The sequence below is a fragment of the Streptococcus sp. V869 genome, from assembly GCF_054353515.1.
Genome location: NZ_JBTHHW010000002.1, coordinates 1 through 115,343 on the forward strand (window position 1 = coordinate 1; position 115,343 = coordinate 115,343).

At 39.2% G+C, this 115,343-nt stretch carries 108 protein-coding genes, 2 tRNA genes, 3 pseudogenes and 1 other annotated feature (1 of these 114 running past the window's edge); of the genes and pseudogenes, 19 read left to right on the forward strand and 94 right to left on the reverse strand.

The window, feature by feature from the left end; translation table 11 throughout:
* Positions 1-6: 6 nt before the first annotated feature.
* From ACXYSN_RS05460 to ACXYSN_RS05620, 33 genes and pseudogenes are all read right to left on the reverse strand, one after another.
* Positions 7-78 (reverse strand) — tRNA-Glu (locus tag ACXYSN_RS05460).
* A 107-nt stretch (positions 79-185) separates the two neighbouring features.
* The gene (gene nusG, locus ACXYSN_RS05465) at positions 186-722 is read right to left on the reverse strand and encodes a transcription termination/antitermination protein NusG (RefSeq protein WP_006149705.1); all 537 of its coding nucleotides are present in this window, start codon (positions 720-722) and stop codon (positions 186-188) included.
* 49 nt (positions 723-771) lie between these two features.
* Positions 772-948: a preprotein translocase subunit SecE gene (gene secE / locus ACXYSN_RS05470; protein WP_004254104.1), complete on the reverse strand. Its 177-nt coding sequence runs from the start codon at positions 946-948 to the stop codon at positions 772-774.
* A 9-nt stretch (positions 949-957) separates the two neighbouring features.
* Positions 958-1,110, reverse strand: a complete 153-nt coding sequence (gene rpmG / locus ACXYSN_RS05475; protein ID WP_001809375.1) for a 50S ribosomal protein L33 — start codon at positions 1,108-1,110, stop codon at positions 958-960.
* A 122-nt stretch (positions 1,111-1,232) separates the two neighbouring features.
* Positions 1,233-1,925, reverse strand: coding sequence for a phosphoglycerate mutase (locus ACXYSN_RS05480; RefSeq protein WP_006149717.1), 693 nt, complete (start codon positions 1,923-1,925; stop codon positions 1,233-1,235).
* Positions 1,926-2,058: 133 nt separating this feature from the next.
* Complete coding sequence (locus ACXYSN_RS05485; RefSeq protein ID WP_006149702.1) at positions 2,059-2,427, reverse strand: hypothetical protein; 369 nt, start codon at positions 2,425-2,427, stop codon at positions 2,059-2,061.
* Between the two features lie 101 nt (positions 2,428-2,528).
* On the reverse strand, positions 2,529-5,321 hold the full coding sequence (gene ileS, locus ACXYSN_RS05490) for an isoleucine--tRNA ligase (protein ID WP_458636411.1): 2,793 nt from the start codon (positions 5,319-5,321) through the stop codon (positions 2,529-2,531).
* Between the two features lie 46 nt (positions 5,322-5,367).
* Positions 5,368-5,579: a binding site (T-box leader), on the reverse strand.
* A complete protein-coding gene (locus ACXYSN_RS05495; protein WP_458636412.1) occupies positions 5,576-6,403 on the reverse strand; it encodes a DivIVA domain-containing protein in 828 nt (275 codons plus the stop codon). (Overlaps the previous feature by 4 nt.)
* Before the next feature lie 16 nt (positions 6,404-6,419).
* The gene (locus tag ACXYSN_RS05500; protein WP_458636413.1) at positions 6,420-6,680 is read right to left on the reverse strand and encodes a DivIVA domain-containing protein; all 261 of its coding nucleotides are present in this window, start codon (positions 6,678-6,680) and stop codon (positions 6,420-6,422) included.
* A gap of 8 nt (positions 6,681-6,688) precedes the next feature.
* On the reverse strand, positions 6,689-7,474 hold the full coding sequence (locus ACXYSN_RS05505; protein WP_458636414.1) for a YlmH family RNA-binding protein: 786 nt from the start codon (positions 7,472-7,474) through the stop codon (positions 6,689-6,691).
* Positions 7,471-7,731, reverse strand: coding sequence for a YggT family protein (locus ACXYSN_RS05510; protein ID WP_458636415.1), 261 nt, complete (start codon positions 7,729-7,731; stop codon positions 7,471-7,473). The genes ACXYSN_RS05505 and ACXYSN_RS05510 overlap by 4 nt, the downstream gene beginning before the upstream one ends.
* A complete protein-coding gene (locus ACXYSN_RS05515) occupies positions 7,731-8,282 on the reverse strand; it encodes a cell division protein SepF (RefSeq protein ID WP_458636416.1) in 552 nt (183 codons plus the stop codon). The genes ACXYSN_RS05510 and ACXYSN_RS05515 overlap by 1 nt, the downstream gene beginning before the upstream one ends.
* A gap of 9 nt (positions 8,283-8,291) precedes the next feature.
* Positions 8,292-8,963 carry a YggS family pyridoxal phosphate-dependent enzyme gene (locus ACXYSN_RS05520; RefSeq protein ID WP_458636417.1) on the reverse strand — a complete coding sequence of 224 codons (672 nt, stop codon included), beginning with the start codon at positions 8,961-8,963 and terminating at the stop codon, positions 8,292-8,294.
* A 5-nt stretch (positions 8,964-8,968) separates the two neighbouring features.
* Complete coding sequence (gene ftsZ, locus ACXYSN_RS05525; RefSeq protein ID WP_458636418.1) at positions 8,969-10,219, reverse strand: cell division protein FtsZ; 1,251 nt, start codon at positions 10,217-10,219, stop codon at positions 8,969-8,971.
* Between the two features lie 16 nt (positions 10,220-10,235).
* Complete coding sequence (locus tag ACXYSN_RS05530) at positions 10,236-10,421, reverse strand: cell division protein FtsA C-terminal domain-containing protein (RefSeq protein ID WP_458636613.1); 186 nt, start codon at positions 10,419-10,421, stop codon at positions 10,236-10,238.
* Positions 10,412-11,603 (reverse strand): annotated as a pseudogene (gene ftsA / locus ACXYSN_RS05535) (cell division protein FtsA); the annotation flags it as partial. The gene ACXYSN_RS05530 and the pseudogene ftsA, both read right to left, overlap by 10 nt.
* A gap of 397 nt (positions 11,604-12,000) precedes the next feature.
* A complete protein-coding gene (locus ACXYSN_RS05540) occupies positions 12,001-13,056 on the reverse strand; it encodes a galactofuranosyltransferase (RefSeq protein WP_458636419.1) in 1,056 nt (351 codons plus the stop codon).
* 15 nt (positions 13,057-13,071) lie between these two features.
* Positions 13,072-14,169: a UDP-galactopyranose mutase gene (gene glf, locus ACXYSN_RS05545; RefSeq protein WP_458636420.1), complete on the reverse strand. Its 1,098-nt coding sequence runs from the start codon at positions 14,167-14,169 to the stop codon at positions 13,072-13,074.
* A gap of 128 nt (positions 14,170-14,297) precedes the next feature.
* Positions 14,298-15,149 (reverse strand): hypothetical protein, encoded by an 852-nt coding sequence (locus ACXYSN_RS05550; protein ID WP_458636421.1) that lies wholly within the window; start codon positions 15,147-15,149, stop codon positions 14,298-14,300.
* Between the two features lie 513 nt (positions 15,150-15,662).
* On the reverse strand, positions 15,663-17,078 hold the full coding sequence (locus ACXYSN_RS05555) for a flippase (RefSeq protein WP_458636422.1): 1,416 nt from the start codon (positions 17,076-17,078) through the stop codon (positions 15,663-15,665).
* A 6-nt stretch (positions 17,079-17,084) separates the two neighbouring features.
* Positions 17,085-18,050 carry a glycosyltransferase family 2 protein gene (locus tag ACXYSN_RS05560; protein ID WP_458636423.1) on the reverse strand — a complete coding sequence of 322 codons (966 nt, stop codon included), beginning with the start codon at positions 18,048-18,050 and terminating at the stop codon, positions 17,085-17,087.
* Positions 18,051-18,055: 5 nt separating this feature from the next.
* Positions 18,056-19,144 (reverse strand): non-hydrolyzing UDP-N-acetylglucosamine 2-epimerase, encoded by a 1,089-nt coding sequence (gene wecB / locus ACXYSN_RS05565; RefSeq protein ID WP_458636424.1) that lies wholly within the window; start codon positions 19,142-19,144, stop codon positions 18,056-18,058.
* Positions 19,141-20,226, reverse strand: a complete 1,086-nt coding sequence (locus ACXYSN_RS05570) for a glycosyltransferase family 4 protein (protein ID WP_458636425.1) — start codon at positions 20,224-20,226, stop codon at positions 19,141-19,143. Before ACXYSN_RS05570 ends, wecB begins: the two co-directional genes overlap by 4 nt.
* Complete coding sequence (locus ACXYSN_RS05575; RefSeq protein WP_314944821.1) at positions 20,201-20,923, reverse strand: WecB/TagA/CpsF family glycosyltransferase; 723 nt, start codon at positions 20,921-20,923, stop codon at positions 20,201-20,203. Before ACXYSN_RS05575 ends, ACXYSN_RS05570 begins: the two co-directional genes overlap by 26 nt.
* A 19-nt stretch (positions 20,924-20,942) precedes the next feature.
* Complete coding sequence (locus ACXYSN_RS05580) at positions 20,943-21,728, reverse strand: LicD family protein (RefSeq protein ID WP_458636426.1); 786 nt, start codon at positions 21,726-21,728, stop codon at positions 20,943-20,945.
* A 4-nt stretch (positions 21,729-21,732) separates the two neighbouring features.
* A complete protein-coding gene (locus ACXYSN_RS05585; protein WP_458636427.1) occupies positions 21,733-23,103 on the reverse strand; it encodes a sugar transferase in 1,371 nt (456 codons plus the stop codon).
* Between the two features lie 17 nt (positions 23,104-23,120).
* On the reverse strand, positions 23,121-23,813 hold the full coding sequence (locus ACXYSN_RS05590) for a tyrosine-protein kinase (RefSeq protein ID WP_006149710.1): 693 nt from the start codon (positions 23,811-23,813) through the stop codon (positions 23,121-23,123).
* A 10-nt stretch (positions 23,814-23,823) separates the two neighbouring features.
* Positions 23,824-24,516, reverse strand: a complete 693-nt coding sequence (locus ACXYSN_RS05595) for a CspC family polysaccharide chain length determinant protein (protein ID WP_235083387.1) — start codon at positions 24,514-24,516, stop codon at positions 23,824-23,826.
* Between the two features lie 8 nt (positions 24,517-24,524).
* Positions 24,525-25,256: a capsular polysaccharide biosynthesis protein Cps4B gene (cps4B, locus tag ACXYSN_RS05600; protein WP_006149729.1), complete on the reverse strand. Its 732-nt coding sequence runs from the start codon at positions 25,254-25,256 to the stop codon at positions 24,525-24,527.
* A gap of 1 nt (position 25,257) precedes the next feature.
* Positions 25,258-26,706 (reverse strand): LCP family glycopolymer transferase CpsA, encoded by a 1,449-nt coding sequence (cpsA, locus tag ACXYSN_RS05605; RefSeq protein ID WP_458636428.1) that lies wholly within the window; start codon positions 26,704-26,706, stop codon positions 25,258-25,260.
* Between the two features lie 193 nt (positions 26,707-26,899).
* On the reverse strand, positions 26,900-28,858 hold the full coding sequence (locus ACXYSN_RS05610) for a peptide ABC transporter substrate-binding protein (protein WP_458636429.1): 1,959 nt from the start codon (positions 28,856-28,858) through the stop codon (positions 26,900-26,902).
* A gap of 159 nt (positions 28,859-29,017) precedes the next feature.
* Positions 29,018-30,985: a peptide ABC transporter substrate-binding protein gene (locus ACXYSN_RS05615; protein ID WP_458636430.1), complete on the reverse strand. Its 1,968-nt coding sequence runs from the start codon at positions 30,983-30,985 to the stop codon at positions 29,018-29,020.
* A gap of 168 nt (positions 30,986-31,153) precedes the next feature.
* Positions 31,154-32,764 carry a glycoside hydrolase family 13 protein gene (locus ACXYSN_RS05620; RefSeq protein WP_458636431.1) on the reverse strand — a complete coding sequence of 537 codons (1,611 nt, stop codon included), beginning with the start codon at positions 32,762-32,764 and terminating at the stop codon, positions 31,154-31,156.
* Positions 32,765-32,915: 151 nt separating this feature from the next.
* Here ACXYSN_RS05620 and ACXYSN_RS05625 point away from each other — a divergent pair, with 151 nt between their 5' ends.
* Positions 32,916-34,400 (forward strand): DUF1846 domain-containing protein, encoded by a 1,485-nt coding sequence (locus tag ACXYSN_RS05625; RefSeq protein ID WP_458636432.1) that lies wholly within the window; start codon positions 32,916-32,918, stop codon positions 34,398-34,400.
* Between the two features lie 157 nt (positions 34,401-34,557).
* Entirely contained in the window at positions 34,558-36,033 is a 1,476-nt protein-coding gene (locus ACXYSN_RS05630; protein WP_254736839.1) for a M protein trans-acting positive regulator PRD domain-containing protein, read from the forward strand.
* 34 nt (positions 36,034-36,067) lie between these two features.
* Here the strand turns inward: ACXYSN_RS05630 and glmS are convergent, their stop codons facing one another.
* The 7 genes from glmS to ACXYSN_RS05665 all read right to left on the reverse strand — a co-directional run bounded on the left by glmS (position 36,068) and on the right by ACXYSN_RS05665 (position 42,710).
* Positions 36,068-37,876, reverse strand: coding sequence for a glutamine--fructose-6-phosphate transaminase (isomerizing) (gene glmS / locus ACXYSN_RS05635; protein WP_458636433.1), 1,809 nt, complete (start codon positions 37,874-37,876; stop codon positions 36,068-36,070).
* Between the two features lie 251 nt (positions 37,877-38,127).
* Positions 38,128-38,418 carry a DUF5960 family protein gene (locus ACXYSN_RS05640; RefSeq protein WP_458636434.1) on the reverse strand — a complete coding sequence of 97 codons (291 nt, stop codon included), beginning with the start codon at positions 38,416-38,418 and terminating at the stop codon, positions 38,128-38,130.
* A complete protein-coding gene (locus ACXYSN_RS05645; protein ID WP_458636435.1) occupies positions 38,411-38,773 on the reverse strand; it encodes a hypothetical protein in 363 nt (120 codons plus the stop codon). The genes ACXYSN_RS05640 and ACXYSN_RS05645 overlap by 8 nt, the downstream gene beginning before the upstream one ends.
* Positions 38,770-40,185: a Y-family DNA polymerase gene (locus tag ACXYSN_RS05650; protein WP_458636436.1), complete on the reverse strand. Its 1,416-nt coding sequence runs from the start codon at positions 40,183-40,185 to the stop codon at positions 38,770-38,772. The genes ACXYSN_RS05645 and ACXYSN_RS05650 overlap by 4 nt, the downstream gene beginning before the upstream one ends.
* A 3-nt stretch (positions 40,186-40,188) precedes the next feature.
* On the reverse strand, positions 40,189-40,875 hold the full coding sequence (locus tag ACXYSN_RS05655; RefSeq protein WP_458636437.1) for an XRE family transcriptional regulator: 687 nt from the start codon (positions 40,873-40,875) through the stop codon (positions 40,189-40,191).
* 210 nt (positions 40,876-41,085) lie between these two features.
* Positions 41,086-41,583 (reverse strand): DUF6287 domain-containing protein, encoded by a 498-nt coding sequence (locus ACXYSN_RS05660; RefSeq protein WP_458636438.1) that lies wholly within the window; start codon positions 41,581-41,583, stop codon positions 41,086-41,088.
* Positions 41,584-41,915: 332 nt separating this feature from the next.
* Positions 41,916-42,710 (reverse strand): FxLYD domain-containing protein, encoded by a 795-nt coding sequence (locus ACXYSN_RS05665; protein ID WP_458636439.1) that lies wholly within the window; start codon positions 42,708-42,710, stop codon positions 41,916-41,918.
* Between the two features lie 1,024 nt (positions 42,711-43,734).
* Here ACXYSN_RS05665 and ACXYSN_RS05670 point away from each other — a divergent pair.
* From ACXYSN_RS05670 to gshAB, 3 genes are all read left to right on the forward strand, one after another.
* Positions 43,735-44,037 (forward strand): hypothetical protein, encoded by a 303-nt coding sequence (locus ACXYSN_RS05670; protein WP_458636440.1) that lies wholly within the window; start codon positions 43,735-43,737, stop codon positions 44,035-44,037.
* Complete coding sequence (locus ACXYSN_RS05675; protein WP_062004529.1) at positions 44,037-46,313, forward strand: ATP-binding cassette domain-containing protein; 2,277 nt, start codon at positions 44,037-44,039, stop codon at positions 46,311-46,313. Before ACXYSN_RS05670 ends, ACXYSN_RS05675 begins: the two co-directional genes overlap by 1 nt.
* 328 nt (positions 46,314-46,641) lie before the next feature.
* Complete coding sequence (gene gshAB / locus ACXYSN_RS05680) at positions 46,642-48,906, forward strand: bifunctional glutamate--cysteine ligase GshA/glutathione synthetase GshB (RefSeq protein WP_458636441.1); 2,265 nt, start codon at positions 46,642-46,644, stop codon at positions 48,904-48,906.
* 120 nt (positions 48,907-49,026) lie between these two features.
* Here the strand turns inward: gshAB and ACXYSN_RS05685 are convergent.
* The 9 genes and pseudogenes from ACXYSN_RS05685 to pbp2b all read right to left on the reverse strand — a co-directional run.
* Positions 49,027-49,410, reverse strand: a pseudogene (locus ACXYSN_RS05685) (transposase); the annotation flags it as partial.
* 1 nt (position 49,411) lies between these two features.
* The gene (locus ACXYSN_RS05690; protein WP_458636618.1) at positions 49,412-49,627 is read right to left on the reverse strand and encodes a hypothetical protein; all 216 of its coding nucleotides are present in this window, start codon (positions 49,625-49,627) and stop codon (positions 49,412-49,414) included.
* A gap of 345 nt (positions 49,628-49,972) precedes the next feature.
* Positions 49,973-50,365 carry a 30S ribosomal protein S9 gene (gene rpsI / locus ACXYSN_RS05695; RefSeq protein WP_000075973.1) on the reverse strand — a complete coding sequence of 131 codons (393 nt, stop codon included), beginning with the start codon at positions 50,363-50,365 and terminating at the stop codon, positions 49,973-49,975.
* Between the two features lie 18 nt (positions 50,366-50,383).
* Positions 50,384-50,830: a 50S ribosomal protein L13 gene (gene rplM, locus ACXYSN_RS05700; protein ID WP_001044622.1), complete on the reverse strand. Its 447-nt coding sequence runs from the start codon at positions 50,828-50,830 to the stop codon at positions 50,384-50,386.
* A gap of 159 nt (positions 50,831-50,989) precedes the next feature.
* Positions 50,990-51,697, reverse strand: coding sequence for a YwaF family protein (locus ACXYSN_RS05705; protein ID WP_458636442.1), 708 nt, complete (start codon positions 51,695-51,697; stop codon positions 50,990-50,992).
* 146 nt (positions 51,698-51,843) lie between these two features.
* The gene (locus tag ACXYSN_RS05710; protein ID WP_458636443.1) at positions 51,844-53,211 is read right to left on the reverse strand and encodes a UDP-N-acetylmuramoyl-tripeptide--D-alanyl-D-alanine ligase; all 1,368 of its coding nucleotides are present in this window, start codon (positions 53,209-53,211) and stop codon (positions 51,844-51,846) included.
* A gap of 53 nt (positions 53,212-53,264) precedes the next feature.
* Positions 53,265-54,308, reverse strand: a complete 1,044-nt coding sequence (locus tag ACXYSN_RS05715) for a D-alanine--D-alanine ligase (protein WP_441348848.1) — start codon at positions 54,306-54,308, stop codon at positions 53,265-53,267.
* A 165-nt stretch (positions 54,309-54,473) separates the two neighbouring features.
* Complete coding sequence (gene recR, locus ACXYSN_RS05720; RefSeq protein ID WP_006152788.1) at positions 54,474-55,070, reverse strand: recombination mediator RecR; 597 nt, start codon at positions 55,068-55,070, stop codon at positions 54,474-54,476.
* A 10-nt stretch (positions 55,071-55,080) separates the two neighbouring features.
* Positions 55,081-57,123, reverse strand: a complete 2,043-nt coding sequence (pbp2b, locus tag ACXYSN_RS05725; RefSeq protein ID WP_458636444.1) for a penicillin-binding protein PBP2B — start codon at positions 57,121-57,123, stop codon at positions 55,081-55,083.
* Positions 57,124-57,316: 193 nt separating this feature from the next.
* On the opposite strand from pbp2b, the gene ACXYSN_RS05730 reads away from it, so the two are divergent.
* Positions 57,317-58,159 carry a MurR/RpiR family transcriptional regulator gene (locus ACXYSN_RS05730; RefSeq protein WP_458636445.1) on the forward strand — a complete coding sequence of 281 codons (843 nt, stop codon included), beginning with the start codon at positions 57,317-57,319 and terminating at the stop codon, positions 58,157-58,159.
* A gap of 96 nt (positions 58,160-58,255) precedes the next feature.
* Here ACXYSN_RS05730 and ACXYSN_RS05735 read toward each other — a convergent pair.
* The 25 genes and pseudogenes from ACXYSN_RS05735 to nrdR form a co-directional block, all read right to left on the reverse strand.
* Positions 58,256-60,376 (reverse strand): annotated as a pseudogene (locus ACXYSN_RS05735) (alpha-L-fucosidase); the annotation flags it as partial.
* Between the two features lie 194 nt (positions 60,377-60,570).
* Entirely contained in the window at positions 60,571-61,455 is an 885-nt protein-coding gene (locus ACXYSN_RS05740; protein WP_458636446.1) for an ROK family protein, read from the reverse strand.
* A gap of 15 nt (positions 61,456-61,470) precedes the next feature.
* On the reverse strand, positions 61,471-62,388 hold the full coding sequence (locus ACXYSN_RS05745) for a dihydrodipicolinate synthase family protein (protein ID WP_458636447.1): 918 nt from the start codon (positions 62,386-62,388) through the stop codon (positions 61,471-61,473).
* Positions 62,389-62,552: 164 nt separating this feature from the next.
* Positions 62,553-63,203 (reverse strand): DUF624 domain-containing protein, encoded by a 651-nt coding sequence (locus ACXYSN_RS05750; protein ID WP_006150885.1) that lies wholly within the window; start codon positions 63,201-63,203, stop codon positions 62,553-62,555.
* Between the two features lie 20 nt (positions 63,204-63,223).
* Positions 63,224-63,676, reverse strand: coding sequence for a YhcH/YjgK/YiaL family protein (locus tag ACXYSN_RS05755; protein ID WP_458636448.1), 453 nt, complete (start codon positions 63,674-63,676; stop codon positions 63,224-63,226).
* A gap of 443 nt (positions 63,677-64,119) precedes the next feature.
* A complete protein-coding gene (locus ACXYSN_RS05760) occupies positions 64,120-64,962 on the reverse strand; it encodes a carbohydrate ABC transporter permease (protein ID WP_001183246.1) in 843 nt (280 codons plus the stop codon).
* Positions 64,963-64,977: 15 nt separating this feature from the next.
* Positions 64,978-65,844, reverse strand: coding sequence for a carbohydrate ABC transporter permease (locus ACXYSN_RS05765; RefSeq protein ID WP_033587514.1), 867 nt, complete (start codon positions 65,842-65,844; stop codon positions 64,978-64,980).
* A 232-nt stretch (positions 65,845-66,076) separates the two neighbouring features.
* Positions 66,077-67,396: an ABC transporter substrate-binding protein gene (locus ACXYSN_RS05770; protein ID WP_458636449.1), complete on the reverse strand. Its 1,320-nt coding sequence runs from the start codon at positions 67,394-67,396 to the stop codon at positions 66,077-66,079.
* A gap of 116 nt (positions 67,397-67,512) precedes the next feature.
* A complete protein-coding gene (locus tag ACXYSN_RS05775; RefSeq protein ID WP_458636450.1) occupies positions 67,513-68,211 on the reverse strand; it encodes an N-acetylmannosamine-6-phosphate 2-epimerase in 699 nt (232 codons plus the stop codon).
* A gap of 283 nt (positions 68,212-68,494) precedes the next feature.
* A complete protein-coding gene (locus tag ACXYSN_RS05780; RefSeq protein ID WP_458636451.1) occupies positions 68,495-72,154 on the reverse strand; it encodes an SIALI-17 repeat-containing surface protein in 3,660 nt (1,219 codons plus the stop codon).
* A 339-nt stretch (positions 72,155-72,493) separates the two neighbouring features.
* The gene (locus ACXYSN_RS05785) at positions 72,494-73,477 is read right to left on the reverse strand and encodes an acetylxylan esterase (protein WP_458636452.1); all 984 of its coding nucleotides are present in this window, start codon (positions 73,475-73,477) and stop codon (positions 72,494-72,496) included.
* Between the two features lie 229 nt (positions 73,478-73,706).
* On the reverse strand, positions 73,707-74,192 hold the full coding sequence (locus tag ACXYSN_RS05790; RefSeq protein ID WP_006150831.1) for an acyl-CoA thioesterase: 486 nt from the start codon (positions 74,190-74,192) through the stop codon (positions 73,707-73,709).
* Between the two features lie 292 nt (positions 74,193-74,484).
* Complete coding sequence (gene recG / locus ACXYSN_RS05795) at positions 74,485-76,500, reverse strand: ATP-dependent DNA helicase RecG (RefSeq protein WP_458636453.1); 2,016 nt, start codon at positions 76,498-76,500, stop codon at positions 74,485-74,487.
* 24 nt (positions 76,501-76,524) lie between these two features.
* Positions 76,525-77,628, reverse strand: coding sequence for an alanine racemase (gene alr, locus ACXYSN_RS05800; RefSeq protein ID WP_458636454.1), 1,104 nt, complete (start codon positions 77,626-77,628; stop codon positions 76,525-76,527).
* Positions 77,618-77,980: a holo-ACP synthase gene (gene acpS, locus ACXYSN_RS05805; RefSeq protein ID WP_373113939.1), complete on the reverse strand. Its 363-nt coding sequence runs from the start codon at positions 77,978-77,980 to the stop codon at positions 77,618-77,620. The genes alr and acpS overlap by 11 nt, the downstream gene beginning before the upstream one ends.
* A 45-nt stretch (positions 77,981-78,025) precedes the next feature.
* Positions 78,026-79,057: a 3-deoxy-7-phosphoheptulonate synthase gene (locus tag ACXYSN_RS05810; protein WP_458636455.1), complete on the reverse strand. Its 1,032-nt coding sequence runs from the start codon at positions 79,055-79,057 to the stop codon at positions 78,026-78,028.
* A 1-nt stretch (position 79,058) separates the two neighbouring features.
* Positions 79,059-80,090 carry a 3-deoxy-7-phosphoheptulonate synthase gene (locus ACXYSN_RS05815; RefSeq protein WP_458636456.1) on the reverse strand — a complete coding sequence of 344 codons (1,032 nt, stop codon included), beginning with the start codon at positions 80,088-80,090 and terminating at the stop codon, positions 79,059-79,061.
* Between the two features lie 80 nt (positions 80,091-80,170).
* Positions 80,171-82,684, reverse strand: coding sequence for a preprotein translocase subunit SecA (gene secA / locus ACXYSN_RS05820; protein WP_458625572.1), 2,514 nt, complete (start codon positions 82,682-82,684; stop codon positions 80,171-80,173).
* 179 nt (positions 82,685-82,863) lie between these two features.
* Positions 82,864-83,457, reverse strand: coding sequence for a LemA family protein (locus tag ACXYSN_RS05825; RefSeq protein WP_006150877.1), 594 nt, complete (start codon positions 83,455-83,457; stop codon positions 82,864-82,866).
* 39 nt (positions 83,458-83,496) lie between these two features.
* Positions 83,497-84,339, reverse strand: a complete 843-nt coding sequence (locus ACXYSN_RS05830) for a TPM domain-containing protein (protein ID WP_458636457.1) — start codon at positions 84,337-84,339, stop codon at positions 83,497-83,499.
* Positions 84,340-84,529: 190 nt separating this feature from the next.
* Positions 84,530-85,840: a ribosome biogenesis GTPase Der gene (gene der / locus ACXYSN_RS05835; protein ID WP_458636458.1), complete on the reverse strand. Its 1,311-nt coding sequence runs from the start codon at positions 85,838-85,840 to the stop codon at positions 84,530-84,532.
* A gap of 13 nt (positions 85,841-85,853) precedes the next feature.
* Positions 85,854-86,567 (reverse strand): NADPH-dependent oxidoreductase, encoded by a 714-nt coding sequence (locus ACXYSN_RS05840; RefSeq protein ID WP_458636459.1) that lies wholly within the window; start codon positions 86,565-86,567, stop codon positions 85,854-85,856.
* The gene (gene dnaI, locus ACXYSN_RS05845) at positions 86,564-87,460 is read right to left on the reverse strand and encodes a primosomal protein DnaI (RefSeq protein WP_006150886.1); all 897 of its coding nucleotides are present in this window, start codon (positions 87,458-87,460) and stop codon (positions 86,564-86,566) included. Before dnaI ends, ACXYSN_RS05840 begins: the two co-directional genes overlap by 4 nt.
* The gene (locus ACXYSN_RS05850; protein WP_458636460.1) at positions 87,461-88,630 is read right to left on the reverse strand and encodes a replication initiation and membrane attachment family protein; all 1,170 of its coding nucleotides are present in this window, start codon (positions 88,628-88,630) and stop codon (positions 87,461-87,463) included.
* The gene (gene nrdR / locus ACXYSN_RS05855; RefSeq protein WP_004250782.1) at positions 88,631-89,104 is read right to left on the reverse strand and encodes a transcriptional regulator NrdR; all 474 of its coding nucleotides are present in this window, start codon (positions 89,102-89,104) and stop codon (positions 88,631-88,633) included.
* Between the two features lie 142 nt (positions 89,105-89,246).
* On the opposite strand from nrdR, the gene ACXYSN_RS05860 reads away from it, so the two are divergent.
* Genes ACXYSN_RS05860 through ACXYSN_RS05870 form a run of 3 tightly spaced genes read left to right on the forward strand, consistent with a single transcriptional unit; the run spans position 89,247 to position 91,058 of the window.
* Positions 89,247-89,612, forward strand: coding sequence for a GntR family transcriptional regulator (locus ACXYSN_RS05860; RefSeq protein WP_458636461.1), 366 nt, complete (start codon positions 89,247-89,249; stop codon positions 89,610-89,612).
* Between the two features lie 3 nt (positions 89,613-89,615).
* Entirely contained in the window at positions 89,616-90,311 is a 696-nt protein-coding gene (locus ACXYSN_RS05865) for an ABC transporter ATP-binding protein (protein WP_458636462.1), read from the forward strand.
* A gap of 15 nt (positions 90,312-90,326) precedes the next feature.
* Positions 90,327-91,058 (forward strand): hypothetical protein, encoded by a 732-nt coding sequence (locus ACXYSN_RS05870; protein ID WP_458636463.1) that lies wholly within the window; start codon positions 90,327-90,329, stop codon positions 91,056-91,058.
* Between the two features lie 79 nt (positions 91,059-91,137).
* Here the strand turns inward: ACXYSN_RS05870 and ACXYSN_RS05875 are convergent, their stop codons facing one another.
* Entirely contained in the window at positions 91,138-91,833 is a 696-nt protein-coding gene (locus ACXYSN_RS05875) for an LrgB family protein (RefSeq protein ID WP_458636464.1), read from the reverse strand.
* Entirely contained in the window at positions 91,830-92,204 is a 375-nt protein-coding gene (locus ACXYSN_RS05880) for a CidA/LrgA family protein (protein WP_235083450.1), read from the reverse strand. Before ACXYSN_RS05880 ends, ACXYSN_RS05875 begins: the two co-directional genes overlap by 4 nt.
* A gap of 180 nt (positions 92,205-92,384) precedes the next feature.
* On the opposite strand from ACXYSN_RS05880, the gene ACXYSN_RS05885 reads away from it, so the two are divergent.
* From ACXYSN_RS05885 to trxA, 3 genes are all read left to right on the forward strand, one after another.
* A complete protein-coding gene (locus ACXYSN_RS05885) occupies positions 92,385-92,765 on the forward strand; it encodes a MarR family winged helix-turn-helix transcriptional regulator (protein WP_458636465.1) in 381 nt (126 codons plus the stop codon).
* A 96-nt stretch (positions 92,766-92,861) separates the two neighbouring features.
* Positions 92,862-93,083 (forward strand): DUF4649 family protein, encoded by a 222-nt coding sequence (locus ACXYSN_RS05890; protein WP_006150880.1) that lies wholly within the window; start codon positions 92,862-92,864, stop codon positions 93,081-93,083.
* Between the two features lie 14 nt (positions 93,084-93,097).
* On the forward strand, positions 93,098-93,412 hold the full coding sequence (gene trxA / locus ACXYSN_RS05895) for a thioredoxin (protein ID WP_001029581.1): 315 nt from the start codon (positions 93,098-93,100) through the stop codon (positions 93,410-93,412).
* A gap of 96 nt (positions 93,413-93,508) precedes the next feature.
* Here the strand turns inward: trxA and ACXYSN_RS05900 are convergent, their stop codons facing one another.
* The 8 genes from ACXYSN_RS05900 to ACXYSN_RS05935 form a co-directional block, all read right to left on the reverse strand.
* The gene (locus tag ACXYSN_RS05900) at positions 93,509-94,177 is read right to left on the reverse strand and encodes an MIP/aquaporin family protein (RefSeq protein ID WP_458636466.1); all 669 of its coding nucleotides are present in this window, start codon (positions 94,175-94,177) and stop codon (positions 93,509-93,511) included.
* Positions 94,178-94,351: 174 nt separating this feature from the next.
* Complete coding sequence (locus tag ACXYSN_RS05905; protein WP_006150859.1) at positions 94,352-94,915, reverse strand: DUF1307 domain-containing protein; 564 nt, start codon at positions 94,913-94,915, stop codon at positions 94,352-94,354.
* Positions 94,916-94,950: 35 nt separating this feature from the next.
* Complete coding sequence (locus tag ACXYSN_RS05910; protein ID WP_414331460.1) at positions 94,951-95,124, reverse strand: hypothetical protein; 174 nt, start codon at positions 95,122-95,124, stop codon at positions 94,951-94,953.
* 261 nt (positions 95,125-95,385) lie between these two features.
* Positions 95,386-97,182 (reverse strand): oligoendopeptidase F, encoded by a 1,797-nt coding sequence (gene pepF / locus ACXYSN_RS05915; RefSeq protein WP_458636467.1) that lies wholly within the window; start codon positions 97,180-97,182, stop codon positions 95,386-95,388.
* Positions 97,183-97,192: 10 nt separating this feature from the next.
* Positions 97,193-97,936, reverse strand: coding sequence for a 16S rRNA (uracil(1498)-N(3))-methyltransferase (locus tag ACXYSN_RS05920; protein WP_458636468.1), 744 nt, complete (start codon positions 97,934-97,936; stop codon positions 97,193-97,195).
* Between the two features lies 1 nt (position 97,937).
* Entirely contained in the window at positions 97,938-98,888 is a 951-nt protein-coding gene (prmA, locus tag ACXYSN_RS05925; protein WP_458636469.1) for a 50S ribosomal protein L11 methyltransferase, read from the reverse strand.
* A gap of 137 nt (positions 98,889-99,025) precedes the next feature.
* Positions 99,026-99,454, reverse strand: coding sequence for an NUDIX hydrolase (locus ACXYSN_RS05930; protein ID WP_458636470.1), 429 nt, complete (start codon positions 99,452-99,454; stop codon positions 99,026-99,028).
* 9 nt (positions 99,455-99,463) lie between these two features.
* A complete protein-coding gene (locus ACXYSN_RS05935; protein WP_458636471.1) occupies positions 99,464-99,934 on the reverse strand; it encodes a DUF3013 family protein in 471 nt (156 codons plus the stop codon).
* Positions 99,935-100,049: 115 nt separating this feature from the next.
* Between ACXYSN_RS05935 and ACXYSN_RS05940 the strand changes: the two genes are divergently transcribed.
* From ACXYSN_RS05940 to ACXYSN_RS05955, 4 genes are all read left to right on the forward strand, one after another.
* Positions 100,050-101,321: a replication-associated recombination protein A gene (locus ACXYSN_RS05940; protein ID WP_458636614.1), complete on the forward strand. Its 1,272-nt coding sequence runs from the start codon at positions 100,050-100,052 to the stop codon at positions 101,319-101,321.
* 262 nt (positions 101,322-101,583) lie between these two features.
* Positions 101,584-101,656, forward strand: a tRNA-Lys gene (locus tag ACXYSN_RS05945).
* Between the two features lie 95 nt (positions 101,657-101,751).
* Positions 101,752-102,165: a helix-turn-helix domain-containing protein gene (locus ACXYSN_RS05950; RefSeq protein ID WP_458636615.1), complete on the forward strand. Its 414-nt coding sequence runs from the start codon at positions 101,752-101,754 to the stop codon at positions 102,163-102,165.
* Positions 102,166-102,386: 221 nt separating this feature from the next.
* Positions 102,387-102,902 (forward strand): DUF308 domain-containing protein, encoded by a 516-nt coding sequence (locus tag ACXYSN_RS05955; protein WP_106387979.1) that lies wholly within the window; start codon positions 102,387-102,389, stop codon positions 102,900-102,902.
* 72 nt (positions 102,903-102,974) lie between these two features.
* On the opposite strand, the gene ACXYSN_RS05960 is transcribed toward ACXYSN_RS05955, so the two are convergent.
* The 3 genes from ACXYSN_RS05960 to ACXYSN_RS05970 all read right to left on the reverse strand — a co-directional run bounded on the left by ACXYSN_RS05960 (position 102,975) and on the right by ACXYSN_RS05970 (position 104,660).
* A complete protein-coding gene (locus ACXYSN_RS05960; protein ID WP_260471300.1) occupies positions 102,975-103,172 on the reverse strand; it encodes a hypothetical protein in 198 nt (65 codons plus the stop codon).
* 35 nt (positions 103,173-103,207) lie between these two features.
* Complete coding sequence (locus tag ACXYSN_RS05965; protein ID WP_125335711.1) at positions 103,208-103,693, reverse strand: immunity protein YezG family protein; 486 nt, start codon at positions 103,691-103,693, stop codon at positions 103,208-103,210.
* Between the two features lie 427 nt (positions 103,694-104,120).
* Positions 104,121-104,660 (reverse strand): T6SS immunity protein Tdi1 domain-containing protein, encoded by a 540-nt coding sequence (locus tag ACXYSN_RS05970; RefSeq protein ID WP_458634863.1) that lies wholly within the window; start codon positions 104,658-104,660, stop codon positions 104,121-104,123.
* Between the two features lie 388 nt (positions 104,661-105,048).
* On the opposite strand from ACXYSN_RS05970, the gene ACXYSN_RS05975 reads away from it, so the two are divergent.
* Entirely contained in the window at positions 105,049-105,891 is an 843-nt protein-coding gene (locus ACXYSN_RS05975; RefSeq protein WP_458636472.1) for an aldo/keto reductase, read from the forward strand.
* A 302-nt stretch (positions 105,892-106,193) separates the two neighbouring features.
* On the forward strand, positions 106,194-107,345 hold the full coding sequence (locus ACXYSN_RS05980; RefSeq protein WP_458636473.1) for a low temperature requirement protein A: 1,152 nt from the start codon (positions 106,194-106,196) through the stop codon (positions 107,343-107,345).
* A 664-nt stretch (positions 107,346-108,009) separates the two neighbouring features.
* On the opposite strand, the gene ACXYSN_RS05985 is transcribed toward ACXYSN_RS05980, so the two are convergent.
* From ACXYSN_RS05985 to ACXYSN_RS05995, 3 genes are all read right to left on the reverse strand, one after another.
* On the reverse strand, positions 108,010-109,098 hold the full coding sequence (locus tag ACXYSN_RS05985) for an AI-2E family transporter (protein WP_458634860.1): 1,089 nt from the start codon (positions 109,096-109,098) through the stop codon (positions 108,010-108,012).
* Positions 109,099-109,107: 9 nt separating this feature from the next.
* On the reverse strand, positions 109,108-110,397 hold the full coding sequence (locus ACXYSN_RS05990; protein WP_458636474.1) for a DUF308 domain-containing protein: 1,290 nt from the start codon (positions 110,395-110,397) through the stop codon (positions 109,108-109,110).
* 646 nt (positions 110,398-111,043) lie between these two features.
* Positions 111,044-111,697, reverse strand: coding sequence for a hypothetical protein (locus tag ACXYSN_RS05995; RefSeq protein WP_458636475.1), 654 nt, complete (start codon positions 111,695-111,697; stop codon positions 111,044-111,046).
* Between the two features lie 244 nt (positions 111,698-111,941).
* On the opposite strand from ACXYSN_RS05995, the gene ACXYSN_RS06000 reads away from it, so the two are divergent.
* Entirely contained in the window at positions 111,942-112,475 is a 534-nt protein-coding gene (locus ACXYSN_RS06000; RefSeq protein WP_458636476.1) for a hypothetical protein, read from the forward strand.
* Positions 112,476-112,534: 59 nt separating this feature from the next.
* Here ACXYSN_RS06000 and ACXYSN_RS06005 read toward each other — a convergent pair whose 3' ends face one another.
* The 4 genes from ACXYSN_RS06005 to ACXYSN_RS06020 form a co-directional block, all read right to left on the reverse strand.
* Positions 112,535-113,203 carry a hypothetical protein gene (locus ACXYSN_RS06005; protein WP_458636477.1) on the reverse strand — a complete coding sequence of 223 codons (669 nt, stop codon included), beginning with the start codon at positions 113,201-113,203 and terminating at the stop codon, positions 112,535-112,537.
* Positions 113,204-113,233: 30 nt separating this feature from the next.
* Positions 113,234-113,887 carry a hypothetical protein gene (locus ACXYSN_RS06010; protein ID WP_458636478.1) on the reverse strand — a complete coding sequence of 218 codons (654 nt, stop codon included), beginning with the start codon at positions 113,885-113,887 and terminating at the stop codon, positions 113,234-113,236.
* Complete coding sequence (locus ACXYSN_RS06015; RefSeq protein WP_458636479.1) at positions 113,877-114,776, reverse strand: hypothetical protein; 900 nt, start codon at positions 114,774-114,776, stop codon at positions 113,877-113,879. Before ACXYSN_RS06015 ends, ACXYSN_RS06010 begins: the two co-directional genes overlap by 11 nt.
* Positions 114,777-114,840: 64 nt before the next feature.
* Positions 114,841-115,343: the 3' portion of a hypothetical protein gene (locus ACXYSN_RS06020; RefSeq protein ID WP_458636616.1), read on the reverse strand. It continues 52 nt past the right edge of the window; the window shows 503 of its 555 coding nt (coding positions 53-555); the start codon falls outside the window, past its right edge — the gene reads right to left on this strand; its stop codon occupies positions 114,841-114,843.

Consider the following 115,343-nt stretch of genomic DNA (forward strand, 5'->3'; position numbering starts at 1 on the left):
CACCCATAGTCCGTACGGGATTCGAACCCGTGTTACCGCCGTGAAAAGGCGGTGTCTTAACCCCTTGACCAACGGACCCTGAGCTTGTCAACTCTTTCTATTATACCTACTTTTTGACGCTTGTCAACTGGTTTTATAAAAAATTAGTTGACTAGAGTCAATAGCTACAAATAGAATGTCGGCAATCACAATTCAGCAATTTGATTCAAGTTTACTTCTGCTACTGTATCATTACCAAACATTGAAATAATCATCTTCACTTTGTTATTATCAATTTCAGTAATTTTTCCTGTGTAATCAGCAAAGGCACCATCGATAATACGGACAGTTTGACCTACTTCAACATTGATATTGAATTCTTGTACAGTTTGTCCCATTGATACCAAGATATCTCTGATTTCTTGTTCCAATAGTGGAGTTGGTTTAGATCTGTTACCGTGTGACCCAACAAATCCAGTAACGTTTGGTGTGTTACGCACTACAAACCAAGCTTCATCTGTCATAACCATCTCTACAAGAACATAACCTGGGAAACGATTTTCTTCAACTTCTTTTTTCTTCCCATTTTTTTCAACTTGTACAGTTTGAGTTGGGATTTCAACACGCAAGATGTTATCCAACATATTGTATGTCTGTGCACGTTGCAAGAGATTTTCTTTTACTTTATTTTCATAACCAGAATATGTTTGTAGGACAAACCATCCTTTGTCAAAACTATCCATCTTTTTTCCTTTCTTAACAGTAAACTTCTTTCAGTGAATTTGTTCTATTTTAAAAAATATTAATGAATCGAATTAATCCGCTAACGATTAATTGGTCAAAAATATAAATAATAACTACAAAGAAGGCAGTGTATTCCATGATAGATTTAAAATCTACCCAACTTTGTTTTCGAGTTGGCCAAGTTGTATCTTTAAGAAGAGTAAAGATATCCTTAATAAAACCCATTTTTATCTCCTATCTCGTTTCTCTATGTGTTGTGTATTTACCACAATGTTTACAAAATTTATTTACTTCTAAGCGAGTTGGTTTTGGATTCCCACTAATTTTAATTGAGTAGTTTCTCGAACCACAAACCGCACAGGCTAGACTTGCTTTTTTAAGTGCCATAGCGCCTCCATCCTAACTATTATAACAAGAATCCCTGTCTTTGACAAGTTAAATTATATTATCAGTTTTTCCTATTTTCAAAAATAAAAAAGCCTAGGATTAATCCTAGACTCTATTTTACATTATTTTCCAAGATAGTATTCTTTCACAACGTTCAATTTTTCGTCAAATTCGAATACCAATGGTGGGAAGTTAGGAATTTCCACATCCATGATTTCGTCGTCTGACAATTGTTTGATGTGTTTTACAAGAGCACGGATTGAGTTACCGTGTGCTCCTACGAATACGTTTTTACCGTCTTTAAGAGCTGGAGCGATTTTATCTTCCCAGAATGGAAGGGCACGTTCCAAAGTAACTTTCAAGTTTTCAGCATCTGGAATTACTGAGTCATCAAGTGAAGCATAACGACGGTCAGTGTGAGCTGAGTACTTATCATCGCGAGGCATTGCTGGAGGCAATACATCGTATGAACGACGCCAGATGTGAACTTGTTCATCACCAAATTGTTCAGCAGCTTCTGCTTTGTTTTTACCAGTCAAACCACCATAGTGACGTTCGTTCAAGCGCCATGATTTTTCAACTGGAACCCAAAGTTGGTCAGATGCTTCAAGAGCCAAGTTAGTTGTTTTGATCGCACGTTTCAATACTGAAGTGTATGCTTGGTCAAATTCGATACCAGCTTCTTTGATCAATTTACCAGCGTCGATAGCTTGTTGAGTACCTTTTTCAGAAAGATCTACGTCAGCCCAACCTGTGAAAAGGTTAGCTTTGTTCCATTCAGACTCACCGTGGCGAGCGAAAACCAATTTTACCATTAGTTGGATTCTCCTTTTATTTTTCGAGGTTCCCCTCGTTTATCTATTCTATTTTACAAAATTTTTCACAAAAAAGCTAGTTAAAATCAACGAAAAAGAGAAGAGCGCTTCAACTCTTCTCTTAGATAATCATTTATCCTTCAATTTTAAATTGTTTCAAGCTTGCTAGATACAAAGCTCCACCAATTACGAGGACAATTCCTCCAATCCATCCAAAGAATGGGATCAGTGCAACAACAGAACCAACAATAAATAGAATTGACGGTGCTAGTGAAATACGTTTGTCATCCTTATAGTAGACAAGCGTTAGGATTCCAAGAATGAGGGTTGCAATTTTTACCAAAGAGAAAACGATGAAAATAATTCCCAATACAAGCCCCGCAACATCTTCATCCTCAGAAATAGCTGCAAGAAAAATAATAAAAAATGGTAAGAAAGCTAAAACAGCTCCTGCAATGATACCAATGAATCCATCTACTTGTGCAAGTGTTTTTGTCTTCATAAATGTCTCCTTTTATTTTAATAAAGTATATTATACCATATTTTTATTAAAGTTTTTAATTTTTAAAAAAATACAGGAGTAACTCCTGTATTTTTGTTAAATTATTTTGCTTCAAAGCCCTCTGCTACTGCGTCTGCAAAGTTCTCTTCGACGATGCTTGCACAGTGATCACAGATGGTTGCGTGATAGTGGCGTTCAGCCGTTGTTGGATCGATGCGACGGCAACGGTCACAAACTTCACCAGCTGCACGTTCTACTGTAAAGGCCACATCTTCAAAGTTGACAGCACCTTCAGGAGCTTCTCCTTCTGCGATGGTCAATTCTGACACAATCAAAAGTTGAGCAACATTGCTATCAACAGCTCCAAGAAGGGTTTTCACAACTTCATTTGGATAAACTGTCAAGTGAGCTTCAAGAGATTTACCGATTACTTTTTCATTACGTGCTTCTTCCAAGGCTTTTTGAGCTTGACCACGGAAATCCATGAATGCTGACCAGGTATCCAAGATTTCTTCTTGGTTGGCAAACGTTTCTGCTTCTGGCAATTCTGACAATTGAACGAAGTCTTCTGCTTCAAACTCAAGGTAAGACCAGATTTCTTCGGCAGTGTGAGGAAGGATTGGTGTCAAGAGTTTAGTGATTTTCACCAAAATATCATAAAAGACTGTTTGCATTTGACGGCGTTCAAGTGATTTTGTACCTTCGATGTAAACAACGTCTTTGGCGAAATCAAGGTAGAAGGCTGACAAGTCAACATTGATAAAGTTTACTAGCGCTTTGTAAATGGTCAAGAATTCAAAATTAGCATAAGCATCACGAATAGTCTTAACAAGTTGGTTAAAGCGAATCGTCATGTACTTGTCTACGGAACGAAGTTCGTCATAAGCAACTGCATCCTCAGCTGGGTTAAAGTCAGATGTATTAGCAATCAAGAAACGAAGAGTGTTACGGATCTTACGGTAAGTCTCAGAGACTTGGCTCAAGATATCCATAGAGATACGCACATCATTGCTTGAGTCTACACTTGTTACCCAGAGACGCAAGATTTCCGCACCAAATTGTTTTTCAACGTCACTTGGAGCAATGGTATTTCCAAGTGATTTAGACATCTTCTCACCTTTACCATCTAAGGCAAAACCTTGAGACAAGATTTGTTTGTATGGTGCGACACCATGGTTCGCAACAGAGGTGATGAGTGATGAGTTGAACCAACCACGGTATTGGTCAGAACCTTCTAAGTAAAGATCGGCTGGATATTTAAGTTCCGGACGGTTAACCACAACACCGTTCCATGATGAACCTGAGTCAAACCAAACGTCCATGATGTCTGTTTCTTTTTTGAACTCTCCATTTGGTGAACCTGGATGGGTGAACCCTTCTGGCAAGAGGTCTCTGGCATCACGTTCCCACCAAACGATGGAGCCGTGTTCTTCAAAAAGTTGCGCCACATGCTCGATTGTTTCAGCTGTCATGATCGGGGTTCCGTCTTCTGCATAAAAGATTGGAAGAGGCACACCCCAGGCACGTTGACGAGAGATGACCCAGTCACCACGGTCACGAATCATGTTGTAAAGACGCACTTTCCCCCATTCTGAGTGGAATTTCACTTTTTCAATTTCGTCCAAGATATCTTGACGGAATTTCGATACTGAGGCAAACCATTGTGGAACTGCACGCCAGATGATTGGTTTTTTCGTACGCCAGTCAAATGGGTAGGAGTGAGAGATTTCTTCTTGAGCAAGGAGCAAATCACCAAGTTTTTCGGTAACTGTTGGAACAACCTTGTCATAGAACTGACCTGCAAAGTCAGGGCCAGCATTTTCCATCATGATTCCGCGTTCGTTAACAGTCACAGCAACTTCGAGGCCATTGGCAATCCCTACATTGTAGTCATCCTCACCAAAACCAGGAGCGGTATGGACGATACCAGTACCTGAATCAAGGGTTACATGCTCACCAAGGATCACCAATTCATCCACTTCCGTATCCCATGGGTGTTCTGTCACGATATGGTTCAATTCTTTTCCTTGGTAAGTCGCAAGGACTTCAGCATTTTCCCAACCGAATTTTTCAGAAAGGCTTGGCAAGAGCTCAGATGCTACGACATACTTGCGGTCAGATCCAGCAGGTTTCACTACGACATAATCAAACTCTGCACCGACCGTCAAGCCACGAGAAGCCGTGATTGTAAATGGAGTTGTTGTCCAAACAACAATGTAGGTATCTGCATCTAGAACACCCTTACCATCTTTAACCTTGTTGGCATAGTAGAGTGATGTAGAAACCAAGTCATGGTATTCAATTTCCGCTTCAGCTAGGGCTGATTCAGAAGACCATGACCAGTAAACTGGCTTAGCCCCACGGTAGATATAGCCTTTATTAGCCATTTCACCAAAGACACGGATTTGAGCTGCTTCATAGTCAGGAGTCAAGGTTACATATGGATGATCCCAATCACCTGAAACACCTAAGCGTTTAAAGTCTTCACGTTGTTTATCTACTTGAGAAAGAGCGTATTCACGGCAAAGTTTCAAGTATTCAACCAAGTCCATTTTTTTACGTTTGACACCTTGTTTAGCCAAAACTTGCTCGATTGGTAAACCGTGTGTATCCCAACCTGGAATATATGGTGCGTAGAATCCTGACATAGACTTAGAGCGAACAATGATATCTTTTGAAATCTTGTTCATGGCATGTCCTACGTGGATGTTTCCGTTAGCGTATGGAGGTCCATCATGAAGAGTGAAATGAGGTTTCCCTTCATTTAACTCTTGACGGCGTTGATACAATTTTGCATCTTCCCATTCTTTTTGCCAAACTGGCTCTTTGGTTGGAAGACCGGCACGCATTGGAAATTCTGTTTTTCCAAGATTAAGGGTTTCTTTTAGTTTCATTATTACTCCTTTAATGTAAATTGAAAAAATAAAAACCACGACTCGCAAAAAGGACGAAAATCGTGGTACCACCTTTGTTCGGAAAAAGACCTTGCCTTTTTCCCTCTTTTCCCGTAACGTGGGTAACGTCAAGTCTTACTCATTTCAGACTTGATACTAAGAGAGGATAAATTTACCAACAGGGATTGTAGGACTTCCACCATCTCCTACTCGCTAGAAATATATTTGATAAATCCTTGTTCTCTACTAAAATCTTATAAAATTAGAACTGACTCTTGTTGAGTATTAGCATCATCTTGAGGTTCTTCATCATTAGCAGATTCAACAGGAGTTTCAACAACTGGCTGAACTTCAACTTCAGGTTCAGTTGTCTCTTCAACATCTTGACTTGCAGTAGCTTGTTGAGCTTCTAATAATTCCTTATTAGCTGCTTCAATACGTGCTTGAAATTCTGCAACTTCTTCAGGAGAGAATTGACGAGTCATGTCAATTGGGTCTTCTTCATGAAATGAAGATGTTGCTTCACCTAATACTTCTTCAACAACTTCCTTGAATGCTTCGTCACTCGTTTGAAGATAAGTTGCAGTTGGACGTAAAATCTCTTCCCACTCAGATGAATCAACAATGGCCAATTGGCTTTCGATAGTTGATTTCAAGCGTTGGTGGAAGACACGACTCTTATTCTTCAACTCTTCAGTTTCCACAGCAACTTTCTTAGCATTATCAGTTGCTTGTCGCAAGATTTCATTTGCTTTGTACTTAGCTTCATCAAGTAAACGTTGTGCATCTTGTTCAGCTTGTTGAATAATGTTGTGAGAACGATCGTTGGCTGCTTGTTTTACACGCTCAGCTGTATCTTGAGCGATTAAAACTGACTGGCTCAATGAATCTTTGATTTCATCAAAATATGATAGACGATCTTCTAAATTTTTAATATGTTGATCTTTTTCATGATTGCTACGAACCAAATCTTCATAGTCACGAACAACAATATCTAAAAATTCATCAACTTCTTCACGATTAAAACCTCTAAACTGAACACCAAAGGTTTTGTCCTTAATTTCTAACGATGTAATTGGCATATTTTTCCTCACTTACTTAATAAAAAATAGAATCATTCATTGCTTCTGGTTCTTGCTCTTGATCGTTTGTTACTGTTCTCTTAGGAATATCATTCGTATAATAGGACAGACGTTCTTCTAATCGTTTAATATAAGGTTCCGTCTCATCCTTGTAACGGGTTAATTCCTCGTAATCAATATAAATTTTATCTAAAAATTCGTCAACTTCTTCCTTATCGTAGCCTCGGAATTTTGTTGAGAAAGCTTTATCAACAATATCTTGTGGTGTAATCGACATATTTTTTCTCACTGACTTAATAGTAGATGAACTGTTAATTTTTTCTTATCTTTCTTCGTTTGACCGTTTTCTTTAAGCAAGATGATTCGGCCAAACCGTCTGACACTTATTAAATCCCCAACTTTTACTTGATAGTCAGATTTTTCAACTATATGATAATTGACTTGAACCAACTTCTTTTCAACTAGAGCTAAAGTTTGTGAACGAGATAATTTCAATATACTAGATAAAAAGGCATCTAGACGAAAACTTGAAACTAGGATTTCCTTTTCTTGATATTCGTTTTTTGATTCTATTATATCTGAAAAAGGATGTTCCTCTAATCTTACAGGTAACTTGGAAATTTTTTGAATCCCATCCTGGAACAAGGTAATAAATCTCTGATCCACAATAATCTGAGCCTTCTCTTCAGTCACTATGATATCACCGAACAACTTACGGTCAATACCCAGACGATTGAGAACCGTTCCCAGAATTTTTGAATGGGTTAGTTGTTGAAACTTGCTGGGATACTCAATCTCAAGCAAGGCCATTTCGAAATCTTCCAATCTTGGCGTAAAATAATCTGGCGCCAGAATCACTCTAGCATACTCTGAATGGACATAACGAGTACTAGAAAAGGTTTTTACCCCTCTATTGTTTCCCAATGTCTCCAAGATAAATACTTGGTGAGGATTGATAAAAGGAGATAAAATCGGTGCGTAATGCTCTTCTACCTGTCTTAACCACTCTAGCCCCTTGTCAATGAATGGAATATCTTCTGTTGCAAAATGTTGGTAAAGTTCTTTGCTCATAACATAACCAGCAAATTGATAAGATAGCGACTAATCATACGGATGAGAATTAGAGCAATCCAGACAGAAAAATCCAAACCTGCAATTTGAAGAGGCAGACGTTTCAATGGTTCAAGAATTGGCTTACACAAAGTTTCCAAAAATTTCCCCAACTGAGTATTATAGGCATTTGGAAACCATGATAATAGCGCAAAAGCTACAAGTATCATTGAATAGATATCTGTAGCATTTTGGATAAAACGAATTATTAGAAACATTAACGTACTCTATTTCTCTTCATGTCAAAGTCGTACTCTTCACTTTGAGTTTCTTCCGGTAAACGAATATCTTCAATATTTACCACAACACCTACAGGTGTCAAAAGGTACATTGTATGTGCAACTTTTCTTAACTCACCAGCAAGAACATGACGTGCCCCATCCAAGTAATCCAAGCAACGACGCGCTTGAACTTCTGTCATATATTGGAAGTCAATCAAAATACTCTCGTTACCAGCCAACAAATCAACAATATCTGTTGCATCTTCGTAACGACGTGGATAACGAACATCGATGGTTACTTTTTCAGTGCTGCGATGACTCTCAATTGCTAATTGCTGTTGACGAGCATGAAGTTTTGTAATATTCTTCTCTTTTGTCTCAACTGGTAAAGGTTCTTGAGCAGCAGAAGCTTGCTGAGGTAATTCTCTCTTTGGAGGAACTGAAGCTAGTGGACGTTCAGAACGTGCAGCTACAACATCTGAAGCAACTTCATCTCCATCTTCTGTAAAGTAATCTATAAATTTATCAAATTTATCTTTTAATGACATGATTATTTCCTATTTAAAAAATGCTGTACCAATTCGAACATAAGTCGAGCCACACTGAATCGCTTCTTTATAGTCACGACTCATTCCCATACTTAATTCTGTCATTGGCATATTGGGGAGTTGTTGTTCACGAATATATTGTTGCAACTCTTGCGTTTCTTTAAAGATTTTATGCAACTCTTCTGTTTCAGCTTCAAATGGAGCCATAGTCATAAGACCAACATACTCTATTTGATCCAAGCTTGACAAGTCTGGCAAGACCGCCAAAAGTTCTTCTTTCGAAAAACCATGCTTGCTTTCTTCTCCAGAAATATTGACCTGCAAAAAACATTTAACCTTACGATTGGCACGTTTTTGAATCTCTTGAGCTAATTTCAAAGAATCTAAAGCGTGAAAATAATCAACATAAGGAATAATATCTTTCACTTTTCTTCTTTGCAAGCTACCAATCAAGTGCCAAGTAACATCCTTATCACTTAAAGCATGATACTTTTCAAGAAATTTGTCGACACGGTTTTCACCGATGTGTTGAACTCCTTGGCCGATCAAATTAGCTGCGATTGCAATATCAACATATTTTGTTACTGCAATTACAGAAACCGAACCGTCTTCACGGCCGGCTTCTTGAATTGCTTTGGTAACCTGTTGAAATACCTGATTTGTGTTTTCTTTTAAATCCATCTCTATTAACGGTTTTTAAAGAATGGTGGTGTTTCTAACTCATCATCAGAAGATGGTGCTTCGAAACGCTCAACTGGTGATACGACTGATTCACCTTGACGAACGATTGAATCACGTCTCAAGTCCCAATCACCGAAAGCTGATACCTTAGGTGCTTCAGAATGACGTTGAGAAGGAGTTGGAAGTTCAGCTGTTTCAGCTAAATCAAAATGACGGTCGTAAGTGTGGGTGTGTCCAGTTCTTGCTGGTTCACGGAATGATGCTTGTCTTGGTTGTGGTGCTACCACTTTTTCAACTGCATCTTGACGAACGCCAGTAGCAACAACAGTTACACGGATTTCATCTTTCATTGATTCATCAATAGAAGTACCGAGCCAGATGTTTACACCGTGTCCAGCAGCTTGGTTAACTATTTCTGAAGCTTCTTCAGCTTCAATCAAGGTCATATCCAAACCACCAGTTACGTTCACGATAACATCTTCTGCTCCATCGATTGTTGTTTCAAGGAGTGGTGAGTAGATAGCTTTACGAGCCGCTTCAATAACACGCTCTTCTCCGCTACCGATACCGATACCCATGAGGGCATTTCCTTTGTTTGCCATTACTGTCTTCACGTCTGCAAAGTCCAAGTTGATCAAACCAGGATTTGTAATCAAATCTGTAATCCCTTGAACACCTTGGCGAAGAACGTTATCTGCTTCAGACAAAGCTTCAAGAAGCGGAGTTTTCTTATCAACGATTTCTAACAAATTGTTGTTTGAGATAATCAAAAGAGTATCAACATGTTCGCGAAGTTCGTTAATACCTTCAACTGCGAATTGACCACGTTTACTTCCTTCAAAACCGAATGGACGTGTTACCACACCAACAGTCAAAGCGCCTAAACTTTTAGCGATACGAGCGATAACTGGTGCAGCACCTGTACCAGAACCACCACCCATACCAGCAGTAATGAAGACCATATCTGCACCACTGATTGCTTCAGTGATTACTTCTTCGCTTTCTTCAGCAGCCTTGCGACCAACTTCAGGTTGTCCTCCAGCACCAAGTCCACGAGTTAATTTAGGGCCAAGCTGGATAACTGTTTCAGCTTTTGTACTGCTCAAAGCTTGTACATCTGTATTGGCTGCGATGAACTCAACACCTGAAACGCCTTCGTCAACCATGCGGTTAATGGCGTTTCCTCCGCCGCCACCGACACCAATTACTTTAATTACTGCACCTTGTGCTGCTGCTGTATCAAATGAAAATGTCATATTTTATTCCTCTATCCTATTCATCAAACATGCTTCCGATTAAGCTACGGAATCGTTCAGTCAATTTTGGTTTTTCTTCTGATTGATTTGAAGTTGCTGAGTCAACTGTATAAGTTGGTTCTGCTGATTCAGTTGAAGTTGTACCAAACACTGGACGTTGAGAAGTTGCAGGTTTTTCCTGACTTGAAGTTCTGAAGTCAATTGGTTGTTGACGTAGAACTTGATCTCCTCTGATAGCTCTTTGAGCCAAAACATTCACTTCTGTAAGACTTCCAGCAAATTCAGACAGACTAATCACATGGGCAAATGCTGGATTGCGGATACCTACTTGGTTTGGTACGTATAGTTTCACACGAACTCCAAGTACTTCTTGGGCAAGCTCAACGATACCTGGTAGAATAGCATTTCCACCAATCAGAGCAATACCACCTGGCAAGTCCAACAAATGTCTTCTTTCCAAATCTTGTTTGATTTGTTCAAAGATGTGTTTCAATCGAGCTGAAATAATTTGAGACAAGTACTCCTCAGTGACCTCAACAGGTTCTACTTCACCGATAACTTCAACTTGGAAAGTTTCTTTGCTTGCAAGTTGTGGATAAGCTTCACCGTAGTTAAGCTTCAAACCTTCTGCAATCTTTTTAGAAGTTTTAAGAACTTTTGAAATGTCTTTAGTGACGTAATCGCCACCTTCTTGATAAACATTTGTGTATTGTAGCTCTTGGTTACGGATAGTAGCAACACTTGTTTGACCACCACCCATATCGATAACAGTCGCTCCAAACTCACGTTCCCCTTCGTTAAGAACAGAGTTTACAATTGCAAGCGGTGAAATAATCACGTTATCGACTTGAACTCCAACACGTTCTACAGTTTTACGAAGGTTGTGAAGAATTGTTCTTGGACCTGTGTAGAGTAGCCCACGCATTTCCAAACGAACACCCATCATACCACGTGGGTCACGAATACCTTGGAAACCGTCAACCACAAATTCTTCTGGTACAAACGTAATCACTTCACGATCAGGTGTCATGCTCTTTGTCAAAGCAGATTTAACAACATTTTCAACGTCTTGATCTGTAATTTCTTTTGTATCTGATGTTACAGGAATCATTCCTTGAGTTGGTTCAACCTGCAACAAGTTCGCTGGAAGTCCAACGTTTACAGACTTGATTGAAATCCCTGCTTTTTCTTCTGCTTGAGAAATAGCAGATTTGATAGCCGTCGCAGCGGCTTCGATGTCAACGATAATTCCATCCTTGACACCTTTACTTTTGGCGTTGCTAACACCGATTACATTTACTTCACCATCTACAAGCTCAGCAACTAACACTTTAATTGAGCTCGTTCCAATATCTAAGCCTGTAAAGAAACCATTTCTAGTCATTACATTGCGTCCTCTCTATCTTCCAAGTTTCACACTTTGATTTTTTTAACAGCTACAAGAAGGCATAGCTATTCACAGAATATTATATCACAAAAATCCGATTCGTGGCCATTTTTTTATGATTTTATCGAAGGTTTTTCATTAAATTTATTTTAATATTCCATTACAAGTCCTAAATTTTATATTTTTTGTCAAAAAATAGTGTAAAACTATTAAAAATACTGAAAATTATTCTGAAAATCAACTGTTTCCCCATAGAAATTTTATCCAAATTCATTCATGAATCATTCATTTTTGTAATAGGAATTGATGTTTAAGTTCTTTGTAAAAAAAATGTCTATTATATTCGATTTTTTAATAAAAAAAGAGGTCGTTACTGACCTCTTATTTCGATAATTTATTTCGATAATTTATTTAAAGCATTAGTGAGGAAAAAGCCATCCCGTATTTTTTTACCAATATATTTAGTTTTTTCAACCAAGTCTTGGTAATCCTCATCTGAAAGATAATCAATTGTTGCCTTCAAGTCATGAAGCGACTCTACTGCAATCCCACATCCATTCTCAAGAACAAAGCGAGACAAGGCTGACTGTTTCCAAACAACAAGTGGGAAGCCTGATGCCAAGTAAAGGGAAGCCTTATGAGAGTTGTTATAGCGAAGATACTCCCCAAAAACACCACTACACGTCTGAACACTGTCACCATCCCAAACAAGTCCAAAACCACCTTCTAGGGCTGCAGGAAGCTCATCAGGCAGGAAGGAGCCAAAATAGGTCTCGTTGGCAAGGGCTCTTTTCTCATCAAAGCCGACACCATAGAGATTGTAGGCCGGTCTAGCAGGCAATTGATACAGGTAACCTGCTTTTTCTTGGGCTAAATTCCCTGCTACAATGATTGGTTGATCCTTTGATAGACCATCTTTCTCTTGGTAATTCGGAATGAGGTAGTCAAAAATTTCTAAACTAACTAGTTTGTGCTCTGGGAGCCCCTTCTCCACCAATACTGATTTCATAATTGGATTATGAGCAATCACTCCATCAGCCACCTTCAATAGACTCGATTCTTGAAGATGGACTCGAATCTTATGCTTCAAAGGTACTGTATCTAGATTGGCATAGCGCAAAGCTTCCAAATCATGGATAATAAAATAGACTTGTACCCCTCTTCGCTGGATTATTCTTACCAAGCGAGTGGTGAAAAAACTATGATGGAGCATGGGGAATTGAATCAATAATTGATCCCCGAATTTCAATTGCGCAAAAGCTTTTGACAAAGCTTTTGCCTTGTGTCGTTGGGCTTTAACGGTTCCCATTTGGTACCAATCCTCAACTATTAACAACAAGGGTTGATAGCCTTCTCGTTTGACGATCTCTTCGACATCATTTCTAGCCTTGTTCCCGGCGTTTCGAGCACCAGAATCTTTTAAAAACTCTTCTTTTAGAAAATACTTCATGAATCACTATTTCTTTCAATCAAATTCATTTGCTACGACTTCTAGAGCACGCTCAATGACCACGTGCATGTCGTAGTATTTATAGTCTGCCAAACGTCCACAGAAGATAACCTTGTCATTTTTAGCAGCTTCTTCCTGGTACTTAGCAAACATAGCGTTGTTCTTTTCATCGTTGATTGGGTAATATGGTTCATCTCCACGTTTCCAGTCAGCTGGGTATTCACGTGTGATAACTGTCTTAGGTTGGGTACCATACTCGAAATGCTTATGCTCAATGATCCGTGTATAAGGAATTTCACGCTCTGTGTAGTTGACTACGGCATTTCCTTGATGGTTTTCCTCATCCAAGATTTCATGTTCAAAACGAAGGCTACGATATTCCAATTCCCCATGTTTGTAATCAAAGTACTGGTCAATCATTCCTGTAAAGACAACTTTATCAGCTGAAGCTTCCAGCTCTGCACGATTGGCAAAGAAATCAACTCCAAGTTCAACTTCTACATTGCCCAGCATGTTTTCAATGATGACGTTATAACCACCGATTGGAATCCCTTGGTAACGGTCATTAAAGTAGTTGTTATCAAAGGTCAAACGAACTGGAAGACGTTTGATGATAAATGGAGGAAGGTCTGTTGCAGAACGTCCCCATTGCTTTTCTGTATAGCCCTTGATCAATTTTTCATAGATATCCGGACCAATCAACTTGATAGCTTGTTCTTCCATGTTCTTAGGCTCAACATTTTTCATATCAGCTGTTTGCTCAGCAATCTTATCCTTAACTTCTTGAGGGGTCTTAGTTCCCCACATAGCATAGAAGGTATTCATGTTAAATGGAAGATTGTAAAGGCTCCCCTTGTAATTAGCCACTGGTGAGTTGATATAGTTGTTAAATTCAGCGAACTGGTTGACATAGTCCCAAACTTTTTTGTTTGAGGTATGGAAAATGTGGGCACCGTACTTGTGTACGTTGATACCTTCAACATTTTCACAGTAGATATTTCCACCAATGTGATCGCGCTTGTCAATCACTTTTACTTTTTTACCACGTTTTGTAGCTTCGTGTGCAAAGATTGCGCCAGACAAACCTGCACCGACAATTAAATAGTCATACATATTAAAACTCCGTTAATGAACTCTACAATTGATTATTAATGCTGACTGTGGGCCAGCAAACGTTATTTTTTCTTTCTTAGAAAGGACTCTTATCATCTATTAGAGCTGCCTAAATTCTAATACTAGAACTAGGTCGCATTTAATTCAGTAATATTGTTCGATTCTTTTTTACTAAAAGTATTTGTTGTAAATAGTAAAAACATGAATATATTATATGTTGGAACAAACCAAAATGCTTCAATCATACAGTTAAAAGCAATCAATGATAAAATCGCAACTAATAAATATTGACCATCCTTATACTGTTTCCTCGAGGCGACAACATAAATGATTATCAGTAGGACTACAGGCACTATTCCATATGTAAACAACATCTGCACATATGAGGAATCAACATAGTTATACCCTATTACAGATTCTGTTTTACCACCCGAACCTATAAATTGAACGTTTCTTGTCCCAAATAGACGAACTCCAAACGTATCAATTGCATTCCTACCTAGAGCTAGCCTTCCGGTAATTAATTTATTTATCGATACCAAAAATGGATTAGACCATGAAAACTTGTATGAAAAATAGGTAACAACTGATGCGAATACAACAGCTGAATATGGTAGCAAGGCAAAAATCTTTAGTTTTTTCCCATTACTATAATAAAAATAAATGAAAATAACTGTCGCTAACAAGATTGACAAAGCATTTAAACGTGCATCGCAGTATTTTATAATAAAAGCTGATAGCAAGACTCCAAACAGAGATCTGATCCATATAAATTTATCTTTTAAAAGATAGGAAATTGCTAAAAATAGATAAAAACAATGTGATGCAAAGTCCGTAGGATAAATAAATCCAAACGAATTTCGAATAACACCCGCACGATTATATTGTAGATTAGGAACCATGCCAACAAGTGATAAAAGAAAAACTCCAACTACGAGAATACCAGCTACAACTACATAGTTCCTCAAAACTACTTTCATATCTACATTAACCAAGAGGACTAGCAGCATCGAATAGACTAGAAAATTAAGCCTATTCGTTTGAACATACACTAAAACCCCCGAAAGCAACAATAGAATAGAAAGTATTAGATATTTGTATGAGACACGCATTTTATACAAAAAACGAAGCCCTAAAAGCAATACAACCAAAAATAGGAAATTTACTTTGACTTGAAAAAAAGTCCTATCCAGCATCGTAGTTGATATGGTATTAAAAAATACCACTACAGATACAACAATGCTGACTAGTAGGTTTTCAAATTTAATTTTAATCATATTTTTTGAAAAAGAATCATACAGGGTGAATTCTAAGAAAAAGAAATATGGAATTGAATGAGAAAAAATAATATTTCTTTAATCTTCTAGTTCACTTATACTCTTCTATCCTCCCTTTCCTAACTATTTAATCAACCAAAGCGAATTTAATCTAAACAAGAGTTTTTTACAACAAGACTATAAGCTACTGAAATTTCTTATTTATTCCATATAATTTCACTTATTCGATAACTGCTGTTTTAACTCTCTTGGATTAATTACTTTTAAGAATAGTATTTGAGAAATGTAAAGTATCGCTCCTATTGCAGCAAATACCATAACATTTATAACAGGCGTAAAATTCACTGTAGTTTTCACTACGAATAGGCCACCGTACATGAGAGCTGATGCTCCTATAATTTTAAAAGTCGAAGCAAGAATAGGCACTTCTTTTAAATAATTTCTTGTAAAATACAGTTGAATTGCCCATACCAAGGCTTCTGTTAATACAGAAACAATCGCTGCTCCGATATAACCTAATTTAGGTAGTAATATTAAATTTAATCCGACACTCACAATAGCTGGAATAGTTGTCGAAATCATAAATTCTTTATTTTTATTATGTGGAATCAAAATTTGAATACCCATAATATTTGTCCAGCCAATAAAGAACATTCTAAAAATCATAATTACTATCGCATATTTAGCATCTTGGAAATCCTGTCCTAAGAAAAATTGCACGAAATCATCATTAACAATTAACATTCCTGCTATTATAGGAAAAATGACTAAATTGTATATTAAGAAAGACATCTGATGCATTTTGTTTACAGCCTTGTGATCTCCAGTTGATAGGAGATTGGCAACACGAGGAAGCATTACGCTTCCTAACGAAGTCACTAGTGTAAGCAAAATATTGACCAATTTTAAGGCTTGGTCATAAATTCCGACATCTTTAGTTGAGGCTAATGCCCCTAGCATAGTACGATCCAAAGTAACATATAGCGAAATAGCTATTTGCGGCAAAAACAAGAGAACAACTGGTTTCAAGTGTTGTTTAGCATAGGACCAATCAAAATGTGGTTTCCCGATAAATTCTCTAGCTGGCAACCACATACTAAACTGCCCCAATAATTCAAATATTGTTAGCAAAAACACATAAAGATATAAATCATTTGCTGATTTTACAAATAAGAAAATTGAAATGACACCGACCAGTTTAACAGTAATATTTCTAACTGTTATCTTGCGAAAATCCTCTAACCCTTGAAATAACCAGGAGATATCCATCCCTTTAGATACCAGACTCAAACCCAAAATATACGCAACGGGATTTTGCATAAATGACAAGGACAGACATAAGAGAATATATAAGCATATCGAAAGAATGGTCGCACCAAACTGTAAGGTGTATATGCCCCAAAAGTTATTTCGGATATCTTTACGATGGCCTGAAATTTCTTTTGTACCATAATTGGCCACGCCCAATGTCGCCAATAAAATAAAGTAGGTTACAATTGAATTGAAATAACCATAAGTACCTAAATCAGTTGAACTAAATACCCTAGTTACATAAGGTGTTGTTATAATAGGAAGAATTATCACTAGTAGCTGGTAAGAAAGATTATATGCATAATTTTTTAAAACCTTCATTCTTACCTAACCCATCTTCTCTCTAATTTTTTCATACAGTTTTGGAGAAACCAAAAGCATCAAGTATTTCACTTTATTTTTCCTTGTAACATTTGAATTCAGAATAACATCTGTGAAATATTGAATGTATTCTTTTCTAATTTTATTAACTTCAGCATACATATCTGAACTAAGCATAGCATGGACAACATGTAGACCATTAAAGACGTAGCGGACATTTAAAGCTCTTCTCATTTCCTTATCATTAGGATAGTCTCGTTCGATATAACTTCTATTCCATTCCATCGCCTCGTAAAAGTCCATTAATTTATCACTATACTTTGAATTAACTATACTACCAGGTCTTCGATAATATTTATATAGATTAATGTCTCCTACCGCAATGTGTTTACAAGAAGCAATATGCTCGTAAGCTATTGCTAAGTCTTCGTAAAGCATTCCTTTAGGATAAGGGAAACGTGACAGAATCGTCTTCTTATAAAGTTTCCCACCCGAATGAGTCCCTACACGATTTCCATAGAACATCTCTTTTAAGGCTGTATAGCGATCTAATTTTTCAGAAGATTTCTCCGTTAAAGAGCCAGAGAAATCTTTAGATTCATAATCTCGAACTTCAATTACTGGAGTTGCTATTAGTTCAACTCCGTATTTATCTCTAAGTCCTACTAAATATTCTACAGTTCTTTTATCGTAATAATCATCTGAATCAACAAAGATAATCCAATCAGTTGAGGCTTCTTTAACTCCTGTATTTCGAGCATTGGATATTCCTCCATTTTCAATATGGAGTACTCGTACACGCTCATCTTCTTGAGCATGTCGATCACAGATTTCTCCAGAAGCATCTGTCGAACCATCGTCTACCAATATAATCTCAATATTTGTGTACGTCTGCTGTCTGAGGCTATTGACGCAATAGTTTAAGTAAGTTTCGACATTATACACAGGTACAACAATAGAAACCTTTTCCATTATCCCTATCCTTCCAAAATGATATCAACGATTCGCTCACAAGCCTTCCCATCACCATATGGATTGCTCGCCTTGCTCATCTTGTTGTATTCTGCTTCATCTTTCAAAAGTAGTTTAAAATTCGTATAAATATTTTCTTCTTCTGTTCCTACCAATTTCAAAGTTCCTGCCGCAATCCCTTCAGGACGTTCTGTGGTATCACGCATGACTAAAACTGGTTTCCCTAAGGATGGAGCTTCTTCTTGCACTCCACCAGAATCTGTTAAAATCATGTAGCTTTGGTTCATAAAATTATGGAAATCGATGACTTCTAAAGGTTCAATAATTTTCATACGTTCATTATCGCCAAATACTTTACTTGCTAACTCACGAACCTTAGGATTTTTATGAATTGGATAAACAACCTTTACATCTTCAAATTCGTTTAGAATTCGCTTAACAGCATTAAACATATGTTCCATTGGTTGCCCAAGATTCTCACGTCTGTGAGCTGTCAGCATAATTAACTTACTGTCCTTAGCCCACTCTAAAATTGGGTGGTCGTAATTATCCTGAACAGTTGTCTTCAAAGCATCAATAACGGTATTACCTGTTACAAAAATATTCTCTCTTCCTTCTTTTAGCAGATTTTCCTTTGCAACTTCTGTCGGGGCAAAATTATAATCTGCAATAATGGAAGTGGTTTGGCGGTTGAACTCCTCGGGGAATGGACTTTGAAGATTGTAGGTTCTTAAACCTGCTTCCACGTGTCCAACTTTTATTCCCATGTAAAAGGCTGCCAAGGCCGTTGCGAAAGTTGTTGTCGTGTCTCCATGAACAAGTACAATATCTGGTTTTTCTTGTTCAAGCACCGCTTGAATTTTGTCTAGAATACTAGTCGTAATTGTAAAGAGAGTTTGATTGGCCTTCATAATCCCCAAATCATAATCAGGAACGACCTTAAAGACATCCAAAACTTGCTCCAGCATTTCCTTATGTTGTCCAGTTACACAGACAATGGTCTTGATTGAATCATTTTTCTTCAACTCATTTACTAATGGACACATTTTTATTGCTTCTGGACGTGTCCCAAAAACCAACATTACTTTTTTCATTTTGGTTCTCCCTGTATCTCTCTATACAACGCTCGATAATTTTCTAAAAACATAGGATAACTAAATTTTTCGTCATAGGTTTTTTTGGCTTGGAAAGCTAGACTATTTCTTAATGTTGCATCCATAGCTAATTTATCAATAGCAGATGCCAGAGCAGCAGGGTCTTTTGCCGGAACTAGAATCCCATTTTTATTTGTTACAACTTCGTTTAATCCCGGTATATCCGTTGCAACTAAGGTTTTACTATTCATAAATGCCTCAATGGCAACTAAGCCAAATCCTTCAAATACTGAAGGTAAAACACAAAAATCAAAACTATTGATACATTCCACAATATCCTTACGATATCCTAAAAAAGTTACCGAATCTTGAAGATGAAGCTCTTTAACCTTATTCTCAAGTTCATCTCTAAGCTCACCATCACCAACGATAAACAATCGAATATCCTTTACCGTAAGTAAAGACATAGCATCAATAAGATAAGTCAAGCCTTTTTGTTCAGATAACCTAGCAATACAGCCAAATTTAATCCCACTATAACTGATAATCTCATCGACTTGGTCATCCGTTTCTTTGAAGACGACTCCATTATAAATAACCCTACTATCCGTAATGCCTACGTCCTCTTTTAAGTTTTTATTTACAGCTTCTCCCACAGCTATACTTTTTGCATTTTTTAAAGCAAATCTATATAGGGGTAATTTATCTTTGAAGACATTGTGGGCAGTATAAACGTGTATTAATTTTGAATTAAACAGTTTTAATAAACGGATATAAAAAGCAGCCATACGATGATGAGTATGAACTATAGTAATCTCATTATTTTTGATAATCTGACGAATAGTAAATAGAAGCTTTAATACTGTCAGTGGATTTTTACTATCGATATCTAAAATTTTATGATGTTGAATCCCTTGAGTAGCAAGCTCACTCTCCCAAAGTCCACCAGTAGATGCGATATGAACACTGCTAAACTCATCTTTCAAATCTGAGCTCAACTGGTAAACAATACGCTCTGCACCACCTATATCCATGGTACGCGAAATATGTAAAATATTATTTTTTCGATTTTCGTTTTTCATCTAAAACTCGCTTAATAAAAGTAGCATTTCCTACAAAATAACGTTTAAAGAGACGTCTAGGTTCATTTGCCACTCGGAACAGCCACTCAAGATGCGCATTTTGCATCCATAAAGGAGCTCGTTTAATATGGCCAGATAAAACGTCAAAGCTACCTCCAACTCCCATAAAAACTGAATTAACACCTTGATCCATAAATTTTTGAATGATGTATTCTTTCTTGGGAGAAGTAATCCCAACAAAAACAAAATCAGGATTTTTCTCCCGAATGTCTTCTTGAATGCCGTATTCATCTTCTTCAGAAAAATAACCATTACGATGTCCAAGAACTCGTAAATTTGGATAATCTTTCTTAAAAATTTCTAGCATGTCTACTAAAACTTCTTCTTTGGCACCAAAAAAATAAACTGAATAAGACTTTTCATTAGCTAAATGAAGCAACTTTTGCATCAAATCAATTCCAGCGACTCTCTCAGGAACTTGATAACCCAAAAAACGGGAAGCAAGAACAACTGAAGCCCCATCTGCATTAATGATTTCAGAATCGTTAACAATCTTTTTAATAGATTCATCTGTTTGACATTGATTAATTTTGTCTGCATTCACTCCCATTAAGTGGAGTGGACGTTGATCAAGAACAAATTTTTCAACAGCTTGGACAGTTTCGTCCATTGTTAAGGGGTCAATTCTGACCCCCATTAAATTAAAACTATTCAATTTAATCTCCCCACGTAGACTCAAAATGACCCTTACGCTCAGCTTCTTTTGGCAGTTGCATGTAATCACCGTATATTTTTGTCAAATATTCATCAGGATTTGCATGACAACTAATTTTTAAGTTTTCAAACTCTAGTAATTGCGGTTCCCCGAATACTTCTTTTCTTGCGAGTTCTCGTTCGCGGTAGGAACCCAAGACATTTCCGACCATGTTACTAGTCTCGTAATCATATTGTTTAATGATACTTTGTAATTTTTTGTTAATTTTTGAAGTGTTTAAGAGTTTATTTAATTTTAAGGCTCTTGAAACTTTCACAATCGCATTTTCGAACGAACCTCTATCTCGCTCATGCAAACGATCAATAACAGAAATTTTAGACAAGGCACGATAGAACTTTATTTTATTTGTATGCACCCAGTAATGGATTCCATCTTCTGGGTAACCATCTAAGGGAAAGATATCAATAAAAGGACTACACCATTCATTGCCAAATTGAATTTGGATTGAAGTATCCATAATCGAAGTATTACCTAGATTATCATCGTGAAGTCTTAATATAACACTTTCAGGAAGCTCTTTCTCACAGATTGACAAGAATTTTTCGTAATCTTTTCTGGGCATTCCTAAATCCATATCATCATCCCATGGGATAAAACCCTTATGACGAATAGCGCCGAGTAAAGTTCCACCCAAGGCATAATATCGCAAATCATGCCTTTTACAAAGATCGATATAACTTTCTAAAAGGGTTAACTCTCCTAATTGAATCTCTCTCACTTTATTCATAGAATCACTTTGCTCCATCTCTCATCAACACTACTTTTATTGTTTTTAATAAAATTTCGAAATCTTTCCAAATAGTCCAATCATCGATATAGGCTACATCAAGTTTGACAACATCATCAAAATTAGTAATGCCACTTCGACCGCTAATTTGCCACAGACCAGTAATACCTGGTTTAAAACTCAATCGACGTTTTTGTTCAGGTGTGTATTTTTCGTATTCATCAACCGTTGGAGGTCGAGTTCCTACTAAGCTCATATCGCCAATCAACACATTCCAAAATTGGGGCAATTCATCCAAACTTGTCTTTCGAATAAAGTGTCCAATCTTTGTAACACGAGGGTCGTTGTCCATTTTAAACATCCCACCCTGCATAGTATTTTGGTCCAACAATTGCTGCTTAATTTCTTCTGCATCCACTCGCATAGATCGGAATTTATAAAACGTAAAATGACGACCATTTTTACCGATGCGAGTTTGAGAAAAAATCGCTGGTCCACCATCTTTTCGAATCATAGGAACAAGTACGATACTTACAAGTCCTAAAATAGCAAGCCCTACAATTGCCCCACAAATATCAAGAATTCGTTTTCCAATCACATGACTTGGTTTGTAGATCTTTGTTGAAAACGTCACTACATTCAAACCAGCCATCTCATGAATTTGTTTGTTTCTACCTAAATTTTTATCAAAAGCATTTAGATTAACTGTAACATCAATACCCATCGTTTCAAATTGAGAAATAATGCTACCAATGTCATAATCCTCACTTGGCAAATTCACGAAAACCTCATCCACTACTTCGTGAGTTGCATAATGAATGAGATGTTCATGTGGAACAATCGTAACTTTATCATGTTTAAAATTTGGATCATCTAAGACACTTACTGCTACAAGCTTTCCAAAAACATCATTAGCAGTCAAGAGACGATCAATTACTTTCTCAGTACGTGTTGCTGCAGTTATCAAAAGAATTTTACGACTTCCTTTTAAATTATGGTTAAATTGTACCCAATATTTTTTTATAACAAAGCTGAGAATGTAGTTGAAAATCCCATATAATGAAAGGAAGTAAATCATTCCTCTTCTCGAAATCACAAATTGGTCTTTTAAAAAGAAACTAGAGAAACTAATTAACAAGGCAAAAAAGATAATGTATTTTATTGTCTCTATCAATTCGACCAATTGACTTCGTTTGAAAAAATCCTTCCCATAACTACTGATGTAGAAGGCAGCAAAGTGAAGAAAATAAAGGACAAAAACAGTTTTTGCAACAATCTTTGTTTCTGTTACAGAAATTAGTATATAAGCTAATACACTAACCAGTATACTCTGCAAAAACGCTAGAGTTACGTTATAGAAACTCCTTCCTTCCATATATTTACTCCCTAAACTTATTTTTGACCGTAAGCACCATAGCTCCCATAACCACCATATGTGCCATACTTTTCAAGATGAATATCGAACTTATTTAGAATAACACCAAGGAATGGTGTCCCAGTTTGTTCTAATTGGGTCTTAGCTTTTTGAACTTCTCTACGTTTAGTTGCAGAAGCCTCTGTCACTAAAATAGAAGCATCACATTTTTGCGCAATAATCGCTGCATCAATTACAACTCCGATAGGAGCTGTATCTACAATAATATAATCAAAATACTTGCGTAGTGTTTCTATCATGACTTCAAATTTCTCACTTTGAAGAAGTGCTGTTGGATTCGGAGAAATAGCCCCAGATTGGATAACAAATAGATTTTCCACATTTGTCTCACACAACCCTTGTGATAAGTCCTTTGTCCCAGACAAGTAATCTGTTAAACCAGTGATTTTTTCTCGCGACATGAAGACACCAGACATAACAGAATTTCGAATATCGGCATCAACAAGGAGGGTTTTATAACCAGCACGCGCAAAAGACCATGCAATATTAGTTGAAGTCGTTGATTTTCCTTCTCCAGGTCTAACCGAAGAAATAGCAATAACCTTTAACTTATCTCCACTCAATTGTATATTAGTACGCAAAGCATTATAATATTCTTCTGCTTTTTTTACGAATGCTTGGCGTTTTTCTGATAATTCTAACTTTGCCATTTTTACTCCCTTACTTTAATTTCTCTAAATTTGGAATAACTCCCAAAAGCGAAATATGCATAACTTCTTCAATATCTTCTGGACGTTTTACACGGTCATCTAACAATTCGACTAATAGAGCTAATAGAATGACAATGCTTGCTCCTATACCAACGCCCAAGATTGTATTGCGACGAATGTTTGGAGAAGATGGTGATAGAGCAGGGCGAGCTTCTTCCAAAGTAGTTACGTCAGATACTTTCGTAACAGAGATAATTTTTTGAGCAGCCACTTCTCTAAGAGCGTTCGCTATACGACTAGCTTCTTCAGGATTCCCATCTTTTACTGAAATTGACACAATACGGGTGTCTGCTGGAACCGTTACTTGAACTTTTTTAGCGAGGGATTTTGCATCAAAACTCAACCCTTGATCAGCTACTACTTTTTCTAAAACATCTTGAGAAAGAATAATTTCACGGTAGTCTTTTACCAAGTAAGAACCAGCTTGCAAATCTTGATTAGTCAGACCAGGTTTATCTCCTTGGTTACGATTGACCACATAGATACGTGTGGTACTTGTAAATTGAGGTTTAACTACAAATGAACTATATCCAAAAGCAAGCGCACCTGTGACAATTGCTGCCAACGCTATTATCAATTTGCGTTTCCATAAAACTTTTAGCATTTGCACTACATCAATTTCGATTTTATCTTGTTCTTTCATAGTTTCTCCTATATAATTTCATCTTTTATAATTTTTGAAGGATTTGTTTCAAAAAGCTCCTGAGCTTTTTCTTTGCCATATTTTCTACTTATCAAATCATAAGCTTCTCTCATATGAGGTCGTCTATCATCCAAATTATGCATATCACTCGCAACAACATGAACTAAATCTCTATCTAAAAAATAGCGAGCACGTTTCTTCATAAACTTATAAGTATCCCCAAATAGTTTCGGTTTTAGAACACTTGAACTGTTTATTTGCGTATAGCATCCCATATTGATGAGCTCTCTCACTCTTTTTTCATCATTTTCCAAAGCATGATAACGTTCAATATGAGCAATCACAGGTGTTACACCTAACATGAGAACTTTTGACAAGGCACTATGAATCTCTCGATAAGGTGTATTCATACTAAATTCAATTAAAGCATAGCGTGTGTCATTTAGTTTCGGGATAATATGATTTTCTAATTTATCTAGAATGTCGCTAGTAAAATATATCTCAGCACCATATAAAACTGTTAAGTCAGGAGCTATCTCCTTGGCTAGTTCCTGAACGATCTTAAAATTAGTAGCAATTTTATCTTCTGGTGTCTCAAACATTCCCTTTCGTCGATGAGAAGTTGAAACGATAGTCCGAGCACCTTGTGCATAAGCTTCTTTTAGCAACGCTCGACTATCTTCTATACTTTTTGGTCCATCATCGACATCAAAAACTATATGTGAATGGATGTCAATCATCTTATTTTCCTTCCATGGTATCTTTTATTGCAGTCTTGATTGTCTCCAAACTCGTTGGATCAATTTCTAACATGTAAAGGTTGCTATCTGGCATAGCATATGACGGAAGATCCATACGTCCGGTTCCTTTTAAATCTTGATTTGTAACGGTATATTTTCCTCCGCTTGCCAATTGAGCATTGACCAGACTAACCATTGTTTCTGGCGGCATATTGGTTTGAACCGAATCTTGTAAACTTTGAATAATACTATCAAAGTTTTTCAAAGCTTCAGTTGAAGTCAATTTTTGAATAATAGCTGTAATGACTTTTTGTTGGTTGCGGCCACGATCTCCATCACCATTTGCCAATGAATAGCGTTCACGAACAAATCCTAAAGCCTGTTCAGAGTCCAGATGAACGTTCCCTACAGGGAAGTGATATTTACCGTGTAGTGAAGTAAACTCTTGATCATTATAGACATCGACGCCTCCGAGAAGGTCAATCAATTTCAAGAACGAAGTAAAATTAAGACGAGCATAGTAATTCAAGTCAATATCATAAAGGTTTTCCAAAGTATGAATAGAAGCATCAACACCATAAATACCTGCATGCGTCAACTTATCATTTTGATTATTCCCTCCATCTGCTATCGGAACATAAGCATCTCGAGGAGTTGTCGTCAAAAGAATCTTTTTAGTATCTTGATTGACTGTCATGATGATATTAACGTCTGAACGCGAAACAGAACTGATAGGACCATAGGTATCAATCCCACTAATGTAGACATTGAAGGAGTTTCCTGTAGCTACCTTAGGCGCTTCCACCTTCTTGGTCAAATCCTTGGTATAGATTTTCTTAATCTTTTTAGCGTGGTCAGGATATTCCTGCTCAATCAGATTTTCAAAAACGCTATTTAAGACAATCGCTTTGGTTTTACCATCTAACAAACTCTTATAAGCTGCTAGGTATGAAGAGCTCTCTTCTACTGTCAACTCTTTACTTTGAGTTATCTTAATGTCATCCATCAATCTTTGGATATTCTCAGCATCAGTCCCCGTTGGAGCAGTTACACTTGAAAGTTCTGAAATATTATTAATCTCACTATCTGCTAGCACCGCCACACTCATCGAATAACTCGAATAATTAGAAGTGGCATTAAATTGATTTGCAAGACTAACAAACTGTTGTACTGCTACTAACGCAACAGAGTTTAGTAACACTGCTAAGATAAGCATAATCAATGTAAATATTTTAGCTTTTTTCTTTAAAATCAAAACCAAGGCCAACAATCCTACAAGTAAGAGGACTCCCGAGAGAATGATATTCACAAAGTGAATGGCTAAAATCTGATATCTAAAAATTAGAAACAATAAAAAACAAGCAAGAACTACATAGATAACTAACAAACCTGCGTTCAAGCTCTGCTGAATTTGACTAGATTTACTTTTTTTTAATCGTCTGGTACTCACGGAACACCTCTACAATATATTTTAATTCAATTATATCACAAACTATACCTCAAGGCTAACTACTTATACTAAGGAAACGCTTACTTTTGAATATGTATTTATCTTATGCATTTTTATTATTGTTTTTGTTAGTTTTTGCGTTTTTTAAAAACAATCAAAATAAAAATAGAGCTTTTGTAAGCTCTATTTTTTGTTATTTAACGTGGCTTTCAAATTCTTTTTGACTCTTTTCGACAGAATTTTTACGTTCCTGTTCCCATTTAGCCTTGGCTTCAGCAAATTGAGAGCTTGTAACGACATCTGTCTGCAATCTCATGTACTTGTAGTTACTTCCAGTTCCTTTGATACCAACTAGTGAGTAAGCACGTGTAAATGGTGTCACACGTGTCACCGAAGCACCACCACCATTTGATACAACTGGGATTAGAAGGGAACTATCAATCAACCAAGCTTGTGCATCTGCATAGTTTTCATAGCGTTTCGCTACGTCTGTATTTTCTGCATCTGCTGTTTTTAATTTTTGAGTATATTGGTCCAAACCTAAACTAGTAATCTTGTTTGCATCCTTACTTGGATCAAGTCCCAAAATTTTGAGATAGAAACCGTCCTCAGAGTTGAAAGGATTGAGGTAAGTTGAAGGGTCTTGATAGTCAGCTGACCATCCATCCAAATTCAAATCATAGTCATGATCTGCTGGAGTTGGCGCTTGAGCTGTTGCATTTGTATAATCATCTGTCGATAATTGGATAACATCAACCACTACATTTTCAGAACCAAGTGTTGATTCGATTGATTGCTTGATGGAGTTTGTACCTGAAAGCAAAGTCTTGTTAACTTGGTCTACAGGCAAATCCAAATGAATTGGGAAGCTCACACCTTGAGCTTCTAATTCTTTTTTAGCTTCTGCAAACTTAGCTTGTGCTTTTTCTTTGTTGAAATAACCATCTTGAGCATCTTCAAGATTCATATTTGACCATTGTGTACCATAGTTGACCAATTTAGAAGCAACTGTTTCACCAAAAGTCTTGTCTCCAACTTGTACAAAAGTCGGTGGCACAAGTGTGTTACGAAGAGTGTTCTTAGCTGCTTCTTCACCGTTTGATTGGGCTGAATAAGCTGTACGATCAATGGCGAAGTTGATTGCCTGACGGAAGTTTTTATTCAAAACTGCAGCTTGAGTTGCTTGTTTTTGTTCATCGCTTGTTTTTGCAGTGTGGTTATAAGCACCGCGGTTGACGTTAAAGTTATAGTACCAAGATGTCGCATCTTGCAAACTATAAACGATATTGTCCTTGTATTTTTCCTTTGTCTTAGCAAAGTTTGAACTATTTGGATAAACACCTGCAGATGAGTATGCGCCACTTTCAAAGTTTCGGATCGTCAAGTCTTGGTCTGAGCCATCAAAGTAGGCCAATTTTACCTTTTCAATCGTTACCTTTTCTTGGTCATAGTAATGTGGGTTTTTCACATACTCGATAGAAGACTTAGATGTAAAATCTTTTAACAAATATGGTCCACTATAAAGAATACTATCTGGTTTCAGAGTTCCGAAGTCTTTTCCTTTAGAAGCAAGGAATTCTTCGTTTACAGGGAACAAGATACTGTTAGTTGTCTTAGAGTTCCAGAATGGCTCTGGACGTGTCAAAGTATACTCGACTGTGTAATCATCTAAGGCTTTTACACCAACATTTGAAAAGTCTGTATTGGCACCTGTTACATAATCATCCAAACCTTTGATAGAGTTTTGAATCAAATCCAGAGCTTGACCCTTGTTATCAGCAGCGTACTTGATACCAGTTACAAAGTCTTGCGCTTTAACAGGAGCATACTCTTCTCCATCTGAAGTATACCACTTAGCATCTTCACGGAGTTTGTAGGTATAAGTTAAACCGTCTTTAGAAACACTCCACTCTTTTGCAAGGGATGGAATGAGGTTCCCGTAGTTATCATTTTCAAGCAAACCATCTACCAAGTTGGTTACAATGGCAGTGTTATCACCAGCGTAATCCAAGAGATAGTTAAAGGTTGTCGGATCTGCACCAAAGGTAGACGAGTATGTCTTGCCGTCTGATGCTGACTGGCCACAGGCTGTCAATAGAACCGCAGCAGCAAGCGTCAACCCCCCTCCAATCAAACGTTTTTTAAGCTTCATGTTTCATTTCTCCTTGTATGTTAGGTTTTATGACATGTAACTATTTTATCAAATTTTAGCCTAAAAGTAAAGTTATATACTATTCGACCTCTTATTTGCAATCGAAAAAAAAGAAAGAAATCCTGCTAAAAACAAGATTTCTTTATGGATAGTCAAAAATTATTTAACGTGATTGGCTAGCTCTTTTTGGTATTTGGCATTTGTTTCGATTTTTTCTTTTTGCCATTTCTTGAGAGCTTCTTCGTATTCTTTAGCAGTTACAATATCATCTTGCAATTCTAAGCCTTTGAATACAAATGGATCTCCCTTGATACCAACTTGAGAGTATGCTTTTGTGAATGGCACTGTACGGCTAACTGTCGGAGAACCACCTGAAGAAGCTACAGGGATAAGAAGTGAGCTATCTGATACCCAAGCTTGTGCTTTGGCATATTTTTCATAGCGTTTGTTAAGATCACCTGTTTCTGATGCTGCATCATCCAAAAGTTTCTTATACTCATCAAGTCCAACTTGAGCCATGACTTCTGGATCTTTACCTTTTGTAATACCCAAGTGTTTAAGAGCAGAACCCTTCTTAGCATCTAAGATATTGAGGTAGGTTGCCGGATCTTGATAGTCTGGCCCCCATCCAGTTCCATTCAAGTCATAGTCCTTTTGAGAAGGCACTTTGGCTTGAGATGTGATACTCATTTTCTCATTGTCAGTCATTTGAAGTACATCGATAACAACATTTTCACTTCCAAGCGCTGCTTCGACAGACTGTTTGAGAGAGTTGGTTTGTTGCACAGCAATAACATCTGTCTGTTCAACTGGAATATCCAAATGGATTGGGAAGGTTACACCTTTGGCTTGCAATTCTGTTTTTGCTTTTTCAAGGGCGGCCTTTGCTTTTGTTGGATTGTAAAGAGTATCCTTACCATCTGTCAAAGCAACATCTTTCCATTGATCTCCGTATGTTACCAATTGTTCTTGCGCCAATTCACCGAAGGTCTTTTCACCGACCTGTACATAGTCATAAGGCACAAGGCTAGTACGGATAATCTTGTCTGCACCTTCTTCACCATTCATCTGTGCAGAGTAGGCATGACGGTCTAGAGCAAAGTTGATAGCTTGACGGAAGTTTTTATTGAGAAGGGCTTCTTTAGTTGAAGTTTTTTGAGCTTCATCTGTCTTGGCTGTTTTATTATAAGACTGACGATTTACGTTGAAAGTAAAGTAATAGCTTGTCGCTTCTTGAGGACTATAAACAATCTTATCGCCGTATTCTTTCTTAGTTGAGTCAAAACTTGAACTAGTTGGGAAGAGGCGAGCTGTTGTATATGAGCCTGACGCAAAGCTACGGATCAATGATTCTTGGTCAGAACCGTCGTAGAAAGTCAATTTGACGTGGTCAATCTTAACATTGTCCTTGTCCCAGTAGTTTGGATTCTTTTCGTACTCAATCACTGATTTTGAAGTGAAGTTCTTCAAAATATATGGACCGTTGTAGAGAATACCTGAAGGAGCTGCTGCTCCGTAATCCTTCCCTTGAGAATTAAGGAATTCTTCATTAACCGGGAGCATGGTCGCCGTTGTCACCTTAGAATTCCAGAAACTTTCTGGCTTGTTCAAGGTATACTCAACTGTATAATCGTCCACTGCTTTGACACCGACTGTCGAGAAGTCATTTGTCTCACCGCTAACATACTCTGCCAAACCTTTGATAGAGTCTTGGATAAGTGTTAAGCCATCTGATTTCCCATCTGCAGCATGCTTCAAGCCAGTCACAAAGTCTTGGGCTTTGACTTCAGCATACTCTTCTCCTTCTGAAGTATACCATTTGACACCTTTACGTAGCTTGTAGGTGTAGGTCAAACCATCCTGTGAAACAGACCAGTCTTCAGCAAGCGACGGAATCAAGTTCCCGTATTTGTCATTTTCCAAAAGTCCGTCAACCAAGTTGGCGATGACGTCTGATGTTGAACTTTTACTAGTAATGCTATAGTCCAATGTTGTCGGATCGATGGCATATACGTATGAAAATGTTGTCGGAGCATCTGCTTTTTTCTCAGCCTTGTTACAAGCCGCTAAAAGTAGAGCTGCGCTCATCGTTATCCCTGCTATTGCAAGCCACTTTTTCGATTTCATCGGTATTCTCCTTTAAAATGCTATTTTTCACCATTATACCCTATTTTTATATAAAAGCAAGGATTTTCATGGAATTTTTTAGAAAATTCAAACTAATATTTTTTAAAGAAATTTCTACACTTATTTTAGAAAAAAACTCAAGCATCTTAGATACTTGAGTTTCTGGTTTTAATCAGCTAGTTCGACACAGAAGGCATCCCATGGAGCCAAGGTCTGTGTAGCTAAAACTTTTTCTACTGAGGTATTTTCAATCAAGTTAGACTTAACTGACTCTTCTACTGCAAACTCTTGCTTTTGGTTGGACAAATTGGCCACAACTAGGAAACGACGGTCTCCATCCTTACGGATATAAGCAAAGACTTTTTCAGCCGTATCAAGAAGTTCAAAGTCAGCACGAATCAACCAGCTATTTTCCTTACGAATTTCTACCAGTTTTTGATAAGTGTAAAAGATTGATTCTGGATTTGCTAAAGCTTCTTCTACATTTATCTTCGCATAGTTTGGATTGACTGCAAGCCAAGGTTGACCATCTGAGAAACCAGCATTTTTTGTCCCATTCCACTGCATTGGGGTACGGGCATTGTCTCGTCCAATCACACGAATGCTATCCATGATTGCTTCCATTGGAACACCTTTTTCAAGAGCTTCACGCGCATAGTTGAGGGATTCAATATCCTCTACTTGATCCAAGCTTTCAAACGGGAAATTGGTCATCCCGATTTCTTCCCCTTGGTAGATATAAGGCGTCCCTCTCATGAGATGAAGCAAGATGGCATACGCTTTGGCAGATTTTTCACGGTATTCTTGGTCATTTCCCCAGATAGAGACAATACGAGGGAGGTCATGATTGTTCCAGAAAAGTGAATTCCAGCCATCTTCAACTCCCAACTCTGTCTGCCATTTGTTGAAAATCTCTTTTAACTTCCCAACATTTAGCTCTTTTTGGTACTGCCACTTAGGTTGCCCTTCCTGATACTGAAGACAGATATGTTCAAACTGGAAGACCATAGACAGTTCTTGTCCTTTAGGATCTGAATAGAGTTTAGCGATCTCTGGTGTTGCTCCCCAAGTTTCCCCTACTGTCAAGAGCTCTTTATCGCCGAAAGTAGCTTGATTCATTTCCTTGAGATAAGGGTGCAACATGGGACCATTATTTACAACTTTCTCATCCGGAATCTTTCCGATCATATCGATTACGTCCATACGGAAACCACCGATTCCCCTATCAATCCAGAAGTTCATCATCTCATAGATTTTTTGTCGGAGTTCTTCATTTTCCCAGTTGAGGTCTGGCTGCTTCTTACTGAAAAAGTGGAGATAGTATTGACCAGACTTTTCGTCATATTGCCAGGCAGAACCACTAAAAATAGACTCAAGTTCGTTAGGTTCATCCCGCCAGATATAGTAGTCTCGCTCAGGACTATCAGGATTTTCACAAGCTTCGATAAACCAAGCATGCTCATCTGATGTATGATTGACCACCAAATCCATAATGATTCGGATATCTCGTTTTTTAGCCTCAGCAATCAGCTCATCCATGTCCTCCATGGTTCCAAAGATGTCCGCAATATCTTGATAATTGGCAATATCATAACCATTATCGTCCATAGGACTGTCATAAACAGGAGAAAGCCAGATTGCTGTAATCCCTAGTTTAGCTAGATAGTCAAGCTTACTAGTAATCCCAGGCAAATCACCAATCCCATCTCCATTGCTATCCTTAAAACTTTTTGGATAAACTTGATAGACGACTGCGTTATGCCACCATTTTTCTTGCATCTTTTTACCTCTTTTAATATTCACTTTATTCCATCATAGACTTTTTATCATTTTTATGCAAGCGTTTGCTTCATCTTTTTTTCTCACTTTTGCGACTCTCTAGTTTCTAATCTTCTAATTTTTTTATATAATAGAAAATAGAGGTAAAAAAATGAAAAAACAAGCTTTCAGTTCTGAAAAATATCTAAATTTACAACGCGACCATATTTTGGAGCGTATCAATCAATTTGATGGCAAGCTCTACTTGGAGTTTGGAGGCAAGATGCTGGAAGATTTCCATGCCGCTCGCGTACTTCCTGGTTATGAACCAGACAACAAAATTAAACTCTTGCAAGAGTTGAAAAAGCAAGTTGAGGTTGTTATCGCTATTAACGCTAGCAATATCGAACACTCAAAAGCTCGTGGAGACTTGGGCATTTCTTATGACCAAGAAGTGCTTCGTTTGATTGATAAATTCAACGAGCTCGGTATCTTTGTAGGTTCAGTTGTTATCACTCAATATGCTGGCCAACCTGCAGCAGATGCTTTCCGCAATCAATTAGCTAAAAACGGTATCGACTCTTATCTTCACTACCCAATCAAAGGATATCCGACAGATATGGATCACATCATCTCTCCAGAAGGTATGGGGAAAAACGACTACATCAAAACTAGTCGCAATTTGATTGTCGTTACAGCTCCTGGACCTGGGTCAGGTAAGTTGGCAACTTGTATGTCTAACATGTACCACGACCAACTAAATGGTATCAAGTCTGGTTATGCTAAATTTGAAACTTTCCCAGTCTGGAATCTCCCTCTCCATCATCCAGTCAACTTAGCTTATGAAGCTGCCACAGCAGACCTAGATGACGTTAATATGATTGACCCATTTCATCTCCAAACTTACGGAGAAACAACAGTCAACTACAACCGCGATATCGAGATTTTCCCTGTCCTTAAGCGTATGCTAGAACGTATCTTGGGTGAATCTCCTTATGCATCTCCAACTGACATGGGTGTAAATATGGTTGGTTTTGCAATTACTGATAATGACGCTGCAATTGAAGCATCTAAACAAGAAATTATCCGTCGCTACTATCAAACAGTTCTCGACTTTAAGGCTGAAAAAGTTGCTGAGTCTGCTGTCAAGAAAATCGAACTTCTTATGAACGATCTCGGTATCACACCAGCTGACCGTAAGGTAGCTGTAGCCGCTCGACAAAAAGCTGAAGAAACAGATGGACCTGCTCTGGCTCTTGAATTACCATCTGGTGAAATCGTTACAGGTAAGAACTCCGAACTCTTCGGCCCAACAGCTGCTGCCTTGATCAATGCTATCAAGAAGTCAGCAAATATCGATGCAGAAACAAAATTAATTGAACCAGAAGTGGTGAAACCAATCCAAGGATTGAAAATCAATCACTTGGGTAGTCGCAATCCACGTCTTCATTCTAACGAAATTCTCATTGCACTTGCCATCACAGCTATGCAAAATCCTGATGCAGATCGTGCCATGAAAGAACTCGGAAATCTCAAAGGAAGCGAAGCTCATTCTACAATTATCTTAACGGATGAAGACAAGAACGTCCTTCGTAAACTTGGAATCAACGTAACATTTGATCCTTACTACCAATACGATCGTTTATATCGTAAGTAGATTGAAGACTAGTAGAAACTTCTTACCAAGTATCACCCCTCTTCGATAGATTTCAAATCTCTCTTAAGGGGTGACTTTATTTTATATAAGAACTCTGGCAATCTACGATTATCTTTTTTTCTAATTATTCTAACATTACTTCGGGAGTTTATTAAAAATGAGAGAATTACTCAGTCAAAAAGAGCAAAGACAATTAAAGATTTTAGAATATTTGTTTGAAAATCCCGACTGGATTTATCTTGATGATTTATCTAAAATCATTGGCTACAATGCTCGGATTATTAAGAGTGATATCAAGGAATTACGTGAAATCTTTCCTGACTTTGATATCAGACACTCAACTGCAGGGATTATGATGGTCAATGTCCAGAATAATGGCATCGAGCGAATCTACCAATATTTTTTACAAACATCTGATTATTTTCAAATTTTAAAGGCCTTTTTCCTCCTAGACAGTCCCTTTACCTATGAACATCTTTCTGAAACTCTAGATATCTCACTTCCGTCCTTACGAAAGAAGGTTGCAGATATTAACAAGATACTTGACGGGACCTATCGCTTTAAGCTGAAGGTAACTCCTATTTCTATCATTGGAGACGAAAAAGATATTCGTTTTTTCTTCTCCCAATATTTCCACGAAGCCTATAGCTTTTTAGAGTGGCCTTTCACAGAAATCAAAGAAGTAGATATTGATAACTTTGTTTCTTTCTTTATCAATTTAGCAAAATTCCCTGCAAAATATCAAAATCTCTACCAAATCCGAACGCAGGCTACAGTCGATTTGCACCGAATGAAGAGAGGCTATTTTGTTCGTTTGCCAAAACAAAGTACTTCTTGGTTGAGCCCAATCTACGACCAGCTTGATGATTTCCAACAGCAACTGCAAGAATTGGCCCAAGGCCTCAATGTTGAAATTACACCAGAGAACCTCAATCAGATTTTTAGCCCTTTTGCAGAACCTGCTCTCTTCTTTACAGTTGAAGATTTCCTAGCTGCCCGTCAGTCTTACGAACAAGTGGATCGTTCCTACCATGCTGCACGAGACATTCTAGACAACTTGACTCGAAGATTTGGTGTTCAATTTTCAAATACTGATACCTTGATTTGGAACTTACACAATACTGCCTTGCTCGAGCGAAGAGAAATCAACTCCGAATCAATCATTTCACAAAACAAAGATTACACGCTTGGAAAGATTAAAAAATTCTTCCCTAAATTTTATGAAGCAACCGTCTTTGAAATGATGCGATACAAGAGTATTATGGGACAAAAGGAGAAAACTCCGGCCCTTTCTCACCTGATCTACACCCTCTTTACTCACGCCGAGGGTCTTACAGATCAATTGTTTGAACATAAAAAGAAAGTCAAAGTCTTAGTCCTAAGTGAGTATGATTTTGCCCATCCACAGTTCTTGATATCCCTCTACGAATTCCATACTTCAAATAACATCCAGTATGAAACTTGGGATAAGGAAACTCTTAATATTGAAGAAATATTAGATAGCGACTATGATGCTATCATCACTAATTTCGACATCAAAGGTCTCGAAGACATGCTCGTCATCAATATCAGTCGACTATCTATCCTGCAAGTAGTCAATGAACTCAATAAGATTTCTATGCAAGATTTATAATAAAAAAAAGTCTAGTTTAACTAGACTTTTTTTATTATTCTACTGTTACTGATTTAGCAAGGTTACGTGGTTTGTCCACATCGAGTCCACGGTGTAGGGTTGCAAAGTAAGCGACTAATTGTGTTGGTACGACCATTGAGATTGGTGAGAGGTAAGGGTGTACGGTCGTAAGAACGATATCGTCTGTATCTTTTGCAACATTTTCCTCAGCGATAGTAAGGACCTTAGCACCACGCGCTGCCACTTCTTGGATATTTCCGCGAGTGTGGTTGGCAAGAACTGGGTCTGATAAGAGGGCCAAAACAGGTGTTCCATCTTCAATCAAGGCAATGGTTCCGTGCTTGAGCTCTCCAGCCGCAAAACCTTCACATTGGATGTAAGAAATCTCTTTGAGCTTGAGACTGGCTTCCATGGCTACATAGTAATCTTGACCACGTCCGATGTAAAAGGCGTTGCGTGTTGTTTCAAGAAGGTCACGAACCTTAGCGTCAATCAATTCTTTCTCTGAAAGGGTTGATTCGATAGACTGAGCCACGATAGACAACTCATGAACCAAGTCAAAGGCTTGAGCTTTTTCGTTGCCATTTGCTTCACCAACCGCTTTCGCAAGGAAGGCCAGGGCTGCGATTTGTGCTGTATAAGCCTTAGTTGATGCTACGGCAATTTCAGGACCTGCATGAAGAAGCATAGTATGGTTGGCTTCACGTGACAGAGTTGAACCAGGCACGTTTGTAACTGTTAAGCTTGGGATTCCCATTTCATTGGCCTTGACCAAAACCTGACGGCTATCAGCTGTTTCACCAGATTGGCTGATAAAGATGAAAAGTGGTTTCTTGCTGAGAAGTGGCATCCCATAGCCCCACTCAGATGAAATACCGAGTTCAACTGGCGTATCTGTCAATTCTTCCAACATCTTCTTAGAAGCAAATCCTGCATGGTAAGATGTTCCAGCCGCAAGAATGTAGATGCGGTCTGCATCTTGAACAGCCTTGATGATAGCTGAATCCACCACTACTTGACCAGCCTCATCTGTATAGGCTTGGATCAACTTACGCATCACCGTTGGTTGCTCATCGATTTCCTTAAGCATGTAGTAAGGGTAAGTTCCCTTACCGATATCTGACAAGTCTAGCTCCGCAGTGTAGCTAGCACGCTCACGACGATTGCCATCATAGTCTTGCACTTCAACACTATCAGCCTTGACGATAACCAACTCTTGGTCATGGATTTCCATGTATTGGTTGGTTTCACGAATCATAGCCATGGCATCTGAGCAAACCATGTTGTAGCCATCTCCAAGACCAATCAAAAGTGGTGATTTATTCTTAGCCACATAGATGACATCTGGATTTTGAGAGTCAATCAAGGCAAAGGCATAAGAACCACGGATGATGTGAAGGGCTTTTTTGAAGGCTTCAAGTACTGACAAGCCGTCTTCTTCCGCAAATTTTCCAATCAAGTGAACGGCGATTTCTGTATCTGTTTGTCCCTTAAAGTGATGACCTGCAAGGTATTCTTCCTTAATTTCAAGATAGTTTTCGATCACCCCATTGTGGACCAAGACAAAACGTCCTGTCTCAGAGCGATGTGGGTGAGCGTTATCTTCTGTTGGTTTACCATGAGTGGCCCAACGAGTATGTCCGATACCAGTTGTTCCCTCAACGCCAGCAGTTTTAGCAGACAATTCTGCAATACGACCAACAGCCTTGACCAAATGGTTTTCAGCACCACCTAGAACAAAAATTCCAGCCGAATCATAGCCACGGTATTCGAGTTTTTCAAGTCCTTGAATCAAAATATCAGTTGCATTTGTGTTTCCAACAACACCAACAATTCCACACATAGTATATACGACACAGGCAAGCTGTGCTTTCTCCTTATCGAAATTGGTATAGTCTAATTCTCGCTTTACGGAATCAGCAAAAACAGTATATACTTGTTTCTTTCACTTGTCAAGAATAAAAATTGGTATAGTTCAATTGCTTTCAAACCACAAACAAAAAACCATTCAAGAAATAGCTCTTGAACGGCTGGAAATTATAATTATTTGCAGTGTTATTATTGCAACAAATATATCTAAGATAAGAATTTTTACTAATGATTTCGCCCCAGTTCAAGATAGGTATAGGTTCGAGTACGTGGACAATCTTTTTCCATCTTCACTCTAAAATAAAACCGATGTTCCCCACCGTCCTTGGCATTTTCCTTGTTCAAGACAAAGTAGTCCTTTTGGTTCATAGCCATGGTTCGTAGAATATCATCAATCAAGAAAGTCAAGGGTACATTCATGGCAGAGTATTTTTGGAAATCTTCCTCAAAACGAATGTAGTCATCTGAAAAATAATCCATCTGCAGTTTGTTTTCATATAACTCTTTTCTAGTCATCAACTTCCTCCTGACAAAGTTGGATTGTGAGAATATCATCTAGCCTGATTAATCGATAGCCTTCATCCGTTCTAACCGAGATTTCTTGAGGAGATAATTCTCTTACTTCACCCAATATCGTGCTTTTATGATTTTTTTCCTTGACCATAAAAGAGCCTTTTAGTCGTCCAACGTAGAGCTGGGAAAGTAGCAACAACTTCTCGACTGAATTCAAATATGTCGATAAATCCACACGATTTTTTTCTGCACTGAGTGAACTGGTATGCTCCGATAGAAAAAAGCCCATCCACTTCTGCATGCCTGGATCCTGATAATCCCTCGCGGATTGGAAGGGCAAATAAGAGCGATCAATCATTTTAATCCATCTAATCCTCCAGCAGAGTGCCCTCCAATGAGCTTGCTTCTGGCAATACTTCTCGATGCATCCTCTAAGGCAGTCGCCTTCAAAAGGGAAGTAAAGCCGAATTGTTCTCGAATGGAATCAATGGCAGTCTGGAGCCTTTCTTCTTTTTCTACTTTATCAACATCATCAAAAAGGGAAATCAACGCAAAGGATTCGTCCACAAATCCTGAATAACTGACAGCAACACTCCTAACGGCTCCATAAGTATATTTGCTATGGAATAATTTCAGTACATAGCTGACCAAAAGACTGGTATTATTGGTCGGCTCCACCTTCATCTGGGTATGGATGGAGCGTTTTTGTTCCTGCTTAGAAAAACCAAGATGAATAGACACAACTGTCGTCTTCTTTCTGGCCCGTCGAAGCCTGATAGCCACCTGTTCAGCCATCTCTCGAAGGATAATTTCGATGTCTCGCTGCTTGACATAATCTCTCGGTAAAATTTGCGAATTGCCCAAGCCGTGAGATTTGGCTTTATAGGGCTTATGAACATTACTCTCGTCAATCCCATTGGCATGAAACCACAAGCGAAGTCCAACTTGGCCCAGTTCCTTCTTCAGGTCATCAGGATTGCTATTGGCTAATTCCTTAATCGAATAGATTTCTAAGCTATTCAAGCGCTTCTCCATCCGATGCCCAATCCCCCAAAATTCGGTCATCTTTGGAATGGACCAGACCTTGTCTTCCACATCCTGGTAAGACCAATTGGCTCGCATGGTCGGTGTGTGCTTGGCTTCATTATCCAAGGCCAACTTAGCAAGCAGAGGATTAGCGTTAGACATGCCGACCGTCGAGTAAATCCCGGTCTGCCGCCAGATATCTCTCTGGATACGAGCCGAAAGCATATCTAGCTTATCTTTACGAGAAATCTGCTGATCTGGGACAAAATAATTGAGCGAACTGGTCAAATCGATAAAGCCCTCATCAATAGAGTAGGGATAGATATCATCTGGACTCCCATAATTCTGGAAAATGCGCTGAATTTCCATATTGACCGTGATATACTTATCCATCCGAGGAGGAACAATCACGGTCACCCGAGCCCAATCTTCGATAAATTTCACATAGACTGGGTCTGTCCGTAAACCTTGTTTCTTAGCATTGTAGTAGGAAAATTTACGCGTCTTAATATCAAAGGGCAGGTCATAAGCACGACCAACATTTGCTTTCCCAAAAACCTTTTTAAACATAGGCGAGGAGGCAAGAATCAGCCCAACAGAATTATCCGCCCGGCTCATGACACAAAGGGAGGTTTTGAGGGGATGGAGTCCTCTTTCTACACACTCAACGCTAGCATAAAAGGACTTCATATCGACAAAGGCAATATCACTTTTGGGCTCTCTGGAATAATCAAAGTAGCCCATAGACTATCCCTCCATAGGTACAAAATTACCCACGATAATGCCTACAATCCGCGGATCTTCTTCGTAAGAAATGTGAATATCCTTGTATTTAGGATTGATGGAGACCAAACGTAAGCCATCTTCTTCTCGGTAGACCCGTTTGATATAGGTCTGGTTATTGCAAACCACTGCATAGACCGCTCCGTCATAATCAAATCCGGTCTCTCGAATCAGAGCTACTGAACCATTTTGATATTTGGGTTCCATGGAATCTCCAGACACCCAGGAAGCAAAATCGTGAGCCAGTTCTTCATTGAAATAGACCGTATCAAAGTTTCGATCATCATAAACTGAAGCACCAATCCCAGCCGACATGCGTTCGTAGACATGATACTCGAAAAGTTTTTCTGAAATGACAGTCACCTTCTTGGCTTGTTCTTCTTGAGCCAAATTGCGAGCATAGACTACCACCTTTTCTTTTCCTTTATTAGAGAGGCTATTATAGAGACGGACAATTTCGATTTGAGTAAAATAGCCTTTTGGTACTTTTAAGATTTTCTCTAGCTGTTTAACCTTTTCTTCGGAAGGTTCCTTGACTCCACGCTCCCAGGCTGAATAAGCCTGAAAACTAATCCCAAGCTGCTCTGCAATCTCTTTCTGTGTTAGTTTTAGCTCTTTTCTCCGAGCCTTGAGTTTTTCTGGTTGGTACATGGTTGACCTCCTAGTGTGATGCTTTCATCGTAGGTTGACTTTATTTTAAAACTCAACCGTTTTGGTTTAGTTTTATTATATAAAAAAAATTGACGAATGTCTAGTAGGAAAAATCTAATGTCAAAGTACGCTTGCTTCATCTTCATAACATGATCACAACTCACAAATAAAGAAGAAAACCACCTCAAATTTGATGAGATGGTTAATCATTTAGTCTACTTTATAAAAAACTTGTTCTGAGCTAGTTGGAGCAGCTTGACCAGCAATAAGCCTATTTTTACTTGGATCAGAATCTACCCACTTCATAGTAGTCCCCGCAGGATAAATAATCATACCAAATCCTGTATTACCAGTTCTAACACTAAAGTTAATACTTCCATCGTTACCTATACTCGATTTCTCAATGTTCCCACTGTTTACTAATCCATTTTTATCGAATGTAAACTCTTGGCCAAGTCCATTTCTCCACGTTCCAACTAGAGTAGAGAAATCTCCATTTAGAATGGCTTGCTCATCTATTTTTTGTGATTTAGCATTCGTTTGCTCTTCTTGTGTCGAGATTTTTTCCTCAGTAGTCGTAACACTATCTTGAGTAGTCGTTGAACTAGTGGTTGTTGTACTAGTCGTTGTCGTACTAGTAGTAGAGACCTGTTCTGTTGTAGCATTTACTGCTTCTGCATCTTGTTTCTTATGATTAAAGAAGAACAAAGAACTTATCAGTACTATAGCAATTACGCAACTTAACAGAATCAAAATCCAATTGATACCTTTTCCTATTTTCATTTATAACTCCTTAATATTATTCGTATTTAATTATATCATACCAAACTGATACTAGGAAGAATTTGTATAAGACAAAGACTAGTGGTGTGATTTTTGGGGTGAACTCTCTTATTGAGGATTAAAAAAGAACACCCCGAAAGGTGCTCTTTGTAAGTATCGTAATTCTTTCGAAGAACGTTTACTATATTGTGATGCTTTACGAGCTTTCTTAAGACCTATTGAAAATATATTATTTTTATGCTAATAAAACAAGAAGCCTACTTATACCTAAAACTGTTTTCACCCAAATTAACCTTAAAATATTTGAACCTCTTGTCTGAATCTGGAATCGAGAATTCGAAGCTTTGTTTAGTTCCATTTTCCCATAAATATCTTGTTTCAAACTTAAAACCAGAATAAATTTTATCATTTTCATCATAAAAAGAAATATTTATATCTATGTAATTGATGCGATGGCCTGTAGTATTTTCAAAATTCCCCACGTAGCGTTTCTCTTTTTCTGATCCATCTTCAACCTCTTCAACTACAAAGTTTTTTGCATCAAACGTATCTACTAATATTCCGTAAACTCTATTAAATTCTTTAACAGCTTCACCGGACCTCAATATATCATTTAAACTATTTTTATCTTGAACAGGGATTTCACTTATTGAATTAATATCTAAAAGTAATTCATAACGTTTATGTTGGAGTTTATTCCACTCGCGTCTAAAGATACTATCCAGATATTTTCGATTTGTTGTCGTTTCCTTTTCATTCTTAAGGACATCAATATAGGTGTCAGCTAGTTTCTTTAACTCAGGATTTTCAAACTCTCGATTTTTATATTTCTTAAGTTCATTTAGTTCATAATCCACATAGGTTCTATAGTTTTTTAGTGATTCTTTATCATACTCCCTTTTGTCAACAACCTCCCAACGTTTATCTAACCCTTTTGCTAACGAAGTTAGAAATTCATTATCATAGGTATTATTGTTGTTTTTACTTGCATTAAATATAAGCAAAAGCATTAGTAGAAGTATTGAAACTACACCTAATAGTTTTTTCCCCACACTCAATCTCTCATTTCTGTCTTTTTTCTATTATAACACTCCTTTGATTACTGTCAAACTAATAGATGCTTTTGAAAAGTATTGTAAATATAGGTCCTTTTCTATATCAAATGAATTTCATATATTTGAGAAAAGTTGTCGATAAAAAATAACTCAAGAAAAATTTTGTGATAAGTCTTACTTTTTAACAAAAAAGAACACCCCGAAAGGTGCTCTTTGTAAGTATAGTAATTCTTTCGAAGAACGTTTACTAAATTGTGAAGCTTTACGAGCTTTCTTAAGACCTGGTTTGGAAAGTATGGGTTTCAGTTGGACTAAAAATAGCGTAATATCAAGGCTTTTCAGAACGATATCTACTTATTCATTTCATAAAATTTGAATCAATATTTTTTAAATAGGGGAATAGTTTAGTTCTGTAAGCGTAATGTGTGATTTGGCAATATTTGTGATGAGCAAAAACGTTGATTTTATGGATTTTTCATTCTTTCAATTGTTGATGAAATAGGGTGATTTTTACCTTGCTTTAGTTTTAATCAGATAAAAATCAGACAAAATCTATTCGTTATAGCTCTTAGCATAGTATGGAATGTACTGCATGAATTTGTTTCCTGCATTTTCATCATATGGTTTAACTTTTCCGCTTTTTAATCACATGGAGATTGAGCGTTTCTATCTCCATGTGATTAAAAAGCAAAAAGACACCATGAGAGGAGCTGTAGAAAGGCTGAAAAAATTGATTAATAATAAGAACTAAGTGTGGAAAGGAGGATACTGCCTCCTTTTCTATTTGACATAGATATTTTTTTAGGATATAATTTAGCCCGGAATCAGACCAAAAGAGAGGTAAGGAATTATTTTGAAAACAGATTTTATAAAGCAATTATAAGTACAAGAGAAAGAATTCTCATCTCTTTATCGTGTCATGGCTAAGAATTTTGGGCTATCTGAGAGTAGCGTGTGGGTCTGTTAATTTTTATTAGTAAATAGTGGTGATATCACTCAGCAGGACTTGGTTAAACAGATGATGTTCCCAAAACAAACCATTCACTCTTCGATAAAAAAGTTGAGTGCTGACAAATATGTATGGGTGACACCACTACCAAATTCTCGTAAGAGCAAGAATTTGTCCTTGACTGAAAAAGGCAAAACTTATATAGAGATGACCGTTGCTAAAATGGTGGAAGCAGAAAAAGAAGCAATAAGGGTCATGGGGCAAGAGGATATGCAAAAATATGTTGAACTTCAAGGAAAATATCTAACTCTTGTGAAGAATGAATTTACTAAAGCTGAGCTGTTAACTTTAACTGACGATATGGAGGATAATTGATGGAAACAGATAGTATTGAAATTTTTGGTGCTAAAGAGCACAATCTAAAAGACTTTGATGTGACGATTCCTAAGAATAAGCTAGTGGTTTTTGCAGGTGTTTCAGGTTCGGGGAAGTCTTCCCTTGTCTTTGATACGCTAGCAAGAGAAAGTAGTAGACAGTGGCAGGATAGTTATCCTCTCTTTTTACGGAACAAGCTACCTCACTATGAGCGTCCTCACGTAGACGAAATTAAAAATTTACCCCCATCTATCGTTGTCGATCAGAAAGCTTTAAGGACTAATACTCGTTCAACAGTCGGGACGGCTATGGACATTGCTCCGCTTATTCGTCTGCTGTTTTCACGGGTTGGTCAACCGAGTGCGGGTGGTTCAATGGCTTATTCTTTCAATCATCCTGCAGGGATGTGTCCTATTTGTACTGGGATTGGGAAGGTTTATCAGTTAATTGAGGATAAGATTTTTGATACCACAAAATCATTGAATGAAGGTGCTATTAATTTTAGCCAATTTTCGAGTGGCTGGCAGGCTTATCTTTACAAAAATAATCCTTTACTTGATGCAGATAAAAAGTTAGCTGATTTTTCTGAGGAAGAATGGCAGATTTTGCGAGAAGGAAGCGATGAAATAGTCAAGGTTGAATTTCGTTCTAATAATACGGGGAGTGTGGACCGTGTTGACTATGAAGGTGTCATTCCGCGTTTCTACCGCCTCTATCTGAAAAGGGATATTTCTAAGCTGAAAAAATCATTGCAAGAAGAAGTGCTATCTCTTGTCATTCAGGTACCTTGTGCCAGTTGTGAAGGCTCAGGACTAAACCCCAAGGCCTTAGCTTCTAAGATAAACGGGCATAATATTGTTGACTATATGAACTTATCAGTCAGTGAACTCTTGCCTTTACTTGAAGAAGTTGATAGTCCTTTAGGTCAATCATTAGTTGCACAAATCAAGTCAGCTATTAAGCGGATGGAGACGGTTGGGATTGGTTATTTATCTTTGTCTCGGAAGACAGAAACCTTATCAGGTGGTGAGATGCAACGGGTCAAGTTGGTGCGACACATCGGTTCCAGCCTAAGTAATGTCAACTACGTTTTTGATGAACCGACTGCAGGTCTGCACCCTCATGATGCCGAGAAAATCGGTCAGCTCTTGTTGGATTTAAGAGATAAGCACAACAATATTTTGGTTGTGGAACATAGCCGACAAATGTTAGCTTTAGCGGATGAAGTCATTGAATTGGGACCATTGGCTGGTCGGGAAGGCGGTAGGCTAATTTTTCAAGGAAGTCTTGTAGAGTTGCAAAAAGCTGACACCTACACAACCCGTGCCCTAAATCAACCACTTAGACTGAATCAAGACCCACTAGCTTGGACAGAATATTTTGCCATCAAAGATGCTACTGCAAATAATCTTAAACAGGTTAATACAAAAATCCCTAAGGGAATCTTGACCGCAGTAACGGGTGTCGCGGGTTCAGGGAAGAGCTCTCTGATTGGTGTCGAATTTATCGAAAATTACCCAGATGCTATTATCATCAATCAAAAACCTATTGGTACCTCCATTCGTTCCACACCAGCAACTTACTTAGGAATAATGGATGAAATTCGAAAATTATTTGCCAAAGCCAACAATGTAACCCCTAGTTGGTTTAGCTATAATTCAAAAGGTGCTTGTCCAATTTGCAAGGGAACTGGAAAAATCGTTTATGACATGGCTTTTGCGGATTCAGTTGAGGTCGTTTGTGAGGAGTGCGGGGGTCACCGTTATAATCCTAAAGCGCTCAGCTATCGTTATCAGAATTTCACAATTGAAGAGATTTTGAATCTAACTGTCGAAGAAGCATTAACAGTTTTTTCTTCGAACGATAAGATTTGTCAATCTCTGTCAGTCATGAAGGAAGTTGGCTTAGATTATCTGACTTTAGGTCAGCCTACAAGTACCTTGTCAGGTGGAGAAGTGCAACGGGTTAAGTTAGCTAGTAAGTTACAAGAGTCAGGACAAATCTTTGTTCTCGACGAACCAAGCACAGGTCTGCATAGTAAGGATGTTGAACAACTGCTTAGTTTACTAAGACGCCTCGTCAATCAAGGGAATACGGTTGTGATGATTGAACATCGCTTAGAACTTATTGCTCAAGCTGATTGGATAATTGATTTAGGACCCGAGGGCGGAAAGAATGGGGGGTATATTTTATTCGAAGGCAAACCAAGAGATATTATCAGTTGTGAAGAGTCTCAAACGGGGAAATATTTGAAAGAAATTTTAAATTTCAGTTAAAATACGTCAATTGCTTCTAATCAGACAAAAATCAGACAAAACCACATTATAAAAACAAAAAAAGCCTAGAAACGTTGATTTCATAGGCTTTTGGTATATTGTCTTACTTAACTTCTGTAAAAATTAACTTCTACACCTACAAAGCTTATTATATCAGATTTTCCCCAGTTTTAGAAAAATAGGTAGAGAAAAAAACAACTCTAAAACCTGCTCATTTTTCACAAACTTGCGTTAAATGTTGGTAAATCATAGCCATACGTAGCAGAAATTTGTTTTTTGTTCCTATTTATAATAGACTATCACTAACATTAGATGAAAAGGTGACTCTATGACTATAAATCAACTGCTTCAAAAGCTGGAGCCTACTAGCCCTATCCTTCAAGCTAACTTTGGAATTGAACGCGAAAGTCTTCGTGTCGATAGACAGGGAAAATTAGCACATACGCCTCACCCTTCCTGCCTAGGAGCTCGAAGTTTCCACCCTTATATTCAAACAGATTTTTGTGAGTTTCAGATGGAACTCATCACACCAGTTGCTAAATCTACCACTGAGGCTCGTCGATTTCTTGGAGCCATTACCGATGTAGCTGGACGTTCCATCAGTAAAGATGAACTTCTCTGGCCCTTGTCCATGCCTCCTCGTATCAACGCCCAAGAAATACAAGTTGCCCAACTGGAAAATGAATTTGAACGCCATTATCGTAACTACCTGGCCGAAAAATACGGAACTAAACTACAAGCTATCTCAGGTATCCACTATAATATGGAACTAGGGAAAGATTTGGTTGAAGCCCTATTCCAAGAAAGTGACCAGATTGATATAATTGCTTTCAAAAACGCCCTCTATCTTAAGCTGGCTCAGAACTATTTGCGCTATCGTTGGGTGATTACCTATCTCTTTGGTGCTGCACCTGTTGCTGAGCAAGGCTTCTTCGACCAAGAAGTGCCAGAACTCGTGCGTTCCTTCCGAAACAGCGACCATGGTTATGTCAATAAGGAAGAAATACAAGTATCTTTTGCAAGCCTAGAAGACTATGTCTCTGCCATCGAAAACTATATCGAACAAGGTGATTTGATTGCGGAAAAGGAATTTTACTCGGCTGTTCGTTTCCGTGGACAAAAGGTTAATCGCTCCTTCCTTGACAAGGGAATCACCTACCTAGAATTCCGTAACTTCGACCTCAACCCCTTTGAGCGTATCGGTATTAGCCAAACTACCATGGATACCGTACACCTACTCCTTCTAGCCTTCCTCTGGCTGGATGCCCCTGAAAATGTTGATCAGGCTCTGGCTCAAGGTCACGCACTGAATGAAAAAATTGCCCTCTCTCATCCTTTAGAACCTCTACCTTCTGAAGCTGAAACTCAGAACATTACGACAGCTCTAGACCAACTGGTGCAACATTTTGGGCTTGGTGACTATCATCAAGGTCTGGTCAAACAAGTTAAAGATGCCTTTGCAGATTCCAGTCAGACACTAGCTGCTCAACTTCTTCCTCATATCAAAGACAAGTCCCTTTCTGACTTTGCCCTTGACAAGGCGCTTGCCTATCATGATTACGACTGGACTGCCCACTATGCCCTTAAGGGTTATGAGGAGATGGAACTTTCTACCCAGATGCTGCTCTTTGATGCCATTCAAAAAGGGCTTCATTTTGAAATCCTAGATGAGCAGGATCAATTCCTTAAACTCTGGCATAAAGATCATGTTGAGTACGTCAAAAATGGTAACATGACCTCAAAAGACAACTATGTAGTTCCTCTTGCCATGGCTAATAAAACCGTGACCAAAAAAATCCTGGCTGATGCTGGCTTCCCTGTCCCTGCCGGCGACGAATTTACCAGTCTAGAACAAGGTCTAGCCTACTATCCTCTTATCAAGGGCAAGCAAATTGTGGTTAAACCAAAATCAACCAACTTCGGTCTGGGCATTTCCATTTTCCAAGAGCCTGCCAGCCTTGATAACTATAAGAAAGCTCTCGAGATTGCCTTTGCAGAAGATACAGCTGTTCTTGTTGAAGAATTTATCCCAGGAACCGAATACCGTTTCTTCATTCTGGACGGGCGTTGTGAGGCTGTCCTCCTTCGTGTCGCTGCTAATGTTGTCGGTGATGGCAAACACACCATTCGTGAATTAGTCGCTCAGAAAAATGCCAATCCATTGCGAGGCCGTGACCACCGCTCACCTCTGGAAATCATTAAGCTAGGAGACATCGAACAATTGATGTTGACTCAGCAAGGTTATGCACCTGATGATATTCTCCCAGAAGGAAAAAAGGTCAATCTGCGTCGTAACTCCAACATCTCTACAGGCGGTGACTCTATTGATGTCACCGAGACAATGGATTCCTCTTACCAAGAATTGGCCGCAGCCATGGCGACTAGCATGGGGGCCTGGGCTTGTGGGGTTGACCTCATCATTCCAGATAAAACTCAGCCTGCCAGCAAGGAAAATCCTCATTGCACTTGTATCGAACTCAACTTTAACCCTTCGATGTATATGCACACCTACTGTGCCGAAGGTCCTGGACAAGCTATCACTCCAAAAATCCTAGACAAGCTTTTTCCAGAAGTTGCCACAAGTCAAACCTAAAACCTAATTCTTAGGAACAAACAAATCACCTTTATCTCGATGATATGATACCTCTTAAGTAGACAAGGTAAATACCTAAAATCTACGGCTCTTTGTCAACTGTAGTGGGTTGAAGAAAGGCTAAGCTCGAGAAAGGACAAATTTCGTCCTTTCTTTTTTGATATTCAGAGCGATGAAAATTCGCTTCTTGAAGTTTTCAAAGTTCCGAAAACCAAAGGAATTGCGTTTGATAAGTTTGATGAGATTATTAGTCGCTTCCAATTTTGCGTTGGAATAGGATAACTGAAGGGCATTGATGATTTTTCCTTTGTCCTTTAGAAATGTTTTAAAGACAGTCTGAAAAAGAGAATGAACCTTCTTTATATTGTCTTCAATGAGTCCAAAAAATTTCTCTGGTTCCTTATTCTGAAAGTGAAAAAGCAAGAGCTGATAGAGATTATAGAACTATTTCAAGTCTTCTGAATAGCTCAAAAGCTTGTCTAGGATTTCTTTATTGCCTAAATTTTCAAATTAAGTTAGACTTTTCAAGTAACTCAGAAAAACTTGGTAGGGTGATTGAAATAGTTCTATATGGTAATTCATAGACTATCCTCTGTTCAACTATTCCCCCTTCATCTGTAACAAAAAAATATTTCTCATGATGTCGCCAAATATGTTGTCCATAACCTTTTATTTCCTCAAACTTACTAACTTCTTCCCAGCCTAGTTTACTATATTCCATGTATGTTCTCCGATCTTTTCACTAATATCTTACATTACACCTTCAGGAATATCTCCTGTTGATCATTGTAACTATCTAGTTGACTGTTATACCAACCCCTGGAATTCTGTCAATATCTTCTTTTCCCTATTTTGATTTATTTCTCAGCTATATGGTATATTAGGATACTTTGAATTCACCTTAAACAAAAAAATGCACAAGTTAATTACAACCTGCACATCTTTTTAATTTTATATTTAAAAGAGACTATAAATCAACTTTCCGAAAAACAACTATTTTTTATACAAAAAAGACATCCAAGAGAAAATTCTTGAATGTCTGTAAACGTTGATAGTATCGTATTGATTAACGTTTTGAGAATTGTGATGCTTTACGAGCTTTCTTCAAGCCTGGTTTCTTACGCTCAACTTTACGTGAGTCACGTGTAAGAAGTCCTGCGCGTTTCAATGAATCGCGGAAGTCTGGGTCTACTTGAAGAAGGGCACGAGCGATACCGTGACGGATAGCTCCTGATTGACCAGCGTATCCACCACCTACAACGTTAACGAAAACGTCGTATGAACCTACAGTTGAAGTAACTGCGAATGGTTGGTTGATTACAAGACGAAGGTCAGCGTGTGGGATGTACTCTTCAACATCTTTTTTGTTAACAGTGATTTTACCAGTTCCTGGAACAAGGCGAACGCGTGCAACAGCGTTTTTACGACGTCCAGTACCTGCATATTGTGCTTGTGACATACTTTATTGTTCCTTTCCTTAGATAAGTCCTGAAATATCAAGAACTTCTGGTTGTTGTGCAGCGTGAGTGTGCTCAGCTCCAACGAATACTTTCAATTTCATACCTTGAGCGCGACCAAGAGTATTGTGTGGAAGCATACCTTTAACTGATTTCTCGATCAAACGTACTGCATTTTTAGAACGAAGTTCACCAGCAGAGATTGATTTCAATCCACCTGGGTGGTTTGAGTGAGTGTAGTAGATCTTATCAGATGCTTTTTTACCAGTCAATTTAACTTTTTCAGCATTGATAACGATTACGAAGTCACCTGTATCAGTGTGAGGTGTGAATGTTGGTTTGTTTTTTCCGCGAAGTACGCTAGCAACAACTGCTGAAAGGCGTCCAAGAGGTACATCAGTTGCATCAACAACGTACCATTTGCGTTCTACTTGGCCTGGTTTAGCCATGAATGTAGTTTTGTTCATGATTTCTCCTATATGAATGTCGTTTTTGTTTACAGGGCGGATGTTCCGGTCCGCAAGTTATTTGAAAGGTTCCGGGGCCTTACAAATGGGGTAAACAATACCGCCTACTATTGTATCAAAATTCTCAGATAAAAGTCAAGCGGTTGGGAAAATATTTTTTCATTTTTGCCAGATCCGTAGTCTTCTTTCACCCTTCTCCTCAAGCATTGTCTGAAAAGCCTTAGAGACTAAGTAAATGGCACAAGTCAAGAACAGCGTAACAACTAGATAATTGATCAAACGACCGTGGTCTCCAACCAATGGTGGTTTAGTCAAAAAGCCATAATCTCCACCCGTCATTAGATTAACCACAAAGATCACCGCATTAAGGGAAGATGTGATGATTAGGATTCGTTTGAAGTCCAACAAATTAGCATCGTAGTCCTTCAAAAGATAAATCAAGGAATTTCCAAGAAGGGCTAAATGTCCGAAAATAAAGGATAGGATAGCAATGTGGGGGAAGGGATAGGGATCTGGAACTGGATAAATAAAGGCCGCCAAAGGTCCAAAGGTTCCCAGTACAGCAAAATACTGCTTAACTTTAGAAACACCAGGAGTCAACAGCACTACAAACATAGCCAAGCGACAATGATAAAAGGGTAGACTTTCAGTTAGAGGCATATGATTAACCAAATACCAACCGTAAAGAAGGATTAACTGTGTCGCCTGTAAAATCTGGAAAAAGCGCTGACAAGCTTTCTTCTCCCCATAACGATAAGCAAGAAATACTGTCAATGCTAATAATGTAAATAGACTTCCATACCAAAGAAGATCAAATCGGGGTGGCTCTGTCGGCTGCGTGCTAAATAAAGCATCCCAAACATTCATATAATTTTCCTCATTTTCATATAAGCCACCTCTTACTTATCTCCATAGAGCCTAGCTTACATTTATTTCTTATATTTTTGTGTCCCAAAGAAGCTTATTCTTCGAGACAAATTAACTCTTAAAAATTTTTCCTTAATAGAAGACCATTAGTCTTCTTGCAAACTTTCTACTAATTTAGCCAGGTTCATAGAGTTGGAACCTTTAAGTAGAATTTGGTCATGTGCACCAAGACTTTCCTTGACCTGCTTGACCATGGCTTCAAACTGGTCTTCATCTGCTGTTTTCTTGAAGTAGTAAACATGGCCAATTGGGAACATTTGACTGGCTAATTGAGCCAATTCAGCAATGTCTTCACCATAGAAAATAACAGTATCAAGAACATCTGGTGAAATGCTCAAAATCATCTGATTATGAAGTTGAACAGACTGATCTCCAAGTTCTTTCATATCTGCCAGAACTGCGATTTTCTTACCACCTTCATTTGCTGGAATAGCTGAAAATGTTTCGAGGATGAGCTTCATAGCAGTCGGATTGGCATTGTATACATCTGACAAGATATCCGCTCCGTTGGCAGCCTTTTTCCACTCGGTACGATTGCGGGTCAATTCTAGGTTTTGGAAGGCTTGATGAATTTGCTTCTCAGTCACTCCTTCTTGAAGAGCTACATAAGATGCAATCATGGCATTGGTCGCATTGTACTTACCAGTTACTGGCAAGTCGAGAGCCTGCTCCAAGAAATTAGCCTTGAAAGTCAAGCTATCCTTACGCTCAATCAATTCTGTAATTTCGAGTTCTGCACCTGGACCAAAACGAACTACTTTTTGGTCAGCTGGTAGATAATCCTCAACAATGGGATCAGCTGGTGCCAAGAGCAAGGCACCCTTTCCCATCCCATCAGCGATTTGCAATTTCCCTTTGGCAATCTCTGAACGGTCCTTGAAGAAGGCCAAATGAGCTTCTCCTACCAAGGTCACAATAGCTGTCTTCGGATGAGCTAGTTCAGATAAGAGATGGATGTCTCCTAGGTGATCCTGTCCCATTTCCAAGACTAACTTCTCAGTATCATCTGGCATATGAAGAACCGTGTAGGGAAGGCCAATCTCGTTATTGTAGTTTCCTTGCGTTTTGTAGGTTTTGTAACTTGTAGAAAGCAAATGAGCCAACATATCCTTGGTAGTAGTCTTCCCATTTGAACCTGTAACAGCAAAGACATCGACACCTGTCTTTTGAAGGTAATAAGCCGCAAGTGCTTGAAAGGCTGTCAAGACATCATCTACTAAAATGTAAGGATGACCTTCTACTTCCTTTTCTGACAGGGTTACAACAGCGCCATTTTCAAAAGCTGTCTCTATAAAGTCATGACCATCACGCGCCCCCTTTAGTGGCACAAATAAATCTCCAGGCCCAATCAAACGACTATCAAACTCAGCCTTGACTAGCGGGCTATCCGCATATCCTGTCACATCATTTTTTGCATCGACGGCACGCGCAACTTCGTGAATCGTAAGTTTCATGTTTACTCCTTTAAAAAGGGGCAAGGAGTCCTTCCCCGCCCTTATGTCTGTCTTTACAATAGGTGCGCTTCACGCTTGTCAAAACTTTCCTTAGCAAGATCAACTAAACGTTCAATTAATTCTGGATAAGAAATTCCCATATTGTCCCAAAGTAAGGGATACATAGACCATTGAGTAAATCCTGGCATGGTGTTAAGCTCGTTTAGGAAAACTTCTCCCTTATCTGTATAGAAAAAGTCACAACGTGAGAGACCAAGTCCACCAATAGCACGGAAGGCAGTTTCGGCATTCTTGCGCATTACCGATACCACATCATCGCTAATCTTAGCTGGAATATCCATCGTAATCTTATTATCGATGTATTTTGCTTCATAGTCATAGAAGGCTACATCTTTGACAACTTCACCTGGAAGCGTGCTCTTGACATCGTAGTTTCCTAAGAGACCAACTTCGATTTCACGTGCATTGACTCCTTGCTCTACCAAGACACGGCTATCATACTTGAAGGCAAGTTCTAGAGCTTGATGGAGTTCCTCTTTAGTTTCAGACTTAGAAATACCAACACTAGAACCCATATTGGATGGTTTGGTAAAAACTGGGTAGGTTAATTTTTCTTCGACTTCTGCAATCTTAGAGGCCAAGTCATCCCCTTCAACAATCGCTACGTAAGGAACTTGGGCAATCCCAGCAGACTCCAAAACACGTTTGGTAGTAATCTTATCCATGGCAAGACTTGAAGATAAGATGTTACAACCGACATAAGGCATTTTCAAGACTTCTAAGAAACCTTGAACGGAACCATCTTCTCCCATAGGTCCATGAAGAACTGGAAAGACAACGGCTCCTTCTTCGTAGATAGCACTTGGAGCAATTTTCTTGTCCCAATCAATAGTTGCATTGGTCATGAGACGTTCATCTTGTCCAGGAGTTTGGGTAAATTCTTGGGTTTTGATGAAATCACCGGACTGGCTGATAAAGAAGGTTTTGACTGCGAAACGATCATAGTTAACCGCACGCATCACACTCTCAGCCGACAATACAGACACTTCACGTTCTGCACTGCGTCCACCATATAATAAAATTATTGTTTGTTTCATATGATTGTCCTGTTTCTACTAGAATACTTGCTCTTTAGTATATCACATTTGTCTCTTTTTTTAAACTTGAATAGCAAAAAAGAGACTGGATTAAAAATAAATCCAGCCTCTATGTTTCTTAAAATCTTATCTATTAGTTAATTGCCTGTTCTATATCCTCACAGACTAGAGTTCTGTACGATTTTCGATGGCTCTTAGGAGCGTTACTTCGTCCGCATATTCGATATCAGCTCCGACTGCTAGACCTCGTGCTAGACGAGTAACCTTGATTCCTGCGGGTTTGAGAAGTCGTGAGATATACATGGAAGTCGCCTCACCATCAGCAGTCGCATTGGTCGCTACGATGACCTCAGAAACTTCGCTATCCATGAGACGTGTCATGAGACTCTTGAGATTGATGTCATCTGGGCTAATCCCATTCATAGGTGAAATTAAGCCGTGTAAGACATGGTAAAGACCGTGGTATTCTTGAATATTTTCCATGGCAGCGACATCGCGACTATCCTCCAGAACCAGAATCGTAGACTGATCTCGGCTAGGGTCTGTACAGATAGAACAAGGGTCCTCATCTGTTAACCGTCCACAAATCGAGCAATAGGTCAATTCTCGCTTGGCTGCAAGAAGATTTTTTGCAAATTCATTGACGTCGTCATCCGACATCCCAATGGTATAAAAGGCCAGTCGGGTTGCTGTCTTAATCCCGATCCCTGGAAGTTTAGAATAGCTGTCAATTAACTTAGCAATAGGTGTTGGGTAAAGCATGGTTTCCTTTCTAATTCATTGGATGGTGTTGGTTATATAAATTGATAATGTCGCGAGCAATTGCTGGCCCAACATTTTTGGTTAAATTGGTATTATGAGGAAAGACTACTGCAACTGCAATTTGAGGATTTTCTGTTGGAGCATAGGCCACGGCATTGGTATTATTAGCTTCTTGACCACCAGCTACATAGCTTTCAGCTGTACCGGTCTTACCACTGATAGAAACAGTGGCGCCATCTGAAAACGCCCGTCCTGTCGTTAGGGGACTAGTTCCATGCGATACTTGGTAAAATCCTTGGTGCAAGATTGCCATATCTGATTCAGAAATATTGACCTTGTTGATTTCCTTGGTATCTATTGCTTGGATCAATTCCCCAAGGCCACCCTTATCATTGTTGTCGTATATTCCCTCGACAATATGTGGAGCCAGACGAACACCATTGTTAGCAATAGTTGCAACGTACTGGGCTAATTGCATCGGTGTGTAGTTATCAAACTGGCCAAAAGCATTAGTTAAATAATTAGCCAAGTCAAATTTTTGGGGGATAAATCCTGTCGATTCATCTGGCAAGTCAATCTCAGTAGAAACTCCTAGTCCATACTCTCCAAAGGTAGCACGAAGTTTACCCATAGCAGAATCCAGTTGGTTGGTTTTGACTGTCATATTTGGTTGATAGGTCTGACCCATCATTCCTAGCGCAGTTTGAACCATGTAGGCATTAGATGAATATTCTAGAGCCTCAACGGCTGTAACTGGAAAAGAACCGTAATAAGGGGTATACCACGAATTGATAGCTGCGGATCCTTGAAAAACGATTGGTTGGTCTGTCAAGGTCTGGTTCCCTTTTAAAACTCCATTTTCCCAACCAGAACTGATGGTTGCTGCCTTAACGACAGATCCTGGTACAAAAACATTGGTCACTGTCCCTAGTGAGTCTGGTGTCAATTCACCAGTCTCCAGATTATGCTTCATCCCTGACATTGCCAATACAGCACCTGTCTTAGGATTAAGGGCTACTGCATAAACGCCTTCTGAGTATTTAGCACCACCATTTGCAAGTTCAGAATTGAAATAACTCTTCAAGAGGCTATCAACACTATCTTGGAAGGTCAAATCAATGGTTAATTTGATGTTTTTACCCTTGCTACCTTCTTCGATATTCTCTACGCTCTCCATGTCTCCGTGCTTGTCCAAATGGATTTCCTTGATCGTCCGTTTCCCTTGCAAGACTTCTTCGTATTGTTTTTCAAGGTAAGAAGTCCCGACACGGTCATTGAGCGAGTAACCTTTTTTCAAATACGCATCCACTTCTTCTGCTGGAAGTCCGGATTTTTCACTAGAAACAGTTCCAACAATAGATGAAAGTGAGGTTTCTAAAACCTTTCGATCCCATGAAGTAGAGATAGAAATACCTGGCAATTTCTTAGAAGCAGATGCAATCAGAGCTACCTGCGTATCCGTCAAAGGATCGGTTTGGATATTCCCTGTCGCAAAATTTTCTACTGAATTGAGTTGGCTAAAGAGGTAGATTGCCTTCTTTTCATCATCAGAATAATTCAGCTGATTCGCTGCAATACTCTCAGCAGCATTATTATAGAGTTCAGACTCAGAAAGTTGATTGCCATCTGAATCATACCGTTTATCTTTTGGAAGAGCTTCGACTGTCTTCTTATAAACTTCAGTATCAGCCAAATAGTAATCAGCCATTTGACGGTCAGTCAACTCTGGAGAAGTAACTGTTACGTAGTCCAACAATTTTTTAGAAATGTCTTTTAGATCAGCTGCAGTCATCTTGTTGCTTCGTGTGAAGGAAACAACTTGCTTAACGGTATTTTGAACCAAAGGCTTTCCTGCCGCGTCATAGATTTCTCCACGAGCAGAACCCATAGTTACACGAGTTTGACTAGCAGAAGCTAGTTTGTTTTCGTAAAAATCCTTATGAAGAACTTGCATATAAAGCAAACGACCAATAATTGCTAAAAAGAGCAAAATGACGATTGCAAACAACAAATTAAGCCGTATCGGTATCGAGTGGCTATTGAATTTTCTCATACAAATCAATCTCATTTCTAATCAAAATCTTACTTTTCATTGTACCATAATTTAGGGAGAAAATTATGGAAAAAGAAAAGACTTTTCCTTTTTGGCCCAAAAATTATTTTCTATGATATAATGGTGGTAAGCGCTATTTTTATTTGTTAGATTCATCAAAGGAATTCTAGCAAATATCTATAAAAGGAGTCCCATGAATAAGCAAGATATCTCTACGATCATTGATCTTCACTTTGAAGAAATGACCGATTTAGAGCAAGAAATTGCCCACTATTTTCTGCAGGCAGATACGATAAATGATGACCTATCCTCACAACAAGTTACTCAAAAACTTCATATTTCCCAGGCAGCACTCACTCGTTTTGCTAAGAAATGTGGTTTTAAGGGTTATCGTGAGTTCATCTTTAAATATCAACAACAAAAAGACACTCTTTCCACTCCTCAACAGGATATGAATCCCTTGACTCAGAGAGTTCTCAGAAGCTATGCAAACCTACGAGATGTTTCTCAAGGATTGATTGACGATGAACAGTTGGAACGTGTCGCTCAGATGATTGAACAATCAGAACGCGTGTATTTTTTTGGAACTGGAAGCTCTGGTTTAGTTGCACGCGAGATGAAGTTACGTTTCATGAGATTGGGTGTGGTCTGTGAAGCCTTAACAGATTCAGACGGTTTTGCCTGGACGACAAGTATCATTGATGAAAAATGTTTGGTCTTTGGTTTTTCCCTCTCAGGAACAACACCATCTATCATCGATAGTTTATTAGATGCTCAAGATATGGGAGCCAAGACCGTTCTCTTTACAAGTTCTCCCAACAAGGATACCCAAGCATTTACAGAGACTATATTGGTAGCGAGCCAGAACCAGGCTTCTTATATCCAACGAATCTCTGCTCAATTGCCAATGCTCATTTTAGTGGATTTACTCTATGCTTATTTCTTAGAAATTGATCGCGAAAGCAAAGAAAAAATCTTTAATAGCTATTGGGAAAACAAAAAATTGAATGGTTATCGTAGAAATCGCAGAAAGTAAAAATCCTAAATTGTTAAAACAATTTAGGATTTTTTATCACTCAAAATTACTTACATAAGAGTTCAATGGATATTTATCTATAGTCGATAATTTTTCCTAAAGTAATTCTGCTTTCATCACTCGAATCGTTGCTTCTGAAGCGAATCCAAGAAGAGCATTATCAGAAACGCTAGTCATTTTCACCTTGAAATCAAAGATGGAATCAGCTTGCTCTGTAAAGTCAATCGTTGGAATCGTGATTGTTTTCTCTGTTTCACCATCCTGGAAGGTTAGGTCAGCTGTTGTATCCTTGTAAACCTTACCGTGAACCCCAGTTCCTGGCTCTGTTACAACATGGACTGTTGCTACACCCTTACTTCCACCAACACGTTTGATGGTTACAGTAACCGGTTGACCTTTTTGAACTTCATAGGTTGTTTCTTTCATCTCAAACATACCCTTGCCGGCATTGTTGAGGGTGTAAATACCTTCAGTTGCAATGGCTTCGCCAGTTTTATTGACAAGTTTGATGGTATGTTCACCTGGAGCCAAATCATCTGTTTCATAAACCATCTGGCTACGTTTACGAGCTACATTATTGGTTTGCACGTCTGCAACCTTCTGACCATCTACGTAAACTGACATTTCACCGTGGTTTGGATCCACTGTAGATACGACATAAACCTTAGTTCCGTTGAAACGGTAGGTTACTCTTGCATCTTTTTGGTTTGTCCACATAGATGTTCCGCGGATACCTTCAGATTCGTCATACCAAGTTGTATTTTCTTTATCGGCTGTTGTGTTTGAATGGTAATCCAATCCAAGTGGATATCCATCTGTTTTCTCGATACTGCTTGGTGTCTTATAGACAGAGAAGTTTGTCAAGATAGGAGTTGCTTGCGCACCAGTAATGGTTACGCGAATCTTTTGTGCTTCTACTGGCTGACCTTGGATCAGACGACGATAACCAACAGTTGAGCCCTCACCGTATGGTAACCAACGACCATTGAGTTCAACTTCAACCTTGAATCCTGAGATACGTTGACCTTTAGCAATATCTTCTTTGAGTTCAACTACGTCAAAGCGTCTCTTTTGACCAAGATCGACAGTAAATTCACCCGTTTTAGCATCATTTGCTGGCGCCCAGCTGGTATCATCCTTACCATCTGTTAGGTGGCTTGCTTGATACAAGTGATTCTTACGAGTAGAGCTTGCAGTAACTGTTGCACCATTAGCGAAGTCAGTCGCATACATTTGATCCAATGTTGCTCGGAATTCTTGCAAGCGAGCGACGTCTGCTTCTGCGAATTTACCTTCTTTATTAGGTGGAATATTGAGGAGAAGTGGCGTTCCACGACCAACAGACTTGAAGTAGATATCCATCAAATATTTGATTGATTTTGGTTCTTGATTGTCATGGTAGAACCAACCTGAGCGGATAGAAACGTCTGCTTCACCAACTGAGTACATATCTCCTTCTGGATCTCCATGGTTGAGATATTCATTCTTCACATCATCAGTGATTTTAGCTTTCTTGACCTTATGCCAAACTGGATCTCCGGCGATACCACGTTCATTACCGATCCATCGAACACTTGTTGGTTGAGCAGAGAAGATAACGATATCTCCTTCAGCTTCCTTGATGTACTTGAACCACTCATCAAAGGTATAAGTTACTTTTTGAGCTCCGCTACCACGCGCACCATCCATCCATACTTCAATGAACTTTCCGTTATTTCCGTATTTAGGATTACCAAGGATTTCCTTGAGTTGGTTGAGGTAGTATTCGTTGTACTCTTTTTCAGTATTCACGTGATAGTTTGGATTGTTTGCATCCCAAGGTGATAGATACACACCCATATTCATGTCATACTTAGTTGCTGATTTTGAGATTTCTTCGAGAAGGTCACCTTTACCATTTTTCCATGGACTAGCAGCTACAGTATGTTTTGTATATTGAGAAGGATAGATGACAAATCCGTCATGGTGTTTGACAACCATGATAGTTCGTTTGAATCCGGCATCCTTCAATGTTTTAATCCACTGATCTGTATCAAGATTTGTTGGATTAAAGTACTCAGGATTTTCTCTACCATTTCCCCACTCAGAGTTGGTATATGTATTCATACCATAGTGGATGAAGGCAGCCAATTCTTCTTTATGGTAGTCCAATTGGGCCTTACTTGGCAGTGGACCGTAAGTTGCGATCTCTGTTTCTTGATCCTCAGGGGAGCTTACTTTATTTTTATATTTTTCTTGTTGATTATAGGTCAATGATTGCTTTCCTTTAGTTCATATCTGTTAGTGTTACTAGCATATATTTGAATTAACTTAAATATACTATATCGAAGTCAAAAATGCAAGATTCCTTGACATTAGTAAGCAAGTTACTCTTTGCTTTTATGTAAAAAACCTAAATTGGCAAAGCCAATTTAGGAATGTTTTGTTCTAAAATGATAATAAGCACCGAGCATACCGGCAGTATTCTGATGGTGGGCAAATTCAAGTTGTGTCTTGTCTGCCAAGCTTGGAACGAGGGCATCTTTCAAAGCCTTACGGATTTTAGGTTTCAAAATTGCTTCTTGCCCCATGATGCCACCGCCAAGGATGACAACTTCTGGATTAACCACATAACAAATATTCGCTAAACCTTTGCCCAGATAATCTACCATACGGTCAATCCCCTCCATACAGAGTTTATTGCCTTCGGTAGCTTCTTTGAAAATTCTACGACCGTTCCACTGTTCCACTTCATCTCCATGTGCGTCTGCTACATACTTAACAAGAGCTGTCGTAGATGCTAAATCCTGGAAAGCTCCATCCTGCATGTGCAGATAACCAACTTCACAGGCAGAATTACTAAAGCCATGAAAAACTTGGCCATCAATGATTAAGCAACCACCGATACCTGTTCCAATTGTCAAACAAAGGGTAATACTTGCACCCTTTCCTGAACCAGAGACAGCTTCAGCAAGGCCTGCACAGTTAACATCATTTTCAATTTCACAAGGAATATTAAAGCTAGCTTCAATTTCCTTTTTAAATTGGGTTCCAGCATAATTTGGAATCTGTGGACCAGCGTAGAAAATCTCACCCTTATCAGGATCAACCATTCCCGCTGAGGAAATGGCTACACCTGACACTGGTCCTTTTTCTAGATAGCTAGCTACGATATCTTTTGTTTTCTGTAAGATATGTGGACCGCCCTTATGAGCCTCAGTTGCTACTTCGTGAGACTCTACCAGTTGTCCATCTTGGTCAATCAAACCATATTTGATATTAGTTCCACCAATATCAATTGCAACGTAATTAGTCATAAAGCCTCCTATTGATTAGAGGAAACGCTCCTTAGTTTCACGAATCAATTGAGCAGCTGCTTCAACAACTGGACGATCTTCTTCGGTCACTGGTGTAAGTGGAGAACGAACTGATCCGATATTAAGCCCTTCATTGATTTTCAAGACTTCTTTGATAACACCGTACATGTTTCCATGTGCAGCAGTCAATTTTCCAATGATAGCGTTGATTGCATATTGCAATTCACGCGCTGTTTCTAGGTCTTTTTCCGCAATCAATTGGTTGAGTTTCAAGAAGAGTTCTGGCATAGCACCATAAGTACCACCGATACCAGCTTTAGCACCCATGAGACGTCCACCAAGGAATTGTTCGTCTGGACCATTAAAGACGATATGATCTTCGCCACCAAGACTAACAAAAGTTTGGATATCTTGAACTGGCATTGATGAGTTTTTAACACCGATCACACGTGGGTTCTTCAACATTTCTGTATAAAGGCTTGGAGTCAAAGCAACTCCTGCCAATTGAGGAATGTTATAGATAACATAGTCTGTATTTGGTGCTGCTGCACTGATGTCGTTCCAGTATTTTGCTACTGAGTACTCAGGCAAACGGAAGTAAATTGGTGGGATTGTTGCGATAGCATCTACTCCCAAACTTTCAGCATGGCGAGCAAGCTCGATACTGTCTTTGGTATTGTTGCAAGCCACGTGAGCAATGATGGTCAATTTACCTTTAGCAACAGCCATGACTTCTTCCAAGATCAACTTGCGGTCTGCTACACTTTGGTAGATACATTCACCTGAAGAACCGTTGACATAAAGTCCTTGAACACCTTTATCAATAAAGTATTGCACCAAAGCACGAGTTCGTTCTGGGCTTACTTCTCCCTCATCATCATAACATGCGTAGAAGGCAGGAATAACACCTTCATATTTTTTTAAATCTGACATAGATTTCTCCTAAGATTTCTTATTTTCTGCTCTGAGCAGATGATTTTTTACTATTTTAGTATACACCTTGTAAAAAGCGCTTTCAATACATCCAAGCCACTTAGATTTTAATTTCTATTCATCTCCCGTAGCTTTTCTTGTTTGAAAGTAGTTTCATATCATTTTCAATCTGCTTGATATTTAGCAAACAATTTTTCCATTAATCCAGCCTGGCAAAAGGCAAGAAGACCAAAGCCAAAGAGTAGAAATGCTGATCCACCGAGCACTAGAGTAAAGCCTGATAGATATAGAAGCATAATGATTAATAAAATAATCGCAAGCATCAAGAAGAACCACACGAAATTAAAGCTAACTAAGAGCAAGCCCTTTTGGAGTGCTTCTTTCCAAGTCAAGTCATAACGCGCTGCAATAGGATAGCTAGCCAACATAACTAGGGTTAAAAATATCAAAATCCCCAAGCAAATGGCCTTAATGAGCTGGAAGCCTAGGCCTGTTTGCCCCCAGAATAGAGACAAGTCAACTACACTAATTAGAAAAATTCCTAGTTCCAACAAACCTAACTGGAGACCTAATTTCAAATTTTGCTTAAAGGCTCTCATATAAGTTTTAAAAACAGGAACACGACGACTACTCTTAACTTCGAAGATTGTCTGATAGAGACTGATTTTTGCAACACCGATCGTCACAATAGGCAAACAAGACACAACAAAGAGCAGATTAACCGTCACGATATCTAAAACCTTCTCACAAAATCGCATAAGAAAGTTATCCGTATCGAATGCCGCTTTTATCAATCCTGATCCTTTATGTGCCATTGTTTGCTCCTCCTAACTGACTAATCGATTAAAATTTTAAATAAGTATTTGCGAACTGTATCTTCCATACCTGCATAACCGTTAGGCTGATGAGGTTCTCCTGGGAAGAAAACTGCAAAATTGTGATATCCCAACAAAAGTGGGTATTGTTCGTGACAATGAACAAAGCCAATATCACTGGCTTCATCAAAGGCTACAGCCTCGTCTTTGACATGAGAACCGTAGCTAGAATACTCATGTCCTTCAACTAACAAATGCAAATCTGCATAGTTTTTATGATGCTCAAAGCGATCATTTTCTTCTTTATTGAGAACATTTTCTTGTACAACTAGGAAAACTTTATCCCCATCAATCTCGTATTTCCCTAATTCAAAGTTATCTTTACGATGCTCATAGAGATAATCAATAGCCTTGTCCAGATTTGGGTGAATTCCCTTGTAAAAGCTAATGTTTTTTAAATCATCAAAAATCATAGTAATTTCCTTTACTTCTGATGCTTATTTCCAATTTGATTTATCTTTTTTACCCTTTCCCTTAAATAATGCGGACGGAAGGTAAAATTATCCAGTGGATGATTTTAGAAAACCATGAAATGAAAGTCCTAATTTTTGAGCTCCTCGCTCATTCATTTCTAGGCTCAGGCTAAAATAGTTCCCCGAACTATTTTACTCTCAAAAATTCCGTCCAAGATAAGTACAACATACTTATCTTGGATACCACTAAAATGGGAAATAACTACTCTAAATAGTATCTAAAAAGTCAAAAATCAAGTTTATAAGTGTCTAACAAAACTTCGTGAAGCAAGCAACTCATCTCCATTTTGTAGACACTTATATATCCTGTATTCTCTTAGTCTATCAACTATACTTCTGTATACTGATAAACAGATTGTACGATATTCAATATTCGCAAAGTACTATCCTTTGACAGCTCCCATAGTAATCCCTTGAGTGAAGGATTTTTGGAAGACAAGGAAGACTGTTACGATTGGCACAGCTGCAAGGGCAGCCCCTGCCATGATCAAACCGTAGTTAGTTGCCATCTCAGCCTGCATAGTCGCAACTCCGAGTGAGATGGTCAAGTTTTGACGTGAAGTCAACATTACCAATTGCATGAAGTAGTCATTCCAAGTATTGATGAAGGTAAAGATTGCAAGAGCTGCAAATCCTGGCTTTACGATAGGGAAGGCTACGCTCCAGAAAGTACGAATTTCGCCACATCCATCGATTTTAGCAGATTCGAGCAATTCTGTCGGAATGTTTTCACTGAACTGTTTCATAAGGAAGACCCCGAATGGCCATCCAATCAAAGGCAAGATAACTGCCCAAAGAGTATCATGGATTCCCATGAAGTTGACGATACGTACCAATGGTACAAGGACAACTTGTTTTGGAAGAGCCATAGCAGCGATAAAGATTGCAAAGAGAATGCGTTGTCCATAGAAACGTTTCTTAGCCAATACATAACCTGCTAGTGAAGAGGTTGCACAAACCAAGAACATCGTTACTAAAGAAATGAACACTGAGTTCCACATCCATTGCAAGGCTGGGTTTTGCACCATCAATTGTTGGAAGTTCTCCATTGTTGGAGCTTTAGGGAACCATTGTGGTGGAATCATAATGGTATCTGGTTGTGATTTGAATGCACCTGTCAAGATCCAGTAGAATGGGAAGATAAACAGTACAGTCAACAAGAGCAAAATGATTGTTGAAATAACAGTAAAGGCTGTTAATGGTTTCTTTTGTTGTGTAGGTTGCATAGCTGTCTCCTTTCCTTAGTATTCTACATCGTTTCCGAGGATCTTGAATTGAGCGAAGCTGACAAGGGCAATCATAACTGCCAAGAATACACCAATAGTATTAGCATAGCCATATTCAGTCAATTGGAAGGCTTTTTCGTATAGGTAGTACATAAGTGTACTTGTTGAATAGTTTGGACCACCAGATGTCAACAACTGAATCAATGCGAAACATTGGAATGAGTTGATGGTTGTGATAATTGCGATATAAAGAGTTGTTGGAAGGAGGCTTGGCCATTTAATCTTCCAGAATACTTGAAATTCAGTCGCACCGTCAACACGCGCTGCTTCTACAAGTGAGTTGTCAATATTACCCATTGCAGCGATATAAAGAATGATTGGTTGACCAACTGATGTTGTCAAAAGGATAATCATAATCGCCATCAAAGCCCAGTTTTTATCACCTAACCAAGAAATGTTTTGGCTGATGATATGACTTGACTTAAGCACGAAGTTCAAAATACCTGATAGTGGATCATAAATCCATTTCCATACAACTGTTACGGCAACACTACCTGTTACAACAGGAAGGAAGAATACAAAACGATAGAAGGATCTAGCAACTGCATTTTGTTGGTAAGTTTGTGATGCCACAAATAGTGAGAAGAGTACAACGACTGGTACAGATCCGATAACTAAGATTACGGTATTAATCAAAGATTTTGTAAAGACAGGGTCTTTAAACATGCGGATGTAGTTGTCCAATCCCACAAACTCAAAGCTAGTCATCGAGTAGTTAAAGAAACTAGTGATGAATCCCATGATCATTGGAGCTAAAACGAAGACGGTAAAGAAGATTAATACTGGTGCTAGGAACGCGTATGAAATAATTGTTTCCCTCATGCGAATTTTATTGACTTTCACAGTTGGCACCTCACTTTCAAATAGTTTTGTTTTTTTGACTGTTATCTGACATTGATCTAAAATCAAAATGAAATTCTTTTAAAGATTAACAATGTAAGAACTTCATTTTAATTTTGACCTGTCAGTTCCTTACATTTTTAAACAAAAGTCCCCCTTTTTCGTGCACAGAGGTACACAGGGAAAAGGGGGGATTTTACTTTTTAATTAGAGCTTATTGTTTAGCTGCTTTTTTGATAGTTTCATTAGCTTTTTCAGTGAATGTTTTCAAAGCTGCAGCAGGTTCTTCGTCACCATTAGATACTGATTGAAGCATTGGGAACCATAGAGTTCTCATTTCAGCAAATCCATCGATTGTGTTGTAGTATGGAGAGTAGTATTTAGTCCAACCACTGATTGTTTCCATACGTTTGTCATCGTAAAGTTTACCAAATGAAGTACGAACTGGGAATGCTCCTGTACGAACTACGTCTTTAGGACCCCACTCTTTATCATCAGCGATGAATTGGATGAATTTCTTAGCTGCAGCAACTTTCTTTTCATCCTTGTTGTTGAATACTGCAAATCCGTTTACAAGGTATTCAAGAGCTGGTTTACCAGAATCAGATGGGAATGGAACTTCTACCACTTCAACTTTACTTGCTTCCAATAATTTAGCTTGGATACCATTTTGAGCTGGTGCCCAAAGGATTGTGTATGATGTTTGACCATTTGCAAAGTTTTGGATGTCTGCACCACCGTCAAATTGTGAACCGTTGTTCAACAAACCGTCTTTGATCCAGCTAGATGCTTTTTCAAGACCTTTAACGAATTTAGGATCGTCTGTTGTGTATTTAGTTACTTCTTTATCAGTTACAGATCCGCCATAAAGGTTAGCGATGAAGGCACGTGTTCCTTGGTCTCCCCCTTGACCTGAACTGAACAATGAACCTGGTGTGTAGCCTTTATCTTTAAGCGCTTTCAAAACTTTTTCGAAGTCATCTGTTGTCCAACCTTCTTTTACAAGGTTTGCAACTCCTGCGTCTTCCAACATTTTCTTGTTCATAGCCATGTAGAATGGTGCAGAACTGATTGGGTACATGTAAGCTTTGTCGCCTGCTTTACTTGCTTGGATGATGTTTTCGTTGTTAACATCTTTCACAAATTCGTCTGTAAAGAGGTCGTTCAAGTCAGCCAATTTACCATTTTTACCGTATTGGATGATACGCCCTGGTGCGTCAAAGAGTACGTCTGGAGCAGTTCCTGCTTCGATTGCTGTAGTGATCTTTTCAGGACCAGATTTGAAGTCGATTGTTTCAAGTTTAACTTTGATATCTGGATTTGCTTTTTCGAAAGCTTCGATGATAGATTTTTCATAAGTTCCTACACCGTCACCAGTTTTTTCTTGAGTAAAGACTGGGAATGCCCACCAAGTGATTTCTGTTTTTCCTGAATCACTTGCAGCATCTTTTTTAGCGTCTGATTTGCCGCAAGCAGCAAGAGATAGAACAGCAGCACCCGCAAGTACTGTAAAAGCTAGTTTTCTAAATTTCATTAGTATTCTCCTAAATGATGATATGCGTATCCGAAACGGATAATGAGTATTGACAACTTTGTATACGTTTACATTTTGTTTTACTAATCAACCACTCTCCTCGTATTTTAATTATCTTATTTGAGACCTGCAACAAATCGTTCCGTGATCTCTTTTGGTCTAGTAATAGCGCCACCAACTACGATGCCTCGCACTCCGTAACCTAGGATTTGCTTAGCCTGTTCTGGTGTATGAATCTTACCTTCTGCGATAACGTCTACTCCTGCATCGCAAAGTTTCTTAATCAATTCAAAGTCTGGGCCATCCACTTTTGGACTGTAAGATGTGTAACCTGACAAGGTTGTTCCGACAAAGTCAATTCCAGCTTCAACTGCTGTAAGACCTTCTTCAAAAGTACTTGTATCAGCCATCAACAATTGATTTGGATATTTTTCTTTGATTTGGCGGATAAATTCTTGAATGTCTAAACCATCATGGCGTTCTCTCTTGGTACAATCAAGAGCGATAACCTCAATGTCTAGAGCCGCTAATTCATCAACCTCTTTCATAGTGGCTGTGATGAATGGTTCCTGTGGCGGATAATCACGTTTGATGATTCCGATAATCGGAAGTTTTGTGACCTCTTTTATTTCCTTAATATCACGAACACTATTTGCTCGGATACCGACTGCTCCACCTTGCTCAGCTGCTTTGGCTAGCAAGGGCATTACACCTCCCGCTTCTGTATAAAGCGGTTCGTGAGGAAGTGCCTGACAAGAAACGATGATTCCATCTTTAATCTGCTCAATCAAAGCTTCTTTACTGATTTGTGGCATCCACTTTCCTCCTTTTCTTTTTTCTTATGAGCCTATTATATATCATTTTTAAAGCGCTTTCAAGAACTTGTACTAGAATAGATTGAAGTTTCAAAACAATTTTATGAAACAGATTCTGCTGAAAGTAGTTTCAGAGGGGAGGTTCCCACTTGAATTATCTTCGTTCTAGTTATTCCAGCACTTTCTATGCTTTCTATAAACGAAAGAGCCTGTAACAAATCACTGTCACAGACTCTTTCAATCTACTATCTTTTATTAGATACCTTTAAGATTTAATTGTGCATTAACCTTCTTTTTTCTTAGCCATACCAAATAATCCTAAGAACATTCCAACAAGTCCGAGAGATACTAGAGAAGTTGAAACTTCACTTCCTGTCTCTGGTAGAGCAGGTTGTTGTGGTTGAGCTGCAGGAGCTTGGTAAGTCTTATCTTGTTGCGCTGCTAGAGTTACAAGTGGTTGTTCCTCGCTCTTATATTCTGGAACTTCATTGACTGCTGCTTCGACTGTATTAACTCCTCCTACGTATTCTGGAAGTTCATGTTTGAGAGCCTCAACTGCATTCACACCACCCACGAATTCTGGAACTTCATTGACTGCCGCTTCGACTGCATTGACATCACCTGTGAATTCTGGAAGTTCTCGCTCAAGTGTTTGGACTGCATTAGATCCACCTGTAAATTCTGGAAGTTCATTCTTAAGCGCTTCAACTGCATTCACGCCACCCACGAATTCTGGAACTTCATTGACTGCTGCTTCGACCGCATTAATTCCTCCTACGTATTCTGGAAGTTCATGCTTGAGAGCTAGAACAGAGTTGACTCCGCCTACGAACTCAGGCAATTCATTCTTAAGAGCCTCAACTGCATTCACACCACCTACGAATTCTGGGACTTCATTGACTGCAGCTTCGACCGCATTGACGCCACCCGTGAATTCCGGAATTTCTACTGTTGGTGCGGCTTCATCGCCTACTGTTCCAATAGCTTCAGTGTACTCAGGAAGCTCTGTCACAGCCGCTTCGTCGCCATTGACACCACCTGTAAATTCTGGGATTTCTTCTGTTGGTGCGGCTTCATCACCTGCAGTTCCAATAGCTTCAGTGTACTCAGGAAGTTCTGTTACAGCTGCTTCGTCACCATTGACGCCACCTGTAAATTCTGGGACTTCATGGATTGCCGGTTCGTCGCCATTAAAACCATTTGTAAGTTTAGTACCTACCACAGATATTGGCAAGTTATGCATACTTTCAATTGCACCCGCTTCAATAGCTGTAACTTTTTGACCGATATCTTCAGGAGCTATTGTAAATAGGAGAGTCTTCGTATCATACTGAGTCATGAAGGTCGCAGTCTTACCATTAGCTAATTTGAGAGTTGGAGCTTGATTTACCAAGACTTCTGAATCAAATTCCATAGCAATAATGCCTGGCCATTTTTCCATAGCCGTTGTAACTTTCACTTCTTTAGAAGCAAGTCTCTCTTTAGTTAGATAATCCCAGTTGAATTTCTTGAAGGATAGAGTATAAGGATTGCCACCCGCTTCATGATGTTCATACAAGAGACCAAATTCTTTTGGTCCAATTTGTTGAAGTGAGTTATAAGCATACTCACCTTCTTGAATCAAATGATGATGCAACCAAGTCAACTCGCCATCTTCTTCTACGCGAGCCACACGAATGTAGCCATTCTTACGACCTGGTCCATTAGCATTTGCTAGAAGGATATACTCTTTACCATCTTGAACCGTATGAGTCGCCGCCATTTGAACATAAACATCAGGTACATCATAGCGTGCTACATAGTTGTCCCATGTAATACCACCATCATTACTTGTCGCAACTTGCAAATCACCAGTCAAACCACGCATAAAGAGTTTCAACTGACCATTGTTCAATTGAACAACAGAAGATTCTGTATTTTGAGCGTAGTAATTGTTCATGTTGCTTGAATCAACTACTGTTCCATCATGAAGTGTACGGTTGTCATTGACACCGCCACCCATATGCCAAGTCTTACCATGGTCATCTGAATAGATGATACGAGATGATTGAGATCCGTTGAGGTGGTTGGTTCTGTTTGTCGTATAAACAGGGACAACAATACGACCTTTATGAGGTCCATTCTGGAGGGTAATTCCCACTCCAGGTCCCACACCTAAGAATTTCATCCAATCAGCTTTGACCATTGGAGTAATATCTTGTGGTGCAGACCAAGTCTTCCCATCATCATCACTATAAGACATCCATAGGTAGCTGTCTTTAGCAATTCTAAATGGAGAAGTTTTATTGCTTGTAAAGTAGATATTTCCTAGTAGTTGCTCACCTTGATAAAGGTCCCCTTTATCGCTATATGCAGGCTTGACAGGATTTACAACAACACGGTAATCCGTTGCCTGACCATCTGGTGTGTAGACAACACCATTTTCACGAATAGTATAGGCTCCATTTTCTCCTTCACGGTATAGAATTTGATAAGTTTTTCCATCAATTTCCTTATAGGCAACTTCTCTTTCAGAAGACATTCCGAAGATTCCTTTACCTTCTGGGAACATATCGTAAACTGAGAAGATTCGTTTAGTTTCCGTATCTTGGACTAGAACCATATCGATGTTTACTGGTGAACCAATGTTTGGATCCTTGGCTTTTGGATTGTCACGTAGATTCGTAAGAGTGATGCGATCCCCCCATGTTTGGCCCTTGTCTTCACTTCGTTTAACGACCATACCGATATCACCCCAGTCATAGTGGTGTAAGCGGCGTTCGTCAGCACCAGCAATCAAAGTTCCCTTGTCAGTCTTCAGGAGGGCTGGAATACGATAGCTATTAATACCATCTGGATTTGACTGCCCATTTTTGCCAGCTGTAAAGACATCTGTTTTTTTAGAAATTTCAGCCCCTTCTGGAAGTTCTTGCCTCAAGTCTCCTCTTTCAAATAATTGACTTCGTGTTCGAACTTCATCTTGTGTTAAGGCCCGGTCGTAGACTGTTAGATTACGGACTTGTAGGTTAGAGCCCCAAACTGTCTTGCTTCCTCGTTTAGTTGCTCCGATTTGAACGTGGTTAACATCTGGCATATCTTTGATGAATTTCCCAGATTTTAAACTTGTTCTGGACAAGACACCATTGACATATAGACGAACTCTTCCAGTAGGGACTTCAGTTGTTGGTTTTTCAACAGTAAAGGTAACTGAATTCCACTGACCTGGGCGAACCTTTAATGGTGCATCGGTGTATTTATCATAGAATTGCGCACCATTTACATCACGACCTTCGATAAGGGCTGTATTATCAAAGACTGACATGGTGAAGTACTCATTTTCCTTGGTATCACTTGATACAGAGAAAAGATTGTAAAAACGTGGTGCCGATGCATCTGGTTTGAACTCCATATGCACTGTTGAATCTTGAAGTTTCTTCAGTTTCTCTAAGTCACTTGTCAAATCATCTCGTTGATTATTAGCTGCATTAATGACAAGGTCATTTTTTTCTACGACAGTATTAACATTTTCCAATTCTCTTGAGTAATAATCACGAGCGATAGCTTCTTGTTTCTCAGTTTCTTCGGTACTAGTGGTTTCTGCTGCAGTTGTCTCTGTTGGAGTTTCTGTAGTCGTCGCAGCTTCCGTAGTAGCTGTCGTTTCTGTTGGTTTTTTAGAACCTGGGTTTGCTTGTGAATCTTCACGGTTGACTTCAGTCCCTTTATCTGTAGCTGTTGCCAACTTATCTGCAAGTTCCTTATCAAGGTTAGCAAGATTTCCTGTTTTTACTTCTTTTGGCAATTCTGGCAAAGCTTGGCCAGCTGTTTCACCATTAGTTGTTGGAGCTTCCTGAGCTAAAACTGGTGATACTCCAAAAACAACTGCTCCAATGACTACGGATGCAGCTCCCACTGTAAATTTTCGAATTCCATAGCGTTCTTTTCGATCAAATTCTCTCTGTTTCATATTTTTCCTTTCGTTTTCACAAAAATAAAGCGCTTTCTTTTTTGCTTAAAATTTTTAACTCTCCTACATCGAAAGTTAAAAGTATCAATCTCATGCTTGCCCATTCCTTTTGATTTTATATGCATCTATCATTTTTCCTGCATACAAAACGATAACAGTTTATCTCCTTTCAAATTTCGTCTTATCTTTATTATATAATAAAGATGTTACTTTTTTGAGCATTGCTATATAATAGATTTCACTTTCAAATATGTTTCTAGACTTCGTAGCAATTGAAACTACTTTCTGAACTTTGTCACAAAAAGAGCCATGCTTTAACAAGGCTCATCTCACAAACTTTTACTGGCCAACATAGGTAAAGGGAATCTCACTACCACACAACCAGTTGTAAACCTGGTCATTGACATGAACATTCATAGCTTCATGCGCGTATTCAGGCATAAGGCGATAACTCTTCTCACAAGTTAGACGATTGTATATAGCAAATTGAGTGATTGGGTAGCAGACGTCATCATCTAGCCCCGTAATCATGCGAACCTCACCCTTAATACGATGGGCAAAGTTTTTCACATCGATATAACCTAATGTTTCCATAATCCTCTCTTCCGTTTCATGGAAAGGATCATGAAATTTGAAATATCTAAAGAGCTCATCATAAGCTTCACTAGTATTCCCAATCTCTAACACTCGTCTAAAGTCAGACAAGAATGGATAGATGGAAACTGTACGCTTGATTTTAGGGTTCAGAGCTGCTGCAACTATGGCTAAAGCCCCACCTTGAGATGCTCCATAGCTAGATAATTGTTCTTCATCAACTCGAGGAAGACTTGCAATAATTTCCACCAACTGATAAATATCTAGATAAACATCCTTGAAGAACAATTGGTCCTTGCCCGCTACAGTTCCTCGAATAATTTGCCCTTTAACTGTATTTCCTAGAGGCGAACGTAAACCATCTTGTGAGTAACCAGATTGCCCACGAACATCCATCGATACAACCCCATAACCAGCGACGGTAAAGGCTAGCATATCTGTCCAATCCCAGCAACGTCCCATATAACCATGGAAGTGGAAAATGACTGGTACTTTCTCTTCTGATTTTGGTAAGACTACACGTGCATAAACAAGGCCATCACGTGTACCTTTAAAGGTTAACTCATAGTACTTTACATTTGGAATATGAAAATCACGTTCCTCTAGTTGGTAGTCTGGCAAGACCGAAACCTTGCCAATCTCACCATCCCAAAAAGCATCAAAATCTTGAGGAACTTCATCTCGCCCTCTATAAGTTTTCATTTCTTCTACTAATGCTGGATTTCTCATAAAACTCTCCTTGTTTTTGTAAACGTTATCATAACTGTATCATATCTAGAAAAGCAATGCAAGAATGACCCTAAATCAGAAAGTTTTTTTACGTTATTCTTTCATTCCAAGATAGACTAAAAGTAGTTTCAAGTAGGCTCTTTCTTAAAAATCCGTAATTAATTTTCAGTTTATATTACACAACTAAAACTGAGAGCAATTCCTTGCTCTCAGTTCCTTATCTATATGTTTACATGTTGTCTTTAACTGCAACGGCAACCATTTTAGCTTTTGCACGCACTTTACCTGCCACTGACATTTCCATAGAAACAATGGCTTTTCTTTCCCCTAGTTCCTCCAATGTTGAAGTAACGACAATCTCATCGTCAATTGGGGTTGGGCTAAGATAATCAACTTCTAAATGAGCTGTGATGAAGCGTCCGATAACTGTTTCGGCTGTCAATTCCAAACCCTTTTGATGATGAGCGAACCATGCAGCAGACGCTGTTCCATGACAGTCAAAAATGACAGCAATCATGCCACCAAATAGATTTGCAGGAACACCACCTGTATATTGCTGGTCTACCTTGATACGGCTAATGCAGCTTGTGCCCTCTAAACTTGGATAAGTTTTCAAATGCAATCCTAAATCATTCTTAGGTCCACAACCCCAACAGTGTTGAAATCTTTCCCCATATGTATCCTGAATTGCAACATTTCTTGTTTCTAATGTCATGTGAACTCCTTTCAGAAGTATATTGATTAGTTTTCTTCATTATAGCAACCTTTGCCACAATAGTAAATAGACTAGTCCGATAATTATTTTAATTCCTAGTCTAAGCTCACTTTATAGAGAAAAAAGAGCGTTTCCGCTCTTTTACTTAGTATTTAGGAGAAGGTACTTGTTTCACTTGAAATGTTTTTTAATCATTTACCTTAATCATCATATGAGAGTTCTTATTTCTTTTTGATGATTCTAGTATAGGCACCTTATCTAAAACATACCTTATAGTTTTCTTAGAAAATGCTTAATCTAAATGTTCTTTCTTTTGTAGATTTAGAGCTATTATATGCCATTCTGGATCCTCTTGCCAGTTAAAGAGAGAACTGATATAGCTTGCTACCTTTCTAGCTTCCTCAAGGATTGGGAAGTCTTCGATGATATCAGCTACATGAAACTCTGGTAGACCCGACTGTTTGGTCCCAAAGATTTCTCCAGAGCCTCGCATTTTCAAATCTTCCTCCGCAAGGACAAAACCGTTGGTCGTTTCTGTCATGATACGCATGCGGTCTTTCCCAGAATCAGTTTTTGGATTGGCCACTAGAACTGCGTAGGACTGCTTGTCCCCACGACCGACACGACCTCTAAGTTGATGAAGTTGACTAAGTCCAAAGCGATCAGCATCCATGATAATCATGACTGTTGCATTTGGAACATTGACCCCGACCTCGATAACCGTTGTAGAAACCAAGATATCTGTCTTTCTCTCTTTGAATTCCTGCATAATCTGGTCTTTTTCATCACTCTTCATCTTTCCATGTAAGAGGGCAACTTTTGCTTTCCCTGCAAAATGAGTCGTCAACTCTTCTGAGAGTGCAATGGCATTTTTAAGATCCAGGGCTTCAGATTCTTCGATCAAGGGCGAAATAACATAGGCTTGAGAACCTTTTTGAATCTCACCTTCCAACCAAGTCAAAACCTGTGGCAGTTGCTCATGCTTAATCCAACGTGTCACGATTGGCTTACGTCCAGCTGGCATCTGGTCAATAATGGAAACATCCATATCTCCAAAGGCTGTGATGGCTAAGGTTCGTGGAATGGGAGTTGCCGTCATCATGAGGACATCTGGATTTTCTCCTTTTTCACGTAAAATACGCCTTTGTCCGACTCCAAAACGGTGTTGCTCGTCGATGATAATCAAACCGAGTTTAGCATAGTCCACCCCATCCTGTATAAGGGCATGGGTACCGATAATTACATCAACATCACCCTTAGCAATAGTTTCCAAAACCGTACGTTTTTCTGCAGCTTTTAATGAACCTGTTAGGAGAGCTAGTTTCAAATCAGGAAAGAGACTTTCTAGACTTTCAAAATGTTGCTCTGCAAGGATCTCTGTAGGAACCATGAGGGCAGCCTGATACCCTGCCGTTACAGCAGCATACATGGCAAGACCTGCAACCACTGTCTTCCCGCTACCAACATCCCCTTGTAAGAGTCGATTCATGTGATGGTCCGACTTCATATCTGTCAAAATTTCCTGCAAACTCTTTTCCTGAGCTTGAGTCAGGGCAAAGGGCAAATTTTCTTTAACCGCCCTTAGTTTTTCCTGGGACCAATTCAGAATCAATCCACTTCCATCAACCTTATTTTCAGACTTGAGGGTCTGTAATTGCATTTGGAAATAAAAGAGTTCCTCAAACTTGATTCGACGAAGGGCCTGTTTGTATTCTGCCAAATCCTTGGGGAAATGCATGGCACGCACAGCCTGACTACGGGGCATGAGTTTGTATTTGTCCAGCAAGGACTGAGGGAGATTTTCCTCTATCAAGAGATCTAGCCCCTTATCAAAGGCGGTTTTAATGACTTTAACAAGGCCTGCTTGACTAACTCCTTGCGCCAGACGATAAACAGGTTGAAGGTCGTCCTCGACTTGGGCTAAAACCTTCATACCAGTGAGACTTGCCTTGGCACGATCCCACTTGCCAAAGACTGCTAAAGTCGCTCCTAGCTCAATCTTATCTGCTAAGTAAGGTTGGTTAAAGAAGTTCACCGCGAACACAACCTCACCCTGCTTAAGACTAAAACGTAGGCGATTGCGCTTAAAACCATAATATTGAACACTAGCTGGCGTCACCACCTGACCAGACAGAACTGCTTTCTCACCATCTTCTAGTTCTAGCACCTGCTTGGTTTTAAAATCTTCATAACGGAAAGGAAAGTAGAGCAAGAGATCTTGCAGGTTTTCAATTCCTAGTTTGGCATATTTCTCTGCTGATTTTGGTCCCACGCCAGGCAAGACATGCAAGGGTTGATGTAAATTCATGCTCTTCTCCTTTCCTTCTGTTTCTTAATAATATTCTCTCGGAACTCGATCACTGAGGAGACAAACTACCTCATAATTAATAGTTCCTCGGTAGACTGCTACATCTGTTGCAGTAATCTCTTTGTCCCCGTTTGAGCCAATCAAAGTTACCTTGGTACCTAATGGATAAAGCCTAGGCAAACGAACCGTGATTTGATCCATGGATACGCGCCCTACGATAGGGCACAATTGTCCATCCACCAGAACCGAGAAATTCTGCATATCTCGTGTCCAACCATCCGCATAACCGATTGGCAAAGTAGCAATGACTTGCTCACTGTCTGCCTGATAGGTCGCTCCATATCCCATGCAAGCCCCAGCTTCTACTGTTTTGATATGTACAATAGCTGTTTCTAAGGTCAAGGCTGGTTTTAGTTCATAAGGCAATTCTAAAACTTGTCCGCTTGGATTGAGACCATACATAGAATCTCCCATACGAACTGCATTAAAAATCGTTTCTGCATGCCATAGAGTAGTCGCAGAGTTACTCGCATGGACCAGTTCAGGAACTTCTTGCAAACCTGCGATTATTCCCTTGAAACATTCTAACTGTTGCTTAAAGTAGCTGTCTGATTCTTCATCTGCAGTTGCAAAATGGGTAAAGATTCCTTCAACATTAGCCCCATGTTCCTTGAGTAAAGCTTGAGCTTGTGCTGCCTCGCTTGCACTTCTAAAACCAATTCGTCCCATACCTGAATCAATTTTAAGATGAACGGTTAAACCTGATAAGTCTGGCTCTGTAGCTATGAGTTTCTGGATCCATTCCAATCCTGCCACTGTTAAGGTAATGGCATACTCCTTAGCCAGTGAAAGAGATTCAACCTCAGATACTCCCAAAATAAGAATCTTCTTAGAAATTCCTGCCTGACGAAGTTCGAGGGCTTCATCGATATTAGAAACGCAAAAGCCGTTAACATCATCCTGGATAGCCGTCGCAACAGCTACCGCTCCGTGTCCATAGGCATTGGCTTTTACAACTGCCCATTTTAGGGTATCTTTGGGAATGTGCGCTTCCATTTGTTGGATATTGTAGCGGATAGCTCCCAGGTCGATGAGGGCTTTGGTTGGTCTATGTGGACTAGTTTTCATGATTCTCCTCCAAAATAACACTAGCTGTCACAAACTGATCTGTATGGCTAATCGATAGCCAAACTTTTCCTGAAAACGGGGATTTGCTGAAGTAGGGAGCTCCTCTTTCATTGTTCAAAATTTCCAAATCTTGAAAGCTCAGCTTACCAATTCCCGTTCCCATAGCTTTTGAGAAAGCCTCTTTAGCTGACCAACGACCAGCCAAATACTCGAACTGTCTGCGACCTTTGAGACTGGAAAAGCGCTCCATTTCCTTGTCTGTCAAGACACGTCGAGCAAAACCTTCTCTTTTTTCAACTGCATTTTGTATGGAAGCTAATTCTTCGATATCGATTCCGTGTCCAACTATCATTTTCATCAAAAGGAGTTGAGATACCCCCAACTCCATCCTTTTCACTTATTTTGTTAAGGTAGTATAGATTTCTTCTACCAGGGCTACTGTATTTTCCCATCCTAGGCAGGGGTCTGTAATCGAACAACCAAAAAGTTCTGGTTGATTTTGTCGACCATCTGCCAAGTAAGACTCAATCATGAAGCCTCGAACTGTCTTCTTGATTTTTTCATTCCAGTCACGATTGAGCAAAGATTGGCGAACAATTCGAACTTGCTCCATATATTGTTTCCCTGAATTATCATGGTTGGTATCAATCATGATAAAAGGATTTTCAAGACCCATAGACTCGTAACGTCCAATAGCATCTAAAAGAGTTTCATAGTAGAAGTTTGGCTCATTCTTCCCATATTCATTCATAGCTCCACGTAAGATTACGTGAGCCAAGGGATTTCCTGAAGTTTCAACTTCTTGGCCGTGAAAGAGAATGGTTTGTTTGTTTTGTGCAGCATAGATGGCATTAAACATAACAGACAGATTTCCAGAGGTTGGGTTCTTCATTCCCACTGGTGCATCGATTCCTGAAGCTACAAAACGGTGTTCTTGGTCTTCTACTGAACGCGCACCCACTGCATGATAGCTCACCAAGTCATCGACTAATACGAGATTGGCCGGATACAGCATTTCATCCGCTGTGGTCAATCCAGTTTCTGTAATCACTCGATAATGAAGTTGACGAACAGCCTGCAAACCATTAATCAAGCTTGGAGCCTTCGAAGTATCTGGCTGATGAACCAAGCCCTTGTAGCCATCTCCATTGGTACGTGGCTTTGCAGTATATACACGCATAACCATGAAAATCTTATCTGCCACTTTTTTCTGCAAGTCTGCCAAACGACGAGCATACTCAAGCACTGCTTCTTCATTATCAGACGAACAAGGCCCAATGACCAACAAGATGCGGTCATCCTTTCCTGAAAGGATGTCTGCTAGTTCCTGGTCACGACTTTCCTTATGTTGCAATGCTTCCGCAGATAGCTGTGTTTCCGCCTTAATCGCTTCAATATCGATTTCTTGACCCTTCTCGATAAATGCCATATTATTCTCCTAGTCTTTGGTAGATTTCACGAACAAGAGCTTCAGTATTTTCCCATCCAAGACATGGATCAGTGATAGATTTTCCAAAGACCTCTGGTTCATTTTGACGACCGTCTTCTAGATAAGACTCAATCATGAAGCCACGAACATGTTTTTTAATCTTTTCATTCCAGTCGCGGTTAATTAAAGTTTGACGTACGATACGAATCTGATCCATATACTGCTTGCCTGAGTTGTCATGGTTAGTATCAATGATGATAAATGGATTTTCAAGTCCCATCTTTTCATACTGGGCAATAGTATCCATTAAATTATCGTAGTAATAGTTCGGAATGTTTTTCCCGTATTCATTGAGGGCACCACGGAGAATAGCATGAGATAGAGGGTTCCCTGTAGTTTCAACTTCTTTCCCTAGGAAAAGGAAACTTTGTTTATTTTGCGCTGCATAAATACCGTTGAACATCACATTGAGATTTCCAGAGGTTGGATTTTTAAAACCTGTCGCAAAATCTGCTCCACTAGCTACAAAACGGTGTTGTTGATCTTCGACTGAACGAGCCCCAACTGCCATATAAGAAATCAAATCATCTACCAAGGGAAGGTTCTCTGGGTACAACATTTCATCTGCTGTTGTCATTCCTGTTTCAGAAATAACACGGTAGTGCAGATGACGAACTGCCTTGATCCCATTGATGAGGCTAGGTGCTTCTTTAGCATTTGGCTGGTGAATCAAGCCCTTATATCCGTCACCGTTAGTACGTGGTTTAGCAGTATAGACACGCATGACCATAAAGACGCGGTCTTTGACTTCTTCTTGCAGTTTTGACAAACGCTTAGCATACTCGAGAACCGCCTCTTCATTGTCAGATGAACAAGGACCAATCACCAACAAAATACGCTGATCTTCACCACGAATAATCGCTTCAAGCTCTTGGTCACGTTGTTGTTTATTGGCCAGCGCTTGTCCTTCTAATTTTGACAAACTACGGACTTCTTCAATATTGATTTTAGGGCTTTTCGCTGTAAATACCATTATTCATCTCCTTATAAAGCAAACGGACGCCAAGTGAAAATTCACTTTTCACTAGGCATCCGCCTGAAAATTAGTCAATATTAACGTCGTTTACCGTGACAGTTTTTAAATTTCTTACCAGAACCACATGGACACAAGTCATTGCGTTTTACTTGACTTAGGTCCAAATCAGCTGGAAGACTTGTTTGTTGCGCAGCGATATTGCGAGTTGCTGTTGTACTGATATGGTGTTCTGTTTGTGGTCGTTCTTGTTCATGAATTTGTGCTTTCATCATCAAGCGAGTCACATCAAACTCAATCGAACCAATCATATCGTTAAACATACGGAAGCCTTCTGCTTGATACTCTACAACAGGGTTGTTCTGAGCATAGCCACGAAGACCAACAGCGTTTCTCAACTGATCAAGAGCATCGATATGGTCTGTCCATTTGTTGTCAACTACACGTAGAATCAAGACTTTTTGGAATTCTTTCACAGCTTCTTCGTCACGAAGCTTCGCAACTTGGCTATCGTAGACTTTCAATGCACGTTGGTAAAGTTCATCCTTGATAGCTTGATCTGATAACCCCTCTAGGTCTGAAAGTGAAATTGAATCTTCTGGAAGCAAATTGTACTTCGCAAAGTTCAAGATTGCTTCGAGTTTTTCATCTTGTTTAGAACGAGCATGACCATCTACAATTCGTCCAATCGTACGGCGAATCATAGCGTGAATTTCAGGAGCCAAGTCACGATCTGCAGTGATGACATCATAACGTTGTGCGTAGATAATCTCACGTTGTTCACGCATGACATCGTCATATTGAAGGACTTGTTTACGAGTATCGTAGTTATTTCCTTCAACACGTTTTTGCGCTGCTTCAACCTGACGTGTCAACATACGAGATTCAATGGCTTCGTCAGACATATTGAGACGTTCAAAGACACCCTTCAAGCGTTCTGAACCGAAACGTTTCATCAAATCGTCTTCGAGTGACAAATAGAATTGTGATTCACCTGGGTCACCTTGACGACCTGAACGTCCACGAAGCTGGTTATCGATACGACGGCTCTCGTGACGTTCTGTACCAATGACACAAAGTCCTCCAAGTTCACGAACACCTTCGCCAAGTTTAATATCGGTACCACGACCGGCCATGTTGGTTGCGATAGTCACCGCACCACGTTGACCAGCATTCATGATGATTTGCGCTTCTCTATAGTGGTTCTTGGCATTCAATACTTCGTGTGGTACGCCTGCTTCAACCAATTTCTTAGAAAGAAAATCACTGGTTTCAACGGCAACAGTACCTACCAATACTGGTTGACCTTTTTGGTAACGCGCCTTAACATCTTCAACGACAGCCTTAAATTTTGCATCGAGGCTAGCGTAGAGAAGGTCTGAATGGTCGATACGTTGGATTGGACGGTTAGTAGGAATTGGAATAACACGGATGTTGTAGATTTCGCGGAATTCCTCTTCTTCTGTTTTACCAGTACCAGTCATACCTGCCAATTTTTTATACATACGGAAAAGGTTTTGGTAGGTAATCGATGCAGATGTCTTGGTTTCATCTTGAATTGGGACACCTTCTTTAGCTTCAATCGCTTGGTGCAACCCATCAGAGTATCGACGGCCTTCCATTGTACGACCTGTAAATTGATCGACAATCAAGATTTCTTGCTCTTCGCTCACCACATAGTCGATATCAAGAATCATGATGTAGTTGGCACGAAGGGCATTATCGATAAAGTGAGTAAGAGCTACATTTTCGATATCATAGAGGTTTTCTAGCTTGAAGTATTCTTCAGCCTTATCAATACCTGAATCAGACAAACCGATTGTCTTAGACTGAATATCGATAATGTAGTCATCCTTATCCAAAGACTTCACAAAATGGTCCGCCATATGATAGAGTTGACTCGTTTCAACGGCATTTGCTCCTGAAACGATCAATGGTGTACGAGCTTCGTCGATCAAGATAGAGTCAACCTCATCGACCAAGGCATAGTTAAGTGGACGTTGAACCATGTTCTCTGCACGTACAACCATGTTGTCACGAAGGTAGTCAAAACCAATCTCTGAGTTCGTTGAGTAAGTAATATCACAGAGGTAGGCTTCTTTTTTCTCCATTGGAGATTTTGCAGCTAGGTTAATCCCAACTGACAAACCAAGCCATGAGTACAACTCACCCATTTCAGTTGCATCACGTTCTGTAAGGTATTCGTTGACCGTAACTACGTGTACACCTTTACCTGAAAGGGCATTTAGGTAAACAGGCATTGTCGCTGTCAAGGTTTTACCTTCCCCTGTACGCATTTCTGGAACGTCACCGTGGTGAAGAACGATACCACCCATAACCTGAACCTTGTATGGGAAGAGCCCAAGAACACGCTTAGCTCCCTCACGTACAACCGCAAAGGCTTCGTACAAGAGTTGATCAAGCGTTTCACCATTTTGATAACGTTGCTTAAATTCTTCTGTCTTAGCTTGCAACTGCTCATCTGTCAATGCAGCCATTTCATCTTCGTATTTGAGGACTTTATCAGCCATCTTTTCTAAGCGGCGGAGTTCCCCTTTATCATTTTCGATGATTGTTTTTAATAAATTTGCCATTTTTTTCCTTACTTTAAATTCTGAATATTTTAGAATGTTCTTTTTATTGTAGCATATTTGCCCAGCTTTTTCAAGAAAGAATCCGTGTTTATACAAGCTAAAAAAGGCTCATTTAGAGCCTTTTTTTGTAAATGTTCAAACTATTGCTAATCATTGATTTTCTTTTAGAAATTTCAAGCCTATTCTTTAGTTGTAGAAGTGCTAAAATCAACCTTTGGAGCTGTCTTGGCTTCTTCGCTTTCTTTAAAGGTTTCTGCCTCTTTAAAGTTCATCATGTTAGCGAAAAGAACTGTTGGGAAGCTTCTTAATTTTTGATTGTATTCTGTTGCAGCTTGGTTGTAATCCTTGCGAGCTACAAAGATACGATTTTCACTTCCGGCCAACTCCGTCATAAGTTGTTCCACATTTTGATTGCTCTTGAGTTCTGGATAGTTTTCTGTTAGCGAAATCAAACGTGAAATAGCGGAACTCAACTCTCCTTGAGCCTCTTGATTTTCTTTTGAAGTTACGGAGCCATTCCCAATTTTAGCACGAGCTTCTGCAATTTGGGTAAAGACTTCTGTCTCATGGTTCATCTGACCTTTTACAGACTCTACCAAATTTCCAATCAAGTCAGAACGACGTTGAAGAGCTGTCGCTACATCTGCTTGCGCTTGCTCGACCTTGGTTTGTTCGGAGACAAGTCCGTTATAAGTGCCTACTACTGAGCATCCACCTAGCAAGAGAATAGCCAGTAAAATACTTAATACATAAATAATTCCTTTATTTTTCATTTCTTAAACCTACTTATTTCTTTAAATTACATACGAACATTACCAATCATCGGATGAGCCTCCGCCATCGAAACCTCCGCCGTCCCAGCTACTAGAAGAGTCTGATCCTGAGTCGGACCAAGATGACCCTGAGTCGGAAGAGTCACTAAACCACCAGCCGCCGTCAGAGGAGTCTCCCCCTCCGCCACCTCTACCTCTGATAATGGCAATAATGACTCCAACGAAATATATTACCGTCAGGAACATAAAGAAATCTTTTATGGGGTCATTTTTTTGACGGCGGTTTGATGAACTAGTTCTATCTCGATTAGATTTTTTCCCACTGATACTTTCGGAATAACGTTTGATATCAGAGGAGTCATCATCAGACGAGAAGGTCCCAGTTCCTCTATAAAACTGATTGTCCAAACCTTTGGCAATCGCTAGAATTCCTTTACTATAGTCACCAGTTTTAAAATCCGTACGACTAGCTGCCAAGATCTGCTTGTTTTGATAATCTGTTATCCTAATGGCTGTGTTATTGCTGGTTTCAATCCTTGATTTACGATCTTGAACGGCTACCACAATCAGACTTCCAAAATTATCTCCTGAATAGCCTATCTTCCAGGCTCTAGCCGTCTCATTCGCCACCGTTTCAATACTTTCTCCTTCCAGACTATCTACGATATAGACACCTATTTGAAGCTTTTCTGCCTTTTGACTATTGGCTTCATTCAAATCGCGAATTTGAGTAACTACTTCCTCTGTCAAATAATGATTTGGGTCGTAGATACCATAGTCTGGTTTTTCAGGTGCAGTGAATCCTGATAGGAAGAAAAATGCCATCAGCAATCCAAGTAGATGCGCCACGAAACGATTCTTTAACAATCTATCTTTTTTCATAATAACCTCCTTATGCAAGGAAAATTGTTTAGAGAATTATAGCATTTTGACTTTTACAAAGATAGTACCTTTTCATTACAAAATCGTGACAAGGACCAGGAAAAATATGTTATTTCGATGACAAATGTAGCTCTACAATCTTGAACTTATCGATAAAAAAAGAAGACTAAATGCCCTCTTTTTTATCATCTTACTTCCGTTTTCTTGCGATGAGGTGGATCGGCGTTCCTTCAAAGACGAAGGCCTTGCGGATTTGATTTTCCAAGAAACGCAAGTAAGAGAAGTGCATCAGTTCTTCTTCGTTTACAAAGATAACAAAGGTCGGTGGTTTGGTTGCAACTTGAGTCGCATAGAAGATTTTGAGGCGTTTCCCTTTGTCTGTCGGTGTCGGGTTGATGGCAATAGCATCCATAATCACATCATTCAAGACAGCTGATGGGATACGGGTATTTTGGCTCTCGCTGATTTGCTTAATCATCTCTGGTAGTTTGTGAAGACGCTGCTTGGTCAAAGCTGATACAAAGATAATCGGTGCGTAAGGCAGATATTGAAACTGCTCACGGATATCCTTTTCCCAGTTTTTCATGGTGTGATTATCTTTTTCAAGGGTATCCCACTTATTGACCACGATAATCATCCCTTTACCAGCCTCGTGAGCAAATCCAGCGATACGTTTGTCGTACTCACGGATACCTTCTTCGGCGTTTAGCACCATCAAGACCACATCCGAACGGTCAATGGCACGCATGGCACGCATAACAGAGTATTTCTCAGTATTTTCATAGACTTTACCAGACTTACGCATACCAGCCGTATCAATCATGATAAATTCTTGGCCATCTGCATCTGTAAAATGGGTATCAATAGCATCACGAGTTGTCCCAGCTACAGGACTGGCAATGACGCGATCTTCTCCCAAAATGGCATTGATCAAGCTAGATTTTCCGACATTTGGACGACCAATCAAACTGAATTTGATGACATCTGGATTTTCTTCTTCAACTTCATGTGGAAGATTTTCGACGATAGCATCCAACACATCCCCTGTACCAATCCCGTGAACAGATGAAATAGGCAGTGGTTCACCCAAGCCTAGTGCATAAAAATCATAGATATCATTTCGCATCTCAGGATTGTCCACCTTGTTGACTGCAAGGATGACCGGTTTATGGGTTTTATAGAGTTTACGAGCTACGTATTCGTCTGCATCTGTGATTCCTTCTTTTCCAGAAACGACAAAGACGATGACGTCTGCCTCTTCCATGGCAATTTCTGCCTGGTGCTTGATTTGTTCCATAAACGGAGCATCGACATCATCAATCCCTCCAGTATCAATCATACTAAAAGAACGATTGAGCCATTCACCAGTCGCATAGATACGGTCTCGTGTTACCCCTTCAATATCTTCTACGATTGAGATGCGTTCCCCTGCAATACGGTTAAACAGGGTTGATTTCCCAACATTGGGACGTCCTACAATGGCAACAGTTGGTAAGGCCATGTTTTCTCACTTTCTAAAATAAGTTCTTTTGTTCAAGATTTTCTCTAGTCGAGCTTGGTTCAGGCTGACCGAATTGCTCCGCAAGACGCTGACTCCAAGTGGTAGTCGTACGCGCTCCTGCGTATTCAGTCTGCACACGGTCATAGGCTTCAATAGCCTCAGTTGTTTGTTCTTGGTATTCTTCCTCAAAAACAACATTCTCGAGTGGCAATCTTGGTTTTACATCATGCTTTTGATTTGGTACACCTAGTGCAATCCCAAAAACTGGATAGGTGTAGTCAGGTAGCTTGAACAATTCTGCTAATTCAACAGATTTGTAACGCACTAAACCGATAATCACTCCACCATAGCCAAGGCTTTCTGCCGCAAGCAAGGTGTTTTGCCCAGCTAATGCAGCATCTACTGAAGTGATGAGGAGCCCTTCCACACCTTGAGGTTGGAAAGTATCGGTATGGAGACGAGCTCCTTTTTCTGCACGGTTTAAATCACCCACAAAGAGGAGAAAGGCAGCAGACTGACGAATCGCTTCTTGAGGAACAAGCTCATACAAAGCTTCTTTCTTTTCTTGACTTCTGACTACAATCACAGAATACGATTGGAAATTTTTCCAAGAAGAAGCCATTTGTCCTGCAGACAAAATGGTATTTAAATCTTCTTGAGGGATTGCTTCTTCTTTAAATCTGCGAACCGAAGTATGAGATTTCATTAATGTGATTGTTTCACTCATCGGCGATTTTCTCCTTCTAGTCGTGTTTCCTCTGCCAAATAACGGATACGCTCCATCACACGTCTAGCTTCCCAGGTTTCATCATTTCCATTCTTGCCTTTAGCAAAATGTTTTTCCAAATCTTCAAAACTGAAATTTGAAGTAAAGAAGGTCGGTAAATCTTCTTGCATACGATATTGGAGAATCACTTGTAAGACTTCATCACGCACCCAAGGTGTTGATTGCTCTGCACCAATATCATCAAAAATCAAGACTTCAGCTTGCTTGATTTCATCCACCAAACTCTTTACATTACCATCACCGATAGCATTTTTAACGTCAATGACAAAGCTTGGATAGTGAAGAAGGGTAGATGAAACGCCACGTTTTTCTGACAAATCATGGGCTAGGGCAGCCACCATAAAACTCTTCCCAACTCCAAAGTCTCCATAGAGGTAGAGACCTTTTCGGATTTCTGGATATTGTTCAACAAAAGTTAAGAGCTTTTCAAAAACTGGCAAGCGTCCTAAATCATCCAAATCAACTTGAGCTAGGCTAGCTTTTTTAAGACTAGCTGGAAGATTAATCAGTCTGAGACGGTTCTTGATAGCCGCTTCCTTCTCAGCCGCAATCAGTTCCGGAGTTTCCTCATAAGATACATCCGCGTAACCATGGTTCATGACTAGGATAGGCTTGTAACCACGCGCGATATAGTCTGTATCTCCTCGGAGGAACTTATCTCTCTCAGTGATGTATTGGTTAAACTTGGAAATACTACGGTTCAACTCCTCCTGACTGAGAGATTCCTTCTGGATAAAAGCCGCAACATCTGGATCTTTTACAATCTGCTGGACCAAGTCCTGGTATTGAAAACGGCTGGGATGACCTTTAAGCACATCTCCTACACTTTCCATCTAGTCTCCTCCTTTTCCTAATCGGGCTAACATTTCTTTTTTCTTGCGTTCTAATTCCAAGCGAGTTTCTTCGCTGGTTTCATTTTTATATTCTGGATTACTCCATTTTGGGACATTGGTTTTGGCTTGATTATTCTTAGCCAGTTTTTGCTCCTGTCCCTTTTGATTCTTCTCTCTGATTCGAAGTACAGCTTCTTCAGCAGATCTGACTTTGTTATAAGAGTAATCATTAGCCACTTTCATGGCATATTTTTCATTGAGGTTGGCCGAATCAACCTTATTGAAGGTCAAGAGTATAACAATGTTGATAACCTCATCAAGCAAGCCCAAGTCAGCCATCTGTTTTAACAAATCGCGTTCAGCTTGGATAATTCCTGCATTTCGTGTTTGTTTGATTCCCGCTAAAAACTGTAGGGCAGTTTTGCTTTTCGCTTCCCTGATAATAGTCGCTTCTTGGGGACTGAAGTCCGACGAAACAGATTTTTGCGCTGATTTTTCACGCATACGCTTGACAGAGATAACTTGAGAAACAGCTGTCGCCTTGGCCAATTGATAGGTTTCAAACCAGGTCCATTTTTTCTCGTCAGCTATTTTAAACAGTTCTAAGATATCTGTCTGTTCATCTTGGAAACGGAGGCCATCTCTCGCCATAAGTTGACGGAAATGTTCCAAATCAAAATCATTTGTAAAATTAGCTTTTCCGAGTGTTTCCTCAGTGTTAGCTATATCTTCTATCTCTGGAAAGGCCTGACTCAAAGGAACGGTCAAAGCTTCTCCCTCCGCAGACTCTTGGCGCAAATCAGAAACTGCTGGCTCACCGATTTTTTTCTCCAACAAGGTACGATAAACCGTATGACGCAAGAAATCCGAACTAGAAAGCGTTGGATGAATAACAAGTTCATAGGCATCCCCATTTTGGTAAAGAGTGACCAAGTTGAAGGCTGATAAGATTTTAAAGGCTTTTAAGAGCCTATCCATCCCGAAATTGAGATGATTGAGAATAGCAGCAAAAAGATGTTCCTTTTGCCCATTATCCCAAAAGGCTAGGGTGTAAAGGTAAAGACTCAGCGCATCCTGACCGATAATCGGGAGGTAGCACTGCACCAGAGATGTGGGATCTTGCGACACCCGATTATTCTTTAGAAAAGAAAAACGATCATTAGGCTTCATTTATTTTTCCTTTTTCTTCTTTGAAGATTGCGTAATCTGTTTGAGAAGATTCTCGAGCTCACTCACGTCTTTAAAGCTACGATAGACACTAGCAAAACGAACGTATGTGATTTCGTCGAGTTCAGCTAACTCTTCCATGACGAGCGAACCAATATCTTCACTTTGAATTTCATTATCATTGCGACTGAGGAGTTTTTGTTCGATACGATTGACGACCATGCCAATCTCATCACTGGACACCGGACGTTTTTGAGCCGAACGGATAATCCCGTTAAAGATTTTATCTCTTGAGAACTGCTCCCGTGTACCATCTTTTTTGACCACAACCAGCGTTCTTTCTTCTACACGTTCATAGGTCGTAAAACGATGCTGGCATTCTTCACACTCACGTCTTCTTCTAATCGTATTTCCTTCTTCAGCCTGACGGCTATCGATAACACTTGATTTAGTAGCGCCACATTTTGGACAACGCATGCCTTCCCCTCCTTGTCGTTTTCTTTTCATTATACCATTTTTTAAGCAATTCCCAAAATAATTCTCCTTTTGGCTTGACAAGTTTTTTGTTTAGTTGTATTATTTAAGTGATACAAAAAGAAATTGTAGAAAGGAGACTGTGATGTCCTGGACATTTGATAACAATAAACCCATTTATATGCAGATAATGGATAAGATCAAACTGCAAATCGTTTCCCATAAACTAGAACCCAACCAACAACTGCCAACTGTCAGAGAACTGGCTAGCGAGGCTGGCGTTAATCCTAATACCATCCAACGCGCCCTATCAGATTTAGAAAGAGAAGGCTTCGTATACACCAAGCGGACTGCAGGGCGTTTTGTCACCGAGGACTTGGACCTAATCCTCCAATCCCGGAAGCAACTATCAGAAGAACAGTTGCAGCAATTTGTAACAGGCATGGTAGAATTTGGCTATGAAAAAGAAGAACTACCAACTGTTTTGAGAGATTATATTGAAGGAGTTTAGACTATGACCTTGTTAACATTTGAAAATGTTTCAAAATTCTATGGAGCAAGCCCTGCTCTTCAAAATGTTTCCCTTGAAATCCCGGCAGGAAAGATTGTGGGTCTCCTTGGCCCAAACGGTTCCGGAAAAACAACCCTGATTAAACTAATCAACGGTTTACTCCAACCAGAGCAAGGGCGTATCCTCATCAATGGCATGGAACCAAGCCCAGCAACTAAGGCTATCGTTTCTTATCTACCTGATACGACCTATCTCAACGAACAGATGAAGGTCAAAGAAGCTCTTACCTTTTTCAAGACCTTCTATAAAGATTTCAATCTGGATCGTGCTCAAGGTCTTCTTCGTGACCTTGGTATCGATGAGAATAGCCGTTTCAAGAAACTCTCAAAAGGGAACAAAGAAAAAGTTCAGTTGATCCTTGTCATGAGTCGTGATGCTCGTTTGTATGTCCTTGACGAACCTATCGGTGGAGTCGACCCTGCAGCTCGTGACTACATCTTGAACACCATCATCAACAACTACTCTCCAACTTCGACTGTCTTGATTTCAACTCACTTGATTTCAGACATCGAACCAATCTTGGATGAGATTGTCTTCCTCAAGGATGGAAAAGTTGTCCGTCAAGGGAATGTGGATGATATTCGTTATGAGTCAGGTGAATCAATAGACCAGCTCTTCCGTCACGAATTCAAAGCCTAGTTAAAGGAGATTCTTATGTTTTGGAATTTAGTTCGTTATGAATTTAAAAATGTCAACAAATGGTTTCTTGCCCTCTATGCAGCTGTACTATCCCTATCTGTCATCATAGGAATTCACGGCAGTGCCTTATCAAACACCTATTATCAAGACAAGGGTGTTCTCATGTTAGTCTTTCTAGCTCTGGTTTTTGGGGGCCTCGTGATTACTCTGAGTATTTCAACCTTGATTTTGATCATTCAACGATTTAAGGGGAGCGTTTATGACCGTCGTGGCTATCTAACCCTAACCCTTCCAGTATCTGAACACCAGATTCTCTCTGCTAAAATCCTTGGAGCCTTTGTCTGGTCTTTGACAAGTACAGTGGTCTTTCTTTTGAGTCTTTACATCATCGTTGCCATGATTAGCCCAGATGTCTTTATATCTACCTTATTCAAGGACCTTTTCGACTACTATCTAGGCAATTTATGGTTAACCCTGACAACCTATATCTTAAATACCCTTGCCAGCATCCTTTGTATCTACTTGTCTATTTCTATCGGTCAACTATTTGATGAATACCGTACAGCTCTGGCTGTTGTAGCCTATATTGTGATTCATTCTATCATTGGATTTAGCGATCTTTTCTTAAATATTACTATAAACTACAGCTCTTTTCTCACATATGAAATCATTAAAGATATCATTTTGATTGTTGTCTACTATATCGGCACCTACTACATCTTGAAGAATAAAGTGAACCTTCAATAATCAATAATCCCCTAGCAAATGAAGTTTTGCTGGGGATTTTTATTGAAAAACAGATAAAAGGCCAAGAGATACTTGACCTTTAACTTAATATTAAACCAGCCACGATAGGACTGATAAAGACATAAAGCAGACCTGTGACTCCGATTGCTAAACCAGCCATGGCACCAGCGACTGATCCGTAACGGAATGCTGTCCCAGTTCCAACGGCGTGACCTGTTCCTCCTAAGGCTAGACCGGCAGCTACTGGATCATCTATTTTCAGCCATTTCAAGAGTGTTGGACCGATAACGCTGGTCAAAATACCAGTCGCTACTACTACGACCAAGGTGATTGTTGTGATTCCTTGTAGCTTTTCTGTGATTCCAACCGCCATCGCAGTCGTTACCGACTTTGGAAAAAGTGAAATCGCCAAGAAGAAATCCATGCCGAAAAATTTGGCGACTAGTGCTGTAAAAGTAGTATTCACGATGACTGCTAAAAAACTGCCTAACAAAATACTTCTAACATGGTGCTTCATGAGATGAAAACTTTTATAGAGAGGAATCCCGAGTGCTACTGTCGAAGGTACAATCAAGTTATTCAAATAAACCCCACCTTGATAATAGGCGGCGTAAGAAATACCCGTCAATTTCAGAAAAGCTATGATAAACAATGTTGCTAGCAGTAAGGGAGTCGTCAGAGGATGAGGGTATCGTCTAAAGATAATCATGCCTCCAAGATAAGCTAGGATAGACAAGGCTATCCCAAAAAGTGGATTGGATACAAATTCGCTCATTTGGCACCTCTTTCTTCGTAATCACCTTCATAACGCTTTTTGATGAACTGAACCACTAGCGCAATCAAGATAATATTGATCACTGCCGCAAAAAAGACAATCAAGACAATGGGCAATAAATAGGGAGCAATCACATCAAATTTCTCCATAATCCCAACCGCAGGAGGCAGAAAGAGAATGGTCATGTTGGCCAGAAGAAAATTCCCAACCATGTTGACATGACGTACCCGCAACCACTTGAACTGCAAAGCCAAAAATAAAATAATCAAACCAATAATGCTTCCAGGGATAGGCAAATGGAAAAGAACAGAAATTCCCTCACCAATCAGCGAAATCACAAAAAGAATCATTAACTGAACATATAACTTCATCGTATACTCCACAAATAGACTTTCTGCATACCAGTTTACTCCTTTTTCAGAAAATTTCAAGGAAATACACAATAAACATCCTTCTTGCTATCTCATCTAAAAAGTTGTATACTAATTGCGTGCGCAAGCATCTCAGATAGGCAAATCTGTTTATAACTACTATATAGAAAGGAGATTGATATGACTTACTTAGAAAAATGGTTTGACTTCAACCGACGACAAGTAGAGCTAGAAGCTCTTTTAGAGCAAACGATTGCTGAGCAGAGTGACCAAAGTCTAACGCTCAAAGAATTCTACCTCTTGCACTTTTTAAATCAGACTCAAGAAAAATCTTTGAGACAGATTGACCTGCCTGACAAACTCCATCTGAGTCCAAGTGCTGTATCACGAATGGTGGCACGCCTAGAAGCCAAAAACTGTGCTTTACTTAGTCGGAGATGTTGTGACCAGGATAAGCGAGCTAGTTTTATCTGCCTCACTAAGGAGGGTCAGACAACTCTTGCCTATCTACAAAAAGCTGTAGAAGAAAGCCTTGAAACAAAAGCAAGTTGGTTTTCCTAAAATTTTTACAAAAAAACTTGCGTGCGCAATCAATTTTCTTGACATTCCTTTTTACAAGGAGTAAAATGAAGACATGATTTAGCAAAGGAGAATCCTATGATTGAAATCACTTATTTAGATGCCAGCAAGCAAGAGAGAACAATGACCTTCGAGTCATACGAAGAATTTGAACGTTCTCAACATGCCTGCCTGATTGGTGTCGCCGACTATTACCCTGTCCAAAAACTAACCTACAATGGTCATGTTCTGGACTACCATGGGACTTATGGGGATGTTTTCTTCTATCTCATGAAACAAGATTTAAGCCAATATAACTAAAAAGGAGAAATACTATGGCAAAAGCAATTACAGATGCAACATTTGAACAAGAAACAAAAGACGGATTGGTCTTGGTAGACTTCTGGGCAACTTGGTGTGGTCCATGTCGTATGCAAGGTCCAATCTTGGACAAATTGTCTGAAGAACTTTCAGAAGATGTCTTGAAAATCGTTAAAATGGACGTTGACGAAAATCCAAACACAGCTCGTGCATTTGGAATCATGTCTATCCCTACTCTTCTCTTCAAGAAAGATGGACAAGTCGTTAAACAAGTTGCAGGTGTTCACACAGCTGAACAAATCAAAGCTATCGTTGCTGAATTGAGTTAATCACAAAACACTCCCACATTTGATTATGGGAGTGTTTTTTTCTATAAAAAACTACCCTCCAAGATGGAGAGTAGGATTTTTTTCGATCTAGTTGAATTATTCTTCAGTTCCAAGGAAGTTTTTAGCAACAAGAGCTGCAAGAACTCCACCAACGATTGGTGCAAGGATGAAAATCCAAACTTGTTGAAGAGCTGCGCCACCTACCAATACAGCAGGAGCCAAGCTACGAGCTGGGTTTACTGAAAGTCCAGTGATGTTCAAGCCAGCTAGAATCAAAGCTGTCAATGACAAACCGATCACCAAACCAGCAATAGCACCATTCCCTTTGCTTGCTGATGTTACAGTCATGATAACCAAAACAAACAAGAATGTTGCGATGACTTCAAACAAGAAACCACCAAATACAGTTACACCGTTTGCCAAGGCATTTTCACCAAGACTTGCAGTTGACATACCTGAATTTGCCAAGAGGAAGAATACAGAAACAGATGCTAAGAAAGCACCAACTACTTGACCAAGGATATAGTTTACAAGTTCTGAAGATGACAAACGTTTGTTAACAAACATAGCGATAGAAACAGCTGGGTTCAAGTGAGCACCTGAAACAGTTCCGATTGAGAAAGCTGCGACTACGATTGCCAAACCAAAGGCAAAAGCAATTCCAAGGTGTCCAAGACCTTCTGTACCGTTTCCAAAAACAACAGCTCCTGTTCCGATGAACACAAGCATAAATGTACCGATTAATTCAGCAACAAATTTTTTCATAATTAGTCTCCTTTTTTTCAACTACCTATTAGTCTATCAAAAGAAGGGGAGGGATTCAAGAAAAGTGCTTGGAAAATTGCAGGTCTTTGCACTTTTGGTTACCCGAGGCTAGTCAGGACAAACAGCACCAAGGACGGCTAAGGAGTGTCTTTGGTGCTGTTTATTTGGTTGAGTTTATTCTGTATATTCAACATAACCTTTTTCTTGTAATTTAGCTGCAGCTTCACTAATTTTTACTGGTTTTGGTTTGGTCGCAGGAAATTGATTTGGATCGCGTCGATGTAACTCTTTCCAGTCCATAGTTTGGTAATCATATATTACGGTTTGAATGTATTCTCCATCTTCCTTCTCAACTTTAGAGGTTATTCCAGTTACATCCTTATAAAGCTCTTGACTTTTGTTCAGAAGTTGAACAACCTCTTCTTCAGATTTGCCTAATCCTTTAGGGTTATAAAAGTAAATACCAATCTGTTTATAGACGATGTCATCCTTGAAGTAGTAGATAAGAAATGTTGATCCACCTTTATCTATACGCTTGAATCTTTGTACACCGTCTTTTGGCAGAGCTTCTGTTGTATTTTGTTTATTGGACGCTACTTGTGTTGTTGGAGCAGTCGTGGTTTCTTGAGCTGTTTGTGAAGTTTGCGCTGCGCTTCCTGCTGAATTGTTTTGTCCGCAAGCCGCAAGGGCGAAAACCGTTAATAGTAATACGAGTGATGTTTTTAAAGTTTTATTCATAGTGATTTACGTCTCCCTTGATCACTTTTATTTTACTATTGAACATAACCATTTTCAAGTAATTTTGGAACACCGTCACTATATTTTAAGATTGACGGATTATCATCTGGATGTGTTTCAGGAGATCGCTTATGTAATTCTTTCCAAATTTCTTCCCGACTATAGCTTGGTTTTTCTTCTGTCACTTTACTTTGTAATTTTTGATACATCCCTAGCACCTCTGCTTTTCTAGTCACTGATCAAAAAGCCATTCATAGATGACTTTATATTCTTTAAACCTAGAATTTTTAATTAAATACAATCAAATATAATATGAAGAAGATGAATAGCAATACCGACTCAGCTATAAGCTCGTCTTTGCAATTACGACCTTCAACACTTTTTTTAACAATTACTACAAATAAAGCAAAAATAACAACTTCCAATAATCCTATCAATAACATCATAGAACATCATCACTTGCCATTGTCCTACTCTCCCAACTCTGCACTGTAGGCGATAATCTGATCAACCGTGTCAGACAAGAACTGGATGGTATCACGGAGTGGTTTGTCTGTTGAAATATCCGCACCTATAATCATGGCTGACTCAAGTGGTGTCTTACTACCACCTGATTTGAGGAGGTTGAGCCAGTCTTCAGCTCCAGTTTCCGAATGTTTCAGATGGAGGTAACCCGCAGTCGAGATGACAAGTCCGGCTGAGTAGGTGTAGCTATACAAACCCATATAGTAGTGAGCTTGGCGCATCCAAGTCAAAGCCGCATCATCATCAATCTCAATAGCATCACCCCAGAACTCTGTCAAGACTTCCTTCATAATGCTGTTGAGTTTGCTTGCTCCAAAGGTTTCCCCTTCTTCAATCAGTGTATACACCTTACGCTGAAAGGCTGCTTCCAAGAGGTGGGTGATGAAATTATGGAAGTAGGTATCTGTCAAGCGGTGGGCAAGAGCAAAGCGTTTTTGACGCGGATCGTCAGATTGATGTTCTAAATAATCACTGAGAAGCAATTCATTGAAGGTTGATGGTGCTTCGACATAGTAGGTCGACATGTGGGCGTTGAAGTAACTCTGGTGATTATCTGAAAAGATAAATTGACCAGAATGCCCGATTTCATGAATCAAGGTATAAACATCACTCAGACGACCTGTCCAGCTCATGAGAACATAAGGATGCACACGGTATGGATCAGCTGCATAGCCACCAGAATCCTTGCCACTATTGGCAGCAAAGTCCACCCAGCGTTCTTCTTGATAGCGAGCAACTTCCTGACAATATTCTTGTCCCAAAGGTTCTACCGACTTCATGACCAAATCATAGGCATCATCAATGGTCACTTCAGGATTAAGGGCGCTGTCCAAGTCCAATTTCCAGTCTGCAAAGGTCATCTTTTGAAGACCATTCACTTTGGCAACATGCTTGAGATATCGCTGAGCAACTGGCGCAAAATCCTTCATGATGAGGTCAATCTGGCGGTCAAACATGGCACGGTCCACTTCTTGTTCAGCCAGAAGATAATCAAAGACTGAGTCATAGCCCTTCATATCTGCCAACAGTTTTTCAGATTTAACCTGAGCAAGATAGGCTGCCGCAGCTGTATTTTGGTGCTTATGAAGTCCTTCTGAGAAAGAACGGAAGGATTTCTCACGAACCTCAGCATCCTCGTGGTTTTGATAGAAGTTTTCATAGGTCACAAAACTGTTTTTGTAGGTTTTTCCATGGGCTTCAAAATCAGCCATTTCAAAGTCCCCAGCTCGCATTTTAGTATAGATATCCTGTGGACTGTAGAAAACTTCACCCAGATTGGTCAAGGCCCTCTCCACATCAGCCCCAAGATAGTGGGCTTTTTTGATTTTGGCCTGACGAATAGCTGCAGTCAAATGTGGCAAGTCACCCAAACGGTCCAAGACTTCTTCGTCTGCTTCTACCAAGGCATCATCAAAGAAGGTCAAGGCTACGCTGGCATCTGTTTCAAAGTCCATTCCAGCTTGGGCGATATTGGCAAAATCTTCATTGCTATAGTCTGTCGTCTGAGGCATAAAAGCGTAATTCCCGATATGGCTCATCTGAATATAGATTTGCTCCAATTCTTCAAAGGCCTTCTCGAAATCTTCAAAAGTGTGAAGATTGCCCTTGTAGTCACGACTAAACTGGTTAATATCTTCACGCGCCTTCTCTATCGCACGCAAGAAATCCTCACGGTCTTGATATAGGGCTGTTAAGTCCCAAAGTTCATTTTCAGGAAATACTGAACGGTGTTTTTGTTCCATCTTTTTCCTCTTATTTCTCTAATTCTAATAAAACACTAAAGGCTGATAAAGCGTAAAGTGGTGCTGTTTCTGCTCGCAAAATACGAGGACCAAGTCCTGCCAGGACTGCTCCCTTTTCTTCAAAACTTTCAATTTCTGCAGGAGATAGACCACCTTCTGGTCCAAAGATAAAGAGCAGTTTAGATCCTTTTTCTAACTCCGCAACAGCTTGGATAAGCGCTGCTGATTCACCTTCTTTGGCTGACTCTTCATAGGCTACCACGATAGAGTCAAACTGGTCCAGCTGAGATAGAAAATCTGCTTTTTTTTCAAAAAGGGTGATGTTTGGGACCAAATTCCGCTTGCTTTGCTCGGCTGCTCCAAGCGCAATTTTTTCTAATTTCTCGGCCTTTTTACCCAATTTTTTGCCATCCCATTTGGCAACAGACCAGTCAGCAGGAAATGCCCAGATTTGACTAGCACCCAGTTCGGTTACTTTCTGTGTGATAAACTCCAGCTTGTCTCCCTTGGGGAAACCTGATGCGATGGTCACTTGAACTGGTAGTTCTACATTGTCTGCTAATTCCTCAATCAGCTCTAACTGACGACTTTCTACATTGACCACGCGCGCCAATCGCTTGATCCCATCATCAAAAACTAAAGTCACCTCATCATCTTCTTTTAAGCGCATAACCTGAAACATGTGCTTGCTGGTTTCCTTATCCTCGATGGTGACAGGAGAGATTGCACTGCCTTTAACAAAATACTGTTGCATGCTAGCCTCCAATCACACCGGAAACATCCTTGGTCTTCTTGAAGACGCAGGCATTCCATTCCCCTTGGATCATGTGGGTTTCAAGGAAAAATCCAGCTGACTCAACCGACTCACGCACCATATCCCACTTGTCCTTGATAATGCCACTCATGATGAGATAGCTTTCGTCCTTAACCAAACGATAAGCATCATCTGTCAGATGGATAAGGATATCTGCTAGGATGTTGGCCACGATGACATCTGCCTCAATCTCCACGCCTTTAAGCAAATCACCTGGGGCTACATGGATGTTTTCCATACCAGGATTGAGCTCAATATTTTCCTGAGCCACCCGAACCGCCACATCATCCAAGTCATAGGCAAAGATTTCCTTGGCACCTAGGAGTGAGCTGGCAATAGAAAGGACACCTGAGCCTGTCCCCACATCTAGCACTGTCTCACCACCACGAAGAACCTGCTCCAAGGCAAAAAGACTCATCTTGGTCGTAGGGTGGGTTCCAGTTCCAAATGCCATACCAGGATCCAACTTGATAATCTTTTCTCCAGCAGTAGCCTCGTAGTCCGTCCATGATGGCACGATGGTCAAGTCATGAGTGATGCGAGCTGGTTCATAGTATTTCTTCCAGTTGTCAGCCCAGTCTTCCTCAGCCAAGGCACTCGTCCCCATCTTGACCTCTCCCAAATCCATAAAGTCTGTCAATTCCGATAAACGATCCTGCAAATCCGCTTCAACTGCCGCTACATCAATCGTATCAGGGTAGTAGGCGGTCACCACGATTTCTTCTTGCTGCTCGACATCAGGGAAAATCTCACCAAAGCGATCCACATTTCCAACATAGTCCATGCTATCTTCAATTGCTACCCCTTGAGCACCTAGTTCAATCAAGAGATTGGAAACCAGCTCCTCTCCCTCACGCTTTACTGTAACCTTTAACTCTTGCCATGTTTCCATAATTACGATACCAAGCCCGTAAAACACAAAGCCAAAATAGGAAACTCTCTGAAGACATTTGTGTCTAAGAGAAGTTTATCTTTTTGGCACAGTGTTTAGGGCGGGTTCAATTTAGAAATTAAACTGAACCATCCTTTCTATTCACTTTCTTTTAAATAATCCCTCAATCTCCCCTGGAGCTGAGGCACTGCCTGTTTAGAATTGAGAAATTCCTCAATGTTCATCAGTTTATAGGCCTGTCCTTCATCCCCAAAGGTAATATTGTCAAATTGTTCTTGTCTTAGCTGACCAACCATAAATACTGACTGTCTGCCTTCATAGAGCATGCTGGGATAGACCTTGCTCCAGAGCAGGCAATCTTCGGTCAAGTGAATGCCTAGTTCCTCATAAACTTCACGCGCCGCACATTCAAATGGGCTTTCGTCCCCTTCACGACCTCCACCTGGTAGCTCCCACATATTGGGCCAAGGAATGCTAGGCTTGTCATCACGCAAGATGGTCAGTAGCTTTCCCCCACACAAAAGAGCAATTTTAGAACCTGTAAAATCAGTCAGTTCTATTTCCATGCTAGACTCCTAGTATCTTGGATAAGGATAAAATTCTCCTTCTTCCAAGCTTACTTTTCCTTCTTCAAAGACTTCTTGGTTCCATTCCATGACAAATTCTTCTGCTTCTGGGTCTTCCAAAAAGTCCATGAGGGCATCTAGTCCAACCTCTGCAGTATCTTTAAGGAATAGCGCAAAATAAGCTAAAAATTCACGAGAAAAACCTTTTTTAGGTAGGTAAGGGATGACTGTGAGATAGTCTTCTGCATTAACTGTTGACTTGGCAGGGTTGTAAAAAAGTACCGCTTCTTCAAAAAGGATATCATCTGACGAAACCTCTCCGTCTTCATCTAACATCTCCACCCCTGCAGGATTTTGCGCCTCTAGCAGAAAACTCACTTCCACCGCATGATTGCGCTTATCCCAGCTAATCTCATAATCAAAAGGAAAGTTCTTGTCCAACTCTTCTTGTAAAACATCTAAAAATCCGTATGTTGCCATTTTGTCCTCTTTCTATACGACTCTTTAATCGCCCCGAATACTCGGAAATATGCTAAAATAGATACTACCATCTTACCACATTCGTATCAGAAAATCCATGTTAGAAAGGACTGCTATGCCAGACAATCTCGCGCTTCGCATGCGCCCCAAAACCATCGACCAGGTCATCGGTCAGGAGCACCTGGTTGGACCAGGCAAGATTATCCGCCGTATGGTGGAAGCCAATCGCCTATCCTCTATGATACTCTACGGACCTCCAGGCATCGGAAAAACCAGTATCGCTTCAGCCATCGCTGGAACGACCAAGTATGCTTTTCGGACCTTCAATGCCACAGTTGATAGTAAAAAACGCCTCCAAGAAATCGCTGAGGAAGCTAAATTCTCAGGTGGCCTTGTACTGCTACTAGACGAGATTCATCGTCTTGACAAGACGAAACAAGACTTCCTCCTTCCTCTCTTAGAAAGTGGTCTAGTCATCATGATCGGGGCGACAACTGAAAATCCTTTCTTTTCTGTCACTCCAGCCATCCGCAGTCGTGTTCAGATTTTTGAGTTGGAACCCTTGTCTAACCAAGATGTTAAAGAGGCCGTTCAAATAGCCCTGACTGACCCTGAAAGAGGTTTTGATTTCCCTGTTGAGTTAGATGATGACGCCCTTGATTTTATCGCAACATCTACCAATGGAGACCTCCGGTCTGCCTTTAATTCGCTTGATTTGGCAGTTCTCTCCACCCCAGAAAATGATGCCGGTGTCCGTCACATCACGCTCGACATCATGGAAAATAGTCTTCAGAGAAGCTACATCACTATGGACAAGGATGGAGACGGACACTATGATGTTCTATCTGCCCTGCAAAAATCCATCCGTGGATCCGATGTCGATGCTAGTCTCCACTATGCTGCTCGCTTGATAGACGCAGGTGACCTTCCTAGCCTAGCTCGTCGTTTGACTGTGATTGCTTATGAAGATATTGGCTTAGCCAATCCCGAAGCTCAGATTCATACCGTAACTGCTTTGGATGCTGCGCAAAGAATCGGCTTTCCCGAAGCTCGTATTCTCATTGCCAATGTCGTCATTGATCTGGCACTTTCACCTAAGTCTAACTCAGCCTACGTGGCTATAGATAAGGCCTTATCTGACCTTAAAACATCGGGTCATCTGCCAATTCCACGTCACTTGCGAGATGGACATTATAGCGGCAGCAAGGAACTAGGTAACGCCCAAAATTATCTCTATCCACATAATTATCCTGGTCACTGGGTCAAGCAAGAATACCTACCAGAAAAAATTCGTGACCATCACTACTTTTCTCCAGAAGATAGTGGAAAATACGAACGGGCCCTGGCTCAACGCAAGGAAACCATTGATAAATTACGAAATTTATGAAATCCTTTTCAAAAATTTTAATTTTCCCTTGATTTTTTTTGAAAAAGTGGTATCATATAATCATAGAAACGCTGTGGTGTACGACTTCACATTTAAGTGTTGACCGACTATTTTTTGTATTATTAGGGAAACAAAAGTCTTCTAACAGCATGTAGGCCGTCTCACACGGAAACAGCTTCAGTTAGAGCGAGTTGCCCACCTGCTTAATTGCGCGGGTTCAATACAAACCGTGAAGTTTCGGCACCAATACAGCTTTTTATTTGCCTCCTTAGCTCAGTTGGTAGAGCAGTAGACTCTTAATCTATGGGTCACAGGTTCGAGCCCTGTAGGGGGCATCTAAATCAACAGGAAAAAGCCTTGATTTATAAGGCTTTTTTGCTTGTCTATAACTGATTTGCCCCATCATTTGCCCCACATTTTTTTATGAGCAATCTTTCCAAACATCTCTGATTACGAAAAACAAAAAAGCTATCCTACCTTTGCAAATTTGGATAAGATAGCAGAATATTTTAATGCAACTCCAACCCAACTCTTTGGAACTAGTAAAGAGATTGAGTTAGAAAAGAGTGTTCTTGAATCTAATGAATACTCTGATAAAGTAAGTGAGATTTTAAAAGCTGTCAAATACATCGAAGATTTTCTAGAAACTGATGGACAGTACTTAGAGGATTTACTTTACCTAACAAGAGGCAACCAACTATACACAGAAGATGGAGATGAGTTGTATATTGATCCAACTTCTCAGAAAAGAACACTTCATAACCAATATGAACCTGGTTTTATTGTAGCAAGGGATAAATCTCCACTAGAACTCTTAATTGAAAATAAGGAGCTATTGGATTAAATAAAAAAGCGAGGATAACCTCGCTTCAGATTGAAGTTAAAATCTTTAGAAGACACTTTTATAAGGACTTTGTCTTCAATCTGTGAAAAGGAGTGAAAACTCCTTTTCTTTTTGTAAGTCAGACTGAAACTTCCAAATTGTTTATTTATTTTATTGACATTTTCTATAAAAATAAGTACAATAGTTTTATTAGCAAATTATACTATATAGGGGGTATTGAAATGAAATTTTCTAATCGTTTACTGCTATTCCTTGCAGGAGTTGTTTTTGTCCTTTTAGGACTTTTCCTATTTACAAACCCAGTAGCTAATCTTGTTGCTTACAGCTGGTGGATTTCATTTGGTTTACTGGTTTCTTCTATAGCAGCTATTTTAGGCTATTTCTCTGCACCAAAAGAGCTTCGCTCACCTGTTTATCTTTTCCAAGGATTTGTTAGTCTTCTCTTAGCTCTTTACCTCGTTGCTTATGGCTTTGTGACCCTGCCGGTCGTCATTCCGACCATTGTAGGAATTTGGTTAATTGTAGAAGCCATTATTGCTTTCTTTAAAGGCAATCGTCTAGGATTGATTTTCCCTATTATTGGTAGCAATATCATGTGGGTAGCCTTGCTTGAATTTTTACTAGGTCTAGTGATTCTGTTCAATCCAGTGGCTACAGGTGTCTTTGTCGTTTATGTCATTGCCTTTTCATTTTTAGTTACTGGCTTCACCTACATTATTGAGGTCTTTCGTAAATAGTCTAGTTGCTATTTCTATCGCATTCAAAAAAGCTGGGAAATCATATTCTCAGCTTTTTCGTCTCTTTAATTATCACTTTTTCGCATTCCATTCTGCGTAGAATTGCTCCAAGTATTCTTCCAAAGTATCGGCTAGAAATGCTGCTTTCCAATATTCTGGAATCGGTGCATTTAAAATCGTTGATTTATCAGTTATAAATTCTACTTTATTTTTAGATGACAACGTGTATCGATTTAAAAATGCAATTTTATCATTCATCTGTTGAACCATTTTATCCTCCGAGGTGGGTTGTTCTTTAGATATAGCTATTTCCCATTATGCTCTCTTTGGAAAGCTTCCATGGCCTTGAACTGCTCAAGCTCTTTTTCATTCGCTGGTTGCTTGCCGAGATATTTATATTCAAAAAAGTCCATTTGTTGACCTGAACTATAATCACTTTCATTCCAAGGTGCATAGTCAAATTCAGCAGATAATTTCGTGCTAATTACTTTTATAGTACAAGAAGTCCACAAAGGTTGGCCTTCTTTCTCAAAAATTTCTCTCAACTCCCAAGCTAATCTAAAGGTGCGTCTTTCTTGATTCCGAAACTCTAAATTAGGAATACCATACCGCTTTGGAATATATAGATTGTAGATATACTCATTTTTCCCCTCTTCATTAAAGAAATAATATACCTCTCCTCCATCAAAAGCTAAACTTATGTTAATAAAAAGATTATCCCATGCTACTGGTATTGTCTCATTAACACTTTGTGCAACTTCACGAATTTTCTCATTAATTTGTTTTTCCATTTTATCCTCCGATTTGGTCTCGCACTGATATTTATTGATAACAACACTATATATCTAGTATAGCATAATCATTAGGTATTATAGGTTTTCTAACCAAATGTGAGTCATTCGTTTTTGCCCCACTTTTGCCCCATTTTTAAATCATGACATTGAAAATACCTAAAAGTACCTTCCGAAAATCATCTATATTTCAATATTTTTGATTACTTTCAATATGAAAATTTCATACAAATTCATGCAGGGGGCATCTAAACAACAGGAAAAAGCCTTGATTTACAAGGCTTTTTTGCTTGTCATTTTATTTTTTGTACCAAATTTTGTACCAAAAAGTTTATATTCACAAAATAAGCGAGTCTCATCAAAGACTCGCTATTTATCCAACACTCGTTTTCATCAAAAAAACCACCGCGAAGGTGGTTCTTTTTTATCAATCGTCAAACACTCCTCCTGTAAGTTGGTACATGAGATAGATGTGCTCCAAGACTTTTACCTTATCCATATGGTCCACATCTTTAAAGCCTCCTAATGCCAAGAGTGGCACAAAACCGAAACACTGGTTATAAGACAGAGCACCATGTTTTGACACAGCTTGTCTATATAAATCAAGTTCAAATTTTTTTGTAATATATTCGTTATCTAAATATTGAACGAATAAATCCATCCCCTTACAAATAATATCCAAATCCTGAATATTGTATTGGACAATTCCCACATAGGCATTCTCTTCCCAGGTAACAATATCTCCAAAAGCTGTTACAAACATGGGAAAAGCGACATCTCCTCTGAAATAGCTATCTTGGAGAAGTTCAAGATAGTCATCTGGATTAATCACCTTCAAATAACCATCTAAAAAGGTTCCCAGACCATCTTCCTGCCAAATTTGAACTAACTCAGCTGGAACTTGATCCTTATATTTTCCAATAACTTCTTGGGGCATATCTGCCACTTTTACAAAGTTTTCTAGCATGTTTTCCTCCGATTTAGTCTCGCACTGATATTTATTGATAACAATACTATATCTCTAGTATAGCATAATCATTAGGTATTATAGGTTTTCAAACCAAATGTGAGTCAATCGTTTTTGCCCCACTTTTGCCCCATTTTTAAATCATGACATTGGAAATACCTAAAAGTACTTCCCTAAAATCAGCTATATTTCAATATTTTTGTTTATTTTCAATATGAAAAGTTCTTACAAATTCATTCTCTTCCCAAGTAATAATATCTCCAAAGGCTGTTACGAACATCGGAAAAAGAAGTAAGGAACTATTCATAATAATAGCCGTAGCAAATCTTTGCATTTTTGTCTTATCTTTTTTAAGATAGTACTATTAAAAAAAGAAAAGGTGAAAATCATGGAAACATATACACTTGCAAATGGGGTTGCTATTCCTAAAATTGGTTTTGGAACTTGGCAAATTGCTGAAGGCGAAGAAGCCTATAACAGCGTTAGCTTCGCACTTAAGGCGGGTTACACACATATTGATACCGCACAAATTTACGGTAACGAGGTTTCTGTAGGTAAGGCGATTGCTGATAGTAATTTGGCACGTGAGGATATTTTCCTAACTACCAAACTTTGGAATGATAAGCACGATTACGAGTTGGCTAAGACTTCTATCGATGAGTCTCTCGAAAGACTTGGTGTGGATTATTTGGATCTTTTGCTTATCCATTGGCCTAATCCAAAGGCGCTTCGTGAGAATGATGCTTGGAAGGCTGGCAATGCGGGTGCATGGAAGGCTATGGAAGAAGCTTACAAAGAAGGTAAGGTGCGCGCTATCGGTGTGTCTAACTTTATGCAACATCACCTAGAAGCTCTTTTTGAAACAGCTGAAATTGTTCCACATGTCAATCAAATCCTCTTGGCTCCAGGTTGTGACCAAGAAGACTTAGTTGACTATTGCCAAGAGCGCGATATCCTTCTTGAAGCCTATAGTCCACTAGGTACAGGTAGCATTTTTGGAAATGAAGATGTTGAAGTAGTGGCTGAACGTAACGGTAAATCTGTGGCACAAGTTGCTCTGCGTTGGAGCCTCCAAAAAGGTTTCTTGCCACTACCTAAGTCTGTGACACCTAAAAATATAAAAGCTAACTTGGATATCTTCGACTTCGACTTATCAGAGGAAGATATGGCAGTCTTGGATAAGATTCAAGGCACCAAAACTCAGAATGATCCTGACACAGTTAATTTTTAATAGGATTTTAAGCAACTCGTCAGGGTTGCTTTTTAGCGTGTTTCTTTAGATTTGCTATGATGAAACTATCATTTTTTATTTATAGATGGGAGTTACGTAATGGAGTCTCGAAATCTTTTGCCTCAGAATACACGTACTTCATTATCAATCATCAAACACTCTGCCTGTGAGTTGGTACATGAGGTAAATGTGTCCAAGGTTTTTACAATTCGCGTCACATGAAGTTATTTAAGCATATCCTTTTCTCTCATTGCCATTTTCTGTTATAATAAACTATACTTCTAAAATAGAAAGGTATTAAGATGACAAATATTATTAAACATAAGCGTGTAGAATTTTCAGAACTTTTTTATGACCTAGTTTTTGTTTTTGCAGTTTCAAAAGTAACTACTTTAATTGAGCATCTTCATAACGGTATTTTGACTTGGAATTCTTTCCTTGATTTTTTCATGGCTGTCTTGGTTCTCACTGATTCATGGATGATTCAAACCATTTATACCAATCGCTATGGAAAGAACTCTTTATTTAACATGGTAATCATGTTTATCAAAATGGGACTTTTACTCTTTATAGCCAATATGATTGGACCTGATTGGCAACAATATTTTCATTATCTCTGTTGGGCTATTGGTACATTAACCCTTACCTTATTTTTTCAATATTTGGTTGAGTTTTTTAGAAAATCAACCGATGATGTTAATCGGGAAAGTATCAAAGATTTTCTATGGATAACAGGGCTAGGAAGTTTAGGAGTCTATCTAGCAGCTCTTCTTCCTCTTCCTATTTACGTTAGAGTCTATATCTTCTTTGCTAGTATTCTGCTAACATTTATTATGCCAATTATCTTGCTTAGTAAAGATAAGCATTACCAGGTAAATCTCCCCCATTTAATCGAGCGCATCTCCCTTCTTGTCATTATTACGTTTGGAGAGATGATTATGGAGCTAGCTAACTTCTTTACAATCGAGAATTTCTCGATTTATTCGGTTCTTTATTTCATTATTATGCTTTCTCTGTTCCTATTTTATTTTGGTGAATTTGACCATGCTATTGATGAAAAATCTAATCAAAAGGGACTATTTCTAATTTACAGTCACTATCCTATTTTCATTGGGCTTATGATGATGACTGTTTCGATGAGTTTTCTTCTGAATCCTGAAGCTAATCATCTCTTTGCAACCATCTTCTCTTATATCGGATTTGGCCTCTTCCAAGTTGCTGTCCTAGTAAATGGGCCCTGTAACAAACACTATCTTAGCTATTCGAAAAGTTACTACTGTGTCCAAGCGACACTCTATCTTGCTGCCTTGATTCTCTCTTTAATCTTTGCTTCTAATCCTATAATAGTAGTGAGTATAACAACCATTTTAGCTCTAGCTATAGCCACTCATTTTATTTATTTTTATATGACACAGAATAAAAAATATTCCAAATCTAACTGGGAGTTCTTTTAATGAGTTTATAACATAAAAAAAGCTTTGGGAACCAAGGCTTTTTTTTCATTAATTTGTTTTTCCATTTTATCCTCCGATTTGAACTCGCACTGACATTTATTTATAACAACACTATATATCTAGTATGGTATAATCATTAGGTATTATAGGTTTTCAAACAAAATACGAGTCATTCGTTTTTGCCCCACTTTTGCCCCATTTTGAAATATTTACATTGAAAATACCTAAAAGTATTTCCCTAAAATCAGCTATATTTCAACATTTTTGTTTATTTTCAATATGAAAAGTTCTTACAAATCCATGCAGGGGGCATCTAAATCAACAGGAAAAAGCCTTGAAATCAAGGCTTTTTTGATGTCAAATAACTTTTTGTAGCAAATCATTATAAAGGTTTTCCAACCTTATCAAACTTATCATTTATTCTCAATCAATTGCTAGCAATATTTGATAAGACCAACTGTTTTTTACAGTACAGAGCTAGTCTATAATTAACTAAACTATACTAATTTGTGCCCATATTACATGGCCAATCCGCATAGAGATTAAAATGGGCTATTATGAATTCATAAATTTTCGCAACAGAACAAGAGCAAGTCATTTAGAAATAAAAGAGAAGAGAATCTTTCACTCTCTTCTTAGTATATCTTATTAAATTCAGTCTTTCTCAATCTACCTGATTTTCCTTTGCAACGACAAATTCCTTAACCAATCGATAGATAACAGCAGATATCGGTGTAAAGAATATCATCCCAAGTAAGCCAAAGAGATTGCCTCCAATACTAGCAGCCGCAAGCGTGAAAATAGCTGGCAAACCAATAGACTGACCTACAACTCTAGGATAAATAAGGTTTCCTTCAATCAGCTGTATAACTTGATATAGAAGAAGAGAAAGTAAGGCTTGAGTAGGACTGACTGTGAAGATAAAAATCGCTCCCACAACACAAGCAATCATAGGCCCTACATAAGGAATGAACGATAGCACTCCTGCAAAGATACCTGTCATTACTCCATAGGGTATCCCAAACACGCTGTAACCAACCGCTATCATAACTCCTATGATAACTGCTTCAATCAGCTGACTCATCAAAAATTGGTCATAAGTCTCTAGTGCTACTTGTCCAATGTAAGTCAACTTTATCACCACCTTCTCTGGAAGAAAAACTTTTAGAAGTCGACTCGTCATCGCTGCCAAATGTTCCTTACTGGATAAAAATGAAAAGGTGAAGACTATAATCAAAAAGGCATTCATCAAACTTGAAAAAATATTGCCGATATTACTAGTCAGACCTGATAAAAAACCTATCAAAGCTTGGCTAATAGAACTAGACTGTCCCTGTATGCCTGATACGATAGTTGACAACATGTCTTTGGTTACAAATTCCGAGCCGTCTAGCAATTTCCCAAGTTGAGTCAGGACTGTTGAAAGGACTGTTCCCAGCTGACTAATAGTCTGAGCTAGGGTTGGTAGCACCAAAACCAAAAGACCTATCACGATTAAGATAAGAGCTAGGAAAACAAGTACCATGGCAATCGGACGACGCAACTCTGCCTTTACCTTCATTTTGACTAGCAATTGTTCAATTTTTTTCATGGGGACATTGAGCACAAAAGCAATAACAGCGCCATAAATCAAGGTTGAAGTCACGTCAAAGAAAGAGATTGCTCCTGATATAAAGCTCGACGCATTCAGAATCACAAGAGCAACCAGCCCTATAAAAAGGATTAACGGGGTGTATTTTCTAACTAACTTCATAAATTCTCCTTAATAAACATGTTTAGATACGACTATACTATTTGGTTTTTCAAACTCTCGGTCAAGGTAGGCTTGATAAGTTCCTGGTGCGATAAATCCTTTTGGTGAGAGGATATCTGTTCCAGCTTGACCGACTATGGTATCAGCCAAGAGCACACAGTTTGTGGACAAGACAAAGTAGGATTTAAACTTAGATTTGATAAATTTATAAAGTTCCCCATCCGTCTCATGTCTGATTTTATAAGCGTAGGTGTAGTCTTCCTTACCATCTTCCGTTTTAATTTTATCTGCGCTTGGCTCCCATGGAATCGTCAGTTGTTTCAATTCAGCTAATTTTTCCTGAACCGCTTCTTCCATTTCCGGTGTCAAATCTATTCCGTAACCAAATAGCGTTTTTTGACTCTCCCGTTTACATAGGTCAATGTACTTGTCACGATCACAGAAATATAAGACACCATCTCCTACCATGCCAAATAAGGTCTCAGAAGACGGATCATAGTTGCCATAAGAAATAACACGGCCTTGATAGCAGATATCCACATGACCAATTGCCGAAAACAGAGAGGTCTCAGCTGTATGAATAAAAATTTCAAGCTCCGCTGTCTTACCAGACTTCACCATTCCAAGATGGATATCCTCTCTCTCATCAGCATTTTCCTGCATGAATTTGTTGATTTTTGCTAAAGTACTTGCAGGGATGAGAGCGGCTAGGGCAATAGGTAAGCTCATTCTGACACGACGTTTGAGATGGTTTTTCCCAATTTCCTTTTCAAATAAGAAACCGTCACGGATATTGGACACACCATAAAGGCAAAAATAAGCCCCTAAAACAAAGAGTTGAAAGACAGAATTTCCCGTAGAGGACAAAAGACTAGTCCCACCAAGAAAAACTAGTACGAGACCATCTAGTAAGAAACGAAAACGAGGTCGAATTTTGTTTTTGCGGTAGAGAACATAGGTGACAAGGTTGATACTAGCATGAAAAATCTGATAAATTCCAATCACAAGAGCCAAAATATAAATTGGCACATCAGTAGCAAGATTCGAGCCTAGCAAATATCCCATCACTAACAATTTAACCAGTGCAACTCCCAAGGTGTCCGTTGACTGACTTTTTTTGAAAATACGTAATACTAAATCTAAGACCGTTGCTATCCAAGCTAAAAACAGAACCAGTCGAATAACCGTCACTGGCAACCAAGTTCCCGTGACCATCAAGATAAGACCTAGCAGAACAAACAAGAAACCCTGAACAAGTAATTTCTTACCTGTCAGACCTAAAGAAAGAATTTTTTCCATAAAAGACCTTTCAAAAATAATAATTAAGCCCTTTGATCAAATTGACTGGTAAATAGCTGACGGCACAAACAGCCTGTGCCAGCAAGACATGGCGACTGACTGTAGCAATGTCACCATCTTGTCTTTTGCACTTCTGAAATTTGTTTTATTGAGTCGAAATCAGAGCTTTTAAAAACTAGCTAAACTTGAAAGCTAACCATAATTGCTAGATAAAAAAGGTGCAACCAATCCTTCTTGTAAAGGTAGGAAAGAATTATATCCATTCCATTAATTATTTATATATTACCTATTGTGACACAATACTCACTATAATTCAACTTTTTACCTATTTAAAACCATAAAGCCTACATAACTCTTTGAAGAGAACAAAAATCTGAATGTAATAAGATAGTACCCATTACCCATATTATAATTAGATTATGAATTGAAGCTTTTTGGAACTAAAATTAGGAATAATTGAGAAAGTAGGGAGGGAAATTTTGCTTTTACCCCATTTTGAAATAATTTCATTTTAGATTTTTCTAAGTTTCTTTCAAAGAGCCTGCAGGGGGCATCTAAACAACAGGAAAAAGCCTTGATTTACAAGGCTTTTTTGTTTTTCTAAAAGATTTTCTCTAGATATTTAGCAGAATCCCAAGATAGTTTCTCAATGTTCCACTTCTTCCTTAAATCGTACTTTTCCCTGACTGTATAATCTCATAATCTTCACAAAGCGAACTGGATTGTTTTGGTTATACAAAAGAAATACTGAAAAGAATAACAAGCCAGCTAACCACAAACCATATCCTTCATCAATCGGTTGGCCAAATTTTAGAGGAAGAGTCAAGAAATACAAGAAGTAATAGATAGACACTATATTTACTATAATGCGAGCAAATCGAAAAACTAGAGTGCCTAGTTGTCTGGGATCAAACTGGTTTTTCACAAACAAATTATGAGATGCTGCAAAGAAAAAGACTTTCTCTGTCGTTGGCTGGGCCTTGCGAACATTTTTATAGAGAGCTCGTTCAAGTAAAGCAACCAACGAGAAAAACTGCATCAACCAAAAGAGAAGAATACAAGCTAGACTGAACCAGTTGTAGACACCAACAAACTTGAGTGAAAAGAAGCCCGAAACTGCGGGTCCACCTGCTAGTAAGAGAATTACCAAGTCAGGAATAAAGGCATTCGTGTCACCAGCTTTTTCAGTATTGAGCAACCTACTCTTTGGAGCAGCTAAAGCCTCTCCTGTCTTTTGGTCATAATAGACCGCCTGTCCATCACATTCGCCGATAAAAACACGACGTCTAAGAAAAAACATATTAGCCTCTTTCTATTTATGAAAAATATACCTACTTATCTGGTCTGAATGATATTTTAATACTAGTATACCACAAACCAACTTGCTAGGTCATAGGATAGCTAAGGTTGCAAATTGCTAAAAGGTTGACAGAACTTCGCTCCATAGGATATGATGGGAATACCTAGAATTTTTACTCTCCACTACCTATATGACTTCTACTGAAAAAGCGTTGGCGAGTTCAATTCTATATCTGGAGGTTTCTATGAAAATCTATTATTCAAAATTTGTCGGTGTCGGCTATCTAGTCTTTGCGGTGGGTGTATTCTTTCAATTTTCTTTTTTTCTCGCACATGGATTGATCGACTTTTCCCAGCTTAGTCTTCTTACTGTAGTCCCAACCATCCTCTTTTTCGCTGCTATCTATTCAACGATTGCAGGCATCAAAAGACTGACTAGTCGCAGGCTCTCCTTTGAATTCACCTTTGAAGGCATTTATGTCTATCCCGGGCTCTTCTTTTCCAAGGAAATCTTCATCCCTAAAGAAGAATTGTTGCGAGCATCGTATGTTGAAGTGGATGTCAGTGACCCTGACCATATCAACAGCAAGGCTTACTATTTAGACTTCGATTTGAGAGAAGTGACCCAGCTAGAAGATATTTCTAAGTCAAACGTCATCATCGATACAAGTGTTCTGAAATTACGTCTCGCCCTTAGCCTCTGTCGATTCAGAGAAGAAGAAAAAGCCGAGTTGGCGACCTATCTAAAAGAAAACTACGGAATTGATTTCTTATATTAGCAAGTAATAAAAAAGCCCTGATGTAGGGCTTTTTTGTGTTATTAGCGATTTAGCATATGCTACGCTACGCTTTCATCCTGTTCTTTCTTAAATCGCACTTTTCCTTGGCTATATAATCTCATAATCTTCACAAAGCGAACTGGATTGTTTTGGTTGTACACTAACACGAGTGCAAAGATTACTAATCCAGCTACCCAGAATTCATAACCAAGTTCAATCTCCTGACCAAACTTTTGAGTGTAATTATAAAAAATATATAGCAAATAGATATTAGTGGCAACTATTAGAAAACGAACGATTCGGTAGATTTTAGTCGACAGCTTAGCCGGATCAAAGTTTTCTTCCCCCACCATCAGGTTATGAGAAGCCGCATAGTAAAAAACCTTTTCTGTCGTTAGCTGGGCCTTGCGTACATTTTTATATAGAGCTCGTTCGAGTAAAGCAACCATAAACAAAAACTCAGCCAACCAAAACAATAGGATAAAAGTCAAACTGGTCCAGTTATAGACCCCGATACTCATAGCCGCAAGGAAGCCAAAGCCACCCGTTCCACCGGCCATGAAGAAAATCACCAATTCAGGAATATAGGCGTTGGTCTTACGAGCTCCTTCAGTATTGAGTAGGACACTCTTGGGAGCAGCTAAAGCTTCCCTCGTCTTTTGGTCATAATAGACCGCTTGACCATCACATTCGCCGATAAAGACATGACGGCGTCTAAGAAAAAACATATTGACCTCTTTCTATTTCTTTTGTTATATTTACTTCTTAACTCGACTATTTCTGTACCGTTCAACTGCCTTCAGCCATCGAATCATATTATTTTGCCACAGCAATAGAGCTGCGACAGCCGGCAAAATCCCCATCAGGCTTAAAGGGAATAGCTCACTGCCGATTGGTGTTCCCATCATCTTCAAAACAAGCATGGAAAGGACAGAAATCGGGCCAACCAAGCCTATTACTACCATAAAGACTGTGAAAAACCAAGCGAATAACTTCTTGCCAGGTGTGACCTTCTTATCTGAAAAATTATTCCAAAAGAGATTACTATTAACTGCTTTTCTGAAATTGTCCTTGCTAGTAGGTTGAGCTAAGGCAACATTCTTATAAAGAGCTCGCTCCACGATGACCAATAGTAAAATTATTTCCAGCAACCAAATTAGCAGAAAATACATCAGAGTTTCATAGCTATAGACACCCGTAAAAAAGCGCGTTGCTGGAAAAAGCTGCATGATGCTACTAAACGCCAAAAGAGCACAAATCGACAAGATGATGTGTTTTCGATTTCCACGCGCTGCGTCTGTATTTAAGAGTTTACTCTTAGGAGCTGACAGGGGATTTCGTGGCTCGTCGATATGAACATAAATAGCCTGGCCTTCGCTCTCTCCTATATAAATCACTTTCCTAAAAAACATGCTTGTCTTTCTCCTCTAATCCCAAGAGCTCTGGATGCTTCTTCAAGTAGGCCTTTCCATACCATTCTGCAAGAGACTGGCCCTCCCACTCACGGTATTCTTCGGGGTATTTCCATTTATAATAGGCATGGAGGAAATAAGGAAAACCGATAAAAATAACGATGGCGAACAATACAAGGTTACAAAAAAGCCATAACAGTAGAAATCCAAACCCTTTTATTGAGTTCGAAATATCTATTGCAAAAAATCCCAGAAGATGCTTTACGATCATAGCTACTCCTAAAATCCCCATACCATAGAGAGCAATCATTTTTGCAATCTTATTACGAGATGTTTCTTTCAATACCTCACCATACATGAGTTCCTTTAACCCCACTAGCTCAATATTTAACATCCAGTAAATCATCATCACAATGATAGCAACTATCCCAATAATTTCCCAAGAGGCCAAATTTGCTAATAGAAAGTCTAAAAAGATTAGATCCATTTCCAATAAGAACCAAATCATAAATGTAAAAGCATGAAACTGATAACGATACGGTAATAAATAGGTTCGCTTAATAAATTTCCCAATCACAACCAAGGATAGCCAGATAATAAGTAAAATCAGAAAAACATCTACTGTTAAAGACTCGTGCTGAGCTATTGGGAGGGTCAAGGTAGCACTTTCATGCAGTTGCATAGAGATAGCCAGCAAGATAAAGTTAAAGCCGACAGGAAAAATAAGGCTTAAAATTAAACTTCGAATGCGAAACCAAAGGGAAGCATGGCCATTCTTAAAAAATTTCGCAGTCTTATCATGTTGCTCTTGTTGTAACTTTCTAAAACCATCATCTTCAAGGTTTAAACTCTCTTCAAAACTTGCCTGAAAAATAGATTTTTTCTTCATTGACTCCTCCACTTTTATGACACAATTGACAGATTTATCTCCCAATAGAGGTATAGAATGAGAATTATAAACATTGAGCAATGTTTCCTAGTTGATTCACTCGATCATGAATGGTTTCCACGTTTAGGTTTCCATGTTGGTATTCGCAAAGAAATCCATTTTCGTAAAAAACTTGCTCTGAAAGCTGACCTTTTGGTGTATCTGGGCATTCAATCATGACAACATTAAAGACACCACCTGTTCCTGTCCCCTCAATTGTATTGCCTCTAAAATGATAAGTGAAAGCCCGGAATTGTTTACCCTTGTAGTTACCAGAGATGACATAGGCAACTTTTCTCTCATGACCACACCCAAAAGGAAAATAGCTAAAATTAGCATATTTTTCTACATAGGGACTTTGGGTAGGAGTTATAGTAAGCGTACTAGATATCGTTCTGCTTGAGTAATCCCTATAGTTGTCTCTACCTTGAGCTTGGTCAAATTGATAGCCGTGCGCAGTTGCAAAGGCTTGGTATTCTTTGTTGTTTTTATTGGCGTGGCTAATAGCCCAATAAACAATCCCTGCTA

Coding starts and splice junctions, on each gene's coding strand:
- nusG (WP_006149705.1), bottom strand. CDS start 722: ATGGATAGTTTTGACAAAGGATGGTTTGTCCTACAAACATATTCTGGT.
- secE (WP_004254104.1), bottom strand. CDS start 948: ATGGGTTTTATTAAGGATATCTTTACTCTTCTTAAAGATACAACTTGG.
- rpmG (WP_001809375.1), bottom strand. CDS start 1,110: ATGGCACTTAAAAAAGCAAGTCTAGCCTGTGCGGTTTGTGGTTCGAGA.
- ACXYSN_RS05480 (WP_006149717.1), bottom strand. CDS start 1,925: ATGGTAAAATTGGTTTTCGCTCGCCACGGTGAGTCTGAATGGAACAAA.
- ACXYSN_RS05485 (WP_006149702.1), bottom strand. CDS start 2,427: ATGAAGACAAAAACACTTGCACAAGTAGATGGATTCATTGGTATCATT.
- ileS (WP_458636411.1), bottom strand. CDS start 5,321: ATGAAACTAAAAGAAACCCTTAATCTTGGAAAAACAGAATTTCCAATG.
- ACXYSN_RS05495 (WP_458636412.1), bottom strand. CDS start 6,403: ATGCCAATTACATCGTTAGAAATTAAGGACAAAACCTTTGGTGTTCAG.
- ACXYSN_RS05500 (WP_458636413.1), bottom strand. CDS start 6,680: ATGTCGATTACACCACAAGATATTGTTGATAAAGCTTTCTCAACAAAA.
- ACXYSN_RS05505 (WP_458636414.1), bottom strand. CDS start 7,474: ATGAGCAAAGAACTTTACCAACATTTTGCAACAGAAGATATTCCATTC.
- ACXYSN_RS05510 (WP_458636415.1), bottom strand. CDS start 7,731: ATGTTTCTAATAATTCGTTTTATCCAAAATGCTACAGATATCTATTCA.
- ACXYSN_RS05515 (WP_458636416.1), bottom strand. CDS start 8,282: ATGTCATTAAAAGATAAATTTGATAAATTTATAGATTACTTTACAGAA.
- ACXYSN_RS05520 (WP_458636417.1), bottom strand. CDS start 8,963: ATGGATTTAAAAGAAAACACAAATCAGGTATTTCAACAGGTTACCAAA.
- ftsZ (WP_458636418.1), bottom strand. CDS start 10,219: ATGACATTTTCATTTGATACAGCAGCAGCACAAGGTGCAGTAATTAAA.
- ACXYSN_RS05540 (WP_458636419.1), bottom strand. CDS start 13,056: ATGAAGTATTTTCTAAAAGAAGAGTTTTTAAAAGATTCTGGTGCTCGA.
- glf (WP_458636420.1), bottom strand. CDS start 14,169: ATGTATGACTATTTAATTGTCGGTGCAGGTTTGTCTGGCGCAATCTTT.
- ACXYSN_RS05550 (WP_458636421.1), bottom strand. CDS start 15,149: ATGAAAGTAGTTTTGAGGAACTATGTAGTTGTAGCTGGTATTCTCGTA.
- ACXYSN_RS05555 (WP_458636422.1), bottom strand. CDS start 17,078: ATGAAGGTTTTAAAAAATTATGCATATAATCTTTCTTACCAGCTACTA.
- ACXYSN_RS05560 (WP_458636423.1), bottom strand. CDS start 18,050: ATGGAAAAGGTTTCTATTGTTGTACCTGTGTATAATGTCGAAACTTAC.
- wecB (WP_458636424.1), bottom strand. CDS start 19,144: ATGAAAAAAGTAATGTTGGTTTTTGGGACACGTCCAGAAGCAATAAAA.
- ACXYSN_RS05570 (WP_458636425.1), bottom strand. CDS start 20,226: ATGAAAAACGAAAATCGAAAAAATAATATTTTACATATTTCGCGTACC.
- ACXYSN_RS05575 (WP_314944821.1), bottom strand. CDS start 20,923: ATGGGGGTCAGAATTGACCCCTTAACAATGGACGAAACTGTCCAAGCT.
- ACXYSN_RS05580 (WP_458636426.1), bottom strand. CDS start 21,728: ATGAATAAAGTGAGAGAGATTCAATTAGGAGAGTTAACCCTTTTAGAA.
- ACXYSN_RS05585 (WP_458636427.1), bottom strand. CDS start 23,103: ATGGAAGGAAGGAGTTTCTATAACGTAACTCTAGCGTTTTTGCAGAGT.
- ACXYSN_RS05590 (WP_006149710.1), bottom strand. CDS start 23,813: ATGGCAAAGTTAGAATTATCAGAAAAACGCCAAGCATTCGTAAAAAAA.
- ACXYSN_RS05595 (WP_235083387.1), bottom strand. CDS start 24,516: ATGAAAGAACAAGATAAAATCGAAATTGATGTAGTGCAAATGCTAAAA.
- cps4B (WP_006149729.1), bottom strand. CDS start 25,256: ATGATTGACATCCATTCACATATAGTTTTTGATGTCGATGATGGACCA.
- ACXYSN_RS05610 (WP_458636429.1), bottom strand. CDS start 28,858: ATGAAGCTTAAAAAACGTTTGATTGGAGGGGGGTTGACGCTTGCTGCT.
- ACXYSN_RS05615 (WP_458636430.1), bottom strand. CDS start 30,985: ATGAAATCGAAAAAGTGGCTTGCAATAGCAGGGATAACGATGAGCGCA.
- ACXYSN_RS05620 (WP_458636431.1), bottom strand. CDS start 32,764: ATGCAAGAAAAATGGTGGCATAACGCAGTCGTCTATCAAGTTTATCCA.
- ACXYSN_RS05625 (WP_458636432.1), top strand. CDS start 32,916: ATGAAAAAACAAGCTTTCAGTTCTGAAAAATATCTAAATTTACAACGC.
- ACXYSN_RS05630 (WP_254736839.1), top strand. CDS start 34,558: ATGAGAGAATTACTCAGTCAAAAAGAGCAAAGACAATTAAAGATTTTA.
- glmS (WP_458636433.1), bottom strand. CDS start 37,876: ATGTGTGGAATTGTTGGTGTTGTTGGAAACACAAATGCAACTGATATT.
- ACXYSN_RS05640 (WP_458636434.1), bottom strand. CDS start 38,418: ATGACTAGAAAAGAGTTATATGAAAACAAACTGCAGATGGATTATTTT.
- ACXYSN_RS05645 (WP_458636435.1), bottom strand. CDS start 38,773: ATGATTGATCGCTCTTATTTGCCCTTCCAATCCGCGAGGGATTATCAG.
- ACXYSN_RS05650 (WP_458636436.1), bottom strand. CDS start 40,185: ATGGGCTACTTTGATTATTCCAGAGAGCCCAAAAGTGATATTGCCTTT.
- ACXYSN_RS05655 (WP_458636437.1), bottom strand. CDS start 40,875: ATGTACCAACCAGAAAAACTCAAGGCTCGGAGAAAAGAGCTAAAACTA.
- ACXYSN_RS05670 (WP_458636440.1), top strand. CDS start 43,735: ATGTTCCCAAAACAAACCATTCACTCTTCGATAAAAAAGTTGAGTGCT.
- ACXYSN_RS05675 (WP_062004529.1), top strand. CDS start 44,037: ATGGAAACAGATAGTATTGAAATTTTTGGTGCTAAAGAGCACAATCTA.
- gshAB (WP_458636441.1), top strand. CDS start 46,642: ATGACTATAAATCAACTGCTTCAAAAGCTGGAGCCTACTAGCCCTATC.
- ACXYSN_RS05690 (WP_458636618.1), bottom strand. CDS start 49,627: ATGGAATATAGTAAACTAGGCTGGGAAGAAGTTAGTAAGTTTGAGGAA.
- rpsI (WP_000075973.1), bottom strand. CDS start 50,365: ATGTCACAAGCACAATATGCAGGTACTGGACGTCGTAAAAACGCTGTT.
- rplM (WP_001044622.1), bottom strand. CDS start 50,830: ATGAACAAAACTACATTCATGGCTAAACCAGGCCAAGTAGAACGCAAA.
- ACXYSN_RS05705 (WP_458636442.1), bottom strand. CDS start 51,697: ATGAATGTTTGGGATGCTTTATTTAGCACGCAGCCGACAGAGCCACCC.
- ACXYSN_RS05710 (WP_458636443.1), bottom strand. CDS start 53,211: ATGAAACTTACGATTCACGAAGTTGCGCGTGCCGTCGATGCAAAAAAT.
- ACXYSN_RS05715 (WP_441348848.1), bottom strand. CDS start 54,308: ATGAAACAAACAATAATTTTATTATATGGTGGACGCAGTGCAGAACGT.
- recR (WP_006152788.1), bottom strand. CDS start 55,070: ATGCTTTACCCAACACCTATTGCTAAGTTAATTGACAGCTATTCTAAA.
- pbp2b (WP_458636444.1), bottom strand. CDS start 57,123: ATGAGAAAATTCAATAGCCACTCGATACCGATACGGCTTAATTTGTTG.
- ACXYSN_RS05730 (WP_458636445.1), top strand. CDS start 57,317: ATGAATAAGCAAGATATCTCTACGATCATTGATCTTCACTTTGAAGAA.
- ACXYSN_RS05740 (WP_458636446.1), bottom strand. CDS start 61,455: ATGACTAATTACGTTGCAATTGATATTGGTGGAACTAATATCAAATAT.
- ACXYSN_RS05745 (WP_458636447.1), bottom strand. CDS start 62,388: ATGTCAGATTTAAAAAAATATGAAGGTGTTATTCCTGCCTTCTACGCA.
- ACXYSN_RS05750 (WP_006150885.1), bottom strand. CDS start 63,203: ATGGCACATAAAGGATCAGGATTGATAAAAGCGGCATTCGATACGGAT.
- ACXYSN_RS05755 (WP_458636448.1), bottom strand. CDS start 63,676: ATGATTTTTGATGATTTAAAAAACATTAGCTTTTACAAGGGAATTCAC.
- ACXYSN_RS05760 (WP_001183246.1), bottom strand. CDS start 64,962: ATGCAACCTACACAACAAAAGAAACCATTAACAGCCTTTACTGTTATT.
- ACXYSN_RS05765 (WP_033587514.1), bottom strand. CDS start 65,844: ATGAGGGAAACAATTATTTCATACGCGTTCCTAGCACCAGTATTAATC.
- ACXYSN_RS05770 (WP_458636449.1), bottom strand. CDS start 67,396: ATGAAATTTAGAAAACTAGCTTTTACAGTACTTGCGGGTGCTGCTGTT.
- ACXYSN_RS05775 (WP_458636450.1), bottom strand. CDS start 68,211: ATGCCACAAATCAGTAAAGAAGCTTTGATTGAGCAGATTAAAGATGGA.
- ACXYSN_RS05780 (WP_458636451.1), bottom strand. CDS start 72,154: ATGAAACAGAGAGAATTTGATCGAAAAGAACGCTATGGAATTCGAAAA.
- ACXYSN_RS05785 (WP_458636452.1), bottom strand. CDS start 73,477: ATGAGAAATCCAGCATTAGTAGAAGAAATGAAAACTTATAGAGGGCGA.
- ACXYSN_RS05790 (WP_006150831.1), bottom strand. CDS start 74,192: ATGACATTAGAAACAAGAAATGTTGCAATTCAGGATACATATGGGGAA.
- recG (WP_458636453.1), bottom strand. CDS start 76,500: ATGAATTTACATCAACCCTTGCATGTCTTGCCTGGCGTGGGACCAAAA.
- alr (WP_458636454.1), bottom strand. CDS start 77,628: ATGAAAACTAGTCCACATAGACCAACCAAAGCCCTCATCGACCTGGGA.
- acpS (WP_373113939.1), bottom strand. CDS start 77,980: ATGATAGTTGGACACGGAATCGATATCGAAGAATTAGCTTCCATACAA.
- ACXYSN_RS05810 (WP_458636455.1), bottom strand. CDS start 79,057: ATGGCATTTATCGAGAAGGGTCAAGAAATCGATATTGAAGCGATTAAG.
- ACXYSN_RS05815 (WP_458636456.1), bottom strand. CDS start 80,090: ATGGTATTTACAGCGAAAAGCCCTAAAATCAATATTGAAGAAGTCCGT.
- secA (WP_458625572.1), bottom strand. CDS start 82,684: ATGGCAAATTTATTAAAAACAATCATCGAAAATGATAAAGGGGAACTC.
- ACXYSN_RS05825 (WP_006150877.1), bottom strand. CDS start 83,457: ATGAAAAATAAAGGAATTATTTATGTATTAAGTATTTTACTGGCTATT.
- ACXYSN_RS05830 (WP_458636457.1), bottom strand. CDS start 84,339: ATGAAAAAAGATAGATTGTTAAAGAATCGTTTCGTGGCGCATCTACTT.
- der (WP_458636458.1), bottom strand. CDS start 85,840: ATGGCCTTACCAACTGTTGCCATTGTAGGACGTCCCAATGTTGGGAAA.
- ACXYSN_RS05840 (WP_458636459.1), bottom strand. CDS start 86,567: ATGAGTGAAACAATCACATTAATGAAATCTCATACTTCGGTTCGCAGA.
- dnaI (WP_006150886.1), bottom strand. CDS start 87,460: ATGGAAAGTGTAGGAGATGTGCTTAAAGGTCATCCCAGCCGTTTTCAA.
- ACXYSN_RS05850 (WP_458636460.1), bottom strand. CDS start 88,630: ATGAAGCCTAATGATCGTTTTTCTTTTCTAAAGAATAATCGGGTGTCG.
- nrdR (WP_004250782.1), bottom strand. CDS start 89,104: ATGCGTTGTCCAAAATGTGGCGCTACTAAATCAAGTGTTATCGATAGC.
- ACXYSN_RS05860 (WP_458636461.1), top strand. CDS start 89,247: ATGTCCTGGACATTTGATAACAATAAACCCATTTATATGCAGATAATG.
- ACXYSN_RS05865 (WP_458636462.1), top strand. CDS start 89,616: ATGACCTTGTTAACATTTGAAAATGTTTCAAAATTCTATGGAGCAAGC.
- ACXYSN_RS05870 (WP_458636463.1), top strand. CDS start 90,327: ATGTTTTGGAATTTAGTTCGTTATGAATTTAAAAATGTCAACAAATGG.
- ACXYSN_RS05875 (WP_458636464.1), bottom strand. CDS start 91,833: ATGAGCGAATTTGTATCCAATCCACTTTTTGGGATAGCCTTGTCTATC.
- ACXYSN_RS05880 (WP_235083450.1), bottom strand. CDS start 92,204: ATGAAGTTATATGTTCAGTTAATGATTCTTTTTGTGATTTCGCTGATT.
- ACXYSN_RS05885 (WP_458636465.1), top strand. CDS start 92,385: ATGACTTACTTAGAAAAATGGTTTGACTTCAACCGACGACAAGTAGAG.
- ACXYSN_RS05890 (WP_006150880.1), top strand. CDS start 92,862: ATGATTGAAATCACTTATTTAGATGCCAGCAAGCAAGAGAGAACAATG.
- trxA (WP_001029581.1), top strand. CDS start 93,098: ATGGCAAAAGCAATTACAGATGCAACATTTGAACAAGAAACAAAAGAC.
- ACXYSN_RS05900 (WP_458636466.1), bottom strand. CDS start 94,177: ATGAAAAAATTTGTTGCTGAATTAATCGGTACATTTATGCTTGTGTTC.
- ACXYSN_RS05905 (WP_006150859.1), bottom strand. CDS start 94,915: ATGAATAAAACTTTAAAAACATCACTCGTATTACTATTAACGGTTTTC.
- ACXYSN_RS05910 (WP_414331460.1), bottom strand. CDS start 95,124: ATGTATCAAAAATTACAAAGTAAAGTGACAGAAGAAAAACCAAGCTAT.
- pepF (WP_458636467.1), bottom strand. CDS start 97,182: ATGGAACAAAAACACCGTTCAGTATTTCCTGAAAATGAACTTTGGGAC.
- ACXYSN_RS05920 (WP_458636468.1), bottom strand. CDS start 97,936: ATGCAACAGTATTTTGTTAAAGGCAGTGCAATCTCTCCTGTCACCATC.
- prmA (WP_458636469.1), bottom strand. CDS start 98,888: ATGGAAACATGGCAAGAGTTAAAGGTTACAGTAAAGCGTGAGGGAGAG.
- ACXYSN_RS05930 (WP_458636470.1), bottom strand. CDS start 99,454: ATGGAAATAGAACTGACTGATTTTACAGGTTCTAAAATTGCTCTTTTG.
- ACXYSN_RS05935 (WP_458636471.1), bottom strand. CDS start 99,934: ATGGCAACATACGGATTTTTAGATGTTTTACAAGAAGAGTTGGACAAG.
- ACXYSN_RS05940 (WP_458636614.1), top strand. CDS start 100,050: ATGCCAGACAATCTCGCGCTTCGCATGCGCCCCAAAACCATCGACCAG.
- ACXYSN_RS05955 (WP_106387979.1), top strand. CDS start 102,387: ATGAAATTTTCTAATCGTTTACTGCTATTCCTTGCAGGAGTTGTTTTT.
- ACXYSN_RS05960 (WP_260471300.1), bottom strand. CDS start 103,172: ATGGTTCAACAGATGAATGATAAAATTGCATTTTTAAATCGATACACG.
- ACXYSN_RS05965 (WP_125335711.1), bottom strand. CDS start 103,693: ATGGAAAAACAAATTAATGAGAAAATTCGTGAAGTTGCACAAAGTGTT.
- ACXYSN_RS05970 (WP_458634863.1), bottom strand. CDS start 104,660: ATGCTAGAAAACTTTGTAAAAGTGGCAGATATGCCCCAAGAAGTTATT.
- ACXYSN_RS05975 (WP_458636472.1), top strand. CDS start 105,049: ATGGAAACATATACACTTGCAAATGGGGTTGCTATTCCTAAAATTGGT.
- ACXYSN_RS05980 (WP_458636473.1), top strand. CDS start 106,194: ATGACAAATATTATTAAACATAAGCGTGTAGAATTTTCAGAACTTTTT.
- ACXYSN_RS05985 (WP_458634860.1), bottom strand. CDS start 109,098: ATGAAGTTAGTTAGAAAATACACCCCGTTAATCCTTTTTATAGGGCTG.
- ACXYSN_RS05990 (WP_458636474.1), bottom strand. CDS start 110,397: ATGGAAAAAATTCTTTCTTTAGGTCTGACAGGTAAGAAATTACTTGTT.
- ACXYSN_RS05995 (WP_458636475.1), bottom strand. CDS start 111,697: ATGTTTTTTCTTAGACGTCGTGTTTTTATCGGCGAATGTGATGGACAG.
- ACXYSN_RS06000 (WP_458636476.1), top strand. CDS start 111,942: ATGAAAATCTATTATTCAAAATTTGTCGGTGTCGGCTATCTAGTCTTT.
- ACXYSN_RS06005 (WP_458636477.1), bottom strand. CDS start 113,203: ATGTTTTTTCTTAGACGCCGTCATGTCTTTATCGGCGAATGTGATGGT.
- ACXYSN_RS06010 (WP_458636478.1), bottom strand. CDS start 113,887: ATGTTTTTTAGGAAAGTGATTTATATAGGAGAGAGCGAAGGCCAGGCT.
- ACXYSN_RS06015 (WP_458636479.1), bottom strand. CDS start 114,776: ATGAAGAAAAAATCTATTTTTCAGGCAAGTTTTGAAGAGAGTTTAAAC.